Annotated in this window: 86 protein-coding genes and 2 tRNA genes (1 of these 88 cut by a window edge); 34 read left to right on the forward strand and 54 right to left on the reverse strand. The window is 46.4% G+C overall.

The annotated features are described in order from the left end of the window. The 11 genes from RIG68_RS04240 to RIG68_RS04290 form a co-directional block, all read right to left on the reverse strand. Positions 1 to 481, reverse strand: the 5' portion of a protein-coding gene (locus RIG68_RS04240; RefSeq protein WP_350119002.1) for an NADH-quinone oxidoreductase subunit C. The gene continues 20 nt to the left of window position 1, outside the view; the window shows 481 of its 501 coding nt (coding positions 1-481); the start codon lies at positions 479 to 481; its stop codon lies beyond the left edge, outside the window. A 37-nt stretch (positions 482 to 518) separates the two neighbouring features. Further along, entirely contained in the window at positions 519 to 1,055 is a 537-nt protein-coding gene (gene nuoB, locus RIG68_RS04245; RefSeq protein WP_350119005.1) for an NADH-quinone oxidoreductase subunit NuoB, read from the reverse strand. Next, entirely contained in the window at positions 1,055 to 1,567 is a 513-nt protein-coding gene (locus tag RIG68_RS04250; RefSeq protein WP_350119008.1) for an NADH-quinone oxidoreductase subunit A, read from the reverse strand. The genes nuoB and RIG68_RS04250 overlap by 1 nt, the downstream gene beginning before the upstream one ends. A 33-nt stretch (positions 1,568 to 1,600) precedes the next feature. After that, the gene (locus RIG68_RS04255) at positions 1,601 to 2,233 is read right to left on the reverse strand and encodes an LON peptidase substrate-binding domain-containing protein (RefSeq protein ID WP_350119011.1); all 633 of its coding nucleotides are present in this window, start codon (positions 2,231 to 2,233) and stop codon (positions 1,601 to 1,603) included. A gap of 225 nt (positions 2,234 to 2,458) precedes the next feature. After that, positions 2,459 to 4,690, reverse strand: coding sequence for an NADP-dependent isocitrate dehydrogenase (locus RIG68_RS04260; protein WP_350119014.1), 2,232 nt, complete (start codon positions 4,688 to 4,690; stop codon positions 2,459 to 2,461). Between the two features lie 307 nt (positions 4,691 to 4,997). Further along, entirely contained in the window at positions 4,998 to 6,884 is a 1,887-nt protein-coding gene (locus RIG68_RS04265) for a DUF2207 domain-containing protein (RefSeq protein WP_350119017.1), read from the reverse strand. 3 nt (positions 6,885 to 6,887) lie between these two features. Further along, positions 6,888 to 7,436, reverse strand: a complete 549-nt coding sequence (locus RIG68_RS04270; protein ID WP_350119020.1) for a LemA family protein — start codon at positions 7,434 to 7,436, stop codon at positions 6,888 to 6,890. Positions 7,437 to 7,576: 140 nt separating this feature from the next. Then, positions 7,577 to 8,071 (reverse strand): hypothetical protein, encoded by a 495-nt coding sequence (locus tag RIG68_RS04275; RefSeq protein ID WP_350119023.1) that lies wholly within the window; start codon positions 8,069 to 8,071, stop codon positions 7,577 to 7,579. Further along, the gene (locus RIG68_RS04280; protein ID WP_151998134.1) at positions 8,058 to 8,549 is read right to left on the reverse strand and encodes a hypothetical protein; all 492 of its coding nucleotides are present in this window, start codon (positions 8,547 to 8,549) and stop codon (positions 8,058 to 8,060) included. Before RIG68_RS04280 ends, RIG68_RS04275 begins: the two co-directional genes overlap by 14 nt. 19 nt (positions 8,550 to 8,568) lie before the next feature. Next, positions 8,569 to 9,390 carry a 3-methyl-2-oxobutanoate hydroxymethyltransferase gene (gene panB / locus RIG68_RS04285; protein ID WP_317488492.1) on the reverse strand — a complete coding sequence of 274 codons (822 nt, stop codon included), beginning with the start codon at positions 9,388 to 9,390 and terminating at the stop codon, positions 8,569 to 8,571. 162 nt (positions 9,391 to 9,552) lie between these two features. Then, complete coding sequence (locus RIG68_RS04290; RefSeq protein WP_350119026.1) at positions 9,553 to 21,735, reverse strand: IPT/TIG domain-containing protein; 12,183 nt, start codon at positions 21,733 to 21,735, stop codon at positions 9,553 to 9,555. Positions 21,736 to 21,963: 228 nt separating this feature from the next. Between RIG68_RS04290 and RIG68_RS04295 the strand changes: the two genes are divergently transcribed. Further along, positions 21,964 to 23,859, forward strand: a complete 1,896-nt coding sequence (locus RIG68_RS04295) for an ATP-binding protein (protein ID WP_350119029.1) — start codon at positions 21,964 to 21,966, stop codon at positions 23,857 to 23,859. A gap of 67 nt (positions 23,860 to 23,926) precedes the next feature. After that, positions 23,927 to 24,649 carry a response regulator gene (locus RIG68_RS04300; protein ID WP_350119032.1) on the forward strand — a complete coding sequence of 241 codons (723 nt, stop codon included), beginning with the start codon at positions 23,927 to 23,929 and terminating at the stop codon, positions 24,647 to 24,649. Here the strand turns inward: RIG68_RS04300 and RIG68_RS04305 are convergent. Beyond that, the gene (locus RIG68_RS04305; protein ID WP_350119035.1) at positions 24,646 to 25,206 is read right to left on the reverse strand and encodes a thioredoxin family protein; all 561 of its coding nucleotides are present in this window, start codon (positions 25,204 to 25,206) and stop codon (positions 24,646 to 24,648) included. The two genes, RIG68_RS04300 and RIG68_RS04305, sit on opposite strands and share 4 nt — an antisense overlap. Before the next feature lie 155 nt (positions 25,207 to 25,361). On the opposite strand from RIG68_RS04305, the gene RIG68_RS04310 reads away from it, so the two are divergent. Together RIG68_RS04310 and RIG68_RS04315 are read left to right on the forward strand one after the other, a co-directional pair. Continuing rightward, on the forward strand, positions 25,362 to 26,972 hold the full coding sequence (locus tag RIG68_RS04310) for an amidohydrolase family protein (protein ID WP_350119038.1): 1,611 nt from the start codon (positions 25,362 to 25,364) through the stop codon (positions 26,970 to 26,972). A gap of 128 nt (positions 26,973 to 27,100) precedes the next feature. Then, positions 27,101 to 28,147, forward strand: coding sequence for a tetratricopeptide repeat protein (locus RIG68_RS04315; protein ID WP_350119041.1), 1,047 nt, complete (start codon positions 27,101 to 27,103; stop codon positions 28,145 to 28,147). Here RIG68_RS04315 and RIG68_RS04320 read toward each other — a convergent pair. The 3 genes from RIG68_RS04320 to aspS all read right to left on the reverse strand — a co-directional run bounded on the left by RIG68_RS04320 (position 28,139) and on the right by aspS (position 31,917). Then, positions 28,139 to 29,017 carry a glycerophosphodiester phosphodiesterase gene (locus RIG68_RS04320; protein WP_350119044.1) on the reverse strand — a complete coding sequence of 293 codons (879 nt, stop codon included), beginning with the start codon at positions 29,015 to 29,017 and terminating at the stop codon, positions 28,139 to 28,141. The genes RIG68_RS04315 and RIG68_RS04320 overlap by 9 nt on opposite strands. 37 nt (positions 29,018 to 29,054) lie before the next feature. Continuing rightward, the gene (locus tag RIG68_RS04325; RefSeq protein WP_350119047.1) at positions 29,055 to 30,098 is read right to left on the reverse strand and encodes a BamA/TamA family outer membrane protein; all 1,044 of its coding nucleotides are present in this window, start codon (positions 30,096 to 30,098) and stop codon (positions 29,055 to 29,057) included. Positions 30,099 to 30,165: 67 nt separating this feature from the next. Then, positions 30,166 to 31,917, reverse strand: a complete 1,752-nt coding sequence (gene aspS / locus RIG68_RS04330) for an aspartate--tRNA ligase (protein WP_350119050.1) — start codon at positions 31,915 to 31,917, stop codon at positions 30,166 to 30,168. A gap of 151 nt (positions 31,918 to 32,068) precedes the next feature. Between aspS and RIG68_RS04335 the strand changes: the two genes are divergently transcribed. The 4 genes from RIG68_RS04335 to RIG68_RS04350 all read left to right on the forward strand — a co-directional run bounded on the left by RIG68_RS04335 (position 32,069) and on the right by RIG68_RS04350 (position 35,331). Continuing rightward, complete coding sequence (locus RIG68_RS04335; protein ID WP_350119053.1) at positions 32,069 to 32,626, forward strand: hypothetical protein; 558 nt, start codon at positions 32,069 to 32,071, stop codon at positions 32,624 to 32,626. Then, positions 32,623 to 33,081 carry a nucleoside deaminase gene (locus RIG68_RS04340; protein WP_350119056.1) on the forward strand — a complete coding sequence of 153 codons (459 nt, stop codon included), beginning with the start codon at positions 32,623 to 32,625 and terminating at the stop codon, positions 33,079 to 33,081. The genes RIG68_RS04335 and RIG68_RS04340 overlap by 4 nt, the downstream gene beginning before the upstream one ends. 137 nt (positions 33,082 to 33,218) lie before the next feature. After that, positions 33,219 to 33,821 carry a superoxide dismutase gene (locus RIG68_RS04345; RefSeq protein WP_350119059.1) on the forward strand — a complete coding sequence of 201 codons (603 nt, stop codon included), beginning with the start codon at positions 33,219 to 33,221 and terminating at the stop codon, positions 33,819 to 33,821. Positions 33,822 to 33,981: 160 nt separating this feature from the next. Further along, complete coding sequence (locus RIG68_RS04350) at positions 33,982 to 35,331, forward strand: Gfo/Idh/MocA family protein (RefSeq protein ID WP_350119062.1); 1,350 nt, start codon at positions 33,982 to 33,984, stop codon at positions 35,329 to 35,331. A 45-nt stretch (positions 35,332 to 35,376) separates the two neighbouring features. Here the strand turns inward: RIG68_RS04350 and RIG68_RS04355 are convergent, their stop codons facing one another. From RIG68_RS04355 to RIG68_RS04395, 9 genes are all read right to left on the reverse strand, one after another. Beyond that, a complete protein-coding gene (locus tag RIG68_RS04355; protein WP_350119065.1) occupies positions 35,377 to 36,441 on the reverse strand; it encodes a fatty acid desaturase family protein in 1,065 nt (354 codons plus the stop codon). Between the two features lie 216 nt (positions 36,442 to 36,657). Then, positions 36,658 to 38,676: an excinuclease ABC subunit UvrB gene (gene uvrB / locus RIG68_RS04360; protein WP_350119068.1), complete on the reverse strand. Its 2,019-nt coding sequence runs from the start codon at positions 38,674 to 38,676 to the stop codon at positions 36,658 to 36,660. 41 nt (positions 38,677 to 38,717) lie between these two features. Next, positions 38,718 to 39,470 carry a shikimate dehydrogenase family protein gene (locus tag RIG68_RS04365; RefSeq protein WP_350078254.1) on the reverse strand — a complete coding sequence of 251 codons (753 nt, stop codon included), beginning with the start codon at positions 39,468 to 39,470 and terminating at the stop codon, positions 38,718 to 38,720. Further along, positions 39,470 to 40,411 (reverse strand): DUF368 domain-containing protein, encoded by a 942-nt coding sequence (locus RIG68_RS04370; protein WP_350078255.1) that lies wholly within the window; start codon positions 40,409 to 40,411, stop codon positions 39,470 to 39,472. The genes RIG68_RS04365 and RIG68_RS04370 overlap by 1 nt, the downstream gene beginning before the upstream one ends. A 73-nt stretch (positions 40,412 to 40,484) precedes the next feature. Continuing rightward, positions 40,485 to 41,255, reverse strand: coding sequence for a phosphosulfolactate synthase (locus tag RIG68_RS04375; protein ID WP_151998113.1), 771 nt, complete (start codon positions 41,253 to 41,255; stop codon positions 40,485 to 40,487). Positions 41,256 to 41,336: 81 nt separating this feature from the next. Further along, positions 41,337 to 42,746 (reverse strand): tetratricopeptide repeat protein, encoded by a 1,410-nt coding sequence (locus RIG68_RS04380; RefSeq protein ID WP_151998112.1) that lies wholly within the window; start codon positions 42,744 to 42,746, stop codon positions 41,337 to 41,339. A 280-nt stretch (positions 42,747 to 43,026) separates the two neighbouring features. Next, positions 43,027 to 45,402: a polysaccharide biosynthesis tyrosine autokinase gene (locus RIG68_RS04385; protein WP_350119072.1), complete on the reverse strand. Its 2,376-nt coding sequence runs from the start codon at positions 45,400 to 45,402 to the stop codon at positions 43,027 to 43,029. An 8-nt stretch (positions 45,403 to 45,410) separates the two neighbouring features. Next, positions 45,411 to 46,193: a polysaccharide biosynthesis/export family protein gene (locus RIG68_RS04390; RefSeq protein WP_350119075.1), complete on the reverse strand. Its 783-nt coding sequence runs from the start codon at positions 46,191 to 46,193 to the stop codon at positions 45,411 to 45,413. A gap of 65 nt (positions 46,194 to 46,258) precedes the next feature. Continuing rightward, entirely contained in the window at positions 46,259 to 47,407 is a 1,149-nt protein-coding gene (locus RIG68_RS04395) for a glycosyltransferase family 4 protein (protein ID WP_350119078.1), read from the reverse strand. A 318-nt stretch (positions 47,408 to 47,725) separates the two neighbouring features. Between RIG68_RS04395 and hflX the strand changes: the two genes are divergently transcribed. The 4 genes from hflX (at position 47,726) to RIG68_RS04415 (ending at position 51,608) form a co-directional block, all read left to right on the forward strand. Continuing rightward, positions 47,726 to 48,937: a GTPase HflX gene (gene hflX, locus RIG68_RS04400; RefSeq protein WP_350119081.1), complete on the forward strand. Its 1,212-nt coding sequence runs from the start codon at positions 47,726 to 47,728 to the stop codon at positions 48,935 to 48,937. A 37-nt stretch (positions 48,938 to 48,974) separates the two neighbouring features. Continuing rightward, positions 48,975 to 49,046: transfer RNA gene (locus RIG68_RS04405), tRNA-Arg, on the forward strand. 65 nt (positions 49,047 to 49,111) lie between these two features. After that, positions 49,112 to 49,183, forward strand: a tRNA-Arg gene (locus RIG68_RS04410). A gap of 91 nt (positions 49,184 to 49,274) precedes the next feature. After that, positions 49,275 to 51,608, forward strand: a complete 2,334-nt coding sequence (locus RIG68_RS04415; RefSeq protein ID WP_350119084.1) for a hypothetical protein — start codon at positions 49,275 to 49,277, stop codon at positions 51,606 to 51,608. On the opposite strand, the gene RIG68_RS04420 is transcribed toward RIG68_RS04415, so the two are convergent. Genes RIG68_RS04420 through RIG68_RS04445 form a run of 6 tightly spaced genes read right to left on the reverse strand, consistent with a single transcriptional unit; the run spans position 51,605 to position 60,459 of the window. Next, entirely contained in the window at positions 51,605 to 53,977 is a 2,373-nt protein-coding gene (locus RIG68_RS04420; protein ID WP_350119087.1) for a hypothetical protein, read from the reverse strand. The two genes, RIG68_RS04415 and RIG68_RS04420, sit on opposite strands and share 4 nt — an antisense overlap. Before the next feature lie 21 nt (positions 53,978 to 53,998). Further along, a complete protein-coding gene (locus RIG68_RS04425; RefSeq protein WP_350119090.1) occupies positions 53,999 to 55,069 on the reverse strand; it encodes a DUF4249 domain-containing protein in 1,071 nt (356 codons plus the stop codon). Beyond that, positions 55,062 to 56,099: a DUF4249 domain-containing protein gene (locus RIG68_RS04430; protein WP_350119093.1), complete on the reverse strand. Its 1,038-nt coding sequence runs from the start codon at positions 56,097 to 56,099 to the stop codon at positions 55,062 to 55,064. Before RIG68_RS04430 ends, RIG68_RS04425 begins: the two co-directional genes overlap by 8 nt. Next, complete coding sequence (locus RIG68_RS04435; protein ID WP_350119096.1) at positions 56,092 to 57,162, reverse strand: DUF4249 domain-containing protein; 1,071 nt, start codon at positions 57,160 to 57,162, stop codon at positions 56,092 to 56,094. The genes RIG68_RS04430 and RIG68_RS04435 overlap by 8 nt, the downstream gene beginning before the upstream one ends. Before the next feature lie 2 nt (positions 57,163 to 57,164). After that, positions 57,165 to 59,855, reverse strand: coding sequence for a TonB-dependent receptor domain-containing protein (locus RIG68_RS04440; RefSeq protein WP_350119099.1), 2,691 nt, complete (start codon positions 59,853 to 59,855; stop codon positions 57,165 to 57,167). A gap of 58 nt (positions 59,856 to 59,913) precedes the next feature. After that, positions 59,914 to 60,459 (reverse strand): hypothetical protein, encoded by a 546-nt coding sequence (locus RIG68_RS04445; protein WP_350119102.1) that lies wholly within the window; start codon positions 60,457 to 60,459, stop codon positions 59,914 to 59,916. Between the two features lie 554 nt (positions 60,460 to 61,013). On the opposite strand from RIG68_RS04445, the gene RIG68_RS04450 reads away from it, so the two are divergent. The 4 genes from RIG68_RS04450 (at position 61,014) to RIG68_RS04465 (ending at position 65,856) form a co-directional block, all read left to right on the forward strand. Further along, entirely contained in the window at positions 61,014 to 61,418 is a 405-nt protein-coding gene (locus RIG68_RS04450) for a hypothetical protein (RefSeq protein ID WP_350119105.1), read from the forward strand. A 104-nt stretch (positions 61,419 to 61,522) separates the two neighbouring features. Continuing rightward, positions 61,523 to 63,115, forward strand: coding sequence for an amino acid permease (locus RIG68_RS04455; RefSeq protein ID WP_350119108.1), 1,593 nt, complete (start codon positions 61,523 to 61,525; stop codon positions 63,113 to 63,115). Between the two features lie 39 nt (positions 63,116 to 63,154). Beyond that, complete coding sequence (locus RIG68_RS04460; protein WP_350119111.1) at positions 63,155 to 64,459, forward strand: NAD(P)/FAD-dependent oxidoreductase; 1,305 nt, start codon at positions 63,155 to 63,157, stop codon at positions 64,457 to 64,459. Beyond that, positions 64,456 to 65,856 (forward strand): inorganic phosphate transporter, encoded by a 1,401-nt coding sequence (locus tag RIG68_RS04465; protein WP_350119114.1) that lies wholly within the window; start codon positions 64,456 to 64,458, stop codon positions 65,854 to 65,856. Before RIG68_RS04460 ends, RIG68_RS04465 begins: the two co-directional genes overlap by 4 nt. A 130-nt stretch (positions 65,857 to 65,986) precedes the next feature. On the opposite strand, the gene RIG68_RS04470 is transcribed toward RIG68_RS04465, so the two are convergent. The 7 genes from RIG68_RS04470 to RIG68_RS04500 form a co-directional block, all read right to left on the reverse strand. Continuing rightward, entirely contained in the window at positions 65,987 to 67,324 is a 1,338-nt protein-coding gene (locus RIG68_RS04470) for a PhoH family protein (protein ID WP_151998098.1), read from the reverse strand. Positions 67,325 to 67,528: 204 nt separating this feature from the next. Continuing rightward, positions 67,529 to 68,185: an AlbA family DNA-binding domain-containing protein gene (locus RIG68_RS04475; RefSeq protein ID WP_350119117.1), complete on the reverse strand. Its 657-nt coding sequence runs from the start codon at positions 68,183 to 68,185 to the stop codon at positions 67,529 to 67,531. A 30-nt stretch (positions 68,186 to 68,215) separates the two neighbouring features. After that, positions 68,216 to 69,748: a sigma 54-interacting transcriptional regulator gene (locus RIG68_RS04480; protein WP_350091817.1), complete on the reverse strand. Its 1,533-nt coding sequence runs from the start codon at positions 69,746 to 69,748 to the stop codon at positions 68,216 to 68,218. 25 nt (positions 69,749 to 69,773) lie between these two features. Then, complete coding sequence (locus RIG68_RS04485) at positions 69,774 to 70,871, reverse strand: vWA domain-containing protein (protein WP_350119120.1); 1,098 nt, start codon at positions 70,869 to 70,871, stop codon at positions 69,774 to 69,776. 394 nt (positions 70,872 to 71,265) lie between these two features. Continuing rightward, positions 71,266 to 71,892, reverse strand: a complete 627-nt coding sequence (locus tag RIG68_RS04490) for a sterol desaturase family protein (protein ID WP_350119123.1) — start codon at positions 71,890 to 71,892, stop codon at positions 71,266 to 71,268. Positions 71,893 to 71,981: 89 nt separating this feature from the next. After that, positions 71,982 to 73,121: an N-acetyl-alpha-D-glucosaminyl L-malate synthase BshA gene (gene bshA, locus RIG68_RS04495; protein WP_350119126.1), complete on the reverse strand. Its 1,140-nt coding sequence runs from the start codon at positions 73,119 to 73,121 to the stop codon at positions 71,982 to 71,984. Positions 73,122 to 73,133: 12 nt separating this feature from the next. Beyond that, positions 73,134 to 75,890 carry a serine hydrolase gene (locus RIG68_RS04500; protein ID WP_350119129.1) on the reverse strand — a complete coding sequence of 919 codons (2,757 nt, stop codon included), beginning with the start codon at positions 75,888 to 75,890 and terminating at the stop codon, positions 73,134 to 73,136. 131 nt (positions 75,891 to 76,021) lie between these two features. Between RIG68_RS04500 and RIG68_RS04505 the strand changes: the two genes are divergently transcribed. Genes RIG68_RS04505 through RIG68_RS04520 form a run of 4 tightly spaced genes read left to right on the forward strand, consistent with a single transcriptional unit; the run spans position 76,022 to position 79,963 of the window. Then, a complete protein-coding gene (locus RIG68_RS04505) occupies positions 76,022 to 76,381 on the forward strand; it encodes a hypothetical protein (RefSeq protein ID WP_151998092.1) in 360 nt (119 codons plus the stop codon). Positions 76,382 to 76,384: 3 nt separating this feature from the next. After that, positions 76,385 to 78,256, forward strand: a complete 1,872-nt coding sequence (mutL, locus tag RIG68_RS04510; RefSeq protein ID WP_350119132.1) for a DNA mismatch repair endonuclease MutL — start codon at positions 76,385 to 76,387, stop codon at positions 78,254 to 78,256. Between the two features lie 6 nt (positions 78,257 to 78,262). Next, positions 78,263 to 79,051, forward strand: a complete 789-nt coding sequence (locus tag RIG68_RS04515; RefSeq protein WP_350078297.1) for a rhomboid family intramembrane serine protease — start codon at positions 78,263 to 78,265, stop codon at positions 79,049 to 79,051. Between the two features lie 6 nt (positions 79,052 to 79,057). Next, entirely contained in the window at positions 79,058 to 79,963 is a 906-nt protein-coding gene (locus RIG68_RS04520; protein ID WP_350119135.1) for a rhomboid family intramembrane serine protease, read from the forward strand. Between the two features lie 37 nt (positions 79,964 to 80,000). Here the strand turns inward: RIG68_RS04520 and rlmN are convergent, their stop codons facing one another. Next, positions 80,001 to 81,044, reverse strand: coding sequence for a dual-specificity RNA methyltransferase RlmN (gene rlmN / locus RIG68_RS04525; RefSeq protein ID WP_350119788.1), 1,044 nt, complete (start codon positions 81,042 to 81,044; stop codon positions 80,001 to 80,003). 353 nt (positions 81,045 to 81,397) lie between these two features. On the opposite strand from rlmN, the gene RIG68_RS04530 reads away from it, so the two are divergent. From RIG68_RS04530 to RIG68_RS04550, 5 genes are all read left to right on the forward strand, one after another. After that, positions 81,398 to 82,147 carry a LytR/AlgR family response regulator transcription factor gene (locus RIG68_RS04530; RefSeq protein WP_151998087.1) on the forward strand — a complete coding sequence of 250 codons (750 nt, stop codon included), beginning with the start codon at positions 81,398 to 81,400 and terminating at the stop codon, positions 82,145 to 82,147. Positions 82,148 to 82,356: 209 nt separating this feature from the next. Beyond that, a complete protein-coding gene (locus tag RIG68_RS04535) occupies positions 82,357 to 83,094 on the forward strand; it encodes an outer membrane beta-barrel protein (protein WP_339791242.1) in 738 nt (245 codons plus the stop codon). A gap of 30 nt (positions 83,095 to 83,124) precedes the next feature. Beyond that, on the forward strand, positions 83,125 to 85,443 hold the full coding sequence (locus tag RIG68_RS04540; protein ID WP_350119138.1) for a hypothetical protein: 2,319 nt from the start codon (positions 83,125 to 83,127) through the stop codon (positions 85,441 to 85,443). Between the two features lie 257 nt (positions 85,444 to 85,700). Then, a complete protein-coding gene (locus RIG68_RS04545; protein ID WP_350119141.1) occupies positions 85,701 to 86,228 on the forward strand; it encodes a TRAP transporter small permease subunit in 528 nt (175 codons plus the stop codon). Beyond that, positions 86,221 to 87,540, forward strand: coding sequence for a TRAP transporter large permease (locus RIG68_RS04550; RefSeq protein WP_350119144.1), 1,320 nt, complete (start codon positions 86,221 to 86,223; stop codon positions 87,538 to 87,540). The genes RIG68_RS04545 and RIG68_RS04550 overlap by 8 nt, the downstream gene beginning before the upstream one ends. A gap of 13 nt (positions 87,541 to 87,553) precedes the next feature. On the opposite strand, the gene RIG68_RS04555 is transcribed toward RIG68_RS04550, so the two are convergent. Further along, positions 87,554 to 88,675 carry a TRAP transporter substrate-binding protein gene (locus RIG68_RS04555; protein WP_350119147.1) on the reverse strand — a complete coding sequence of 374 codons (1,122 nt, stop codon included), beginning with the start codon at positions 88,673 to 88,675 and terminating at the stop codon, positions 87,554 to 87,556. Next, on the reverse strand, positions 88,662 to 89,435 hold the full coding sequence (locus RIG68_RS04560) for an ion transporter (protein WP_350119150.1): 774 nt from the start codon (positions 89,433 to 89,435) through the stop codon (positions 88,662 to 88,664). The genes RIG68_RS04555 and RIG68_RS04560 overlap by 14 nt, the downstream gene beginning before the upstream one ends. Before the next feature lie 194 nt (positions 89,436 to 89,629). On the opposite strand from RIG68_RS04560, the gene clpB reads away from it, so the two are divergent. Further along, positions 89,630 to 92,242 (forward strand): ATP-dependent chaperone ClpB, encoded by a 2,613-nt coding sequence (clpB, locus tag RIG68_RS04565; protein ID WP_350119153.1) that lies wholly within the window; start codon positions 89,630 to 89,632, stop codon positions 92,240 to 92,242. A gap of 223 nt (positions 92,243 to 92,465) precedes the next feature. Here the strand turns inward: clpB and secDF are convergent, their stop codons facing one another. The 8 genes from secDF to RIG68_RS04605 form a co-directional block, all read right to left on the reverse strand. Next, entirely contained in the window at positions 92,466 to 95,453 is a 2,988-nt protein-coding gene (gene secDF, locus RIG68_RS04570; protein ID WP_350119156.1) for a protein translocase subunit SecDF, read from the reverse strand. 160 nt (positions 95,454 to 95,613) lie between these two features. Then, entirely contained in the window at positions 95,614 to 96,024 is a 411-nt protein-coding gene (locus RIG68_RS04575) for a hypothetical protein (RefSeq protein ID WP_350119159.1), read from the reverse strand. Positions 96,025 to 96,077: 53 nt separating this feature from the next. Further along, positions 96,078 to 96,707, reverse strand: a complete 630-nt coding sequence (gene udk / locus RIG68_RS04580; RefSeq protein WP_350119162.1) for a uridine kinase — start codon at positions 96,705 to 96,707, stop codon at positions 96,078 to 96,080. Next, a complete protein-coding gene (gene rdgB / locus RIG68_RS04585) occupies positions 96,704 to 97,303 on the reverse strand; it encodes an RdgB/HAM1 family non-canonical purine NTP pyrophosphatase (protein ID WP_350119165.1) in 600 nt (199 codons plus the stop codon). Before rdgB ends, udk begins: the two co-directional genes overlap by 4 nt. Positions 97,304 to 97,311: 8 nt before the next feature. Then, a complete protein-coding gene (locus tag RIG68_RS04590; protein WP_350119168.1) occupies positions 97,312 to 97,878 on the reverse strand; it encodes an FKBP-type peptidyl-prolyl cis-trans isomerase in 567 nt (188 codons plus the stop codon). Between the two features lie 13 nt (positions 97,879 to 97,891). Next, positions 97,892 to 98,374 carry an FKBP-type peptidyl-prolyl cis-trans isomerase gene (locus RIG68_RS04595; protein ID WP_350119171.1) on the reverse strand — a complete coding sequence of 161 codons (483 nt, stop codon included), beginning with the start codon at positions 98,372 to 98,374 and terminating at the stop codon, positions 97,892 to 97,894. Between the two features lie 3 nt (positions 98,375 to 98,377). Then, positions 98,378 to 99,295, reverse strand: a complete 918-nt coding sequence (locus RIG68_RS04600; RefSeq protein ID WP_350119174.1) for an FKBP-type peptidyl-prolyl cis-trans isomerase — start codon at positions 99,293 to 99,295, stop codon at positions 98,378 to 98,380. Then, complete coding sequence (locus RIG68_RS04605; protein ID WP_350119177.1) at positions 99,288 to 100,319, reverse strand: DHH family phosphoesterase; 1,032 nt, start codon at positions 100,317 to 100,319, stop codon at positions 99,288 to 99,290. Before RIG68_RS04605 ends, RIG68_RS04600 begins: the two co-directional genes overlap by 8 nt. A 194-nt stretch (positions 100,320 to 100,513) precedes the next feature. Between RIG68_RS04605 and ndk the strand changes: the two genes are divergently transcribed. Then, positions 100,514 to 100,933, forward strand: coding sequence for a nucleoside-diphosphate kinase (gene ndk, locus RIG68_RS04610; RefSeq protein ID WP_151998071.1), 420 nt, complete (start codon positions 100,514 to 100,516; stop codon positions 100,931 to 100,933). A gap of 52 nt (positions 100,934 to 100,985) precedes the next feature. On the opposite strand, the gene RIG68_RS04615 is transcribed toward ndk, so the two are convergent. Beyond that, positions 100,986 to 101,774, reverse strand: coding sequence for a segregation and condensation protein A (locus RIG68_RS04615; RefSeq protein ID WP_350119180.1), 789 nt, complete (start codon positions 101,772 to 101,774; stop codon positions 100,986 to 100,988). Between the two features lie 166 nt (positions 101,775 to 101,940). On the opposite strand from RIG68_RS04615, the gene dxs reads away from it, so the two are divergent. Beyond that, positions 101,941 to 103,860, forward strand: a complete 1,920-nt coding sequence (gene dxs / locus RIG68_RS04620; RefSeq protein ID WP_350119184.1) for a 1-deoxy-D-xylulose-5-phosphate synthase — start codon at positions 101,941 to 101,943, stop codon at positions 103,858 to 103,860. An 18-nt stretch (positions 103,861 to 103,878) separates the two neighbouring features. Then, positions 103,879 to 104,661: an alpha/beta fold hydrolase gene (locus RIG68_RS04625; RefSeq protein ID WP_350119187.1), complete on the forward strand. Its 783-nt coding sequence runs from the start codon at positions 103,879 to 103,881 to the stop codon at positions 104,659 to 104,661. A 59-nt stretch (positions 104,662 to 104,720) separates the two neighbouring features. Here the strand turns inward: RIG68_RS04625 and RIG68_RS04630 are convergent, their stop codons facing one another. Beyond that, positions 104,721 to 105,716 carry a hypothetical protein gene (locus tag RIG68_RS04630; RefSeq protein ID WP_350119190.1) on the reverse strand — a complete coding sequence of 332 codons (996 nt, stop codon included), beginning with the start codon at positions 105,714 to 105,716 and terminating at the stop codon, positions 104,721 to 104,723. Between the two features lie 665 nt (positions 105,717 to 106,381). Here RIG68_RS04630 and RIG68_RS04635 point away from each other — a divergent pair. Then, positions 106,382 to 107,116: a hypothetical protein gene (locus tag RIG68_RS04635; protein WP_151998066.1), complete on the forward strand. Its 735-nt coding sequence runs from the start codon at positions 106,382 to 106,384 to the stop codon at positions 107,114 to 107,116. Positions 107,117 to 107,167: 51 nt separating this feature from the next. Here the strand turns inward: RIG68_RS04635 and RIG68_RS04640 are convergent, their stop codons facing one another. Genes RIG68_RS04640 through RIG68_RS04650 form a run of 3 tightly spaced genes read right to left on the reverse strand, consistent with a single transcriptional unit; the run spans position 107,168 to position 110,386 of the window. Then, positions 107,168 to 108,610 carry an aldehyde dehydrogenase gene (locus RIG68_RS04640; RefSeq protein ID WP_350119193.1) on the reverse strand — a complete coding sequence of 481 codons (1,443 nt, stop codon included), beginning with the start codon at positions 108,608 to 108,610 and terminating at the stop codon, positions 107,168 to 107,170. After that, positions 108,607 to 109,623, reverse strand: a complete 1,017-nt coding sequence (locus RIG68_RS04645) for a dipeptidase (protein WP_350119196.1) — start codon at positions 109,621 to 109,623, stop codon at positions 108,607 to 108,609. The genes RIG68_RS04640 and RIG68_RS04645 overlap by 4 nt, the downstream gene beginning before the upstream one ends. Continuing rightward, the gene (locus RIG68_RS04650; RefSeq protein ID WP_350119199.1) at positions 109,598 to 110,386 is read right to left on the reverse strand and encodes an SDR family oxidoreductase; all 789 of its coding nucleotides are present in this window, start codon (positions 110,384 to 110,386) and stop codon (positions 109,598 to 109,600) included. Before RIG68_RS04650 ends, RIG68_RS04645 begins: the two co-directional genes overlap by 26 nt. 99 nt (positions 110,387 to 110,485) lie before the next feature. Here RIG68_RS04650 and RIG68_RS04655 point away from each other — a divergent pair, with 99 nt between their 5' ends. The 4 genes from RIG68_RS04655 (at position 110,486) to RIG68_RS04670 (ending at position 114,826) form a co-directional block, all read left to right on the forward strand. After that, on the forward strand, positions 110,486 to 111,010 hold the full coding sequence (locus RIG68_RS04655; protein ID WP_350078342.1) for a 3-hydroxyanthranilate 3,4-dioxygenase: 525 nt from the start codon (positions 110,486 to 110,488) through the stop codon (positions 111,008 to 111,010). A 12-nt stretch (positions 111,011 to 111,022) separates the two neighbouring features. Continuing rightward, the gene (locus RIG68_RS04660; protein WP_350119202.1) at positions 111,023 to 112,048 is read left to right on the forward strand and encodes an amidohydrolase family protein; all 1,026 of its coding nucleotides are present in this window, start codon (positions 111,023 to 111,025) and stop codon (positions 112,046 to 112,048) included. Between the two features lie 65 nt (positions 112,049 to 112,113). Then, positions 112,114 to 113,505, forward strand: coding sequence for a kynureninase (gene kynU / locus RIG68_RS04665; RefSeq protein ID WP_350119205.1), 1,392 nt, complete (start codon positions 112,114 to 112,116; stop codon positions 113,503 to 113,505). Then, positions 113,498 to 114,826, forward strand: a complete 1,329-nt coding sequence (locus RIG68_RS04670; protein ID WP_350119208.1) for an FAD-dependent oxidoreductase — start codon at positions 113,498 to 113,500, stop codon at positions 114,824 to 114,826. The genes kynU and RIG68_RS04670 overlap by 8 nt, the downstream gene beginning before the upstream one ends. Here the strand turns inward: RIG68_RS04670 and RIG68_RS04675 are convergent. Further along, a complete protein-coding gene (locus tag RIG68_RS04675) occupies positions 114,823 to 115,284 on the reverse strand; it encodes a tellurite resistance TerB family protein (protein ID WP_151998059.1) in 462 nt (153 codons plus the stop codon). The genes RIG68_RS04670 and RIG68_RS04675 overlap by 4 nt on opposite strands. Positions 115,285 to 115,343 lie beyond the last annotated feature (59 nt).

Consider the following 115,343-nt stretch of genomic DNA (forward strand, 5'->3'; position numbering starts at 1 on the left):
CGTGGTAGTATTCCTGTGTGGAGTAATCCTTGCGCAGCGGATGGCCGTTCCAGTCGGTTGGCAAAAGTATGCGTCGCAAATCGGGATGGCCGTCGAACTTGATTCCCACTAAATCAAAAGCTTCCCGCTCATGCCACTCTGCTGTTTTCCAAACATCGCTAACCGTAGGGATCATTGGCAACTCTGCTCCTTCTTCGTTTCTGTCAACAATTACCCTCAGGAGTAATTGAACATTATAAGGAATGGAATATAAGTTGTAATTCACCTCGATTGTATTGGCCTCCACGCCATTATCGATGGCTGTGAGGCAGGAGAGTGAGTCAAAATAGGTTTGCTCGTTGTCTCGCAGAAAAAGGCATATATCCTGAAGCTTTTCAACGGACACTACAAGGCCCTTTGGCGTGGCGTTTTCGATGGTATCGACGACAGATGAGTCCCCAAATTCAGCTTCGATAAGAGATTTAATGTCGGTGTGGGTCATTGACTTTCTGTTCTTGATATAGAGCTCATTGCCTCGATTAGGCCTGCGCTGCTTTCTCAGCTTTCTTCTTCATCAATCTTTCCAATGCAGCGGGAGCCATCAGGCTTTCTCCTCTTATCTTTTCCTGAAGTTTTAAGATGCCACCGATAAGGGCTTCGGGCCTGGGAGGGCAACCTGGTACGTAAACGTCTACAGGAATGATGCGATCTACGCCTTTCACTACATGGTAGCCATGCTCCCAGTAAGGGCCTCCGCAGTTGGAGCATGAACCCATGGAAATCACATAGCGTGGCTCTGCCATTTGCTCGTAAAGTCTGCGAACCCTATCGGCCATTTTGAAGGTGACGGTGCCAGCTACTATCATCACATCGGATTGCCGGGGGGAAGGTCTTGGAAAAACTCCGAGTCTATCGAGGTCATAGTTGGAGGCCATAGAGCCCATCATTTCGATGGCGCAGCAGGCCAGCCCAAAACCCATGGGCCAAATGGATGAAAGCCTGGCCCAGTTAATCAGGTCATCCACTCTGGTGATTATTACCCCGCCTTGTCCTAGTTGTTGGTCTAGTAGTCCCATTATATAGCCTCCTCCCTGACCACGTTTGTTGCCACTCGGGTCTCCTTCACTTTTTTGCTCACTGCATCATATAGTTCGTTCGGCACTTTTGAATCCATCCGGGTGGCTTCAACCAGTGGCCTCTCCCACTCCAGGTATCCCTTGGCCCATGCAAATACAAGCCCAAGTGCCAGTATCAATACAAAGACCGTCATTTCCCCAAGTGCAAACCAGCCCCAGAGCCCACCGGTAGCTTCGACGAGTTCCTTTTGCCCAAAGACAGTTGCCCATGGGAAAAGAAAGACAAGCTCCACTTCAAACAAAAGAAAAATAAGAGCAACAATATAGAATCGGACATTGAATTTGCCCCAGGCGCTTGTCGATGGATCCTCACCACATTCGTAGGTGGTGAGCTTTTCTACATTGGGTCTGTTGGGCCTGACCAGCATAGCAAAGCCTACGGAAAGCAGCACGAAGACGAAGCCTCCTATGATAAATAATAGTATGGCGCCAAATCCTGAAAGTTCGGGCATAAAACTGATTTTATGCTAAAGTAATCAAAACAACTAGAAATCGAGAGCGTCGAGGTGTTTGAAATGACCGTTCTGGCGAATGCGGTCTTTGGCTTGCTCCATTTGCTTAACGATGGGGATCGTTAGCTTCAGGTAGTTAATGAGGAACTCCTGCCGCTTCTTTTCGGAAGTAGTCTTCAGCAGCTCGTATTCTTGTTCTTTGCTCAGGCCTATCTTGTGAGCGATGGTGTAGGTCAGCATTTTCTGATCAAATTTCACGAGCCCCTCCATGCCCAGCCACTCAAACAGATCGTTGGCCAGCTTAAACAACTCTTCCTGTAAAACTACGTCACCATCGTGGTCTGTGTTTATCATTTCCACTGTGCCGCCGGAATACAGTTTGCCTGGCCATGGACTGACAAAATCGAGTACTTTGAAAATACCCATGCCGACGGTTCGAACGTCCATTCGGCCATCATCGTAGGTTTTTTCAAGCTTCACAATTTTTACTTCGGTGCCATACTCGATCTTGCTGAGAACGTAAGACGGAACACCAAAGGTAGTGTTGGTATTGACACACTCCGTAATAAGCTGCCTGTACCTTGGCTCAAAAATGTGCAGGTTCAGCTCCTCGCCGGGATAGGCTACGAGGTTGAGAGGGAATAACGGAAGTTCCTTTTCAATCATCTCAATCAGTAGTATGCGTCAACATACGAAAGGGTTGACAAAATAAAAAACTCGACAACATAGGACGGTTTTTTATATAACAATTAGGAATGCGTTCTGTTCTCTGAATACAAATCATCCATGGGGCTCAGAAACAAAAAATCAGGATCATCAACCTTAGACAATCCTGACGTCTGCATAAATTTTATTATCGGCTAACTCCTTAACCAATAACCCCACACCTGATCATTTCTTCAAGCTATCCACAATGGCATTCAGCGTAGCACTTGGACGCATGGCTGCGAATGTCAAAGCCTCATCAGGCTTGTAATAACCGCCGATGTCAACAGGTGAACCCTGGGCTGCCAACAGTTCTTTGTTGATCTTGGCTTCGTTTTCGCTGAGGCTCTTATAAACACCCGCAAAAATCGACTTCAACTCTGCGTCCTTATCCTGAGCGGCCACAGCTTCTGCCCAGTACATTGCCAGGTAGAAATGGCTGCCACGGTTGTCAATCTCATTTACGTTACGAGAGGGCGACTTGTCTTCCTGCAAAAACTTGGAAGTGGCGGCATCTAAAGTGTCTGCCAAAACCTGCGCACGAGGGTTACTTGTGGCAATACTCAAATGCTCCAATGAAGCCGCCAACGCAAGGAATTCGCCTAAAGAGTCCCAGCGCAGGTGACCTTCTTCGTTGAACTGCTGCACGTGCTTGGGCGCTGAACCTCCGGCTCCTGTTTCGAACAGTCCACCACCATTCATCAACGGCACGATAGAAAGCATCTTCGCACTGGTGCCAACTTCCAAAATAGGGAACAAGTCGGTGAGGTAATCCCGTAATACATTTCCTGTCACAGAAATAGTATCAAGCCCTTTTCTGATGCGCTCCACAGTGAATTTAGTCGCTTCCACCGGTGACATGATTTGGATTTCAAGACCCTTTGTGTCATGGTCTTTGAGATAAGTATTTACTTTCTTGATAAGTTCGGCATCGTGAGCACGCTTTTTATCCAGCCAAAATACCGCTGGAGTAGCAGACAGCCTTGAACGAGTCACAGCCAGTTTCACCCAGTCCTGAATCGGAGCATCTTTTACCTGACACATTCTCCAGATATCGCCAGCTTCCACTGCATGTTCAATCAAGGTATTACCATCGGCACCAACCACCTTTACTTTTCCAGCCGACGGGATCAGGAAAGTCTTATCGTGAGATCCATATTCTTCAGCCGCCTGAGCCATCAACCCAACGTTTGGCACACTGCCCATCGTAGTCGGATTGTATGCTCCATTCGTTTTACAGTCTTCAATTACAGCGTCATAAACACCTGCATATGATCTATCCGGAATCACAAACTTGGTATCCTTTGCTTTACCGTCTGGCCCCCACATCCGACCGGAAGTGCGAATGGCAGCTGGCATAGAGGCGTCGATAATAACATCACTTGGCACGTGCAGGTTGGTAATTCCTTTATCAGAGTTCACCATTGCCAAAGGGGGCTGCTTATCGTAGCATGCCTTTATATCTGCGTCAATTTCAGCCTTCTTATCGGCAGGAAGGGTTTCCAATTTCGCAAGCAAATCTCCCATTCCGTTATTAGGGTCTACGCCCAGACCTTTAAAAGTAGCTGCATGCTTTTCAAACACAGGCTTGAAGTACGCAAACACTGCATGACCAAAAATGATAGGGTCGGAAACCTTCATCATAGTTGCTTTCAAGTGTACTGAGAACAGCACTCCTTCGCTTTTAGCTTTAGCAACCTCGTCCTCCAGAAAAGCACTGAGCTTTTTCGCACTCAATACAGAAGCATCGATTACTTCGCTTTTTTGCAGGGCCAATTTTTCCTTCAATACAGTTACAGTACCGTTAGGAGCTACATGCTCTATTTTTATGATGTCCGCTTTATCCATGGTCACTGATTTCTCAGTTCCGTAGAAATCGCCTTCTGTCATAGAAGCAACATGCGATTTGGAAGTTGCTTCCCATTTACCCATCGAATGGGGGTTGTTTCTGGCGTACTCTTTCACTGCTCGTGGCGCACGTCTGTCAGAGTTTCCTTCACGAAGCACAGGGTTGACCGCACTTCCCTTGATCTTATTATAACGCACATTGATGCTTTTCTCTTCAGCATTTTTTGGATCTTCAGGATAGTCTGGCAGGTCATAGCCTTTGGCCTGTAGTTCCTTGATGGTGGCTACCAGCTGTGGAATGGAAGCACTTATATTCGGCAATTTGATAATGTTGCATTCCGGTGTTTTGGCAAGTTCACCAAGCTCAGCCAGGTCATCATTGATACGCTGCCCTTCGGTCAGTTTTTCCGGAAAGCTTGCAATAATCCTCCCTGAAAGAGAGATATCTCTCGTCTCCACTGCTACACCAGCTGGCGACGTAAATCCCTCAATGATTGGTAACAATGAATGTGTAGCCAATGCAGGCGCCTCGTCTGTAATGGTGTAAATGATCTTGCCTTGTTTTGCCATTTGTTTCCTGAGTTTCAAAAGACCTGTTAGGTCTGCGATTTATGTAAATGATTGCTAGTTTCCTTCGTTATTGGAAAATCGGCCGAGTGAACGTCCCCGAAACCTTAGGCTTCCGTTTTAGCATATGATTTTCTGCTCACTCATTATTTGAAAATCATACCGTTGACAGCGAGAAAAAATCAACCTCCCTCCTGCGGCGCCAAATTACAGTAATTTTGCTATTTCTCACAGCTAAAGGGCGATAGTGTCCCAAGCTCTATTACGAAAGGTATGTGATTTAACTCGGCTGTGCTGATTGTCGGTGATTTTACCAGCCACCGCCACCACCGGAGGAACCCCCTCCACCGCTTCCCGAACTACTGCCAGGGGCAGTGGATGAGCTACTTATATTGGAGGTCAGACTTGAGCCGATGCTGCTACTAAATGCGCTGCTGCTGAAGTGTCTCATGGAAGCATTGTGATACCATACCGGGTGATAGTCCATGCCATCGTTCGATGTGGCTTTCAGGTAAGACTCAAAATGCTCGCCCCACTCGTTTTCCACGCCAAGAGCAATGGAAAAGGGAAGCAGTTTTTCAAAGAACTCCAACGCTGACCCTTTGCTTTGGAGCCGGTTGAATCTGTCCTCTTCCGCTGTTTTCATAAACAATCGTAACCCTTCCAGCTGATCCATCACCTTTCGCCCTTCCACAGTGGGTGCTTTGATGAGGTAAATAAACATGCCGTTGGCAAGGATAAATCCAAACACAATGGCTACGACGGATAAGTCCATGAGGGAAGCATACACCAGGTACATGTAACCTCCGAGCAGGGGTAACGTGAAAATGACCAGCGCAATAAAGACTCCAAGGCCGTATTTCCTTTCCAAATAAGTCATTAACGAACTGATGGTACCTGCAACGAGGCCAATAATTGGGAGGTTGAGAATCGGCAATATAAAAATGAGAAATCCGGTTTCGTACTTCCCCCATGGAACAAGTGCCAGCATGCCAACAATGGTAATCAGGAATGCCATAAACATGTAGCTTCTGTTCATTTTGAAGTAGATGCCATCGAGCTCTTTACGCAGGGCCTTTTCGTGGGCGCTCACGGCACTTCCTATAGCACTATGATTCGCCTGTTCCAGCACAACTTCAGTCCGATAGCTGGAAAAAAGCTTATCAAAAAGCTTTCTTTGTGCCTCCGAAACCAACTTCAAATCGGGATTCATTGTTTTCTTCAGGGTGAACTTTTTGCCGCTATAGTCGATGGTTAGGAGCCCTTTCACTCCCATGTCGACTATGTCGGCTGCGAGCGCCTTCTGCCCGTACTGCTCATGGTAAACAAAATAGCAGTCGGCTGGAGAGAAGTTCTTTGGTGGGTCGAAGAGTGGAATGATAGCACCTTTTGGTGGATCAATACCTACCTTGCGCCAGGCCCTGAACCAGTAGAGAAGCAGCAAAAGTAGCACACAGCCACTAATAGTAGTTGACCACTCCTCCATCCACAGATAAAATGCTTTGAGCGGGCGGGCGGGCTCCGTCACTATTCCTTTTGGCCAGGCGACGGCTATGGTTAAGTTTTCGTAGGCACCAAAAGGTCTGGTAGTGGCAAAAGTAATCTCCCCGTCACCCTCCACAACTTCAAAGTCCTTGCCGTCGGCTCCCGCCACACCTGTATAGCCACTATATTGAACTATGTCGGCGCCTTCGGGCAAGTGAATGGTAGCACTTACCTTTTCGATTGGGAATACCCAGTTAGTACCGTTGATATTGTAGTAGAGTTCATCATACGCATCAAAAAAGCCCAGCTGTTTTTCAGACCTGTATTTAATGGTGTATGTGTACTCTCCTGGTTCAAGAAATACGTTTTCCTGGCCAATGTATACTACCTCAAATTCTCTTTCACTCTGAATATGATAGGGCTCTATTACTCCATCCTTTAAGACCTCCAGCACGTCAAAATCTACCGAGTAAGAAAACCCGTCTTCGTCTACATAGTCAACCTGGTAGAACCTATATATCCCTCTCCTTATGTCAGTGCCATTCGCATAGACCTTGATCGTTTCCACCACATCGATGGAAGCATCCACATTGATGGTGATGTCACTCTCATAAGAAACAATGTGCTCCTCATGCGGCGAAATGACGCTTTCCTGTGCGGCAAGGCTAAGAGAGAACAGGCCTCCAAGCAATAGTACTAGCAGCTTCTTCATGGTTCAGAATTTTACCTCCGGAGCTTCCCGCTGGGCGTTGTCCATTTCGAAATAGTCTTTTTTGCTAAAAGCAAAAGAGGAAGCCACAAGGTTGCTTGGAAAAGACTCGATGGTGATATTCAAGTCACGCACCACACCGTTGTAATATCGACGAGAAAGCTGAATAGCATTTTCGATCTCGGAAAGCTGCTTTTGCAGGTCTTGGAAGTTAGCATTGGCCTTCAGGTCCGGGTAGTTTTCGGACAATGCAATTAAACGCCCCAGCACGGCACTCAAGCCTATTTCTGCATTTTCCTGATCCTTTACTGTATTAGCCGACACGCCCATGTTGCGCCATTTAATAACGTTTTCGAGCGTCTCCTTTTCATGGCTCGCATAGCCCTTCACGATATTTACGAGTGCGGGAATCAGGTCGTATCGCTTTTTGAGCTGCACATCGATGCCACTCCAGGCCTCCTCAGCCATGTTTTTGTTCTTAACAAGTCGGTTATAGACACTGATGGTGTAGAGAAAGAGGACAACAGCGGCCCCCATGATGATGTAAAAAATCATAGATCAGGATTGGTTTTTGATTCAATATACATCAAAGGGGAAAGAGAAAAAAGGCAGGGGCATCATCTATGATTAATGTCATTGAGGGAGGCTAGAGATTGATTACGTTCAACACCTAAAAACGAGGCTTCATCCCTTCTTTAGACGGGAATCTCTATTCCAGCTTCTAACATTCTCTCTCTGAAAGTTGAATATCTTAGAAGAGATATATCAAAGCCTTCCGCTCTGGTTAACGCCTTTTTGTCATTTGAAAAGAAGACAATATCAGAAAAGGCAAAGCTATCACTCGATTTGGCCTTTTGACATTGGATTATTGCATCAGCCTCGCCAGCATTCTCGTCATTGCTACCCACGAAAATCTCTATTTCCTTCTTACTCACTTTGATCGGACACAGCGTAACTACACTAAATTCCTTCATTATCCATTTTAGAACTCTGTTTCTTTTCTTATCCCTGCGCTTAATGAGAAACTCGTATCTAACTGTCGCTGGAATCCAAATAGCAGTGTAAGTAATTGCGAGAAATGAGATTACTTTCATGAAGCTGTCCTTTCTGCCAGCTTCAATAAGTAAAGAAAGATTTACTAAGACGTCATTATCAATTAACAGTATTGATCGATATCTACTTATTCCCATCGTCTGACGAAAGTCCGATAAAGAGAATAACCATTGCCAACAAGGCCAAAAGAACTGCAAAGTCGTTCCCGCTTTCACTCTTTGCACCGTTTTTTGGCTCCAGTTGCCGAACAGTTTCCTGGACAATATCGGCAAACGCCTTGTTGGTTCCTCCCCCATAGGGCAGAACATTTATTTTCTTTTCAATATCCTTTGGCAGTACAACATTCGAAGGCAAAATGGCATGGATGTTTTTCGAGCGGCCTAGAAGATACCTTATCTCTTCTTCTGTCCCTTTGTCCAATCCAGTCTTGTCATGCATTAACAATAAAGCCGTGCTTGACTTGGACAGTTTCTTATATATTGCCTCCGGGTTTCTCCCCAGGTGTTTAGGGACAACATAAATAGTATTCTTACCCTGGCTTTGCGCCAATGCCTGAAGCCTGATAGCTAAGTCCGAAGACGAGTAGTCTCCTTCAGGGTATATTATTGATATCATACTATAAATCTAATGAAAATTAATAACTCTCCTCTTGCGTTGGGAAGTCGTTCTTTTTCACATCGTCAATATAGTTTTCCACCGCAGAGGTCATCACACTGTCGAGGTCGGCATAACGGCGTAAAAACCTTGGCTGAAATTCTTTGGTGATGCCCAGCATGTCGTGTACCACAAGCACCTGCCCGTCTACATCAGGCCCGGCACCGATACCTATGATAGGTATGCTGACAGCTTCTGCTACTTTTTTGGCAAGCTTGGCTGGAATTTTTTCCAGCACGATGGCAAAGCAGCCTGTTTCTTCCAGCAGCTTGGCATCCTCGATAAGCTTTTGTGCTTCAGCTTCTTCCCTTGCCCGGACGGTGTAGGTACCAAATTTAAAAATCGACTGCGGCGTTAGACCCAGGTGCCCCATCACTGGCACTCCTGCGCTCAGCACCCTCACAATGCTTTCCTTGATCTCGCTACCCCCTTCCATCTTCACACCATGTCCGCCCGACTCTTTCATGATCCTGATGGCCGATCGCAGCGCTTCGGTAGAGTTGCCCTGATAGGAGCCAAACGGAATGTCGACAATGACCAGGGCACGAACCACAGCACGAACCACACTTGTGGCATGATAAATCATCTGATCCAGTGTAATGGGCAAAGTGGTATCGTTGCCCGCCATGACATTGGAAGCGGAATCCCCAACAAGAATGACGTCTATGCCTGAGCCGTCCAATATTTTGGCCATGGAATAGTCATAGGCGGTAAGCATGGCTATTTTCTCCCCCCTGTTCTTCATTTCCTGAAGCTGGTGGGTGGTTATCTTCTTAAGATTCGTGGAACGGGCTGATGGCATTTTGCTGATTTTGGGTGGAAATTAAAGAAAAGCCTTATCGATAAGAAATTTGATTTCCTCTTAACAAAAGATAGGATGCAAATAGTTTAAAAAAACAAAAACCCCAACCAACCTGATAGTGCTCAGGAGGAAGGGGTTGTTGCCGAAAACTGTTGTTGTGGCCTATTTAGCAATCATGACTTTTATCTGATAAGGTAAGATCTCGTTCGTTTCCGCTTTTACGAACTTACCCATATACATGCCGTTTTTCAGATGGGACACATCGAAAATCCATTGGTGGTTCCCTTTGTCAGCTTTCAAAAGTTGAGACTCAAAAACCTGCAACCCAGCCAGGTTAAAGATGACGAATTTCACGTCGCCAGCCTTTTTATTTGAAACTTCAAGGGTCAGCTCATTTTGTACTGGCATTGGGTAGGCTACCAGCTTTTCGACGACCAGCGGATCGTTTATCCCGGCGACTACCTCATCAATCCGCACCAGCACCGTCCCGTCTTCTGTGACAATGGCTGTCAACGCCACCTGGTCAGTTTCATTAACAAGGTCAATGACTGCCGAACCAAAATCCATCGGCACGCCTGCCAATTCCACACTTAGCATATACTGACCAACAACCAACCCTCTCATGGTGAAGAGGCCATTTTCATCAGTTTCTGCGTCTGTCACATAAGCCCCGGTTGCGGCATTCAGCAGGTTGACTGTTACGCCGGCAAGTGGGTCTCCCTCATCCAGAATCCGGCCAATCTCAAGGCCACTCACCCGACTGTTGCCGCTGGTATTGACCAGCTTACCTCTCACGACACCCCGTCCTGTAGGTGCAGGTGCCACCTCGACCACTTCTATGTCAACATCACTCCGGGTAGCTGAAAGCGAAAGGGTAACAGCCTCCCTTACAAGGAGCGTATTTCCGAACCAGGTATTTCTCAGATTAGGGAACCTTGCCCGGTCAGGCTTGGCAAATATCAGGTAATCGGCAGCCTCAAGATTGGCAAAACTGAATGTATTGCGGTTTTCTGCCAGTATCAACTCATCAGTGCTCACAATGTCCCAGCCGCCAGCTGCATTGGCTTTGTAAAGAAGCACTTCAGCCACATTTACGGCAGAGCCGCCCGGTGTAACCAGCAGCCCTGAAATACTCAGGCTCGTCACCTGGGCCTGGATAACAAATGCTTGGTCGTTGGTATCGCTTACTGTACCATCGGCTGTCCTCACCCTTACGAATCCGTTGGCTGTTGCTGCGTTAGGCACACTCCAATCGAACGAGCCATTCAGGGCAGCCACCGTTCCTGAGGTCAGGGATTCATAAGTGGCTCCGCCGTCGGCTGAATATTCCACAACAAGTTCGGCACTTGGATCAACAGAAGTAGTCGTCCACGTAATTTGCTTCGCCACTCCACCTGTAAGGATCTCACCGCTTTCCGGAGAGGTAACGATAATGGATGGAGCTGGTACTACGCTAAATGTCGCCGAGGTTGCTGAAATGTCATTTTCGGCATTCACTAGCTTGAATTGGGCTTCCTGAGTAACAGCATTGTCGGCAGTAATCGTCATCTTACCGGCTAACTGCGAAGCAAGCCCGCTTCCTTTTGAGCTAAATGTTGTGCCACCATCCGCCGAGTAAAGCAGCTCCAGTTCATCCGAACCGAGCAGGTATTGTGCTGTCCAGGTCACGTCATATGATCCACCAATAAACAAGGTCTCACCCTCAGTCGGACTTGTGATAGCCAACACAGGCCTTGGTACACTGGTGAAAACTTCGTCTGACGTATCACTCACAGTCTCTCCAGTTTCTGTACTTATCCTAACAAGCGCCTCATCGCTGTATTCCTCAACCATCACCAAATCGTATACGCCCGCCAGTTCTCCGATAGTGCCGGAGCCCAGCTGCTGGTAGGTTGCTCCATTATCAAAAGAATACTCGAACAGCAGAGACGTGGTTGCCTCGAGCCCTTCCGTTGTAAACTCAATTTTTGCGGGCTTCCCAAAGCGAACTGTTTCTCCTCCATTTGGGTAAACCACAGTAAGCAATGGCTTGATTCTTACCGTGAAGTCATCATCACTTTCATCAGACGCCTTATCGCCATTAACTGTCACCTTAATTTTGGCGGCAGAAGTTGGGTCACCTTCTGGGGTCCAATCGAATGTCCCAGAGAAGTCACCCACAACACCTGCAACAATTTCTGTGTAGCTGACCCCACCGTCAGCCGAGTAACTGATGGTCACAGGTGAGTCAGCATCCAGTCCCTCCTCAGTCCACGTAATAACGTAAGGATCACCCAGGCTGAAGGTTTCTCCTCCATTTGGCGCCGTCACCACCACCGATTTGCGGATAAAAGTTTGCGCACTTGCGGCACTTGCTTCGCCTGATGTAGTTACTGTTAAAGCACCAGTGGTAAAGCCAGCGGGCACTGTCACTCCCAAAGATGTGGTTGTGGCGGAGAAGGGCACCGCAGAAACTCCTCCTCCAAAGTTGACTGTGTTGTTGGCTGCAATTGAGCTAAAGCCCTTGCCGGTGATCGTCAAACTTTCTCCACCATAACCGGACGTAATCGAAAGGCCCGCTGCATCAATTTGAGGTACTATAACAAAGCTCGCCGCTGAAAATGGTCCGGTGGTGGTCCCATTGACTGTTACATTAAGCGCCCCTGTAATGGCGCCTTCAGGCACCTGCACAGTCAGACTGGAGGCTGTGGCAGCACTCACCGTAGCAGTTGCACCTCCATTGAAATTCACTACATTTTGTGAAGCATTTGCGGCTACAAAGCCGGTGCCGGTAATCGTCAGGGTAGAACCTATCGCTCCTTTGGCTGGCGAGAACCCTCCCGAGGAAATGGAAGGGAGCACTACAAAACTATTGGCTGTCGCTGCCGAGGTGCCCGAAGGGGTAGTAACCGTAAGTGAACCAGTAGCCGCACCAGCAGGCACAGTTACCGATAGCGAGCTTGCAGATACTGAGAATGGCACGGCCGTGGCGCCGGCAAATGCTACCTGAGTGGCACCACTGAAATTAGTACCGTTGATCTGGATAGTGGCACCTGCAATAGCTGCAGCTGTGAAAGTGGTAATCTTCGGCACAATGCTGAAGTTCCCCACGGATTGTACGGTAATGCCTCCCAATCCCAGCGATATTTTTCCGGTCGAAGCTCCCGAAGGCACTATGGCACTGAGCTCGTTATCGCTGGAGACTGTGAAGGAGGCATTAGTATTGTTGAATTTTACAAAAGTTACTGTTGACAGATTGGCGCCAGAAATGGTCACAACATCACCAGAACCACCTAACGCAGGACTGAAGCTGGCAATCGACGGCTGGCCCTTTACTTCGATGGTACTGCTGCTTGTTCCTGAACCCGAAGGCGTCGTGACAACTATGTTGCCAATGCCAACATTTCCTGCAACCGTTGTTACCTTGACGAAGTCAGAAGAGACCTGGTCAATCGTAGCAGCGGTGTTGTTGATTGTCACGCTTGTCGCTCCGGTAAATGTCTTGCCATTGATGGTAATCTGGCTGCCTGCCACTGCCAGGGTAGGGAAGCTGATCACTTTTGGCGTCACATTAAATGTGCCTGCCGTAAACGACTGACCAGCCTTTTTGATGACCACGTCTCCGGATGTGGCTGATGAAGGTACCGTTACCACAATGCTTGTGCCGTCAGGATCGACCGTGAAAGAATTGGCAGATACGCCATTTACTTTCACCTCATTTGCGGCATTCATATTGATGCCGCTGATGGTAAACTGGGAGGCGACCGGGCCACTGTTTGGGTTGATACTGAAGCTACCGGGAGAAGGCAACAAGTTGAAGTTAGCACTGCTCACCACCTGTTGAGCAGAGGCTGTGTTGATCACTTTGATTGGGCCAGTGATTGTACCAACAGGCACGGTCACTGTAAGGCTATTGCTGTTGGCAGTCGAAATAGTCGCCTGAACAAAGCCAGACGCCCCTGTCAAGTAAACTTCGTTAGTGCCGATGGTCGAGCCGAAATGGGAGCCATTGATCGTCACGCTGCTTCCTTCAAGTCCTGTGTTCGTAAAGCTGAAGATCTTAGGCACAACGCTAAAGGCAACTGCATTGGAGGTTACGCCGCCCCTTGTCACTGTCACATTTCCGGTCGCCGCAGCATTCGAAGGTACCGTTGCTTTGATGTTGTCATCATTGAGAATGTCAAAAGTAGCAGCAGCTCCGTTGACGGTGACCGTGGTTACGTCTGGCAGGCTAAAACGGTCTCCGCTGATGGTGATCGTGCCACCGGCAATTCTGGCTGCCGGATCGACTTCAGTAATACTCGCTACCGGAGAAACGATCAGCGCCTGAGCACTTTCTGCCAAAATACCCCTGCGGGTAACGGCTACCTTTCCGACGCCCTGCGAACCAGATGGCACGATGATCTGCAGCCTGTTGCCATTCACAAACACCGGCGTAACCGCCACGTCGTTCACCGTCACACTGCTGATACTGGCCAGGCTTTCGAAATGATTGCCCTCTATGTAGATAGTCTGCCCTTCTACCACTCTTTCGGTAGCTGGATTGATATTGCTAAAGTCCGATTTCAGGAATCCGGTAATCTGCTGCTCTACAATAAATTCATCCATGGCGAAAATGGTGAGACCGCCCCTGATAAGTTCGATATTGTTAGCCGTGCCATCAGCGTAAGCTGCCGCTGCCATAGGAACTTTGGCCGTGATGGTATTGTCGTCGTTTACAGTGAAGTTGCCAACGCCTACTAAGGCTCCGTTTATTTTAACAGAAGTAACATCGGGGGCAGTAAATCCAGACCCTGTGATAGTAACAAAAGTGCCAGCCGGGGCACTTGCCTCCGAAATCTCAGTAATGGTCGCCTGGTCATCCAGCGTCAACTGACTGGCGAGTGTCACCTCAATATTGCCTTCGGCACTCGTCACCGTCTTCACCAGCTTTACATCGTAGCTGGTAGCTGTCAGGGCCGGGCCGCTTTGGGCCGTTAACACCAGCTGCAGAGCGTTGTCATTCAGCACTGTGCTTTGGACGGTTGTTTCATTCCCTCCATCGATGAGCACCACCGAGTTGACACCAGGTGTGCTAAAATTGCTACCGCTAAGCGTCAAAGTTTGTCCGATAACGTAGGTGGAAGCAGCAACATCCGTTGTTACCGACGGTTTCATATAAAACTGGGCTGTGCCGGAGAAATCTACATCTGATCCGTCAAACGATGATACGGTCAGCCCTCCTCTCAGAATTTTAAGTGCAACTGTACCCCCGGTGATGTTGGGCGGAACAGTAAGACTAATTTCCGTGGTACTGTTAACCGTTGAGCTTACCAGCATATCGTTGAGATAAACCTGAGGGGTATTATCAAAATTGCTGCCTGTGATGGTCAGGGTCTCGGATTTGCCCTTTCTATCGCTGTCAAATGAGGCGATGGTGTGTGGCGCCAGCACTGTGATATTTCCGGCAGACACCTGTTCGCCCAACCTGGTAAGGACTATTTCATGGCTGCCTGGCGTGGTGTTAGTCGGCACTGTAAAAGTAAGACTATTGGCGCTGATGGACGACACTGACACACTTGTGCCGCCAAGAGTCACGGTGGCGGATGGTGTGGTAAAAAACGTGCCATTAACTGTCACTGAAGCCCCTGCAGTGACCGTTGACGCCGACAAGCTGCCAAAAGTATGCTTCACAGTAAATGTGCCCAGCGACTGAGTGAGGCCTGCTCTGGTAATCTGCACATTACCCTGCGTATTGAAATTGGAAATATTGGGCACTGTAGCCGTTATTTCGGTGGCGCTATTGACTGTAAAAGAACTTACTGAAGTATTGTTGATGATGACAGAAGACACCGCCGGACTGGTGAAGTTCTGGCCGGTCAGTGTCAATGTTCCGCCGATCGCCTGAATTGTTGGGCTGAAGGAACTCAGGACTGCTCTTGGCACTATTGTGATGTCGGTTGTGCTTTCCACCGTGCCTACAGGACTCGGCTTGGTCACTTCTACCTTTCCCGTGCCCACAGCGTTAGGAATGGTCACGCTTAGTGAGCCATCGCCTGCAATGGAGAAGGTCGCATTCACGCCATTCACCTTGACCTGGCTGACAGAAGGATAGTAGAAGTTGTTTCCTGAAACGGTGATCTGCTGATCCACCATGTAATTCTGGGTATTAAAGGTGGTGGAAATACCATGGCGGACGTAGAAATCGGAAGTACTCTGGATTATTAGTCCGGCACGTGTGATGGCCACCTTGCCCTGGCCTGCGAAGTTCATACCGTTGGGCACTTTCACGACAAGCTGCGTAGCCGTGGTCGACTGGATGGCAGCTGACACGCCGTTAAGTGTGACGGACGTAACTGCTGGCGACGTAAAATTAGTCCCAGTGATTGTCACATCCTGCTCCAACCCGGCTACCTGAGTGAAATTGGTGATCGTGTGCGGTGCAACAACTGTCAGCTCTGCATCGCTCTCATCGCTCAGACCATTTTTAGTCACAGTAACTTTATAGTTACCTGGAGTCATGGCAGGCACTGCAATCGACACGCCGTAGTAGTTGTTATTGCTTATGATGGTGGCAACGGTGCCACCGACCTTTACCTGTGAAACAGCATTAAGGAAAGTGCCACCAACGTTGAGTGTGGCTCCCGAAGCAAGGGTTGAAGCAGAAAGGCTCGTAATGTCGGGGACAATTTCAAAATTATTGGCGGACGTAACCGTCTCGCCGGCCCTGGTGATACTGATGGCGCCATTGTTGAAGATGGAAGGTACCGTAGCCTTTATTTCCGTGTCTGAGACCACATTGAAAGTAGCGTTGGTGCCGCTGAATCTGACAGCGGAAACAGCCGGACTACCGAAATGCTCGCCGGTAATGGTTACTTCTGTTTTCGTTACCTGGCCACTTGCCGGCGCAAATGACGAAATGATGGCGTGAGGTACGACAATAAAGTCGCTGGCGCTCTCGCCGCTCTCCAGGATGCTTTGATTGGTCACTCTCAATTTACCAGTGACAGCCCCAACCGGAACTGTTACGTTCAGAGAGGTGCTGCTTCCACTGGAAATAGTTGCCTGCTTGTTGTTGTAGAAAGTAACCAGATTACTGGAAGCAACGGGGTTAAAGCCTGTTCCCGATATCGTTACACTAGCGCCTTCTACAGCGCCAGTAGCCAATGTAAATGAGGTGATCTTTGGCAGCACGGTAAACTGCTGTGGACCTTCTACAGTCACTCCTCCTTTCGTGAGTTCAATCTTTCCAGCACCATAGATCCAGGTGGGTACGGCAAACTGAATGCTGTTATTGTCAACCACACTGAACGAGATGCTGTTTCCATTAACAAGCAAATTACTTGGTGCCGGGCTCTGGAAGTTTTGCCCTGTGATGGTTACTACCTGGCCTGAAGTGGCTTTCAGCGGCGAGAAGCTTGTAAACACAGGTGCTGCCACCACATCGAAGCTGGCGGAAGACACACCTTGCTGAGATACATCGTTATTAACGACAGTCACTGAACCATCAATAGCGCCCTGCGGCACGATGACAGTGACAGAGGAGCTGTTTTGTGAAACAATAGCTGCCGGCTTATTCTGATTGAAATATACCGTGTTATCAACACTACTGAAGTACGAGCCATAGATTGTGACCTGTGCACCCGGCGCCGCCTGAAGTGTGCTCAAAGAGGTAATGGCTGGAATGACTGTCAGGTCTTCAGCACTTTCTACCTCCACACCACCTTTGGTCACGCTCACTTTTCCGGTACCAGCAATGGAAGACGGCGAAATATGCACGGTGATCTGTTGATCAGAGTCTATTGTGAAATACGGTGTTCCGAAGTAGTAATACTGGTAGGTAATGCTCTCTCCGTTGATTTTTACCGAGCTGGCTCCCGTAAAATTGTCTCCGGTGATGACCAGCGATTGTCCTTTAGTGATTTTGGTAGCAGACAAGGACGTGATCTTGTGCTGCTCCACTGTCAGGTCGCCCGCAGCTTCGAAGAACCCGCCGTTGGTGCTCACGGTCACTTTGCCAGTGCTGGCTCCCTGAGGCACAGTTACATTGATTTGAGTGTTTGACACTACGGATGCTGTTGTAGCGAGGCCGTTGATAAACACCTGAGTATTGTTGTTGAGGAATGACGTATTCACACCTGAAATAGTGACCGTTTCAAAAATGCCAGCCGTCTTTGGTGTGAAATCAATCGACTGGATTTTAAATGCCTGTGCGGATGTATAAACGGTCCCGTCAACATCCACCTCCACTGGGCCGGTAGCTTCCACGCCTGTTGGAACCACTACTGAAAGCAAATCGGCACTTTCCACCACCACGGAGGCTGCTTCCACCGAGCCTAAAATACCATTAGTAAATGTTACCGAAACAGATGTGGCCGCATCGAAATCAATACCACTGCCATTAATAAAGATCGTGTTGCCCACCTGCCCCTGGTCGGGAGTAAGGGTAATGCCAGAAAGCACGAGCTGGTTGGGCGAAATGGCCGTTCCTTTGCCGGAAACATTCACTTTGATGAAACCAGAAACCGCTCCTTGTGGCACTTCAACCACCAGCTGGGTAGCCGAGGCCGATGTTGGGTAGGCAGTTATGTCCGGGAAACCAGGGAAGATAATCTGATTGTGATTGGCAATGGATGAAAAGCCGCTTCCGTCAATTTGAAGATCGGCGCCGCTGTTGATCAACGTAAGCGAGCTGATGGAAGGCGCAGGAAGAATGGATACTTCTGCGCTTGCAATGGTCGCCAGACCTGACTGATCCACAAGGCGGATGACGGCATCGGTCTGCGAGGCAACTTCCGGCGCCAGCCAATCAAATTCTGTGAATGAAGTAGACAGATCGTCTTCTATCAAAAACCAGCTAGAACCGGCATCGAGGGAGTACTCAACACTCAACAGATCGACCAGTGTGCTTCCCCACCTGATGGTAGTGACGCTGTTTGAGATCAGCTCTGTAGCATTCGCCGGAGCAAAAAGCACCAGTGAAGGCCCGGAGGTTGCTGCTCTGCCCTGCACATTTACATCGATATCAATATTCGACAGATTGGAATCGACAAATCGGTTTCTTAAGATGCCCTGCGAAAGTGTTCCATTATTGGCAGAGGGTGCAAACTTCACATACACAGGAATGCTCCGGATACCAGCTTGGGGTGCTATCACCAAACTGTTTGTAAAGCCTGAACCTTCGCTCAAAGAAATCTCAAAATCATCAGGATTGGTCGAGGTTACTGTAACCCCAACCTTGGTAACATTCAACAGATAAGACAACACGGTTGTGGTGGTGGCCTGCCTGATGCCAAAGTCCACAAGGCTGACGGGATCGTATCCCTCATCAATCGCCACCACGGGGTACACTACATCAAATGTTTCTGTTTCGATAGTTTGCCCTCCGCCAACGATCCTGAATTTGGCATTTTCACCCACAAAATCGGGTGTGTAGCTATAGGTGACATCAAAGTCAGCAGAAATATCAATAGCGTCCTCGATGAGCACCTGAGTCTGCCCGGGCACCACATAATAGAGGTCAAAAGCGCTGAGTCCGTCATTCGTGAAAGTGATATCAACGGGAAGATCGTACACAAGAACATTTTCACCTTCCTGAGGGTAGCTGACGGCCAGGTTATAAATGGCTGGGCTGGCAATGTAAAATATGTCGGAAGCCCCCAGAACAGTTGTTCCATACTTAGCTCTGATGATACAGGACTCAGAAATAAACGAAGGATTGGTCGGCACAAAATCGAAGAAATATGACCCGGCAATATTGTCCAGGGTATTCAGTGTGGCCGTTTGGATTGTATAAGGGAAACTTACGCCGCCGTTGGTCGACAGCTCAAAAGTAAGCACATCACTTCCCGCTATTTCAGAAGGCAAAAACTCTATGACCACCGACCCACCAAGGTACACCACATCACCTGACGGACTGGAAAATTCAACCGCCCGAACCGGAATGGGTACGATGCTGAAGAAGCTGTCGCTTTCGTCGGCTTCTGATGTAGTAGTGTTGGTAACCTTCACCTTTACTTCTGAGCTCACATCGTCGGGTACCGTCCACACATATGAATCACCGGGAACAGCAGAGTACAATCCTGAAAAAATGGTTTGATCGCCAGCTCCTGCATTGTAGCTCAGCTCAATATTGTCGGAGCTATTCCAGGCGTCAGAAAGCGCCCAGGTAATGCTTACCTCATCGCCGACGAAAAAACTTTCGCCTCCGTTCGGATACGAAAGTGCCACTGGCTCGCAGTTAGTACAAACAACAAACGAGCTGCTGATGTCTTCTTTGTTGCGGGAGTTGTTCCAAACTCTCACTTGAACGTTTGCGTCTACTCCAGTGCCGGGATTTGGAATGGTCCATGCCCGTGTCATGACGTTGCCAACGGGGTTGAATGAAGTCCCTGACCCTTGAGCAACAGATAACCAACTCCCTCCGTTGATTCTGTAGTAGATATAGAAATAGTCAGAAGTTTTGTGATCCCCATTTTCCCAAACAATACTAAAGGGGCTCCCTACAGCTTTGTACTCTCCGCCTAGAGGGGAGGTAATACTTACAGAAGATTCGTAATACAGCCTGAACTGGCTGCTGATATCCTCAACATTGCGGGAGTTGTTCCACACCCTCACCTCTATGTCGCTGTCCAGATTGGTTCCCAAATCCGGCAGTGTCCAGTTGTAGCTCATTTGGTTACCCACAGGGCTGAAGGACGTGCCACTGCCTTGCGTAATGGCATACCAGCTGCCTCCGTTTACCCGGTACTGCAGGTAGAAGTAGTCACTGGTTTTATGGTCGCCGTTCGTCCACTCTACCAGCTGGGTTTGTCCAAATTTCTTTTCCTCAGCGCCGGTTGGTGTATCAATAGCTAAGGAAGATTCGTAGTAAAGCCTGAATGAGCTACTGATATCCTCAACATTGCGGGAGTTGTTCCACACCCTCACCTCTATATCGCTGTCCAGATTGGTTCCCAAATCCGGCAGTGTCCAGTTGTAGCTCATTTGGTTACCCACAGGGCTGAAGGACGTGCCACTGCCTTGCGTAATGGCATACCAGCTGCCTCCGTTTACCCGGTACTGCAGGTAGAAATAGTCACTGGTTTTATGGTCGCCGTTCGTCCACTCTACCAGCTGGGTTTGTCCAAATTTTTTCTCTTCAGCGCCGGTCGGAGTATCGACAACCAGCGAAGATTCAAAATAAAGCCGAAAAGCCGCGCCGTAACCATAGTATCCCTGACTATTGTTCCACACCCTCACTTCTATGTCGCTGTCCAGATTGGTTCCCAAATCGGGCAGCGTCCAATTGTAGCTCATCTGATTACCCGAAGGATTGAATGAGGTTCCACTTCCTTGCGCAATAGCATACCAGCTGCCTCCATCCACACGATAGTGAAGATAGAAGTAGTTGGAATTGAGATAGGCAGCGTTATTCTTCCATGAGACAGTTAGTGTTTCGCCGAACTTCTTTTCTTCAGTGCCAATGGGGCTTAAAATGGTGATATCGCCCTGTGGAGAAATAGTAAATTCATCGGATAGGTCGAACACGCCCGCATCCTGGTCGGCCTCCACTCTAATCTGGGCAGTTGACACAGCCGAACCGTTAACCGTCCACTCATAACTGTTTTCTCCGTCAGGAGAATCCACGTTCTCGGCTATCACCACATCACCCGAACCGGTATTGTAGTAAAGGTTAACCCCGCCCGTGCTACCCGAAGCGGCGTCGACGTTGATACTTTCCCAGGTGATGAATTGGCTGGTGCCTATTTCCCAATTGGAGGCTGATGTTGGTGAGGTGATAACAACCTCCGGATCGGAAGAACCACCACCATCAAAAAACCTGCTTCCATCAGACTGATATTTATAATCAAAAGTGAAAGATGTGCCAAATCCACCGCCCGGAAGACCTGTGATCTCCATCACAGCATAATGACCTTCTCTTGTATATACGCCCCAGAGCTGTCCTACCGAAATTGGGGCTCCCTGTGTTCCGTCAGGCCAATCCCATGACACAGTCACCCAGGGTGAAGCATCGGTTCTTTCAGCCACTTCTGTGACGGATTCGATGTCTCCGGTGCCTATTAGCAAAAACCGTCTGCCAGTGGAGTTAAGCGAAGTGCTTCCCTCGTTACCAAGGTTCACTCCTTCATTGCTCACAAATACAAAGTCGACAAGGTAATCGGCATCGTCCTCTTTGCCTGCAGTTTCTTCTCTTGAAAAATCAAATCCGCTGTTGAAAGAACTTGTAGCTGAGCCTGTAACTATGCCCTCTCCTGTGAACAGGACGACTGTAGAATTGTGAGCTTTTAAGTCAGGCGAGGAAAAGTTCTCGGCACCTAACGCCCCGGCAGTCATTGATGAAAAAAACAGGGCGGCAATAACAAAAATCTTGATAACAGCTTTCATTTCAACAGGTCTTTCGGTCTAATTGGATTTTAACATCCTAAAATTAGACCAGGCCAAGACCGTCCGAAATACCGTCTTCGGGGTATATTACACTAACCTTTTCCCGAAAAAGAAGTCCGTTCAACTGGCAGGCTGTTTTACAAATTATTTGATTAGTACTATTCTAAAAGGAAAAAAACCAATAAAAGCCTATCTTACCGGAGCCAACAACTTATACCGTAAATCTTCATGCGACCGAAATTGTGTCTTGCCGCATTGATGCTTTTTTTCTCCCTAAGCTCAAGCAGCCAACCCGCCAACATTGACAGTCTTGAAAATGTACTGAAAACCGATATTCCGGACACCAGCCGGATCAACATCCTCAACGAGCTGGCCGAAAAATACCGCTACTCCAATCCGGAAAAGATCTACCAGTACAGTCATTCGGCCAGGGCAAAAGCACTGACCATAGCGTTCGCAGCAGGCCTCACCAGATCCATGTATAATCTGGCTATTTATTACGAGACCTACCGAAACGAAGACTCACTTCAATACTATTTCGAAAAATCCCTGCACCTCTCTGATTCGCTCGGCGACAAAAAATACCACACCCTCACCATGAACAGCAGGGGCCTTTATCTGATATCGAAAAGAAGGTTTGAGGAGGCAGTCAACATATTTTATGACGTGCTGAGAAGCCACGAAGAAGCTGGAAACCCTTATGGAGAAATGGCGGCTCTCAATAACATTGGTCTTGTATTTATGGAACTGCATCAGTATGCTAAGGCGATCTCCAACTTCAAAAAGGCTTTACCAAAAATTCCAGAGCCGCATCCTGTGGTGCTCAACAACATCGGCTCTTGTTATGGTAGCCTGTCTCGTTACGACTCAGCCGAATACTTTGTCACGTGGGGTATAGAACGGGCCAGAACAACCAACAACTTACATGCGGAAGCAAACGGTCTGCACATTCTGGGAACGGTTTACGAGTCAGCGGATGACTACGATAGGGCGCTGGAGACGTTCTTGACGGCAGAAAAAATACGTGAGAAAGTGCCTGGCACCGCCATGCAAATAGCCGACCTGACCAATATTTCCAACATTTACGCCAAGCTCAAAAACCCGTCGAAAGGTATTGAGTATGGCAACAGAGCATTAAAACTGGCCGAGGACGATCAGGTAGACTACAAGATTGAAAACATATACGAGGCACTCGCCTTGAACTATGTGGCGGCCGGAAACTTTCAGCAAGCGACAGAATTATACAGGAAGTGGGGTGTTGAAAAAGACTCTTCATATGCGAAAGCACAGTCGGAAGCGCTAGCGGAAATGCAAACAAAATATGAAACCGAAAAGAAGGAGCAGGAAATACAGATCAGAGATTTGCAGCTTGCCGAGCAGGCTTTGCTTATCCAACAAAAGAATCTCCAGCTTTACGCATTCATTGGTGGAGTGGTCGTTTTGCTTATCCTTTTGTACCTGGGCTACAACAGACTAAAACTGCAGCGAAGGGTGCAGCAACTGGAACTGGTTCAAAAAATTCAGTCAGAGCGAGAACGCATTTCAAGCGATCTCCACGACCACGTAGGCGCTCAGCTGACAAGTATTCTCTCTGGTCTGCAGATTACGGATCAAATTGAGGGATTCAGGAAAGATGAAGAAGTGCAAAAAATCGTGAGCAGTTTGAAAGCAGATGCGCAGGATACGCTCACAAGCCTTCGTGATAGTATCTGGAGCCTGCATCAGAGCGAAATAACCCTGGCAGATTTCGTCGACCACATAGAGAGGTATCTTTCCAGCACCCTTAAGTACAGGCCGGATCTTTCGTTTGAAATTATCAACCACATCGCCTATCCCTACAAGCTCGCCCCAAGGGAAGCGCTCAACATTACACGGGTAGTGCAGGAAAGTATTCAAAACATTACCAAACACTCTCAGGCTCGTCGCATCATCTTGGACTTGTCCTTGAAGGATTCCCTGGTGATAAAAATTTCCGACGACGGAGTGGGATTCGATACCGAAGCCATGGCTAAAGGCGAGCACTATGGCATTGAAAATATGAAACGACGTATGGAGGAAATTGGAGGGGGCTTTAGTATCTCATCCGTAAAAGATCAGGGTTCCACAATTAGCCTCACAGTCTGATTTACCCCAAATTGGGTATTGGGCCAATTGGTTCTTTACCCCACCTTTGACACTGAACAAAAAAGCTATGGCTATTCGTATTGCATTGGTTGAGGATAATCCGTCGCTGCGAAAGCGATTCATCGACAACTTTAAATATTTCCAGAGTATTGACCTGGTAATTGTCAGTCCAACCGGGGAGGATTTTCTCGGCAAAATAGAACAGGCCACTGCAAAAGAGCTACCTCAGGTGGTTCTCATGGACATTGAATTGCCCGGCATCGATGGAATAGAAACGACCAGCCGCCTTAAACAGTCGCTGCCAGATATTGAAGTGATGATGCTCACGGTGTTTGAGCAGCCCGACAAAATATTCAGCTCGCTGAAAGCCGGGGCGGTGGGCTACATGCTGAAGGATGAAAGCCCAGCTAATATTGTAAAAGCTATTGAAGAACTGCTGGAGGGCGGTGCTCCGATGTCGAGAACTATCGCCCGCAAAATGATCGGCTTGATTAGTTCAGACCCAAACCTCGGCGAGGATTCGAAACTGAAAGATCAGGCCATTCAGGAATACGGGCTCTCTGAGCAGGAAGTGAAAATAATCCAGCGGCTTGTGGACGGAAACAACTACCTCGGTATAGCTGAAGGGCTCTTTATCAGCCCTCATACCGTAAAAACACACATCAAGAACATCTACAGGAAACTTCATGTGCACAGTCGGGCCTCGGCAGTGAAGCTGGCCATTGACAAGAAAATAGTGGGAATGGTGACGTTGGTTTTGGCTGCCGCTGTAAAACTGCTGTCGGTCTAGCTCTTCCACTTAATATTGCAACCCATCGACGGCAGCTGCTCCTCCTCACCCACTGTCTTGTCGAGCAAAACAGCATCCAGCGCATTTCGTAAGTCTTTTCCAGTCAGCTGCTGTCCATTTCTCGGTGTGCTGGCATCAAGCCGCCCTCTGTAAACACATTTCAAGTCGGCATCAAACACATAAAAATCCGGTGTGCATGCTGCTTGATAAGCTTTGGCAACCTCCTGGGTTTCATCGTACAAATAAGGAAAGGGGAAAGCCTTCTCTCTGGCCATGATCTTCATTTGCTCCGGGCTATCCTCGGGATAGTTCACCACGTCGTTTGAGCTGATGGCCACAAAACTGATGCCCTTCGATTGATATTCGCCAGCAATCGCCAACACCTCGTCCAATACATGAATGACATAGGGGCAATGATTACAAATAAACATCACCACGGTGCCCTTGTCGCCTTTGACGTCATTTAGGGACGCCATCTTGTCAGAAGCGGTATCTAAAAGTTTAAAATCCGGGGCTTTGGTTCCCAGCGGGAGCATCGTAGAATAAGTACTGGCCATTTTTTGACTTTTGTTTACATAAAGGCCTAAACATGCAAAAAGTTCTGAAAATGAAGAAATATGCTAAAATTACCTTCTGTAAAAAGCCCTGTTGGGTGGGTCGCCACTTATCTCTATCTTGATGAACATCTTCGAAAACTTAGTATATCCAAACCATGAGGCGACTTAAGAAACAGACCATATTCATTTCAGCTTTAGCGCTTTTTCAAATATTTTCCATTGGCGTTTCTGCTCAAAGGAGAAGTATTACCCCATCGCCAGCCAGAGCGGAGGGCGACGGCCCCTACACACAACTTATTATCCGTGGTGCCATCATGGTCAACGGCACCGGGGCGCCTCCAATCGGGCCGGTGGATATCGTTATCGAACAAAATAAAATCAAAAGTATCCAGACCGTTGGCTATCCTGGTGTTGAGATCAACGCCGAAAGACGCCCAAAACTCAAAGAGGGCGGGAAGGAAATCGATGCAGCGGGCATGTATGTGCTTCCCGGGTTTATCGATATGCACGGGCATATCGGCGGCGTGACGCAGGGAACTCCAGCTGAGTATGTCTTCAAACTCTGGATGGCGCATGGCATCACAACGATTCGAGAACCTTCGGCCGGCAACGGCCTGGACTGGACACTTGAGCACAAACGAAAAAGCCTGAAAAACGAAATCACTGCTCCCCGTATCCTAGCTTACACGGCGTTTGGGATGGGTAAAGAAGGGGGTATCAATAGCCCGGAAGAAGCCAGACTTTGGGTGCAGGAAAATGCTAAAAAAGGAGCAGACGGCATCAAATTTTTTGGTGCCAGCCCCGACATTATGGAAGCTGCACTGCGAGAGAATAAGCGGCTTGGTCTGAGAGCTGCCTGCCACCATGCCCAAATGGACGTGGCCCGGGCCAATGTGCTCAACACTGCCAGCTGGGGCCTCACCAGCATGGAGCACTGGTATGGCCTTCCCGAGGCTATGTTCGACAACCGCACCATTCAGGATTTCCGACTCGACTACAACTATCAAAACGAACAGCACCGCTTCGGCGAAGCCGGAAAGCTTTGGAAACAGGCAGCGGCACCCCATTCAGAAAAATGGAACGCAGTGATGGACTCACTCATTGAGCTCGACTTCACATTAGATCCCACCTTCAATATTTACGAAGCCAACCGTGATTTGATGAGGGCCCGCACTGCAGAATGGCACCAGGACTACACACTTCCCTCGCTATGGGATTTCTACCAGCCGAGCATGCAATCGCATGGCTCTTACTGGCACTACTGGGGCACCGAAGAAGAAATTCAGTGGAAGGAGAACTATCGGCTTTGGATGACTTTTGTAAATGAATACAAAAACCGGGGTGGCAGGGTAACTACCGGTTCGGACTCTGGTTTCATCTTCCAGCTATATGGCTTTGCCTACATCAGGGAAATGGAACTGCTAAGAGAAGCCGGTTTCCATCCTTTGGAGATTATTCGTTCTGCTACTTTGTATGGAGCGCAGGCACTAGGCATGGAAAAGGAGATTGGTAGCATCGAAGTAGGTAAGCTGGCCGACCTTGTGATAATAGAAGAGAATCCGCTGCAAAACCTTCAGGTACTTTACGGAACAGGTGCCATTAAATTGACGGAAGATAATGAAGTTGTAAGAGTTGGTGGCGTGAAGTATACGATCAAAGACGGAATTATTTACGATGCCAGACAGCTGCTGGAGGACGTGAAAACGATGGTGACGGAATCCAAGGAGGCAACCGGTAAGGCCATCAAGCAACCGGGCGTCAACTAAAATTTTAGCACCAGAGCATTTAATAACTGCTTAGAAACGAAGTAAACCTGTTAAAATTATCTTTTTTCAAGATTTTTTAGTATTATGAAGATTATTTGAAGCATCGCCTATTATTATAGTATTATTAAATGAGTATCCCTGATCAACCCTTTTTTCCAAAACCTATTTTTGAAAAATTTCCTCTTTCAGCGATAGTCGCTTTTGCAGTCCTACAGGTTCTTTTATTCGGTTGTATCCCCACTGAACCGAGCAGTGACGGGAAAAAAGACGGGACAGTAGAGACAGCTCAAGCTTCCGTAGAAACTGATGAGGAACCCTACGAGGCACTTTCTCTTCTGGGTAAGAAACTAAAAAGACCTGAGCTTTCTGACAAACAACGAGCGGCACTCGAAGAAAATCTCGCAAAGGCAAAGACAAATTTCGATGCGTATCCTGACAGCCTGGACTTTATCATTTGGTATGGTAGAAGACTTGCCTACATGTCGATGTACAAAGAGGCCATACAGGTATACACCGACGGACTAAGAGAATTTCCTGATTCGTACAGGATCTACCGCCACAGGGGCCACCGGTATATTTCCATCAGGCAGTTTGACGATGCCATCAGGGATTTGGAGAAGGCTGCTTTTTATATGCGTGGCGAAGAAACGATGATCGAAAAAGATGGGATACCTAATAAGCTTAATATACCGCTGTCAAGTACGCAGTTCAATGTTTGGTATCATCTAGGACTTGCCTACTATTTGAAAGGCAACTACGATAAGGCTATTTCAGCTTACAAAAAATGTATGGAATTCTCTACCAACGATGACCTGCTGGTGGCTACCTCCGATTGGATGTACATCACCTACAGGAAGCTGGGGAATCCACAATCAGCTGACAAAGTGCTTGAGGCGATCAATCCAAAAATGAAAATCATAGAGAATGAGTCTTATCACAAACGGCTTCTTATGTACAAGGGCCTTCTAAAGCCGGAGGATGTCCTTAGCACTGACGAGGAAGATGGGGTTCAGCTCGCCACACAGGGTTATGGGGTGGCCAACTGGTACCTTCTCAACGGCAACATCGAAAAAGGCCGAGACATTCTGGAGAAAGTGGTCGCCGGGGAAAGCTGGTCCGCCTTTGGATACATCGCCTCCGAGGTTGAGCTTACCAACCTGCAAGCCTTACTTTAATTCGTTTCTTAGGGCCAGGGCTACATCCGGGTAATTCGTGATGACGCCATCAACTCCCATGCCCAACACTTTCACCATTTCGTCCGTTGTATTAACTGTATACGGAATGACGGTCAAACCATCATCGTGGTGTCGTTTGACCAGCGAAGCATTGATCATTTTGTGGTAGTAGTTCATAGACTCCACATGCGCAGTGGAAGCTCGTCCAAGTCTGAACTTATTGTCCTTATGAAACGGGATAAAGAAAAGTGAGGTTTGGCTGACAAGCAGCTTTTGCAAGGGTATGTTGTAGCCACTGGCATGTGCCTCCTCCAGGTATTTTGAGTCAAACGACTGAATGATGCACCACTCTTCGGCTCCGTATTTGCGCACCTCCTCAGCCACCTGTTTTCCAAGCCCATCGTAAAGCCCTTCTTTTGGCCATTTGATTTCGATCAAAACCTTCACTTCACCGTTGATGCCTACAATGACTTCCGCCAGTGAGGGTACCAACTCACCCTTGAATGCTTCGCCAAACCAGCTGCCTGCATCCAGCTCCCTAATTTCATCAAAAGTCATGGCTGAAATAGCACCTGAGCCATTGGTGGTCCTGTCCACTGTGGCATCGTGCATGACTATGAGATGCCCATCTTTACTTCTGTGAACGTCCAACTCAATCACATCAGCTCCCAACTCTATTGCCTTACGGAACGATGCCATGGTGTTCTCAGGTGCATGCCCGGCGGCACCACGGTGCCCGACGATTAGAAAGTCTTTCTGTTGGATATAATTCACATTGTTTACCTCCATGTGATTGGCAATTACTGGCCAAAAGAACCAAATTAACCCAGTAACAACCAGAAGAATGCCGCCGAGAATAAATTTCAACATAGGATTGGTTTTGAGGATAATTTAAGCAATTAAGAGGTCAAAATGCCTCGGCAACGTTGAGATAAACAGCATAGAAACCATCAGTTGCCACACCGAAATCGAGTCGGAGGTTGAGCTTTTGGTCCTTTATCGGGCTGAATCGCCCGCCAGCGCCAACCACAGCTTTTACCGGAGTTTGAAAAGCCGAAGCTATGCCGGGGGAAACATTTCCGACACCAGCAAAAAGCACGCCTCCCAGCCTCCAAAAAAGCGTTCTTCTCCCCTCCACCTGAAAATACCAGGAGACTTTGTCACGGTACAGGTTTTCATTCTTAATTCCTCTTAGTCTATCGTTTCCACCTAACTGCGGAAGCCTGTAAAACGGGATATTGTTACCGGCCACTGAGTTAATCACAAGCTGTAGCCCCAAAACATGCTTTGGCGAGATAACTTCCCGAAAGTACCTTGTGTCAATATTCAACTGTGCAAAGGAATAGTTGCTGCCTACTACTTTACTAAAGTAATGGAGGTTGCTGGTCACGTACCATCCTTTTGAAGGGTAAAGGACATTGTCTCTGGTGTCGTAGATAAATATCGGCCCCAGACCATTCGTCCAGCCGCCATCGGTTCCCGATACTGCTCCTGTCTCCAGCACTGCCCCATCTTTGAAGTCGCTTAGCTTATCATACCTGAAGTCGTATGACAGTCCAAAAAAGTATTTTTCGTCCCTGATCTTCATCCAGCGACCATTAAGCTGGCCAAACTGATCCAGAAACATTTCCAGGTCATCCGGGTGTGTGTCATTGCCAATACCGAAAAAAAAGTCAGGGTAGTTCCGTATCCGCAGGGTATTACTCAGGTAGGTAGCGTTTTGGAAATATTGCTCCGACCTGAGGGAACTGATTATCTGTTTGTTGGCAGTGTAAATAAATATAGGAGCCAGCGTGCTGGGCCGCCTGAAGCTGCTTGTGTCCACCTGCTTCTCGGGCAAAATCCACATGCCCATAAAGCCACCGAAGAACCTTGACTCAGGCGAATAACCCAGAATTGGGGCGGCTATAACCCTTCCTCTTTTTTTTGTAACTGAATCCGTTTCTTCCACGGTTTGGCACAGCCCGTCCCATGGCAGCAACAGAACAAGTAAAAAGGGAAAGTGAGAACACTTCATCTTACACTTCGCCAACAGATATACTTAGCTCTTTCAATTGTTCTGCTGAAATAGTCGATGGCGAATCAATCATTACATCTCTGCCCGAGTTGTTCTTAGGGAATGCAATAAAGTCCCTGATGGAATCAACTCCACCAAACAAAGAGCAAAGCCTATCGAAGCCAAAAGCAATACCACCGTGCGGAGGTGCGCCATATTCGAAAGCTTCCATCAGAAAGCCAAACTGCTTCTTGGCCTCTTCATCTGTAAAGCCAAGCGTTTTGAACATCAACTGCTGCGTTGGTCTGTCGTGGATACGGATAGAGCCGCCGCCTACCTCTACGCCATTAATCACCATGTCGTAGGCGTTGGCCCTGATGGCACCTGGATCAGTTTCGAGCAGCTTCATATCTTCTTTCTTAGGCGCAGTGAATGGATGGTGCATGGCGTGGTAGCGCTTGCTATCTTCATCCCACTCCAGCAAAGGAAAATCTAGTACCCAAAGAGGTTTGAAATCGTCCCTTTTTCTCAGGCCGAGTTTGTTGCCCATCTCCAGCCTCAGCTCGTTCATGGCTTTACGGGTCTGGTTTTTGTCCCCAGCTAACACTAATATCAGGTCGCCAGCCCCGGCACCGCAGGCTGCGGCCCATTCCTTCAGCTGACCCTCAGAGTAAAACTTGTCCACTGAAGATTTGAAAGTACCATCGGTATTGCATTTGAGGTAAACCATGCCTTTAGCCCCAACTTGTGGTCGTCTGACAAAATCGGTCAATGCATCCAGCTCCTTGCGAGTGTATTCTGCACAACCTTTGGCACAAATGCCCACCACCAATTCGGCGGCATCAAAAACCTGGAAGCCTTTGCCCTGGGTAAGGGCATTCAGCTCAACGAACTCCATGCCGAATCGGATATCCGGCTTGTCGCTACCGTATTTTAACATTGCCTCATCGTAGGTCATGCGAGGGAAAGCACCAAATTCCAGTCCTTTTTCTTCTTTGAAAAGCGACTTCACCAGCCCTTCGAATATGTTGAGAATATCTTCCTGCCCCACAAATGACATCTCGCAGTCAATTTGGGTGAACTCAGGCTGGCGGTCGGCTCTTAAGTCTTCATCACGGAAACATTTTACGATCTGGAAGTAGCGGTCGAAGCCCGAAACCATCAGCAACTGCTTGAAAGTCTGGGGGCTCTGTGGCAAGGCGTAAAACTCACCAGGGTTCATACGAGAGGGCACCACAAAGTCACGGGCACCTTCCGGGGTGGACTTGATGAGTACCGGTGTTTCCACTTCGATAAACTTGTTGCCATCGAGGTACCTGCGGGTATACTGCATCATGCGGTGACGCAGCTCCAGGTTGCTTCGTACGGAGTTTCTGCGCAAGTCCAGGTAGCGGTATTTCATGCGCAGCTCGTCGCCACCATCAGTTTCGTCTTCGATGATAAACGGCGGCACTTTGGCTGGGTTTAGCACTTCCATGGCCGTCACCCTTATTTCTATATCACCAGTCGGCATCTTCGGGTTTTTCGACACTCTTTCTATCACCTCACCGGTAGCTTTCAGCACAAACTCACGACCCACACCCTGGGCCATTTTCTGAATGTCGGCAGCAGTTGATCCTTCGTCAAACATGAGCTGTGTCAGGCCATAACGATCCCTCAGGTCAATCCAGGCCATACCACCTTTGTCCCGGAGGCGTTGCACCCACCCGCAAAGCGTTACGGTAGTTCCTACGTGCTCAAGTCTTAATTCGCCACAAGTGTGAGTTCGAAGCATTGCTAGTCGTTTTGAATTTTGGGAGGCAAAGTTAGCAATACTTTGGTCAAAAGCTTTTACACGGAAAGTTTTACTGACATAGTTTTTGGCCCTTTCCGAGCTATATTTTTCATACTTTTGATTCTTTAAAGCAAAGAGATTAGAATATCCTATGAAATCAGCTTTCCTTATTGTCTGTTTAGTGGCACCCCTTTCCTTAATAGCCCAGCTAAGCCCTACCAAAGTCACCGACTATATTACGGTGAGCCTTCCTTCTGATTTTCGACCGATGAACGAGCAGGAGATCAACAGTAAGTATGTCTACACCAGAAGGCCCATGGCGCTTTACACTGACTACGGTGTTACTGTCGATTTTGGGATCAACAGAGGAAACAACCAATGGGCGCAGGGAGACTTAAATATTCTGAAGGATTTTTATAAAGCCAACATTTCTTCTCTCTACGATGAAGTGAGTTTCACCAAAGACGCTATCGAAACTATCAATGGAAGGGAGTTTGCTGTATTTGAGTTTGTTGCAATAGTTAAACCTGAGGAAGACGCCATTACTAACGAATCAGCCCTCCGTACTTACAGCTATATACAGTACACCATTGTCAACAACCAAACGCTCGTGTTCACGCTTTCATCGCCTTACCAGCACATAAGGAAGTGGAAGGATTTGGCGCCACAGATCATGCAAAGCGTATCCATCAAAAAGAACTTTAAGTGAGCGGACTAACAGTTTTCAGCGACGATCATTTCATGAAAGTCGCTTTGCGTGAGGCGGAGAGGGCGCTGGAAGAAGATGAAATTCCTGTGGGAGCTGTCATCGTTTGCCAGAATAAGGTCATTGCCAAAGGCTACAACCACACAGAAAAGCTTACTGACGTCACCGCCCATGCTGAAATGCTGGCGATTACTTCAGCAGAAAACTACCTGAGCTCCAAATACCTGACCGATTGCACACTGTACGTAACCCTTGAGCCTTGTGTGATGTGCGCCGGAGCGCTCCACTGGACGCAAATAAGCCGCATTGTTTACGGCGCCTCTGATTTACAGCGGGGCTACTCGCTGCTGACTGAAAATGTGCTGCACCCAAAGACAAAGGTGTCATCGGGGATTATGGAACAGGAATGCCGACAACTGATCAACACCTTTTTCAAAAAGCTTAGGGGGAAGGGGTGATTTCATCTATAACCTCATCAACAATATCTATCCCATCAATGAACTATACCCACTCGTTGGGGTTATTTAATTGGGCAGTTCTTATTAGATTTACTGTTCAGAATATAAATGTTCAACCATAAAACAAATCAATAGTTATGGCATTCGAATTACCAGCATTACCATATGCAACCAATGCGCTGGAGCCGCATATCGACGCCCGCACCATGGAAATACACCACGGCAAGCACCACAATGCTTACGTGACGAACCTGAATAAAGCCATCGAAGGCACTGACATGGCCGGCAAGTCGCTCGAAGAGTTAATGAAAAATCATTCCAATGTTCCTGCTGTTCGCAACAACGGCGGTGGTCACTGGAACCACTCACTTTTCTGGACAGTAATGGGCCCTGGCAAAGGCGGTCAGCCTTCAGGTGCTTTGGCTGATGCTATCAACGCTGCCTTCGGTTCGTTCGACGGGTTCAAAGAAAAATTTTCTGCAGCAGCAGCTACCAGGTTCGGCTCAGGCTGGGCGTGGCTTTGCGTGAAAGGTGGCAAGCTTGAAATATGCTCTACTGCCAACCAGGACAATCCATTGATGCCTGACGCAGGTTGCAGTGGCACACCCATTCTTGGTCTTGACGTGTGGGAGCACGCTTATTACCTCAACTATCAAAACAGAAGACCTGACTATGTTGCGGCCTTCTACAATGTGGTGGATTGGGATGCAGTAGCCAAGCGTTTTGCAGCGGCAAAATAATTAGCCAGTTGCTATTAAATATCAGAGCCCTTCCAGCAATGGAGGGGCTTTTTTATTGCCCATCGATCAACCCATATCCCTGACCACGCAATTAGCCCTTCCTTTTTAGGTATCGAATTAGGATATTGAGAAATAAACGATTCAAAACATACCTACGATTATGAGTTCAACATCCAGAAGAACATTTATACAAAAGACCGGCATGGCCGCTGCGGGCGGACTTGCTCTCAGCCAAATACCTTTTTCTTCATTCGCCGGAGTACGGAAGCCAGTCGCAGCAGCAGACAAGCTACGCTATGGTGTGATCGGCTGCAACGGCATGGGCTGGAGCGACATGCGCTCCCACCTCAACATGGACGAAGTGGACTGCATCGCCCTTTGCGATGTTGACCAAAGCGTGCTTGACAGGCGCTCCGCCGATGTGGAAAAAATGCGAGGCAAAAAACCTACCCAGTATGGCGACTACCGCAAAATGCTGGAAAACAAAGACATTGACGTAGTGATCATTGGCACACCGGACCACTGGCACTGCAAAACCATGGTTGATGCTGTGCAGGCTGGCAAGCATGTGTATGTGGAGAAGCCCATCGCCAATACCATGGAGGAGTGTAACCTGATGGTAGCTGCTGCGAAAAAATATGGGAAAATTGTGCAGGTTGGACAATGGCAGCGAAGCGGTCCGCATTACGAGCAGGCGCTCGATGTGGTTCGCTCAGGGAAGCTGGGGCAGATCAGGCTGGTAAAAGTATGGGCCTATCAGGGCTGGATGAAGCCCGTACCAGTGTTGCCCGACACGGCAGTGCCTGCGGGTGTCAACTACGACATGTGGCTCGGTCCGGCGCCGAAACGACCTTTCAATGAAAACCGTTTTCACTTCAACTTTCGCTGGTTTTGGGACTACGCAGGAGGCTTGATGACCGACTGGGGCGTACACGAAATTGACATAGCGCTTTATGCCATGGGCGTAAAAGCACCTAAATCAGTCATGGCATCCGGTGGCAAGTTTGCCTACCCTGATGATGCTTCGGAAACACCCGACACATTACAGACGGTGTTCGAATACGACGGTTTCAATATGCTGTGGGAGCACGCCACAGGTATCAATGGAGGGAATTATGGAAAAACTGAGGGAATTGCTTTCATTGGTAACAACGGAACTTTGGTTGTCCACCGAGGAGGCTGGGAAATTATTCCGGAAACAGAGCAAAAAGATGGCATTACTATGTATAAAATGGATGACGTGCCTGACCAGCGGCCACAGGGAGTTGCGCTTGATCTTCACACGAGAAATTTTGTTGACGCCATCAAGGCAAACGACTCATCGAAACTCAAGTGCGGCATTGAAACAGGAAGCATTGCAGCCATTAATGCGCAAATGGGCAATATTGCTTACAAAACAGGGAGGAAAGTTTTCTGGGATGCGGCAAACGGACAGTTCAAGAACGATGCCGAAGCCAACACCCTGATGAAGGCCAACTATAATAATGGGTGGACTTTGCCCAAGGTCTAAATAAAGAAAGCCCTTCTCAATGATTCACAGAGAAGGGCTTTCTTTTTATGCCTGACCCATTGCTTTTAAATAAGCTGCGTGGGATCCCAGCGCAATCCGCATGCGTGGATATTCGATGTATACGATGCCATTTTCTTCACACACCTTTTTGATGATTTTGCTGATCTCAGGATAGTGTATATGTGAGATCTTGGGGAAAAGGTGGTGCTCAATCTGGTAGTTCAAGCCACCCACCCACCAGGTAATCAGCTTATTTTTAGTGGCAAAGTTTGCCGTTGTCTTTATCTGATGAATCGCCCACTCGTCCTCAAGCTTATTCAATTCGTTAGGAACGGGGAAATGAGTGTGTTCCACTGTGTGTGCCAATTGAAATACAAGCGTAAGTACTAATCCGGCAAACAGCCCCATTACCAGGAAGCCCGTTAGCCATGGCAAGAAACCCACCATATAAATTGGCAGCGCCATGTAAACGACCGCATGAATGGCTTTGAAACCCCAAAAGCTGATGTGATCCTTAGGCTTCATCTTCATTAGCGGCATTGAGCCTACCTTTTGAGTAAAGTACTTCTTGTAATCTGTAAAGAATACCCAATACAGATAAAGCAGAGAATAAGCGAACCAACCATAAATATGCTGATAACGATGAATCTTTCGGTGACGCTGCGTCGAGCAAAGTCTCAGGAAGGGCCTGGCGTCAATATCATCATCAATTTCGTCAATATTGGTGTAGGTGTGATGAATAACGTTATGCTTGGTGTTCCACATAAACACATTGGCTCCAAGAAAATTGAGCGATAAACCAGCAAGCTTATTCACCCACTCTTTGCGGCTAAAACTTCCATGGGAACCATCATGCATCACATTGAATCCGATGGCGGCCGTTAAACCTCCCATTATTACAGATTCCGTGAGAGCCAACCACGTGCCTGGAGTAAAAAAAACCAAATGGATATAGAAACCCACCCAGCTCAATACCAGAACAACTGCCTTTACGTACAGCTTATAGTTACCTGTCGACGGCTTTCCTGCCTCTTGAAAGTATTCGTTTATTCTTGACCTCAGTTCGCCATAGAAGGAATTTCCCTGAGATGAAAATTTCGGTGCACTCATTAGGGTTCTTATTATTTTACAGTACAAAAGAAACCTTTTGCACATTGATAAATTGAGTTGACAAAGGTACGATTAAAACCGGAAATATTTTTCGCAATTTTATCGGCGGCGAGCTTCATGAAACGACTCACGCTTGGGGATGCATTTAGTAAACGGTATTTCAAGAAAGTTAGTTCTTGTCAACTAGTGTGCAAGCCTCTGCGCCGCCCCTGTCCACTATTTTTCGTAAAGTTTTTTCAAGTCGCTCAATTCATCTCTCAATCTGGCTGCGTCAATAAAATCCAGCTCCTTGGCAGCTTTTTCCATGGCTTTTTGTGTTTGCTTGATCAGCTTTTCGAGCTCAGGCTTTGGCATGTATTGAACAATCGGGTCGGCTGCAATACTTGGCTCCTCATTTTCGACGTAGTACTTCCTTCCGTCCTTTTTGGAGTCAGCCACTTTAGTTTGACCCATAATTGAGCCGATATTCTTTTTAACAGATCGGGGGGTAATACCGTGTTCTTTGTTGTAAGCAATTTGGATGTCCCTCCTCCGATAAGTTTCATCAATAGCCTCCCGCATGGAGTCCGTGATTTTATCGGCGTACATAATCACCTTTCCGCTTTCATTTCTGGCCGCCCGGCCAATTGTCTGAACCAGTGATCGCTGGTTTCTAAGAAAACCCTCTTTGTCGGCATCTAAAATAGCTACCAACGAAACCTCCGGTAAGTCGAGGCCCTCACGCAAAAGGTTGACGCCTACGAGGACATCGAAAACGCCTAGTCTCAGCTCTCTAAGAATTTCTACCCTGTCAAGTGCATTCACCTCTGAGTGGATATAGCGTGACTTCACGCCAGCCCTCTCCAGGTACTTCTGTAGCTCCTCCGCCATTCTTTTAGTAAGCGTTGTTACCAGTACCCGTTCTTCTTTTTTCACCCGCTCATCAATCTCTTCCAGCAGATCATCAATCTGATTGATACTTGGCCTGACATCAATCTCCGGGTCAAGAAGGCCGGTTGGCCTGATGATCTGCTCAACAACTACACCCTCTGACTTTCGGAGTTCGTACTCAGCCGGAGTGGCACTAACAAAAATCACCTGACTCAACATCCCTTCAAACTCGTTAAACGTCAGCGGCCTGTTGTCCAGCGCCGATGGAAGCCTGAAACCGTAGTCGACCAGATTCACTTTCCTTGATCTGTCACCTCCCCACATGGCCCTGATCTGAGGCACAGTTACATGGCTTTCGTCAATCACCATCACAAAATCCTCAGGGAAATAGTCAAGCAAACAGAACGGTCTTTGGCCTGATTGCCGCCTGTCGAAATAGCGGCTATAGTTCTCCACTCCTGAGCAATAGCCGAGCTCCCTGATCATTTCAAGGTCAAACTCTGTTCGCTCTTTCAACCGTTTTGCTTCGAGAAACCTACGCTCGCTTTCAAAATAGTTGACCTGGGCCATCATGTCGTCCTGTATTTCAATAATGGCCTGCTGGATCACGTCTTTCCCTGTTACAAACAGGTTGGCAGGAAATATTGTGATGATTTTCTCGTCGCTGAGCTTTTTGCCCGACTGAGGATCAATTCGCTGAATAGACTCAATTTCGTCTCCCCAGAAAATAATGCGGTAGGCAAAGTCGGCATAAGCAACGAAAATATCGACCGTATCACCCTTCACCCGAAAGTTACCTCGCTTGAACTCCACCTCTGTTCGGCTGTACAAAATATCTACAAAATTGAAAAGGAGCTGATTTCGTGTCAGCCGCTGCCCCTCTTCCAGCCGGATAACATTTTTGCCAAACTCATCCGGATTTCCTATACCGTATATGCAGGAGACGGAAGCAACCACTATAACGTCCCGCCTTCCGCTTAGCAGCGCCGAAGTAGCACTTAGCCGTAGCTTCTCAATTTCTTCGTTGATGGAAAGATCCTTCTCTATGTAAAGTCCTGTGGTTGGAATGAACGCTTCCGGCTGGTAGTAGTCATAGTAGGAAATGAAGTACTCAACAGCATTGTTAGGGAAGAACTGCTTCAGTTCGCCGAATAGCTGAGCAGCCAATGTTTTGTTGTGGCTGAGGACAAGGGCTGGTCTGTTCACTTCCTTGATCACGTTGGCCACTGTGAAGGTTTTTCCGGAGCCCGTCACTCCCAGCAGCGTCTGGGCGGGTTCGTTAGCATTTAAACCTTTTACAAGCTCAGCAATTGCCTTGGGCTGGTCGCCGGTGGGTTGGTATTCAGAAGTTAGTTCGAAGTCCAAAGAGTAGAAATTTGTTGGTCAACGAATAAACGAAATAATCATCACTTTTGATTCCATATTTCCCAGGCTCGCTCGGCTTGCAAAACCAGCATGTCGTATCCGTTTTTTACTTTGGCTCCGTTCTGCAGGCCTTTTTTCATAAAAAGTGTCTCGGCTGGATTGTAGACCAGGTCATACAATAAATGGCCGGCACCAATCTGATCAAACCCAATGTCTGGGCATTTTCCAATATCCGGGTATGTGCCTAATGGTGTCGTATTAATAATAAGCCTCCGCTGCTCAATAATCCCGGGCTCTTTTTTCAAACCTTCATAGGTTATAACACCATTCCCGGCAGACCTTGACACCTGAAGGAATTCAATCTTCAGGTCCTCCAGCGCCACTTTTACGGCAGAAGCCGCTCCACCTGTGCCCAGCACCAGGGCTTTTGCTCCAACTATTTCATCGCCAGCCCAATTTTGCAACGAGCGCAAAAAACCTATGTAGTCCGAGTTAAATCCTGTCAGGCTTCCATCCGGCTCTTTTCTGATCACATTGACTGCCCCGACTCTTGACGCACTCTGGTCAAGCTTGGTCAGCAGAGGAATGACTGCCTTTTTATGCGGGATGGTGACGTTTATGCCTACCAGGTCGGCGTTCTCTTTAAACAACGATGCAAAGCCAGCGGCGGCCTCCATCTCGAACAGCTCGTAAGACGTGTCGTTGATTCCTTCTTCGAGAAACTTTTGTGTAAAATATTTCTTCGAGAATGAATGTGTAAGAGGAAAACCAATCAGACCAAACAGCCTAGACATTACTTTTTCTTGATACTTGTGTGTGCAATCTTTTCAATTACCACAACAACACCAAAGCCAAGAGCAATGAAAAGCAGTGCGAACAGAATTTGAGGATCCTGCCCTGTCAGCTTATGATAGTAATGCGGCCATACATTGCTTTCAATAAAGGGCACCTGTTCGCCTGCACTATTCAACCGAAACTGCACCACCCGTTTCCAGGGCCATATCTTGTACAGAGACCCCACCATAAAGCCGGAAAGCAGTCCGATGGCCATATTGTGGTACTTTTTTAAAAACCAGGAAATCGCCCGTGAAAATGACAAAAGCCCTATAATACACCCGGCAGCGAAGAGAGCAATAACAAGATAGTTTAGCTCCTTAAGCGCCCTCAACACATACTCGTATTTGCCCATGATCAGCAAAATAAAGCTGCCCGAAATACCAGGAAGTATCATGGCGGTAATGGCTACCATTCCACTCAGGACGATAAACCACCAGGCCGTTGGTGTGGTGGCTGGGGTAGATGAAACAATGATGTAAGCGGAAGCCAGTCCTACTACGAATGCCACCACTACGCCGGGAGACCAGCTCTTGATCTGCCTGGCAATGGTAATGGAGGAAATGATAATGAGGCCGAAGAAAAAAGACCACACATAGATCGGATACAGTTCAAGCAAATGTGTGATCACCTGCGCAAAGATGATGATGCTCAACCCGATACCGGAAAGCAGGGTCACAAGAAAGCTACCATTGATGTGGCGCCAAAGCTCCTTGATTTTGAAGCCTGTAAGCAACCTCAGCGCCGTTAGGTCAAATGCTTTGATAGTGTCCAATAGCTCTTCATAAATACCTGTGATGAAGGCAATTGTTCCGCCGGAGACTCCAGGTATCACATCCGCACTTCCCATTGCCAGGCCCTTCAAAAAGAGCAAAAAATAGTCAGTTAACTTTCTAGGCATTTAAATGACGTCCAGGTGTTGACAAAAGAGGTCATTTCTATTTAAGAAATGACCTCCCAATAAAATCATATAGTTAAAACTGGCCCAGGAAATGATCAAACGTATCTCCTCTCAAGCCCAGTCTTATCGTTTCTAACGGAATTACCTCTTGGGGGGCAATATTTCCCAGGTTCACATTGGCCCCCAGCAACTTAATAAACCAAACTTGCTGCGCCTTTTGAGGTGCCTCCCAGATAATCCGCTCAAACGGAATTTTCGTTAAAATTTCCTCCACCAGACCCTGGCGTACTTCTCCAGAATCTCTGAACAAACCAACGTTTCCTCCTTCTCTGGCCTCTCCAATCACTTTCCAGGCACCGGCGTCCAACTCCGTCTGCATCTGCTCAATCCATTTATAAGGTGGGATGATCTTGGCAGCATCCTTTGATCCGACTTCTGACAATACAGTTACCTGGCTAGACAACTGCTGAATGTATTCGCATTTTCTGTCATGATCGAGGGTAATAGAGCCGTCCGACACCTCTGCATACTTCAATCCGTATTTGTCCAAAACCTTTCTATAGTCATCAAATTGATCCCTGATTACAAAGGCTTCAAACAAAGTGCCTCCAAGATATACAGGTATACCCGCCGACTGATAGAGGTCAATTTTCTCTTTTAGTTTTGGGAACACGTATGAAGTCGCCCAGCCTAACTTAATAATATCGACATACTCACCACATGTTTCAAGCAAATCCGCTGCTTCTCTAAGACTGCTCCCTTTGTCCATCACCATGGTAAAACCCGTCTGCCGTGGCTTCTTAGTTCTCTCCGGAACCTTACTTAATGCATAGTTTTCTAACATCTCAATTTCCTAAAATTCCAAACAAAAAAAGCCAATACACACAAGGCATGGCTTTCAAACAACCTTAAAAAAAGGCAATTCTTATTTATCTTTATTATTAGACTTATAGCGTTCAATGATTTTGTATAATGCCTTCTGTGTCTCAAGTTTTGGAAAAAACTCAAAGAGGACGACGTGATTTTCAAAATCCAAAGTTAAGGCATTTTCCAAAATTGCAAAGGCCTCTTTGAATCGGCCTGCAGTTATTAGATACACGGTAGCTCTGTAGTATAAATCGGACTCCTCGGGGCATTCATCCATGCCAGAAGAAACAGTGTCGATAGCCTTCTCATACTGGCCCTGCTCAAAATAAATGTGCGACCAGCCAAGCCAGGCCATCGGGTTTTTGGGATCAAGAATGGTTGCCTCCTCAAAAGCATCCATACTGGAAACTATGTTGCCAACTTTGTACTCAGCTTCAGCCACGGCCAACCAGTAATCGGGGTTTTCAGCGTTGAGTTTCAGTGCTTTATTGTAGAAATGAATGGATTCAAACCACCTTTCCTGGGCCTTCAAACATGATGCAATACCAAAATAGGCTTCGTCATACATGTCATCAAGCTTGGCAGCTCGTCTGTAGAAAGACAACGCCTCATCCAATTCGCCCAATTTTTCATAGGCAGCTCCAATATAGCAATAGGTTTCGGAGCTTGGCCCCTCTAATTCCTCGGTTGTTTGAAACGCCTTTAATGCTTTATCGTACTCCTCTATATTAAGGTAAGCATTGCCCATATTGAAGTAGGCTGAGCTAAAACTATCGTCGATGGCAGCGGCGTACTCATACGCATCGATGGCCTCTACGTGCCTTCCAAGCTTGTTGTAAACTATGCCGAGATTATACCAGGCATACTCCGAAAAAGGATCTCTATCGATGAACTGTTTATAATAATCAAGGCTGCTCTCGAGCTCTCCGGCTACATCCAGGCAATAAGCCAGTTCGTACAGCGCATTCTCATGATTGATATTGAACTCTATGGCTAGCTTATAATTATCAGCCGCCTGCTTGTAGTCTCCTTTTCCCTGAAATGCCAACCCGATATTGTAAAACACCTCATCTTTGTCTTCTATCCATTCAAGGGCGTTATTCAAGGCCTCAATTGCTTCATCATAGTTTCCATTGAGCGACAGGATATTTCCTTTAAGAAGAATGATCTCTGAATCTCCAGGCTGTAGATTTTCAGCGGTTTCCAGCAATTTGAGTGCCTCGTCATACTCTTCAAGCGAGGTGAGTATAGTTGCCTTTCGCAACATTAATTCCACTGAAAATGGAAATTGATCGAATGCTACATTGACTGCTTTTAACGCCTTACTGAACTTCAGTTTATCAAGGTAATAATCGATAATATTCTCGAAGTCATCTTCCTCAAAATAATGGCTGGCTCTCCCCTTCACAAAGTCCTCAAATTTCTCTACCAGCTCTTTAAGCTCTTTCTTACGAAAATCTTCCGCCATTAAATGTGATGATTAATAGTGTGACAAAGGTAGGAACAAAAAAACTAGGGTATTGAATCCCCGAAAACAATCTTTCTAAGTGAAAAACTTCTTTGCTCATTATGTCGCAGAGGGTTTATGTAAGATAGGCAATTATTTAAATTTCTGTCAAAGAAAAATCAAAATAATTGGATGTGTTCCAATAAAAAGATCGGTTTTCAAAAAAAATAGCAATGATTCCTATTGAATGGCAAATTGAAGTGTTGACCTATTATTTATTGACAGTCAGTCAATTGACAAATCATTTAGCTTTTCCCTTATGATCCTCATCGTAATAGCCGTAACCATAGCCATAGCCATAGCCATAGCCATATCCTTTCTTATTTAAAATTTTCACTGAGTTCAGAATGACAGAAATGTTGTTGAACTTGTTCATTTTGATCAACTTCTGTAGCGTTTTTAAGAATATCTTCCTGGAATAGTCGGCCCTTACGACGTACAGGGTTAAATCCGCTTTTTTCATCACGATCACACCGTCTGTCACCAAGCCAACAGGAGGCGTATCAAGTATTACTACGTCATACTTTTTGGATGCTTGTTTGATAAAATTGTCAAACCTTTCCCCAAGCATCAGCTCAGAGGGGTTTGGAGGAATAGGGCCAGCACCTAAGTATTGAAGCCCCTCAATCTCTGTCGTCTGCACACAATCCTCAAATTTGTCCCGCCCGATAAGGACAGTAGACATTCCCTTGTCATCTTTCTCTCTACCAAACGCCAAATGTATCTTGGGTTTTCGCATATCAAGATCCACCACAAGCACCTTCTGCCCTGTTTTAGCCAAAATACCTCCCAGGTTCACCGCAACAAACGTCTTGCCTTCCCCGCTAATGGTTGACGTCACAGCAATTACCCGCTGGTCTCCCCCGTTGAGTAAAAAGTCCATGTTTGTCCTGATACTGCGTAGCGATTCGCTTATTACTGACTGAGGAATCTTATGCACCAACAGCTTTGTGGTCAACAACTTTTCTCTCTTGTACACTGGAATGGAACCAAGAATTGGCACGCTAACCAAACGCTCAAGCTCTCTTTGGTGAGAGATCTTATTGTCTAACAGGTATCTTAAGCCGACAAAGAGAAGGCTCAACAAAAGGCCGCTAACAGCACCTACACCGTAAATGAGTAGTTGCTTGGGATGCACCGGATCCGTTGGTAAAGATGCTGGCGACAGAATGTCGAAGTCCTGAACTGTTCCCGCCTTGGCTATTTCCAGTTCGGCTTTGCTCTTTATCAAAGAAAAGTAGAACTCTTCCTGAAGATTGTAAAACCTTCTGGTTTTGTTAAACTCGGTACCCATGGAAGGTAATTCGACGAAGTTTCGCTCGAGGTTGGCCCTTCTAACATCCAACTCTCTGAGCGCCTTCACAAGATTTTCTTTGTACTCCTCTGTGATGCCTCTAACATTTTTCTTCAAAGTCTCCAGCCGCTGAGTCATGCGAGACACCGCATGGGTATTCTCATTGTAAGACCCCAGCAACACTTCCCGCTCTCCGAACAACTTGTTATATTCTGTCAAAGAACCGGATATGAACTCTGGTAAAGACCTGGAGTTGTAGTTGGCTAGCAGCAACGGCTCGCCCTTGTCCATTTGCTCCTGTGCCATCTGAATATTGGTCAGCTTGTTTTGCAGATCGTATCGCTGCGAGTCGAGCGACTGTAACAGCACGATTGTTCGGCCTAAGTCTGTCTGAATATTCGTCGTTCGGTTCTCTATCGTAAAGTTTTCAAAATAGTCCTCGTACTCCTCTATTTTCCTTTCTGTAATTTCCAGTTGCTCATTCAAGAATGAAAGCTTTTGCTCAATAGCCTGGTTTTTTTCCTCGGTTGTATATTTGAGATAGAGGGTATCAATAGCTGTCACAAAATCTCTCGCTTTATACTTATTGAAGTCTCTCAAAGAGATCTTTATCGTTTTTGCACTAAAGTTGAGTGGCTGAACAGTGACGTTTGATTGGAAAAAGCTAATTAACGCTGACTCACTATTGATAGTGAAATAGTATTTGCCGATGCCATTATCCTCTGCGAAATTCTCAGTCTTCTCAATCAGAAGATTGTAGTCAGGGGTACTGATCGTTTCGCCAAATTTATGCCGGGAGGCACCTGACTGCTCAGCAGGTTCAAATGACAATTCAAATTCGCTTTCCGAAATAATTTCGATATCGATAGGCCTATCGAAAAAGCCGGTATTATGCAACTTATAACTGACCACAAATGGGCTGTTCCGGTATCGCTCCTCGGTAAGGATATTTCCATAGTAGTGGTAGGAAACATTATAATTAATCGCCTCAACCACCCGACTGAAAAACAGATTTGATTTAAGAAGTTCGATCTCGCCGGATAGAGAGTTGACACCTGAGTTCTCCAGGGGGTTTTGCACCCCCAAAATCACTGCTTCATTCTGAATATTGAGTTTTAGTTGCGATTCGGATTCATATACGGGCTTGGTGTACCTGAGAAAAGCGTATGAAGCAGTGCCAGCGACAGCAAAAATAGCTGCCACATACAAAATACTACTCCTTACTACCTGAAGTAGTTTTTCGACATCAAGATCGTTGAACGCATCTGACTCATTCACGTCCGGGCCTAAACCTGATCCACTTGTGTTGCTGTTCTCTGTCAATTGCTACCTTACTTACTATTGATACTGTTTATTACCAAAACCAAAGTTACCACGCTGCTGACTAAACTTAAAACTGGGGATACGTCTCTGAGAGACTCTATCCACACCCGCCGCCATGGGTCAATATAGACGATATCACCTGGTTCCAGCCTCACAATCGATGATCGCATTCCACTAACGGTTGACAAATCAATCACGTATACCTCTGGGTTGTTCAAGTTTCCCCTAATTAGTCGTACAGTCTGACTTTTGGCCCCTTGATTAATTCCTCCGGACAAAGCAATAACCTCAATAAGTGAAGTATTTTCATTGACCAGCGGAATCACTTGTCCGCCGTTGGCGCCAAGCACAATCACCCTTCTGTTTTCGTAACGCAATACAACATACGGATCTTTATAGTGCTCACTGTAAAGTGCCTGAAGTTTTTGCTCTGCTTCGTATATAGTCATGCCGAGGATATCGACGTCTCCAACCATGGGTAGTTTCACCCGGCCATCCTGCCTGACCAAATAAACGAACTGACGGGTATTTTGCATGTTCTGATTTGTCATGCCCTGGCGAAGCTCAAAATTTGGATCGACAATTCTTTCACCTCCATTGGTGAACACATCTAACCTAAGATAGTCGTCTTTCTTAACATGGTAGTTCTTCTCTGCTAAAGAAACTGCCTGAGCGAGGTCTGATTCCGTGAACTTGTCGTCCACCTTGAACATGATATCCTGCTTGTAGAGCTTGCAGGAACTCAAAATAAGTAACGCTAAAAAAACAACTGTTCTTCCACAGTTCTTCATACCATGCTTCTATAAAGTAGAAAAGTTAACCCTGGAGGTCAATTAATGCGGAAAAGTAAAGATTCTCAACCAAATACTTCTTTTAATTGATGAGTTTTTGGTGTCTCAGAAGAAGTATAGTGGTCAATTTTTTCTAAGTACTCGTCAACAACGAAGGTGTCGTCAAAGTGTGTGATAACGTGCTGTCGAGCGTTTTCACCCATAATGTTTCGCTCCTCGTCGGTAAAGAACATCATTCGCTGCATAGCATCAGCAAGGCTATCAACATCCCTTTCTTTGCAAAGCAGTCCGGTAACTCCATCATGTACCACTGCGTTACACCCGGGGACATCTGAGGCTATCAGGGGCCTGCTCATAGCAGCGCCTTCGAGGAGGGTTTTGGGCAGCCCTTCTCTGTAAGACGGAAGAACGACGACGTGGGCCCTGGCAATCCAGTCCTCAACCTTATCGGTAACTCCTACATATTCAATGACCTTTTCATCATGCCACTGCTGAACCGTAGCCGCAGATATCGCTCTCAAATGCTTTTTCTCAATTTGCCCAAGCAGCAGGAACTTAACATTAAGGCCCTTTCGCTTCAAAATTCTAGCTGCTTCGACATATTCTTTCACGCCTTTCTCCACCAGAATTCTCGCTACCATTAGAAAAGTGAAATGCCCATTCGTATTGAATTTTGGAAAAAACCTGTGATAGTCGATACCTGAACCAGGAATAACGCTAGTAGAAGGCCCTTCAGGATTCACAAGGGATATGAATAACTTCTTATCGTCAGGGTTTTGGAAAAAAATGTGATCGGCAAACTTGAACGAGTGCTTGTAAAGCTGCACCGCTACAGACAGCACCCAATTATCTTGAATAAAGACAGTTCCTAACCCGCTCACGTTGTTGATAATAGCGGAGCTACCAACAAATTTGGCGGCGAGAGTACCGTAAATACCTGGCTTAATGGTATAGTGAAGGAAAGCATCTGCCTTCACCTTTTTGTATATTCTGATAAGTCGAAAGAGTAGTAGTAAGTCACGTAAGGGGTTCACTCCTGTGGTGTTCATGGGAACGGGATAAAACTCACAGCCCATTGCCACCAACTTTTTAGAATACTCATCCTTAGGAGCAATGGCTATCACTTCATCTCCCCTCTCCAAAAGAGCTTTGATGAGGTTCTTTCGAAAGTTGTATACGTTCCAGGACGAATTGATTACGATAGCAATTCTCATAGTAAGGCGAGGTGGTTTATAAACAGTCGATGCAAATAATTGTTTCTAGCTAGTCAAAACATATCCGAAAGAACCCCGAGAAACAAAAACCAAATGCTACAGACTGACTATACTTCCAATGGTCGTGCAAATTATTATTATTCCTCTAATAAGTTAAACTTTATTTATGAAGTTTAAAATTAGAAGGCAGTCTAACTCCTTCTTGTCTGATCGAAACTATTAATTATTCAACAACGAAAGTTAATATTCGGATGAACAGGGTGAACTTTTCGATGAACGATTGCTATTTATTGGTTTACTTGCAAGTTACTTCAACAAATGGATAAACTTATCTCTACGGCCCCCGTTCCACTCAAAGCTGTGTTAGTGGCTTTGATTAATAAAGATCAGCCGCCATCCAAGGCGGAGGAATTCCTTGATGAGCTGGAGTTCCTGGCGCAAACGCTTGGTCTGGAAATCAAGGGAAAATTTTCTCAAAGGCTCCCCAAGCCCGACACCCGCTCGTTCGTGGGCAAGGGAAAATTAGAAGAAATAAACACCTTCGTGAAGGCAGAAGAAATTGATGTGGTCATTTTTGACGATGACCTTACGCCGTCTCAGCTTAGGAATCTGGAAAACGAGCTAAAAGTAAAAATATATGACCGAAGCCTCCTCATCCTCGACATCTTTCTGGAGAGAGCCCAAACCTCCCAGGCGAGAACTCAGGTAGAGCTGGCACGATATGAATATTTGCTGCCAAGGCTTACCAGAATGTGGACTCACCTTGAAAGACAAAGGGGTGGAACCGGCACAAGGGGTGGTGCCGGTGAAAAAGAAATAGAAACAGACCGCAGAGCGATTCGGGATCAGATTACTGTGCTCAAAAAGCGGTTGGAAAAGATAGAAAAACAAGGTATTACACAGCGTAAAGCCAGAGGACAACTGGTGAGAGTGTCGTTGGTGGGGTATACTAACGTGGGCAAGTCCACTATTATGAACCGACTCAGCAAATCCGACGTGCTGGCCGAAAATAAGTTGTTTGCCACCGTGGACTCCACTGTCAGGAAGGTAGTTATAAACGACATACCGTTCTTGCTCTCGGATACCGTTGGGTTTATCAGAAAGCTGCCCCATGCCCTCATCGAGTCGTTTAAGTCTACACTCGATGAAGTTCGTGAGGCCGATATTCTCCTTCATGTGGTGGACATATCGCACCCATCGTTTGAGGAGCACGCAAAGGTGGTGGAAGCAACACTGAAAGAAATCGGCGCCGATGCTAAGCCTGTCATCACGATTTTCAATAAAATTGATCTTATCCCTGAGGAGCCACAGGAAGAAGCAGCGGATGAATTTGAGATCCAGGAGCCGGTAAAGCCTACGCCGAGAGAACGAGCTCTGGCTCTTTACACTGAGAAACCCGACACAAAACTGATCTTCATTTCAGCGACGAGCAAGGAGGATATCAGCAAGTTGCGGGAAACGCTCTACAAAGAAGTATTGGAGCATCACATTAGCATTTACCCCAATTACTTGAAAAACGTCAATTATTAATTTAATTTTGCACTCCTTTTTGTTGAAAAGACATCAAGGTCTCGTAGTTCAATGGATAGAATAGAAGTTTCCTAAACTTTAGATACAGGTTCGATTCCTGTCGAGACCACTTCTGACGAAAGGTCAATCTAATAGGTTAATTGATTGCCCTTCCTTCCTCAGCCTTGTAAAACAGGTCCCGTAGTAAAATGGATATTATGCAAGCCTCCGGAGCTTGAGGTGCAGGTTCGATTCCTGCCGGGACCACTTTTCACACTTCAGGCTGAATTCTGTGCCTATTCATCGTTTAAGTATTCTTTTCTTTTTTTAACCGTAGTAATTCTGGAAATTACTACGAATGAGAATCCAAACCGCCTGGCTGTGTCTTCTATTCCTTGCACTTTGCATCCCTTCAAAAGGACAAATCAGCGACTACTCGCATATCACCAGGGTCGAGCTCTTAGCCAAAAAACAGGGCAAGTGGGAGAAACGGCTTCTCCGGCACCGCCTTCAGTTAACCACAACGCCCGATGGAAAAACCGACCTGAAGGCACATCCCGTGTCAAACATCAAAAACCTGCGCTTTTCACTTATTCTTGAGGAAAATGGCGTCAAACAAAAAGTCAAGCCAAAGCAGGTCATACAAACCATCTTAAGTCGGCAGGCCGCACTCCCCGTGGCAACAACGTTGTCAATGGATGAACAGTCGTATGAGAAAAATCAACAAAAATACAACGACGACCTGCTGGGCTTCACCACCGGTAAAAGACCGAGCAGATGGGTTTACAGCCAGTGGATTACTCTGGCACAGTGGGAGGCCGCTGCCACGCCTTCGGAAATCTCGGTGCTGGTAAAAAGGCCTTTTAGAAAGGTGGCAAGACTAACACTGGAGGAGTTGCGCACAATTAGTCTCCCTTACTTGCCAACCCTGTCAAATATAGAATGTGTGCCTATCGACCGGTTCTTCGAACTACGAAAGCTCAAGGGCTACGGCATCGACAAAATAACCTACCAACCCTACACTGGCCACGACCAGGACATTCTCAAAAGACGGCAGAGAATCTACTTTCCAAAAAACAAATACGAACCTGAGTCGGTCTCGATTGACTCACTTAGAAAATACCTGAACGATAACGACCTAAGCATTTTGAAGGCTGATTTTTATGGATATTCTTCGCTGGAAGGCGACAGCCTCCTGAACCGGAACCTACAGGAAAAGCGGGCTTCATTTCTTTACAAAATGCTTAATGAAATGAGCAGCGACCCAGTAGAAGCAGATTCGATTGGTTTTGATGATGGCTATGAGGCGCTCGTGGCGCTCGCAAAAAAGAATTCTATCAAGTGGCTTCAAGCCATGCCAAAGGCCCAACTGAAGGACACCCTGCAAAAAGACTCCCTTTTACTCGCCAGGCTGGAGCCTTTACTGCAGCAATCCAGAAAAGCCGAACTCCAATTGGTATTGGCCAAAAGGCTCAATCAAGAGGAGCGGATTGCCAAAGCCTTCAGGGTGTTGAATCAAACTGCCCACAGAGTGGTAGCCACCAGGTCGGGGCATATAAGCACAGTCGACCAGCAACGGGTCAGCGGCATTCTTCATTACCTTTTCAGAATTTATGTGGGCGACGAAATCACAAGCGAAGAGTTGGTGTATGCCGTTAAAGCAGCTCCTAATGCCCCATTCGTTCGGGTGCTTTTCATGTATATGCTCATTGAGCAGTTTGAGAGGAAACGGCCGATTCAGGTAGACTCGCTGGTATGGCACAACAAGCTGGCTGAATTTGACCTGGATCGACTGTTCGAAGCAGCCAACGAGGACATTATTTCTTTTCTTTATTCAAAAACCATGGCTGCCAATACGAAAGCTATGCTGAACGGGATGGCCGTAGATCTGCAATATTATACGTTCAAATACATTATGAATGGCTCGCTCAGCCCATCCGTGTTATGTCGGTTTTCTTACCCAAATACGCCTGGATTTTATGCCCTCAAGCTCAATCATTACGCATTCCTCCAACAGCTGCCGCCGAATCTGGCCGCTGGCGTAAACTGCTACTCTGGCAGGTCTTACGAGTACTCTTACAAGGGCGCCAATCACCGCTTCAGGTCAACAGAGGTGGAAGGTCTCGCTGAAAGGCTTGAGCAAAGCGCCCGCACTTATCAATCAGCTTTTGAGAATGGGAACCTGGAGCCACCGTCGTTTTACAAAGGGTCTTATTCCGACTACTACTTCTTTCTTAAAGTTCTCTTTATCAACGAAGACGAAACCATGCTGCGTCTGGTTAACCAGTCTGATCAGCTTCTGGAATTTGACCTCTATCACTTTATTGACTATCAGGTTGAAAGCTTTGAGCCGTTACACAATTTTTGGCTGGACGAAGACATCCCCATTCAAAAGATACAGGAGCTTGTGAGGAGGCTGGCCAGGGATCCTGGCAGGCTGTGCCCCGTGCTGATTGAAAACATTTCCTTAAGCTTTTATTTGAAATCGCTCTACTATCTCAACAACTACTACGACCCAACCAATCCCTATCACATGGCGCTTGCGAGAGACGCTCTTTCGTACATCAGTAGCTACTACAGAAATAAGAAGGCTTTTATGACTTCAGAATTGCACGACCTTATCCAGCACCAAATCAACTTCTTCCATTTGATGCCCGGCACAAAGGACATCTCAGAATATGCCATCGATTAGTTGCCTGCCATTTCCACAGGAAGGGTACTAAACTCCGCAGTGCCTGTTTTTAAACTCCCCTCCGGGGTGATTGCAACAATGTTCACCTCGTAGTTCGACAACACATCCGACGAAGTACATTCTATATAGGTGGGTAGACTAGTTCCGGTGCGCCAGTAAAGCAGGTGACGCAGGTCTGGCAGGTACGCTTTTTGCTGGGCCAGGCTGGCATTGGTGAATTCTTCTTCGGGCTGAAATCCCTCAAAACTGAAGCTGATATTCTCCTGGTTGGGAATTTCAAGGGCTTTGTCCTTGGTCGAAATGGACAGAATACCGTTCCGGGCCATAGCGCCAAACCGCTCCTGAGCAGTGGCAGACCTATATAGCTGGATAGTTTCAATCACATCGGGATCCAGCGTGAGTACCAGGTCATAGTCAATCGTAGGAATGCCATTGATGAAGATCAGCGCCGGATCATTAAATAAAGTAGCGTTAACCGGGTCGTACATCATGATTACTCGTTTTCCGCCTCTTTCCCTCACCACTATACCACGGCCTATTTCAATGAATACCTCTCTTAGGCTACTAAAACTCAAGTATTGGCGTAAATCAAGCTGATAGTCTTCAGTGTTCCTTGTCAGAGGCGAAAACTCTCTGCTCACTTCTGTTTCTTTCCTCTCAGGATAGAGCCCAGGCACCTGCTTTCTGTAAGAGCCTTTGAATACTAGCTTGTCTCTCTTCTGATCTGCGAAGACGGTTCCGTTTTGAGATAACTTTTTCATCATGTCTACTTCCAGAGCAGTGGATGGAAGGCCACTTTCAATGTCTATTTTCATCTCTGAAAATGAAACACTAGTATTATCGGACAAGCAAACAATTTTAGTAGGCCCCGAAAAGTCGAAAACAGGAAGCAAAAACCATCCATACTCGTCGGTTCGGGCAGGAATGATTTCCTCGTGGGCAAAGCTATAAAACGTAAAAAGCTCCTGGCCCAACAGTAAGCTATCGGATGTCCGCACTTGCCCATAGGCGCTGATATACTTTTCGTAAGGCCATTTCGGGTAGGTCGCCTTATACGACATTATTTCCTGCCATGGATAGGTCGGGAGCTTTTTAGTGAGCAAAAACAAATCCCAGTTTTCAGGAGATTTAAAGCTGCTGTCAAAGAACTTGATCATTTCAGCGCCGTCGGGCGTAAGCACATCGGCCATATAAAAAACCTGGTTAATGGCAGGGGCGACATAGTCACCTTCGAGCAGTTTGTCGGACACGCTAACTGAGTAGGCAGCCACATTGCTGGCAGAGAAAGACGTCCTCACCTTTTCTCCTCTTTTGAAACTTCTTTGATCGAGCGTCAGCGCTAATTCACCAGAAGCTGGATAAATCTGAAAAACACGCTGGCCTATTTCGACGCCTGCTTCGTCAAGCAACGACAATTGATAGATACCGGTCTTAAGGCCGGCCGTCGGTATGCTGAGGGCCTGAGCAGGCTGGGTGGCAAAATCGATCCCCCGGTCCAGATAAATGGTGCCTTTCGACTGGAGGATGAGCCTGAGTTTCTGTCTTTCAACAGCCTCGAGTTTACTCTGCAGCGATACCCTGACGACAGTGGGCTGCGTTGTGACAAGCATCGAGATGCCTTCCGCCTTCACTTCGGGTAAAAAATGAGTGATAGCTTCACCATGCTGATCTTTTAAAATCACTTCATATTTTTCCCCAGCCTCAGGACGCAAGATGAAAGCACCATATCCGTGCTTGTTGGTGGAGAAAGTAGCCAGGGACTCATGCGCCTTGTTCACTACTTCGCCGTCAAGTACCGCCCCTCGTCCAAGAACGTCGAAAACCCTTACGGTAAACCTTGATGTGAGATCTGAAACGGGTTGCAAATTGCCCTCTGTGGTTATGGCAACTTCCATGTCGTCAACATGCGGTGGCTCGCCCACAGCAAGGGACAGTTCACCTGGCTGCTGATTTACCCAAAGCCAATCTCTGAAAAAATGTTCCGGCCCAAAATTCCTCATCCACCCCGTATAGGCCCTAACGACATACAAGCCTTTAGCAAAGTCCACTGGTACATCAATATACCCCTCACCAACGCCTGCTTCAAGCGACACCTTTTCATCTACAACCACGTCCCCAGCTTTGTTTACCACATTCAGGTAAAGCACTTTGCTTCCATCCGACAACCTCTGATTGGCGTCGTCAAATACGTAAGCGCTGAACCATATTCTATCACCCGGCTGGGCATAGTGTTGGGTCATGTGCAAATACACTCTTTCCTGCGTTTTGTTGGCCGCAAAAAGCTTGAACTGGTCAATTACTTTGTCCTGTGCAGCACCAACTGAGCAGGCAAGAATAAGAAGTGAAATGAGTGTATATAGCTTTTTCATGTTTCGTTGATTCAGTTTCTTTTACCGCCAAAAAACTGGCTCTGTAGTAGTACTGTTCGGCAGGGTTCTACAGTCATCTGTGTATCGGTAAGTATAGACTACATTTCTCGGAATAAAATCTTTAGTCATAAACTCCCCCCTTGTTGTCACATCTGACACGGTAAAATATCCTACTACCTGCTCGCTCCTATCATCGACGTTGAAAATATTGCCCGGCAAACCTGAAGGGGCTGGATCAAACAGTGTTCCTTGTCGAAATTTCAGGTCGTACAATCCTTTCCAAAAAACATAAGCCTCAGCAGAGAGAGAATATTGAGTTACTTCAAAATATACCTTATCATAAAAGTATTTTTGGTCAATCGGATAAAAAATAAGGGGTATCTCTGCTTCCTCTATTCCATTCACCAGTTGGTCACTAAAGACAACAAATTCATCCAGGGTTTTAGTGACCCAACAAATATTACAGCAGGATTTGGGCTGAATAATGTAATTGCCAAGCTCCCGGTCGAACACCTGATAGGCAGATGGCTCGGTCAGCACTTTGAATATAGTAGTCATCCTGAGCAGATAGTAGTTCTTTTGGTCGGGTAAATCATTGACGATGGCCTTCACGCTGAATCCGTCAATATCTACAAAATTTCCAAGTTCATTCTTTTCCGACTTGACGGTATACGCTATTTCTACTTTATCCATCTCAGAAGTGGGCAAAGCTGTTTCTTCATTCGATTCATAAACCTTCCCGTCCTTCGTGACAATCCTGAGCCTGTACGCCTTTCCGCCCATAGCACTAAAAGATGAATCGGAATAGTATTGCCCCGCCGCCCGCTCCTTGAAAGCAAAGGACTGACCATCGCCGTCCAGGACAGACACTTCCGCACCGCTCACATATAGAATGTACTGATTCTCCTTATTGTAAATATTTCTGGTGGTAGTCAGCCTGACTGTCTGCGGCCCGGGATTACTTGAAACAAGTGCTTCCACGACCAGGTTGTTGCTCTTTTCGTCAGCGGGATAGTCGTAGGGTTCAACGCAGCTATTCAAGACAAACGCAGATATAAATAGAATAGCGATATGAAACGCAGCCTTAGTCATTCCAGTCGTGGGGCTCAACGTCAGTGATAGTCGAATGATCTTCCCTGGGATACTTAAAACAAGGTTCGGTATAATTAATTTCAGTATCCACTCTTTCCGGGAAATCCCGAGCATAAATATTTTTTGTAACATTCTTCACATCAGAGGCTGAGAACTGCCCCAGCACAATTTCGCCAGGTTCATTTACACTATGAACGTTTGATGGAATAAATGCAGGTGTCGGGTCAAAAACTCCTCCCTGCCGATAGGTGGTATTGTATACACTATTCCAAAACTGATAAGAAGCGAAATTCTCCGAAGAGATGGTTACGTCTACCTTTATCTTTTCGGCAAACATCACACCCCTAACTGGCAAGAAAAAGAGAGGGTACTGTGTGATATTGTTGCTCACCACCTGTTCACTAGAAAAAACCCCATATTCCAAAGGAGAAACATTTATCCAACAAGTCCTGGGTGTCTGTCCCACAGTATTAATGAGGTAGGTATACCGCCACCGGGCTCTGTAATAGCTGGTTTGCTTTGCTGGCTCTCTTACAAAGGCGTCAACAAAAAAGCCAGTGCTTTCCAACGCAGAATTCAGCTCCGACACATAGCTTTCCGAGCCGTATTTTATTCCAATGCTATCTATGTCGGCCATTGCCTGTAGCTGAACCGAATCCGACAGGTATTCCCGGCTATCCTCCAAGACTACTTTCAATTGATATTTTTCTCCTACTTCGCCCCGAAAATCTGCCGAAGTAAAGTAAACGCCAGATGTATCTTGCTCAACCAGTCGTTCTACCCACCCCGAAGAAGTCGCAATCGTTACTCTTGCGTTCTGCATGCGTAGTTTGAAGGCGTTTTTTTCGTTCCTGATGTTTCTGGTGGTGGTGAGGGTTACTTTGTGTGGGCCCGGCTCAGTTGTAATCGAGCCCTCTACGACCAAATAGTTGGTTTTTTCCTCGAAAGGATAGTCATATGGGTCAATGCACCCCTGGAGAGCAAGCAACGCCAGTGTCAGAACAGAATATATATATGTGCTATTACTCATTCCAGTATTCGGGTTCCTCGGCTGTCGTATTTGGATAAAAAAGGCATGTGTCGGGATAATTGGTGTCCGAATCAATCCGCTCAGGGAAATCGGTTGGGTGTATAAATCTCGAAATTGTTTTTACCTCCGATGCATAGAAATAGCCCAATACCAGCTCGTCTTTGTCTTCCACGTTGTAAACATTGGCTTCTACTGTATTCGGTGTCGAGTCGAATATCCCTCCCTGCCCATAACGAGAATCATACACCGATTTCCAAAATAAGTAGGCATCCTTGCTCAGCGAATTAATTGTGACCTCCAGATAAATTTTTTCATATAGCATTATGCCGACAACGGGCAGAAAGAAGAGGTCGTACTGCGTGACCGAGCTCCCGTTATTGAGCTGGTCGTTAGCAATGGTGAAGTCCGGGACTTTTTCCTCTACCCAGCAAACGGAGCAGCAGGCCTTGGGCGTAGCTACCCAACACTCACATCCTTCTGCGTCATAAGCTGTGGCCAATTCAGGGTGCGTAAAAATCTTATATGTGTAATCCCAATTTACTAAATAAGCATTCTCGGTTTCCGGGGGATCGTTGATGAAAGCCTTTGTGTAAAACCCCGTTCTTTCAATTACAGTATTCGCTTGCGAAATATATTTCTGTGAGGCATACTCAATACCAATACTGTCGATATCCGGCATGGGCAAAAGTTCTACCTGCTCCGACTCGTAGCTCTCACCATTTTCGAGCACTATCGTTAGCTGGTATTTTTCCCCAACTTGCCCTCTAAAGTTCCCTGACGTGTAATAAACCCCCGTGGTATCCTGGTCTATCAGCCTCACCACGCTACCGGTCGAAGTAGTGATAGAGACCTTGGCATTTTGCACCCGCAGCTTAAAAGCGTTTTCCTCATTGCCTATGTTTCGGGTGGTTGTCAAAGTGACCGAATACGGACCCGGCTCGGTCGTAATAGCCCCTTCCACCACGAGATAATTGGTTTGTTCCTTAAAAGGATAGTCGTACGGATCAATGCAGCCAGCCAGCAACATCCACATTATCCACGATAGTCTTTTGACAACCAGCATGACTAAAACTTAAAGTTGTAGGTGATGGAAGGAAAGGCGGCACCCAAAATGGCCAGCTTGTAGGCCGTTGGTCTGGCATCGGCTGTGTCTTTAAAGAAAACGCTGTACGCATTTTTTCTCCCGTACACATTGTAGACAGCGAACGTCCAGCTACTCTCCCAAAGCTTCTCTATCTTCAGGCTGGTGTCGAGCGTGAAGGCGAGATCGAGCCTGTGGTAGTCGGGAATTCGCCCGTTATTTCTCTCCGTGTAGTTGCCCACAAGCACTCCGTCGAAAAGAAAGCCATTTTCAGGAACGGAAAAGGGTCGCCCGGTAGAGTAGGTAAAATTAGAACTGATCGTCCATCTTCTGGTCGCTTTGTAGCTGCCAGAGAGCGTCAAATCATGGGGCTTGTCATAGTACGAAGGAAACCAGCTGCCCTTGTTGATGGTGGATTCACTGTCGACGCCATCCATCTTCCTGAGCGTTCTCGAATAGGTGTAGCTAGCCCACCCGTTGAGCTTGCCTTTGCTCCTCTTCACCAGCAGCTCAAGGCCATACGCCATGCCTTTGCCCTGAATGAGCTCCGTTTCTAAGGTAGGATTGAGCACCAGATCAGCCCCATCCTTGTAGTCCACCAGATTATCTATGTTCTTAAAGTATACTTCAGCAGAGGTCTCCCATGTGTTGTCTTCATAGTTTTTGAAGTAGCCGATGCTATATTGGTCAGCTATCAACGGCTTTAAATAATAGTTGCTTCCCATCCAGATGTCATACGGCGTAATGGCTGTCGTATTCGACACCAGGTGGATATACTGATAAATCCGGTTGTAGCTGGCCTTCAAAGAAGTCTCCTCATCGAGGCTATATCTGAGAGACAGCCGGGGCTCCAGACCTGAATAGGTTTTGATGGTTTCATTGCCCGAAAACTGAAGAGTATCCGTCAGCGTCGATGTCCTTCCTGGCCTTTCTCCAGCATACACAAATACGTCGGCTGGGCCATAGCTGCGATACATGGAATAACGCAGCCCCACCATCACTGACCAGGTCTCGTTCAGGTTAATTTCGTCGTTTGCATACAAAAAACTTTCCTGGCTTTGCTGCTCCGGCAAAGCAACAGGAGTAATCTGCGTGTCAGCATTTATGCCACTTCGATGGCCTGGCTTGAAATCATAAAAAGTGGTGCCGCCTCCAAATTGAAGCGTCTGCCTTTCGGTGTACTTGGTTACATCAGCCTTTACATCAAGCTGCCCCACGCCACTCGAAACCTTGTAGGGGTCAGTCAGCTGAAGATCTCCCAATTGGTATTGATAGTCGCTGTAAGCCACCGATAAGCCGCCAAGCAAATTTTCCGAAAACACATATCCCAACTCCGCTGAACCGAGTCCGTTCTGATAGTCGAACGACGACTCGTTAGCAATGGTAAAATTGTCTTTGCTTACATAGCCTGAGGCCTTTAACGACAGGCGATCAGTCAGCGAAAAGTCCAGCTTGCCCGACAAGTCCCAGAAGCCAGCTTTGTTCCCAACAAGCTCCTCCACTTTTATGAAAGTATCGAAAAGATAGTTGACATAAGACTTACGGGCCGCCACAATAAAGCTACTCTTGCCTTCTTTGATTGGCCCTTCAACCATTAGTCGGCTTGCCACCAAACCGATCCCCCCTTGCGAGCCAAATTTCTCCTTGCTGCCCGACTTTTGCTTTACCTCCACCACCGACGAAGCCCTGCTGCCAAGGTTGGCAGGAATACCCGCCTTGTAAATAGTCACATCATCAGTCGCATCAGGGCTGAAAATGGAAAAGAAGCCAAAAAGATGAGAAGTGTTGTACACAGGGGCTTTGTCAAGCAAAATGAGATTTTGATCGGCCGTACCGCCCCGCACATTGAGCCCGGTGGTGCCTTCACCAACGGTACTCACACCTGGCAGTAGCGTGAGAGATTTAATAATATCGACCTCTCCCAAAAATGCTGGTAGTTTTTTCACATCTTCCACCTGTAGCTGCACAGTGCCCATCTGAATACCCTTCACGTTGATATCAGGAGCTTGGCCTGCAATGGTAACGCCTTCCAGCTGTATCGTCTTTTCATAAAGATCCAACTGAAACTCCCCAGGGCCAAAAACAAACATCCGCTTGGCCTCCTGCTGGAGGGTTACGTGACTCACTCTCACATGATAGTCACCAGGCAAAAGCTGGAGGCTAAACCTTCCCGCAGCATTCGTCACTGTTCCACTGGCCAGCTCATCCACATAAACACTGGCTCCAAGAAGCGGCTCGTTGGTTTGACCATTTCGAATGGTGCCTCTCACAGAAACGGCGGTACCCGAAACAGCATTTGTAGAGTCGCCAACGACGATAAAGTCGGTGTCCTTGAGCCCTGCCAGATTCAGCGTAGAAAGCAGGTCGCTCCTGAGATAGAGGACTACATTGTAGGCGTCATAAAAATGATAGTTGAGTCTTGTGTTCGCTGTCCAGTCTTCCAAAGCCGACCGTAGCGAGGCACCGGAGTACTCGCCAGAAACACGCACATTTCCAAGCCACGCAGGGTCGTAGAAAAACTTAACAGATGAATTTTCTTCAATTTGACTGAGCACGTCCGTCAGTAATTCGTTGTCAAATTTTTCATCAATCCTTACGTCGGAAATCTGCTGCCCAAACGAATAAAAAGATGAAAAAATGAATACGGTTAGCGTTAGTAGTAGAAATCGTAGCATCCAATTATAATTACCCTTTCTGAACAAACCTGCACACCTAGTCCCTTACTAGGCATAATCAATTGCCGCTTCGCATCATCCTCGGGTCTCTTACCCTTTGCGCTTTAAGGAATAACACCAACGTCCCAACAAGTTCTTCAAAATCATCAAATTCCCGGTTATCTCCAAGATCGATATTCCAGTCGTCGGCAAGAAAATCGAAAAGCCTGGAAGGCAATCCGTCCAAATACTCACCAACGGTGCTATTGAAATAAAGCTCGCCAACCGGTACTTTGTAAATACCTGAAATGGCGTTAGCTAAGCTGATAAGAATGTCGTTCGGAGTAAACTTATTTCTGTAGAAATCAATACGGCGTTCAAATTCAATGGTGCCTCTTTCGAAAATAGTGAACTGAGTAGCCATGCCAAGCTCATCAAAAGTATAGCGGCAATGGTGCCGCAGGGCACCAAGTTTGAATCCGTAGGATTTAGCAAACAATGATCTGCTGGAGTAGACTTTAATTATCCTAAGCTGCTGATAATCGACTTCTCCCAGGCCTTTATCAAAAAAGCCTCGGTGAAAAGAGCTGTTAAGTACTCGATCCGGAAGATCCGGTAGTGCCATGGCATAAAATTATGTTCCATTTTAAAAAAAGGTACACTTATCCTTTGATAGTCCCTAATAGTTTTCTCCTCTTTCCTTACAAACGAAAAATATTTTATCGCCATCCTCAATTCCCCCTTCCTTTTTATTCTAGATTTACAACAGATTCAGAACTGTATGAGGTCTGTTTGCGCAACAACAGCTTTAGTTTTAGGTTTTCTGTGCCTGACTTTTGTGGCCAACAAACCCACTTTAGGTGGCAAAACAGAGTTTTCATCTGTTTCGAAGTTTGTTCAATCAACAATGCTTATTCAAAGCAAGGACGGTTCATTTTTTGTTGCTCCCCATCTCAATCTCCAAAATTCTGTAACTGGTTTCTACAGTAGATCGTCCGGGCATTTCCAATTGACATCTTTTAAGAGCTTTTTGATTTTACCTGCCGAATATGCCAGCAGCAAAGGGATATTGAATCACCTGCTGAACGACTCCCTTACTAAAGCCCCCTAACGGCTCAGGACGCCCTCAACTCAATAGTTCCCATTTTTCTTTCGAATGAGATTCAAATAGGTGTTCTGATGAAAAGCCTAAAAAAAGAGTCCTTAATTACCTCACAAAGTGGGCAGCTTGAAAACAATCCAGGTGCCCTGGCCGCAATGTTGCTGCTCGTTTTTACAATTGTTTGGTTTTCGGGCATTGTGCGGCAAAACTTTTCCGATCAAATGCACTTTGTGGATTCACAATTTGAGCCTATCTGCAAAAAAGGAAATAACAACTCTCTCAGCGGGCTACACATTGCCACAATTGCTGGTAGCCAGTCATCTTTAATTACTGCAAGTGTTGTCATCAGCAAATTGCCTCCGAGGGCTAAGACAACTCATTGCAGTGAGCTGTTTTATTACAAGCGACTGCTAGCCCAAAGCCGTTCCGGCATGTCTTTGGCGTCCAGCTTCGGACGCCCCTCACACCTCCTTCGAATTTGAAAAAGAAGAAGTCCTTAAACACACCCCTCAAAAAATCGATTTCTCTTCACACGCAGAGTGGAAAAAAACCTTTGTGTGCGGTCAAAAAAACTTGAATTAAACCAATGATCAATCAACTATTTGCTCGAAAACCCGCTGAATGGGTAGCAAGTGATATTAAAACAAATCAGCTAAAGAGAGTGCTTAGCCGCTGGAACCTGACAACCATGGGCGTTGGTGCCATCATCGGTGCAGGCATATTTGTCATGACCGGGTTGGCGGCCAGAGAATATGCCGGCCCTGCACTCGCTATATCGTTTATTATCGCCGGACTTGGTTGCTCCTTTGCAGCCTTGTGCTATGCAGAGTTTGCTTCCATTTATCCGGTGGAAGGTTCGGCCTATTCCTACAGCTATGCCACCATTGGCGAGCTATTTGCCTGGATTATAGGCTGGGATTTGATACTAGAATATGCCATGGCCGCTTCAACTGTAGCTGTGGGCTGGTCAGGATACTTCGGGAAACTACTAGGCCTTCTGCATATTCACTTACCACTATGGATAAGCAACGATCTGCATACAGCAAGGGCTCTGGTAGCTGAGGCTTCCAATAACGGCACACTGGCGGCGCTGGAGCAGCACTATACCTCGCTAGCTCTCCCCGAAGTGTTCGGTATTTCTTTAGCAATTAACCTTCCTGCTATTATTATTGTGCTCATCGTTACAGCTATCATCACCATTGGGGTGAGAGAAGCAGCTGGTACTAACCTGTGGTTGGTTGCAATCAAGGTCAGTGTGGTGCTTTTCGTTATTGTGGCGGGTGTATTCTTCATAGATACCGCTAACTGGAGCCCTTTTATTCCTGCCAGAGGCCTCAACGGAGAGGGTGTAATGGCCTTTGGGCTTGCAGGCATCACAGCTGGTGCAGCCTATATCTTCTTCGCCTATATTGGCTTCGATGCCGTAGCTACTCAGGCAGCTGAGTCGAAAAACCCGACCAAAGACTTGCCATTTGCAATCATTGCTTCCCTGGTCATTTGCACCATCCTCTATATTTCCGTTTCTCTTGTTGTCACAGGGATGGTCAACTACACCTTGCTAGATAAAGCTGCACCAGTCGCTGCAGCATTCATGGGTAGAGGAATGAACTTTGCGGTGTGGATCATCTCAATTGCCGCAGTTGCTGGTCTCACGTCTGTACTGCTGGTAATGACCATGGGCCAAACCCGAATACTGATGGCCATGTCAAAGGACGGTCTCCTTCCTGCCAAAATATTCGCATATGTTCATCCCAGACTGAAAACTCCAAGCCGCAGCTCAATACTAGTAGGCATACTCATTGCCCTGGTGGCAGGCTTTACGCCCATCGACACTATTGCCAAACTGGTCAACATCGGTACTCTATTGGCATTTGTGCTGGTTTGTATTTCAGTATGGCGATTGCGGTACACCCAGCCTGATCTGCCGAGGCCGTTTCGGGTAAAAGCACTACCCTTAGTAGCGATTTTGGGAATCGTATTCAACTTTGGAATGATGCTGAGCCTTGAATGGGAGAACTGGTTGAGGTTGCTTATATGGTTGCTTCTTGGCCTGGCAATCTACTTCTTCTATTCACGCAAGCGCAGCCTCCTGGGAAAACACTTGAAAGAGGGAAACGAGACCTTTCACCGGATCGGCGAAAAACACGATCATGACAAACCTACCATTGACAACGAATAGCAGACAGCTCAACCTTTATCAACTTCTAAAGTAAACCTTATGAAAATCAATATTCCTGACTCATCTCTTCCCAGAATCGTGATTATCGGAGGAGGGTTTGGCGGTCTCACACTGGCCATAAAGCTCAAAGGGCAACCTTATCAGGTAGTCCTGCTGGATAAAAATAACTATCATGTGTTTCAGCCACTGCTTTATCAGGTAGCTACTGCTCAGCTTGAGCCTTCAAATATTGCTTCGCCCTTCAGGGAGCTTTTTGAGAGTAGCCCGAACCTCTTCTTCCGGATGGCCGAAGTCTCCTGGGTTTCGGCTGAAACCAAGGTTGTAGAAACCAATATCGGAAACTTATCTTACGACCATCTGGTCATTGCCACCGGCGCCGTCACCAATTTTTTTGGGAATTCCGAAGTTGAAAAGTATTCACTTGCGATGAAAAACCTCCCAGAGGCTCTCGATCTGCGTAGCGTGTTTCTTCAGAACCTTGAAGAAGCAGTGAATATGGAAACGGGGGACGACCAGGAAAGTCTATTGGATCTGATCGTGGTTGGCGGCGGCCCCACGGGCGTAGAAACTGCCGGAGCCCTGGCAGAACTCAAGCATCACGTGTACCCAAGCGACTACACGGAGCTTGACTTCCGCCGAATGGACATTTACCTGATAGAGGCTGGTGCAAGGCTACTTCCATCGATGTCCGAGAAATCGTCCGAACGAACCAAATTGTATTTGGAAAAATTAGGGGTGCAGGTACTTCTGAATACCACCGTAACCAACTACGACGGTCGTTACGCCACTTTGCAAGGCGGCAGAAAAATTTTGTCTAGCTCCATGATCTGGACCGCCGGTGTAAAGGGTAACCCAGTGGCAGGACTGTTGAAAAGCTCCGTTACCAAAGGCAACCGGCTGACTGTAGGTCAGTATCTTCAGGTGGTTGGCTACAAAGGCATATTTGCCATTGGGGATGTGGCTGGCGTTTCCACTTTCAAACAGCCAACCCCCCACCCAATGGTTGCGCCCGTGGCCATGCAGCAAGCAAAGTCGCTGGCAAACAATTTCCGCCGAAGAAGCATCGGGAAAAATCCTATTCCATTTAAGTATGTCGACAAGGGTTCAATGGCCACTATTGGGAAAAACAAGGCTGTTGTAGACTTCGGCAAAGTCCACTTCAAAGGGATTTTTGCCTGGTTCATTTGGGGCGTGGTGCATATTATGTCACTCGTCGAATTCAGGAGTCGTTTTGTGGTGTTTTTTAGTTGGGCCTGGTCGTACCTCAGCTCCTCCAAAAGCATCCGGCTGATCATAAGGCCCTATCAAAAAAGAACGTTACAACAAATCCCAAAAGCAGTATGATCTTTGGACTGGAAAGTTGGCTGGCTGGCACGCTTTTTCTTTGCCTGCTGGCGGCTATTGTTTTCGAGTTTATCAACGGCTTTCACGATACCGCCAATGCCGTTGCGACCGTGATCTACACCAATACACTCAAACCCTGGACGGCAGTCGTATGGTCTGGCTTGTGGAATATTGCCGGCGTGCTCGCAGGAGGTATAGGCGTGGCAATGGGAATTGTGTACCTGCTACCAGTCGAGCTGCTGGTTGATCAGCAGGTCAACCACGCCGTTGCCATGATCATCGCCTTGCTTGGTTCTTCTATTGTTTGGAACTTCTCCACCTGGTACCTGGGCATTCCCTGCTCCAGTTCGCACACGCTGGTAGCTGCCATTCTTGGAGTTGGCGTTGCCCATTCTATTCTACCTGGTGCCAGCGGCACAGCCGTTAACTGGGACAAAGCCATTGAAGTCGGCAGCTCTTTGCTCATCTCTCCCTTTTTTGGGTTTGCCTTTACAATCCTGCTGATGTTCATTCTTCGTTGGTTTACAAAAGGCAAAAAATTGTTTGAGGAGCCAAAAAAGAAAGAAGTGCCTCCGCTGTGGATCAGGGCTATTCTTGTTTTTACCTGCACATCGGTTAGTTTCTTTCACGGATCCAACGATGGACAGAAGGGAGTTGGCGTAATAATGCTAATATTAATCGGTCTGGTGCCACTACAGTTTGCACTCAACCCCCAAATGAAACTTCCTGATGTTAAAAGTGCCTCAACGCACCTGGCAACAGAATTGAGCGAAATCGCTGCACAATCATCAGCATCTTCGCCGAGAGCGGCAGAAGCGGCATTGCTCAGCAGTCGGTTTACATTGCTTGCCAGGCAATTGGACGACATCCCAAATAATGTTGCAAACTCCAAATTTGAGGTTCGAAAAGTGATAATCACTGAGCGAAGAAATCTGGATAGGTTTGAAAAAAACCACAAATTCGACCTGACAACGGCACAAAAGAAAAACCTGAGCTTTCACAAAAAAACCATTGTTAGCGCCACCGACTACGTTCCTTTTTGGGTTTTGATTATGGTATCTCTTTCTTTGGGCACAGGCACCATGATCGGCTGGAAGCGCATCGTAGTTACTATTGGAGAAAAAATCGGGAAGCAGCACCTTACTTATGCACAGGGAGCTTCAGCCGAAATAGTTGCCGCCAGCACTATAGGTATGTCTACTTTCCTTGGGCTTCCCGTTAGTACTACTCAAGTGCTCAGCTCGGGCATCGCTGGCAGTATGGTGGCAAGTAAAGGTTTGAAAAATCTGCAAATGGGCACAATTAAGAGCATGGCTATTGCCTGGCTGCTAACGTTTCCGGTTGTATTCATGCTGGCGGGCACATTGTTCTATCTTTTCCGATCAATTTGGAGCTAAAATGAGCCTGCTATTCTACCGAAGCCTACTAAAACTTGCCGAAATCACTTTGTGTGGACTTTATTAGGCCAGAATGCCAATTGCCGACTATTGTATTGGGTAGTCGGCATGCCCAAATCCATCTGGCATGCTACAATAGCTGATTCGCAATATTCGCCAGTTCTGATCTTTCCCCCTTCTCAAGGGTAACGTGCGCATAAAGAGGATGGTCTTTGATTCTATCGATGAGGTATGACAATCCGTTGCTTTGCGAATCGAGATACGGTGTATCAATCTGATAGATATCGCCGGTGAAAATAATTTTCGTGTTTTCTCCTGCCCGGGTAATGATAGTTTTCACTTCATGGGGCGTCAGGTTTTGTGCTTCGTCCACAATGAAGAAAATATTGGACAAGCTTCTACCTCTGATATATGCCAACGGCGTAATTACCAGTTTCTCCTGATTCACCATATCCGTTATCCGGGAGTATTCCTTATCTGACTCGCTAAACTGGTTCTGAATAAATTTGAGGTTGTCCCACAGTGGCTCCATGTAAGGGTTGAGCTTTGATTTGATGTCGCCCGGCAGGTAGCCGATGTCCTTGTTGCTCAGCGGAACGATTGGGCGGGCCAGATAAATCTGCTTGTAGTTTCGTTTCTGCTCCAAAGCGCCAGCCAACGCAAGCAAGGTTTTGCCTGTGCCAGCCACCCCCGTGATGGACACAAGCCTTACCTCTGGGTTCATAATAGCGTGGATGGCAAAGGTCTGCTCCGCATTACGGGGCTTAATGCCATACACGGGCACTTTATCCACCTTCTCCACATTCTTTGAGTTGGGGTTATAAGTGGAAAGAATCGAGTTCTTATCGCTTTTCAGAATGAAGTAGTTATTGGCAGTGGGCTTAACCCCCTTCAGAATCTCCTTTCTGTCAATCACATTTTCTTCATACAACTTACTGATGTGGTCGGGGTCTATGTTTTCGATGATCGACTTGCCTGTATATAGATCGCTTACATTCTTAATTTTGCCGGTTTCATAGTCTTCTGCCAGCAATCCCAGCGACTTGGCCTTCAGCCTCAGGTTGATATCCTTGCTGACAAGTATCACCTTCTTCGTTTTTTCCTCCCTTTTCAATGTCAGAGCGGCGTTCAGAATCTTATGGTCAGCTTTTGGTTCGTCAAACACCTTTTCCGCATCTACTTCCGGGTTGCTCTGCATCACCACTTTAAACTTGCCCTTTGTCTTGCCGTTCAGTGGAATCCAATCCTGTAGCATGTAATTCTCCGACAACGTATCTATCAGCCTGATGAACTCCCGGGCCTCAAAATTCTTGGTGTCGTTCCCCTTTTTGAAATTATCAAGCTCTTCCAGCACGGTGATGGGGATGGCCACATCGTGCTCTGCAAAGTTCATGATTGAGTCGTGAGAATAAAGAATAACTGATGTGTCGAGTACAAAAACTTTCCCTTCCTTCGATGCTTTAGCCATGTGTACTTTATCAAAAAAACCAACAATACAAGTTGCTTTAAGGTTAATGATAAATGCCTAAATCTCTAAGTTAACTTTATAAAAAATTTGTCATTTTTTTTGACTTCACTCAACGTTCCATACCACCTGGATTGACCACAGAAACTCTTATCTGTCAGTGGCATAGACATGTACATTCCTTTTCTTTAGGTATTAAGTGAAGGCTCAAAAGCTCTCCTTCAGCGTGAACAAATCTCCTTTTTCGAGGGGTTGAATTGTTAGCACATTGGCAAGACACAACCGCACCAATGTTCTGGAGGCAATGATGACAGGGATTTTTGCTACTGATGCAAACTCAGAAAGGGTAATCGTCTTGTTGAATTTGAAATGCTCCATCAGCTTTTTTTCATTCTCACCATAGGTAAACTTGATGTTTTTTGTTCGCCGACTCCGCTTCAAAATTTGGCGCATCTCATCACTGGCCTGAATACTTTTGTCACCCACTCTGATATAGGCCTTGCCAAAAGCTTGTGTCGTGTCGGCAAGCGCATAATGCGGGCGCCTTCTGCTTGGCTTGATGAAATAATAGAGCACCCCCAAATTGTCGTCAATGGGCACTATCTCCGACTTATAGTCAAGAGTTGGTCTGCACAACTCATCAATCGCCTTTTTCAGCAGGTAATCATGCTCTTCAGCATATTTTAACCCGGGAATGCCCCCCTCATCGCTAATGCCAACAAGTAAATAACCTCCGTCGGCATTGGCAAAGGCCACAATCTCCCGTACAATCTTTTCCGGATGGGCCACCTTCCGCTTGAACTCTATCTGCTGACCCTCTCCCCTCCTAACAAGTCTTTTAATTTCCTGAAGTGACACCGGCATGATACAACTGAATCAATATCAGCCTTAATATTATGTATTAAAATCGTCATCCTCATCATCTTCCTCGCCAGGGCCAGGCATGCTGAACATGCTGCTCAGCAAATCTTTGAACGACGTGCCTGTGGCCAGATGGTGCTTGGAAAGCTGGCTGAATTCGGCCAGGCCATGGAGGGCAAACTCCATCAAAAAGTATTTCAGCTTGTCGTCTGCTTGCTTATGGTATTCCTTCACCAGCTCCTTTAGTCCGGGCACTCCCTCAAGCAACTTGCGATGCTCCTTCTCAGTAGACTCATTTAGCAAGTCGACCATATTACCCTCACCAAACCAATCAGTGATCGCTTTGTACGGGTTGGGGGCGTTTCTTTTCTTTCTAATTTCTTCCGGATTTGGGAAGTAAAGCAAAAACTGGCTCCTGATCGCCTTACCCACCAGGTTCTGTGCCACTATACCAGGGCCCTCCTGCTCGCCTTCATATACGAGCTCCACTTTTCCGGTAATAGAAGGAAGCACGCCAACAAAATCGCCCACTCTCACATTGGTGGACTTCTCACCGTTAATCAGTGCCCTTCTTTCTGCCGAACTGTACATGTTTTCCATGGCAGAAATAGTCAACCTGGCCGACACGCCACTCTTCGCATCCACATACTCGCTGGAGCGTGCTTCAAACGCTATCTGCTCAATCAGATTTTTAGCCAACTCTCCGGCACTCACAACATCCAGCTGCTCTTTTAAGACCCTTGCTTCCTGATCGGTTATCTTCCGTCCTATCTCAATAGATTTAGGATAGTGAGTAATAATCTGGCTGTCAATCCTGTCCTTCAGCGGTGTCACTATACTTCCTCTGTTGGTATAGTCTTCAGGATTGGCCGTGAATACAAACTGAATATCCAAAGGCAGCCTTAGTTTAAAACCACGAATCTGGATATCGCCCTCCTGAAGGATATTGAAAAGCGCTACTTGTATCCTGGCTTGTAAGTCAGGAAGCTCATTGATCACAAAAATTCCCCTGTGCGACCTTGGCACAAGTCCATGATGAATCACTCTCTCGTCCGAATAAGGAAGCTTCAGCGAAGCAGCTTTTATCGGATCCACGTCTCCAATCAAGTCGGCAATGGTCACGTCGGGTGTTGCCAGCTTCTCTGTATATCTTTCATCCCGGTGCAGCCAGCTAACGGGTGTCTTGTCTCCGTGCTCAGCCACCAGGTCTTTGGCAAACCTCGAAATCGGGTTCAGGGGATCGTCATTCAAATCTGCTCCCTCAATCACCGGAATGTATTCGTCCAGCAGCTCGATCATTTGGCGGGCCATTCTTGTCTTGGCCTGCCCCCTTAGCCCGAGGAAGTTAATATTGTGCCTCGATAAAATGGCTCTTTCCACATCGGGAATCACCGTTTCTTCATAACCCCATATCCCTTCAAAAACGCTCTTTTTGGCTTTGAGCCTGGCGATCAAATTGCGCCTGAGCTCGTCTTTGATGGATTCGGGTTGGTAGCCACATGCCTTGAGCTCGCCGAGTGTATGTATTTTGCGTAGTTGTGCGAAGGAGAGATCCCTATATTTCATTTGTGCTTACTAATTTTCTGGTTGGTTAAAATCTTTTCTTTTTGTTCCGGCGGTAGTCTTCAAATATGAGCTCCCCAAGTCCTTTAAGGCTGCTATAGTAAGCATTGCCATTGTTGACCATAGTAAACTCCTTGACAAATTGCTTTAAATATGGGTCGGAAGCGATCATGAAGGTGGTGATAGGGATATTGAGTTTGCGGCAGGCAGCCGCCAAATCTAATGTTCTGTTCAAAATCTTTGGGTCAAGGCCAAAGCTATTCTTGTAGTACTTAATGCCTTGCTTGATACAGGTGGGTTTCCCATCTGTGATCATGAATATCTGCTTGTTCTTATTTTTTCTTCTCCGTAGCAAGTCCATTGCCAACTCAAGCCCAGCCACAGTGTTGGTGTGGTAAGGCCCTACGCTAAGGTACGGCAAGTCCTTAATGTCAATCTGCCAGGCATCGTTGCCAAACACGAGTATGTCCAGTGTGTCTTTTTTGTATTTGTGCATGATCAGCTCAGAGAGCGCCATTGCCACTTTTTTTGCCGGCGTAATCCTGTCCTCGCCGTATAAGATCATCGAATGGCTGATATCTATCATCAGCACGGTGCTGGTCTGCGTCTTGTATTCTGTTTCAACAATCTCCAGGTCGTCTTCAGTCAGCCTGAAATCAGAAAACCCGTGGTTGATTTGTGCATTCTTAATAGAATCGGTAAGTGAAATCTGCTCGAGGGTGTCCCCAAATTGAAATTCTCTCCTATCGGTACCTGGCTCATCTCCATGACCCGGCATAGGCGTTGCATGGTTTCCCTTGCCCGATTTTTTTAGCTTTCCGAAAATTTCCTCCAGAGAATTTTTTCGAATGGCTCTTTCCGATTTCGCCGTTATCTTAAACTCGCCGTCTGGTGTCTTATCGGTAATAAACCCTTTGTTCTTAAGGTCATCTATAAAATCTCCTATGCCGTAGTCAGGATTTGTGATGGAATATTGTTTGTCGAGGTTGGTCAACCAACTCAAAGCCTCCGAAACATCCCCCGATGTAATCACCAGGAGCTGATGGAAAATGTTGAGCAAGTTCTCAAATTCGGTCTTCTCTTCGTCCTTGGAGGGTATATAGTCAGTAAAGCGGTAGCCTATCATGTGTTCCTTTTCGTTATAACCATTAACCAACAATTAAAGTTATTGATTCAGTCCTTAACACAAAATAACTTGTGCTGCTCGAATCGATGGTCATTATAATTTGTATTAATTAAATATTAAATTGAACTTTAAATATTGAATTAATATTTTTCTCCTTTAATAATTTTGAATACTTAAAGTAATGCTTTAACTTATTTATCCCATTTGAGCATTATAACTATGAAAGGCAGAAGAAGATTCTTTTTTACACTCGTTAAAGACCTGTTCTACAAGTTTTTAGCGCATTCAGATCAAAAAGGTACTGAGACTAACAAACACCACCACTATAGTACACATTGACTATTGGTGAATGTTTAACTTCAAAATGAAGGTCGCTTAGTGCGGCCTTCATTGACTACTTTTTTGGCAAGGTTCCAAACACAAAATCCCAAAATGGGGATGAAACGCCGAACCCACGGTCGTCGTCCTTATAATGGTGTATGCCGTGGTTGACCCACAATACCTTCAGAAAGTTTTTCGGAGGCTGATAGGCATGTATGGCATAGTGCATAAAGGCATAGGTCACATACCCAAGTAAAAAGCCCGGAACAAACGCAAATGCGTATTGTTGCATCGGAATCCAGAAGATCACAAAAAGTACACCTCCTATCATTAATGCGCCGGCCGGCGGCATTACAACCCTTGATTTATCCTTAGGATATTCGTGATGAACACCGTGTAAAGTGTATTGAATGGCATTCTTGATCTTGTTAGTCGGTGCCATATGAAACACAAAGCGGTGCAACAGGTACTCAGCCAGTGTCCAGCTGAAGTAGCCAGCAGCAAACAAGCTGGCAATCTGGGTGATAGAAAACCCTATTTCCATGGCCGACCAGTACAACAAAAAAGCAGCTATTGAGCAGAGTATCCCAAGTGTTACTGAATAGTGGGCCCTTGTCAGTCTTTCAAGAACAGGGTTTTTAAAAAGCTGCGTGGTGCCACTGTTGTTCGGTTTTACCTTCGATCTAACGCTTGCAGGCATTTTTCCTTACTTCTTATCCCAACAATAATTTATTTTTCGCTCGAAAATTGGCTCGATTTACAACAAAATTCCTACCCCCTTAAATTCCACTATACCGCACTTATTTTGAAAGATTCCACGATTTTGTTATAAAATGATTCATACATGGGAAGAATATTGGTTATGTCAAACTCCTTAGCACGCTTAAGTGCACCTTCCTTGAAGCTGGGTAAGTTTTCGTCCTTCAAAATGTGAAGCGATTTTTTAGTCATGCTTTCGATATCACCTATATCACAGGTAAACCCGGAAACACCATCAATATTGAGCTCTGTGAGGCCGCCTGTATTTGATGACACCACAGGGACTTCGCATGCCATTGCCTCCAACGCTGCCAGGCCGAAGCTCTCCTTTTCAGAAGGCATCAGAAACAGATCCGCCACTGACAGTACTTCCTCCACATGATCAAGCTTGCCGAGAAACCTGGTGTCCTCAAATGAACAGGTTTCACGGCAAAGTGCTTCTGCCTTGCTTCTTTCAGGGCCATCACCCACCATCAGGAGCTTTGCCGGCATCTCCTTTCTAATACCAATGAAGATTTTTATCACATCCTCCACCCGTTTTACTTTTCTGAAATTGGAAGTGTGCACCACCAGTTTCTCTCCGTTAGGACATATTGCTTGCTTAAAATGATCCTTTTTTTGCTTCTTGAATCGCTCGAGGTCGATAAAATTGGGGATTACCTCGATCTCCTTGGTGATAGCAAAATGCTCATATGTTTCATCCCGCAGCGAGCTTGAAACAGCTGTTACCCCATCGGACTGATTAATCGAAAACGTGACCACGGGCTCATAGGAGGGATCTTTGCCAACCAGCGTAATATCAGTACCATGCAGCGTCGTAATCACTGGTATTTCTATCCCCTTAACTCGCAGTATCTGCTTAGCCATGTAAGCGGCCGACGCATGAGGAATAGCGTAGTGCACATGCAACAAATCCAACTTCTCGAACTGCACAACCTCTACCATCTTACTGGCCAACGCCAACTCATAGGGCGGATACTGGAACAGGGGATATGACTGCACGTCTACCTCGTGGTAGAAAAGATTCTCGTTAAAGAAATCAAGTCGTGTGGGTTGTGAATAAGTAATGAAGTGAATCCTGTGCCCTTCTTTGGCCAGGGCCTTTCCAAGCTCGGTGGCCACCACTCCGCTACCACCAAAGGTGGGATAACATACTATTCCGATGTTCATATCTCTTGCTAACTATTCACCGGAAGTAAGCTGCCAACCTAGCGACTGATAGATTACGTCCTGGATTCTTGTACGTATATTCGATTCTACGAGTTTGTTATTGTGAGCGTCCGGGTGAACCCTGTTGGAAAGGAAGATATAAATCAGTTCCATTTCCGGATCTACCCACACCGCCGTACCAGTAAACCCGGTATGGCCATAAGTAGTTTCAGAACTCCAAAAAGAAGTATTATTTCTCGTAAAAGAGAGGTCTTTCATGTCCCAGCCCAATGCCCGTGGAGCATTGTTAGAGAGGCGTCTGGTAAACATGTCAACTGTCTTATTGTCAACATATTGCTTACCCCCATAGTACCCTTTTTGAAGGTGCATTTGAAGCAAAATCGCCAGCGAATTGGCATTGCCAAACAGGCCGGCATGCCCGGCTACTCCACCCATTATTGCTGCGTTTTCATCGTGCACTGTTCCCCACACCATGTTTTTTCTGAAATAGAAGTCGAGCTCAGTGGGTGCGATCGACTGGTAAGGATAACTGCACAAAGGCTGGAAACAAAGCCGATCCATACCAAGAGGCTTGTACACCTCTCTGCTCACAAACTCGTCGAGTGGCATTCCTGTCACTTCCTCTACGAGCTTTTGGATGATCATGAACCCAAGGTCACTGTATTTATAGGTATAAACGGAATCTTTCGGCCCTAAGGTCATCAAATCCGTCTGTAAAGTCCATCGCCAAACAGAGTCCTTCATGGCCGGAGTTGAGTACATGCCAGGCAGAATCTCCATGGAAAATTCCTCGCCGGCGGAGGCGTTGAAGAACATGGGATCAAGTATCTTCTTTCTTTTACTTTCGTAGGATCGCTGCCAAAAAGGAATGTAGGGCTTTAGCCCCGCCTGATGAAGCAGCACATCCTCCACAATCAGCCTCTCTTTGTTTGTGCCTAGCGTACTTTTGATGTAGGCTCCAAGGTTGGATTTAATATCGATCTTTCCCTGATCCACCAAAATCATCAACGCCTGTAAAGTAGCACTCACCTTGGTTAACGAAGCAAGGTCATAAAGTGTCTCGTTGGTAACAGGCATCAGGCTGTCGTAGCTCAGGTAGCCAAAGGCCTTTTCGTAAAGCACCACGCCACCTTTGGCTACTAAAATCTGACAGCCGGGAGTGGCTTTATCGGCTATGGCTTTTATCGCAATGCTGTCCACCACATCGAGGCCCTTGATGGTTCTCATCCATGGTTCTCCATACTTTAGTCTGGCCAGCGGTTCCGTAGACGATGCGGCAGCAAAAAGCTCTTTCGCTCCATTCCATTTACCGGAATAACCATAGGCTCCGAAAAGAAGCTGCGGTGCCAGTCGCTCTGCCTGTTCACCGCCCACAGGGTGGTAGCTTATGTGCTCAATGCCCACAAACAACTCAAGGTTTTCGCTCAACCCCAAAAGCACCAGCGTAACCTTCGTCCGCTCTTTTTGCAGCTTGACCAAAAAACCCAGCAGCCTGGCTTGCTCCTGGTGGCTCAGAGCATCGAACCACGCCAGGTCGATAGCGGCGATGTAATTGTCGAAATGAGCGATTTGCCAGGCTGGCATTTCTGCGCTCATCAGCCCCATGGGAAAGGCAAATTCTGTTACGGACGCATACTTGTGCATATGCTCAAGAAAATCCTTGCTCACGTCGCCAAAAGAAGATGTTGCAAAAGATTGATTTTCCAGTTTTTTGAACGGAATCAAGGCCTCAGCATTGGCAAGAAGCGTGGCAGACTTCAAATTCAGTTGAAAAGCAAATGACCTTTCAGCTGCGTTGCCTGCGGCTGCCATAACCTCCTCAGGCTGGCTTCGGAGCAGGAGCCGCTGCAACTTCCATTGCGAGATTTTCCCGGCTACTGCTTTTTGTTTTTTGTATTTAATCTTGGCATCAGCAAGCCTTGCTGACTCGTGAAATGCCTGCCCTGGCGACACGAAAAGAAAATCAGCAACAGGGTTCTTCAAGTCTTGACTCCAGGCCTTTTCTGAAGGGTAATAGGCGAATGTGATTGGATGGTAGCTAAACTCCTTAGCCAGGAATTTAGTCGCTTCGTAGCCGTTTTCGAAAGCCACTGGCTGATTTTGGAGAGAACTAATATTGACCCCCCTAATTTCGGCCTCCTTGTACAGGCTGAGTTCTTCGGTTAAAGGAAGTCTTAATTCACCAAACGCACTGGATGAGAAATTACCGACAACATCAATTCCCCCTTCAGCGAGAGCTTTCAGATAAGCAACTGCAGACTGTTTTACAGCTTCGGGCTCCTCGCCATAGCCTTGCCAAAAAGAAAGCCGAAAGAGGTCTACCATCACAAAGTCAATGCCTGCAGCACGTAACAGAACTGCGTCACGTGAGGCTGCCGTACGTATCAAGTCGTCGCCCGCCACTGCTGCCAGCACCGATGGCGGCGTGAGCCCAAGGTTGCGATAGGTTTTTTGATCAGCGGCACTGAGATTGAGCCCTATCAGCAGCTGCTGCGGTGTCCCTCCTTCAACCAAGGCGATATGGGCTGCAATTTCGGAAAGGGAGTGGTGCGACTGATATAAAATACCCCCCAGTTGATTTTGATTCAAAAACTTTACAACAGAGTCGTTTTGTGATCTTCTATCAACCTCCTCCAGCGTTAACATCCACCTCTGTGTTACTATTTCACCGAAAACTTCCTGCTCACCCCATGCATACGCCCCGCCACCGAGGTGCATCAGCACCAGGCAAAGTAGCGTTATTGAGGCCGGGTAAAGTTTTTGGAACATTGATCTTTTGATCTGTGTTAATCCTAAAATATAACCTAACTTTGTTTTAAAACGTAAAGAATTTATTCACCCTTCTGCACACAGTAGCAAAAGCGGTACCAAATTTTGAAGAACGGAAGACCTGCTTTATTATGAGAATTCCTTCAATTATTCGCCTGCCAAGGTATAAGAACTTTGATTATACACCAAGACACTATGACCCTGTCAAGGAAGATATCGAAGAGCGTACCAGAAAAATAAAGAATGAGATGAATGAGGATGCCGAAAGTGGCACTACCTCCAGCATTGCCGGAGCATTCAGAAGAAAAACTGGCTCATCGTTTACGGGCACCAATTATTCCACGTCGCTCCTTCAGCTTGTCATTGCTGTGATCCTCCTCGGCGGGTTTGTTGGCTATCTTTTTTACGGCAATCAAGTATTTTACTTCTTAATGCTAGGTGTTCCTGTTTACCTTTACTTTCGCTTCAGAGGTATCTTTTTCAAAAAATAGCAAATGAGTGATATCATACGTCTCCTTCCTGAGTCGCTAGCCAACCAAATAGCGGCAGGAGAAGTCGTACAACGCCCCGCATCGGCTGTCAAAGAATTGCTGGAAAACAGCGTAGATGCTGGAGCCACTTCTATTCAATTGATCGTGAAGGAGGCTGGCAAACAGCTGATCCGGGTGATCGACAATGGAGCTGGTATGTCAGAAACCGATGCCCGTATGAGTTTTGAGAGACATGCAACCTCCAAGCTAAGAACGCCCGAAGATCTCTTCCGGATTCAAACAAAAGGATTTAGGGGTGAGGCCCTCGCTTCCATTGCCGCCGTGGCTCAGGTCGAGCTCAAAACAAAAAGAAAAGAGTCGGAGTTGGGCTCATTTATATGCATTGAAGGGTCGGAAATCAAGAAACAGGAGCCTTGTGTGACGCCTCATGGCAGCACGGTGTCAGTAAAAAACCTTTTTTTCAACGTGCCAGCCAGGCGTAATTTCCTCAAGAGCAACCCGGTGGAAATGCGCCATATTATTGATGAATTCCAGCGGGTGGCACTGGCTCATCCGGGCATCGCATTTTCCCTTCATCAAAATGACCTCCCGGTATATCAGCTGGAGGAAGGAAAGCTATCGGGCCGGATCATTGGGCTCTTCAACAAGAATTACAGGGAACAATTAGTGCCGGTGGATGAAAGCACCGACCAGATCAAAATCCATGGTTACATTGGTAAGCCTGAGTTCAGCAAGAAAACCCGTGGTGAGCAGTTCTTCTTTATCAACAATCGCTACATCAAGAATAACTATTTGAATCATGCGCTCACGAATGCCTTCGAAGGGCTTTTGTCGGCAGACACCCACCCGTTTTACGTGCTTTTCATTGACATGGATCCTTCAAAAATCGATATCAATGTGCACCCAACAAAAACTGAAGTGAAGTTTGAAGATGAGCGGCTGATATATGGTGTGGTAAAATCTGCCATCAGGCAGGCACTGGGTGCACACAACATTGCCCCTTCGCTGGACTTCAACTACGACGTGAACTTTGAGGCTATCACCCGCTCCAAGCTGAATTTTGATGAGATAAGCCAGGCAAAACGACCTATGCCAGCCGGTTCGTCATCTTTCAGTTCTCCGTTGAGTAAAAACAATGCAAAGAACTGGGAAAGACTCTACGAAGACGCCAACCTGGAAGCCCAATATTCTTTTGAAGAGGTGAAGAAAGAGGGACCTGCCGGTGCGGAACCTATTGTTAAAACTTTTGCCAGCGACGCAACGCCAGAGGAGCCTACTCAGGAAATTCAGGCCTCAGTGCTTGAAGTGGAAATCAACCCACCGTTTCAGCTTCATAAAAAATACATTTGTAAGCAGGTGAAATCAGGCTTGCTGATCATCAATCAGGAGCACGCCCACGAAAGGATACTTTTCGAAAGGTTCACCCACCACCTCGAAAAAGGCCAGGCAGCTTCGCAGCAATTTCTTTTTCCGCAGCAGCTCAACCTCAATCCATCCGATTATCAATTAGTGATGGAAATGGAAGAAGAAATGAAAGCACTGGGATTTGTTTTCAGTATATTCGGCCAAAATACCCTCGTGATCAACGGCATGCCTGCCGAACTTTCGGGCTCCAACGAGAAGGAAGTGCTGGAGGGGTTGATAGAACAATTTAAAGTTTATAAATCTGAATTGAGTATAAATCGTAAAGAGAATCTGGCGAGGTCAATGGCCAAACGCACCGGGCTCAAAAATGGGAAGATGCTTAGCAACGAAGAAATGGTTTCATTGATCGATCAGCTTTTTGCTTGCTCCCAACCAAACTATACTCCCGGAGGCCAGGCAACCATGTACATATTGGGCCTTGATCGACTTGCCAGTTTCTTTAATGAATAGACGCCTATGTTCAACCTGACACCCATGGTGAAAAACCTCCTGATAGTAAATCTGGTGGTGTTTTTTTTGGAAAGTATTTTAAAAATGGACTTCGCAGCTACATTTGGGCTACGGTATATTCTGGCCGACTCGTTTGCGCCATACCAGTTCATTACCTACATGTTTGTGCATGGTGGCTTTATGCACCTGTTCGGGAACATGTTTGCCCTGATCATATTTGGCAACATGCTGGAGCGCTTTTGGGGGCCGAAAAAATTTCTCTTCTTTTATATGGTCACTGGCATCGGTGCCGGTGTTTTGTATGCTGCGATCGACTATATTGAAACTTCGGCTGTGTCAAATGATGCGATGGCCTACCTGGCCGATCCTGACCCGGAAGCATTCAACCTCTTTGTGGTGCAGCATGCCAGCCAGTACTACGAAAGCCTGATTAGCTTTATCGATGCTTATGTAGAAAACCCGAACAACCCGGAGTATATCAGCCAAAGCAGGGTATTTGTGCAGGACCTTATGGGGAGGATTGAAAACGTGCCCATGGTGGGAGCTTCTGGAGCTGTGTTTGGGATTTTGATGGCCTTTGGGATGCTCTTTCCCAATACGCAACTATTTTTGTTATTCCCTCCCATACCCATCAAAGCAAAATATTTGGTATTTTTCTACGGGGCTTATGAATTGTATTCAGAGCTAAACCGTTCTCAGGGGGACAATGTCGCTCACCTGGCCCACCTGGGTGGTATGCTCATCGCATTTATAGTGATTAAATACTGGCAAAAAAACTCCAGCAAATTCTATTAGAAGACTATGTACGGAAACGGCGGACTTTTCGACGACTTTAAAAATGCCTGGAGCAGGCCTAACAATGGGCTGATCCAGCTCATCATGATCAACGTGATTATTTTTGTAGCGCTGATCATTTTCAAAGTGATATTGGTATTGTCGGGCAACACTGATGTTTATCAGGTGATTCTTCGCCAGTTCATGTTGCCAGCATCTATCGACAGCTTCATAGTCAAACCATGGACGTTGCTCACGTATTTCTTCACCCATGAAGGTTTCTTTCACATCATCTTCAATATGCTCTTTCTTTTCTGGTTTGGAAAGATCATTGTGGAGTATCTCGGCGACCAGCGGGCCATTTCCATGTACGTGATTGGTGGTATAGTTGGAGGACTTTTCTACATACTCATTTATAATCTTATACCCTATTTTCATGAAAGAGTCGCTGGATCGGTGATGCTGGGAGCTTCTGCTGGTGTTTATGCCATTGTGGTAGGAGCCGCCACGTTCATGCCCAACTACACGTTTTTCCTGCTCTTTCTCGGCCCTGTCAAAATCAAATACATCGCCATCTTCTATATTCTTCTTTCCTTTTCACAAACGATTGGTGCCAATGCGGGCGGTGAACTTGCTCACCTTGGAGGTGCACTAATGGGCTTTATCTTCATTCGTCAGCTCCAACGAGGCAACGATATAGGTACGCCAGTGGTCAGTGTGATGGAATGGTTCAAAGGTTTGTTCAAGCCCTCCCCAAAAATCAGGGTAACTCATAAGAGCACAAAATTTACCGGAGCGAAGAAAGCTTCATCATCCAATACTAAATCCGATCAGGATGAAATTGACGCCATCCTCGACAAGATTTCGCACTCCGGCTACGAGAGCCTCAGCAAAGAAGAAAAGCAAAAGCTTTTTAATGCAAGCAAGAAATAGAAAGGTCAGTTGATGTCAATTGCCTCGATCAACCAGATCAGGCAGTAGGTTTGTCCTTGATGGCCAGCTGCCCGCAGGCAGCGTCGATGTCTTTCCCTCTGCTTCGCCTCACGTTCACCACAACACCCCGATCTTCGAGATAGGCCGAGAACTTATCAAGTGCCTCCGGGTCGGCATTCTTATAAGTAGCTTCAGCAATAGGATTGTATTCTATAATGTTCACCTTGCTGGGCACAGCTTTGGTAAACTGGAAAAGCTCTTCAGCATCTTTCAAAGTATCATTGAAGCTATAGAACATGATGTACTCGAAAGTGATCTTATTCTTCGTTTTCTGATAGAAGTACTGCAACGCCTCTTTCAATGCTTCCAATGTATTCGACTCATTGATGGGCATGATTTGGTTGCGCTTCTCGTCGTTGGCGGCGTGGAGTGACAAAGCCAGGTTAAACTTCACCTCGTCATCGCCCAGCTTTCTGATCATTTTGGCAATGCCTGCTGTAGAAACAGTAATCCTCTTGGGTGACATGCCCAGCCCATCCGGAGACGTTATATACTCTACCGACTTGAGCACGTTGGCATAATTCAGGAGAGGCTCACCCATACCCATGTAAACAATATTAGTAAGGGGTACATTATTGGCCTCTCTTGCCTGCTTGTCAATCATCACCACCTGGTCATAAATTTCTGCGGGATCCAGATTCCTTTTGCGCTCCATGTAGCCAGTGGCGCAAAACTTACAGGTAAGCGAGCAACCGACCTGAGAAGACACACAGGCGGTCATCCGATCATCGGCTGGTATCAGCACGCCCTCAATCATGTGGCCGTCGTGCAGCCGGAAGCCGGACTTAATAGTGCCGTCTGAAGACATTTGCTTAGTGGCCGTGCTTACGGCCAAAATACTGAAATGCTCCTTCAGCATATCCCTTGTCTTCAACGACAGGTTGGTCATTTCATCAAAAGAAGTGGCAGACTTTTTCCACAGCCATTCACTCACCTGCTTGGCTCTGAAAGCAGGTTCTCCCCATGTTTTAAAAACATCGACGAGCTCTGATGATGAAATTTTCCTGATATCTTGCACTATACGTGGGTATTAAAGCTGTAAAGTTAGCGACTATTAGTTGTTAAGTGGTGCCAGAGGCAAAGGAATTTGGGTTTTAACAAGCCAATGAGGTCGGAATTGATTTGACGACAAACAACAAATCACACAGCTAACCTTCCCGGGTCTTACGAAGTTCCTTCGGCCTGTTTACTTGCTGCCAATAAGCACCATCGGACTTGGTAGTCATCCGAACGGCTGTGACCATTAAAATTCTTAAATGGAAGACGAAAATTAACCAGGAGACCTTTCAGACTCAAACGAGTTGGCCCGGGCACAAAAGATTCACTATTATTACTTTTCAATAAGCTTATCACATACTAACTGTTAAAGACTAGTTGGAAGCAATCATTGTTGATGACGAAGCCCCACTGCGAGAGGCGCTAAGAGCTCTCTTGAAGGTTTCACACCCTGATATCCAGGTAGTAGGTGAGGCAGCCTCGGTTAGTACTGGGTTTGAGGTGATCAGCGCTAAAAAACCCGATCTCGTTTTTTTGGATGTCGAAATCAATGAAGGCACGGGATTTGACTTACTCTCAAAGTTTGAGACGATAGACTTCAAAATCATTTTTGTCACTGCGCACAACGAATACGCCATCCGGGCTTTTAAGTTCAGTGCGGTAGACTACCTGCTGAAACCAGTTGATCCAGGCGAACTCAATTATGCAGTATCCAAGGCCAGAGAATCCGTAAAAGCCCATTCCGACAAACTTTCTCTCAAATTATTGCTTGAAAACTCAAGAGATGAGCGTCTGCCCAAAAGGGTGCTGCTGAAGGATCATGATAGCATTCACTTAATTGAAACGGATGAAATTGTGAGGTGTGAGGCTGAGGGAAACTACACTAAGTTCTATTTAGCCAATGGCAAGTTCTTGCTGATCTCAAAGACGCTGAAAGATTTTGACAGCCTCTTCTCTTCAAATCAGTTTTTTCGTGCACACCAGTCTCACCTTGTCAATCTTAAGTTTTTTCTTCGTCTCGACAAGGCCGATGGTGGTTCGATTGTGCTGAAAGACGGAACGACCCTTCCTGTGGCTACAAGAAAAAAGGAGCATTTGATGGGAAAATTAGCTGCATACACAAAATAGCGAATACTAATTGACAAAGTACTTTTGCTAAAACTTGACTAACAAATAAAAATTTCCCTATTTCATGTCCCGTGTTTTTTGAACTTTTGGATTAGATAATGATAAAATACCTAGAAATGGGTATTTCGAGCGAAATCTGTTGTGGTTACTTTTAGACTTTAGTCACTTATACGAACTGCGTAATTAAACCATTCTTAACTATATAATATATGAGAAGTTTTGTTTCACGCTTAAGGCGTTTGCGAAGCACCCACTTAATATTCCTATTATGTGGGTTGTGGGTCCATGATGCGTCCGCACAGGATGATGGACTTAGTGCCTTTAGCCCTTTCCGTATTGGGGCAAAGGTTGGTGCGAACCTAAACCAGTTCAGTCAGACAGGCATGACACTTGATGTAAATGTTGGCGCAGTTGGCAACTATCAGGTGACAGAAATGATTGCGGTCCGGGGTGAGTTGCTGTACATGGGTATCGGTGGTGGCTTGGAGAACAGAACCGTTGATTATTCTGAAATCGAGGGAAATGTGTCTTCAATCACTTTTATGAACAGATCAGTGTCGATAAAAAATGCAGAGCTGCCTGTGATGGCAGTAATCAGCATTCCAACATCGGGAAGCTCTGTTTCTCCAAAAATCCTGATTGGAGCCAGCTATGGTTATTCAGTGGCCTCATTTGAGACACGGGATAACTATTACAATTTTGCTAATGGCACCACAGGTATTCATTCCAACTCTCGTGAAAACATTACCAGCAGTATGCAAAGCCACCAGTTCGCTGGCCATGCTGGTTTCGCACTGGAGTATGACCTGGGCAACGGTAAATCCTTTTATCAGGAAATACGCTATCGCCACGGACTAGACAACATTAACATCTATTCAGGTTATCCTGGTACCGGAGGAAGACTTATTCCATCCACTCTCAGTATCAACTTTGGGTATTTCTTTTAAAGATTTAAAAAAACAAACCTTCATAAAATCATGAAAACAATTAAACTCAATTTTTTACTCGTAATAATGGCGCTGGGTGTATTCACCTTTACGTCGTGCGAAGATGAATTTACAGAGGAGGACTTCCTCGACAAGCAAGCTGAATTGGCTGCTGCGCAGCAAAGCTTTGATCTGGAGAAACTGATTCTTCAGTATGAGCTTATGCGTGAGAATGACTCTTTGATGGCGGTATTCTCAAATCAGCTTGCTGGTATGCTGAAAGATGAAAATACTGAAGCTTTGCGTCAGGCAGGTCTTTTGGCGTCCTACACACTAACAATTGAAAATCAGGGTGGTGCGCCACTGGAAGGCGTTACCGTTTCAGTTGGAGGCAGTAACCCTGCAGCCCGTGTGGATGCAGTCACTGATGCCACCGGCCAGGTTATTATCAATGATATTGTCATAGGAGCAAGCCCTGTTCAGGTAACTTTGGCAGGCTTCGTTGGCGTTTCTTACATACTGGATTTAGGAACTATTTCCAGCGGTGAAGAATACTTCCAAATTGGAAGCTACATTTATCCATTAGGAAGACATGAGACTACCCGCATCGTTCTGCTTTCAGCAGATGGCGCAAGCGGAACATTTGCCACTGTGAATGGCACAGCAACTATCGAAACTGATCTTACCAACTCGGCATCTGAAGTTCCACAGGATGTGACTATAGTTGCCTATCTCGATGGTACAGATTTCGACTACGAAAGTGCCCAAAATTTTTTCCACTCATCTGTTGATATTTACGACGTAAGGTTTAGCGGTGAGGGAATTGGCTCAGCTATTGTGGACAATACAACAGGTAGGTTCAGCATGTTATTGCCAGCAAATGAAAACGGAATATCATACACACTAATGGTACCTGACGTAACAGCTGACCAAACTATCGTTATTGATACGAGAGACGATTTACCTGTTACTCCAGAACTTGCTACCGTGCCTGCGAGATACGGGCCCGTAAACGGCGGCACGTTCTCCCCATCAATTTCTATTGCTGGTGCCAAAGCTGTATTCCCTGCACCTACGGGCGCTGGAAATGGCGCAAATTTGACGTTTACGGTGGTTCCTAGGGATTTAAATATCGGATTTACTATTGATGGCAATGCAGGTGCTACTCCTAACTCTGGAAACGTTGAATTCGACATTATCAGTGACGGTGGTACTGTTCAGATTTCTCCCACAGCTGCTGTAGCAACTGCTACTACCCCTACCACGCCAATTGCGCTTCAGACGTCTATTATTGGCGACCTTGATCTAACGGTTGCTGGTGGTGTTGGCTATACAATTGGTGAAGACTATGACATTACTATTGATGTACTTTCCGGCGCTACAGTCCTTCAGACTGTTACAGTAACTGAAACCGCCGTGGATGATGGTACTGGAAACGGCGTTCTGCCAACCATAGACGAAACCGGTGGAAATATCCTTACCAATGGCAGTGATAACCTTAACGCTTTCGGTGTAACTGGCTATCAAGTTACTGTAGTAGAGGTAGCTCCTGCCGTTGCTCCGACCACAGCTGCAACAATTACAGTTACTTGCGACTGTAGAGTAGATGCTATTCAAACTACTACTACAGGAGTTGGGTATTCTGCCCCCATCACAGGGATAACTTTTGCTGGAGGCGGCACGGGAGCTGCCTTGCCAGTTGTGGACGTGGTAGCAACCGGGTTTGAATATACTATAGCGATTGACAACACCGGTATTACCGTACCTTACACTATTTTGCCAGCGGTAAACTGGTATAACACAACCGTTGCAAGCTTCCCAGACGCTAGCGCAACTGACACAGACGTAATCTCTTATACAGAGGCCGGAACAGGCTTGACAGGCAACCTTGACGATCTTCTTGGAATCGACGGCACAGGGAACCTGATCTTGACAAGAACAGTAACCAACTTGAGAACTGGAATCTCTTACGCCGCTCCCGTCCTAGAAATTGTTGAGCCAATGGCTATGATGGCTTCGGCTGATGTTGATATCAATTCAGATGGAACCATTGGCGGCCTATTCAACGAAGATGGTGGTATGGGTTACACTGGAGTATTCGGCGTAACAATCATGCCTACTCTGGCAACCTCTCCTGGAACAGGCGCCGCCGTGCAATTGTTTGATTTCACAACTCAGGGAACCAGAGAGGTTCAGTGGAGCACTAACTGGACAGTAACTGACAAAGGCTCCGGCTATTTGGAAGAGTTGAACAACAGCGCTTTTGGAGCCTACTCCGGACCTACCAGCGTTTACGCCGTTTCTGGAGAAGTATTTGAGTTGACAGTTAAATATGGTTCAGGTGTGCGCTTGCAAAACGTGAATCAGTGACTTGACGATGATCTTTAGACACTTAAACCCCGGCAATTGCCGGGGTTTTCTTTTTGTCTTTTCTGGGATGAGTAGATTAAAGGATAGCAGGATTCTTCATCTGACTTGCCCTTCTTCCGACTACTAACGGTTGAACTGGCCTCGCTCAAGTCGCAAACCACTCACTAAACACCTTGCAAATCATTTACCGGGCTCTCTTGCAAATGTAGCCTTGCCCTTCAAAAGGAAAACCATATCTTCATTCCACAAAAGTTGATATGCACCTACTTACCCTTATTTCAGAAAGGATTGATGCACTGAATGAGTACACTGGACGCCTTATCTCCTGGCTGGCCGGCATCATGGTCTTGGTCTTTTGCTTCGATGTAGCAATGAGGTATATTTTTAATGTCAGCTTTGCTTCCGTATTTGAGCTGGAATGGCATTTTTTCGCAGCCATCTTCTTAATTGGTGCCGGCTACACACTCAAACATGACAAGCATGTAAGGGTCGATGTGTTTTATGGGGAAATGTCGCCCAGGAAGCAGGCATATGTCAACTTCCTTGGAGTGCTGCTATTTCTTCTGCCAATATGTGTAGTGATCATCAAGACCTCCCTGCTTTTTGTCTATAATTCGTGGATCATCAGAGAAAATTCTCCTGACCCGGGTGGTCTTCCTGCCCGCTATATCATTAAAGCTTTTATCCCAATCGGCTTCTCTCTTTTGTTTTTACAAGGCATTTCGGTAGCTCTTAAATCGTTGGCCACCATTGTGAACCCATCAAAAAACCAAGACCATGAATGAAGTTTGGGCGCTGGTACTGTTTGGTCTGATATTCATTTTTATTCTTTGGGGATTTCCAGTGGCATTTACATTAGGCGGCCTTTCAGTAATTTTTGGCCTTATTTTTTTCGATGCCGACTTCTTTTATCTGGTGGCGCTGAGAATTTATGGCACCATGAACAACTTTGTTCTCATAGCTGTACCCTTGTTCGTTTTTATGGGAATTATGCTGGAGAAATCCGGCCTGGCAGAAAGCCTCCTCGAGACCATGGCGCTCATTTTTGGCAAGTTCAAGGGCGGATTGGCCGTGGCGGTTGTGCTGGTTGGTGCCATGCTGGCAGCTTCCACAGGGATTGTTGGGGCTACTGTCATTACCATGGGGCTTATTAGCTTACCAACCATGCTCAAGCGGGGTTTTAGTCCTGAGTTGGCAACAGGCACCATCGCTTCAGCCGGCACTTTAGGTCAAATTATCCCGCCATCTGTGGTTCTGGTATTACTGGGCAGCGTGCTCAACGTCTCCGTTGGGGATCTCTTCACCGCTGCCGTTGTGCCCGGCGTGGCACTGGTTTTTTGCTACCTGGCTTTCATAATGGGGTATGCCATAGTTAAACCAAACAAGGCTCCCGGCATGCCAGAAGAGGAAATCAGGGCTTTCAGAGAAAAAGGAATCACAGGGCAGGTGATCAAAGCCTTCGTACTTCCTCTCCTACTGATTGTAGCTGTGCTGGGATCCATTTTTGCGGGCATAGCCTCGCCAACTGAGGCGGCAGGGGTTGGTGCCCTTGGAGCAACCTTGCTCACAATCATGTCGGGCAAGTTCAACCTCGACGTGTTAAAAGGGGTGATGAGAGAAACGACGCACCTCACCACAATGGTCTTTACAATTCTCATTGGCGCAACCGCATTTTCGTTGGTTTTCAGGGCATTAGGGGGCGACCGATTCCTTATTCAACTCATCGAGAATTCCGACTTGTCTGTTAATGCGTTCTTGTTTGTGGTGATGCTCGCCGTGTTTGTCGCTGGGTTCTTTATCGACTTTATCGAGATCATATTCATCATCGTGCCAGTGGTGGCACCAATATTTGCCAAGCTTGGCGTTGATCTGGTGTGGGTTGGAATATTGCTGGCCCTCAACCTCCAAACTTCTTTCCTCACGCCACCTTTTGGTTTCTCACTTTTCTACCTGAAAGGAGTAGCACCAAAACATATCACCACCGGGCAACTATATAGAGGCATTGTTCCTTTTGTCCTGATACAGCTTGTATTTCTTCTGCTTGTAGTTCTCTTTCCAGAGATTGTTTCCTTTTTACCGAACCTGCTCAAAAAGTAGATGAAAAAAAGTCCTACTGGCCTAGCACATCATTATAAAAAGCTCGTTCGCTAATATCTGACCAGGGTTTCACCTGATCTCGAAACATTGTAAAGCTGTCATACACTTTTTTGACAACGGGATCGCTTTGCGCCATATCACCAAGCATCACATCACTTATTTTCTTTAGCTCCCTCAAAATCACATCGGGAAGTTTTCTGATATCCGTTCCCTCTTCCTCCCGGAGCTTTTTAAGGTACAAACTGTTCTTTGCGTCAAACTCAGCAAGCATCCATTCATTGAGCTTAGACGCCCCTGCCCGCACTATTTCTTTCAGATCTGTTGGAAGTGCCTCAAATTTGTCTTTGTTCACCATCTGCTCCAGCACCGAGCCTGGCTCATGCCAACCTGGATAATAGTAGTGCTTAGCCACTCTCTGAAATCCCATCAGGTAGTCATGATAGGGGCCAATCCATTCGGCAGCATCGATCACACCTCTTTCAAGGTTGGTGTAAATTTCGCCACCAGCCTGCAGCACCGACGTGCCGCCAGCCTCCGACAACACCTTTCCACCCAGCCCGGGAATCCTCATTTTCAGGCCTTTCAGGTCGTCCATTGTGTTCAGCTCCCGGTTGAACCAGCCCGCCATTTGTACGCCGGTATTCCCGGCGATCATGGGCACCAGCCTGAAGGGCTCATACAGTTCCTCCCACAACGCTATGGCCCCGCTGCTTATGATCCAGGAGTTCATCTGCTGAGCGTTCATGCCAAAAGGAACAGCGGCGAAAAACTGGGCAGCCGGTACCTTGCCGGCCCAGTAATAGGAGGCACCATGGCCTATCTCAACGGCGCCGCTGCTTACGGCGTCAAACACCTCCAACGCCGGAACCAGCTCTCCTCCGCCATAAACTTTTATTTTTAGGCGCCCACCACTCATGGTTTCCACCCATTTCGACATCATCACGCAGCCCTCACCCACTACAGGAAAATTTGGAGGCCAGGTGGTGACCATTTTCCACTCAAACGACTTGTTAAAATTGATGTATGGAGTTTCAATCTGCTTCTTTTCCTCAGTGCAGGCAGTAAGCATTCCGGCTGTGCCACCAGCCAGCCCCAATCCGCCTTTCACTAAAAACTTCCGTCTATTGATTTCCATTCTTTTGGGATTTGGACAACTCTTCCAGCTTCTCAGTAAGCGTATCTAGTTTCTTCTCAACCTCCATCAACTTATCATGCACCCGATTAACGTTCACCTGAATATCTTCATCCTCAATAAAATAGTCAGTAATCGTTGCAATCATGGTAGCACCAATAATCATCCCGGCAAAAATAAGAACGACAGAAAGCACCTTTCCTTCAGGCGTCACGGGTGGTATATCCTGCAGAAAGCCAACTGTCATAGTGGTAATTGTTGTCCACCACAGGGAATCAGTGAACGTGGAGATATGAGGGTTAGAATCTCGCTCGGCATGATAGAAACTGATCGTGAAAAGCAACACAACAACTATATTAAGAATGACCACGTTCCGAAAGGTGCTAAAGGAAGTCTTTCTATTAAAAAACTGGAAAACGTACTTTGCTGATCGGAGAACCCGTAAGAGCTTGAAAATCTTAAAGATCCTAGCCGCCCGGAGAAATCCAACTGTCGGTATAGAAGCAACAAAGTCTACCCAGTTATTGGCAACAAACTTCCACTTATTCTCTGCCTTCCAAAGCCCGTTGAAAAAGTCATACAGAAAAATCATACATATGGCGAAATCGACATAATATGTTATATCGTCTACCAGCGGAGTATACTCTGTGACTGAACTCACGTATAACTCCACCACCACATACAGTGACAGCCAAAGCAAAAGTTTTTCAAATTTCGTCGCCTTGGGTGGCTGCTCTAAATTATCCTCTGCTACCGATTCCATTCAAGATTTCTATTTCGGCCTGAAAATAAGAAATAAAGAATGGAATTGGTATTACATTTTTATGAAGCTTGAATACGCCAAATTGTCTGAAAAGTCGACGGATGATCTAGTTTTTCTGTCATTTTGACCTAAAAATAATCCTATTGCGGCCTGGTTCGGTATTTGACCTATGGATAAGCACAAAAGAAAAAGAGATGAACTTCAATAACTACACTATAAAATCACAGGAGGCTGTTCAAAAGGCGGCCGAGGTCGCTCAAAGTTATGAGCAGCAGGCTATAGAGCCAGCGCATCTACTCAAAGCAATCATGTCGACAGATGAGAATGTTATGCCTTTTCTTTTGAAGAAATTAGGCATCAACAGGCTAAATCTGGACGAAAAAATTGAGGAAATAATAAATTCCTATCCTAAGATCTCAGGATCACAGCCCTATCTCTCTAATGAATCAGCGGCGGCCCTACAGAAGGCTGTCGGCTATCTCAAAGAGTTCGGTGACGAATTTGTGGCCGTTGAGCATATCATTCTTGGGTTACTTAGTAGCAAGGATAAAATTGCAACTGCGATGAAGTCGGCTGGGTTTGCAGAGAAGGAAATGAAGTTGGCCATCAAGGAACTCAGAGGTGGCAACACTGTAACAGATCAAAACGCCGAAGCAAAGTATAAATCGCTGGAGAGGTATTCGAAAAACCTCAACGAAATGGCCCGCCAGGGCAAGATAGATCCGGTTATCGGACGGGACGAAGAGATCAGAAGGGTGCTGCAAATCCTTTCCAGAAGGACTAAGAATAATCCAATACTATTGGGTGAGCCGGGGGTGGGTAAAACCGCCATTGTTGAAGGGATGGCTCAAAGAATTGTGGACGGTGACGTGCCGGAAAACCTGAAGGAGAAAGTCCTTATCTCTCTGGATATGGGACTACTTGTGGCTGGCGCCAAATACAAGGGTGAGTTTGAAGAGCGGCTAAAAGCAGTGATCAAAGAAGTGATCGACAGCGACGGGCAAATTATCCTCTTCATAGACGAAATACATACCCTTGTTGGCGCCGGTGGCGGAGGCGAAGGAGCAATGGACGCAGCCAACCTGCTGAAGCCTGCGTTGGCAAGAGGAGAGCTTCATGCGATCGGGGCCACCACGCTCAAGGAGTATCAAAAATATATTGAGAAAGACAAAGCCCTTGAAAGACGGTTCCAGGCGGTTGTCGTAGACGAGCCGTCTGTAGTGGACGCCATATCGATCCTCCGGGGCATTAAGGACAAATACGAACTGCACCACGGAGTTCGGATAAAGGATGACGCTGTGATAGCCGCAGTTGAGCTTTCAAGCAGATATATATCTGACAGGTTTTTGCCCGACAAAGCCATCGACTTAATGGATGAAGCAGCATCGAAACTTCGGATTGAAATCGATTCACTTCCCGAGGAACTGGACGAGCTGAACAGGCGTATTATGCAACTGGAGATTGAACGAGAAGCTATTCGGCGGGAAAAAGACAAGGAGAAGGAAAAAGAGCTTTCAAGAACCATTGCCGACCTGAGCGAACAACGGGATGCACTCAAGGCCAAATGGCAGCATGAAAAGTCTGTGATTCAAGGCATTCAGCACGAAAAGGAAGCCATCGAAAAATACAAACTGGAGGCAGAGCAAGCCGAAAGAAGTGGCGACTATGGGCGGGTAGCCGAGATTCGCTATGGGAAAATTGTAGAGAGCGAAGAAAAGCTCAAAAAATTCCAGGAGCAGCTAAAGGAACTTCAGGGAGGAAATTCGCTTTTGAAAGAAGAAGTTGAGGCCGAGGACATAGCCGAAATAGTAGGTAAGTGGACAGGTATACCCGTAAGCAAGATGCTTCAGAGCGACCGGGACAAACTTTTGAAGCTGGAAGAAGAACTTGGAAAAAGAGTGGCCGGACAAAGTGAAGCCATTGAGGCGGTGGCTGATGCTGTCAGGCGAAGTCGTGCCGGTCTTCAGGATCCTAAGCGGCCTATAGGTTCGTTTATCTTCATGGGTACGACTGGTGTTGGTAAGACCGAGCTGGCAAAGGCGCTGGCCGAGTACCTGTTCAACGACGACAACGCCATGGTAAGAATAGACATGAGTGAGTACCAGGAACGCCATGCTGTGAGCAGGCTTATTGGAGCTCCTCCAGGATATGTGGGTTACGATGAGGGAGGTCAACTGACAGAGGCGGTGAGGAGAAAACCTTACTCAGTCATCCTTCTGGACGAAATTGAGAAGGCGCACCCCGATGTGTTCAACATCCTGTTGCAAGTGCTTGACGATGGAAGGCTCACCGACAACAAGGGAAGAGTCGCTAATTTTAAGAACACCATCATCATCATGACCACCAATATTGGTTCTGGCATTATTCAGGATGCCTTCGACACCATGAACGACTCGAACAGAGAAGCCACTTTGGCGGAAGTGAAAAAGAATGTGTTTGACCTTTTGAAAAAATCTGTGAGACCAGAGTTCCTCAACAGGATCGACGAGACCATTCTTTTCGAGCCGTTGAATAAGAAGGACATTAGAAAAATTGTCGAAATACAGTTTAAGCTGATTCAGAGGAGACTGGAAGAAAACGGTATAAAACTGGAGGCTTCGGCAGACGTACTGGACTACCTTGGTGAAATGGGCTTTGATCCTCAGTTTGGTGCCAGGCCTTTAAAGAGAGTGATGCAAAGAATAATTCTCAACGAGCTGTCGAAGCAGATTCTTGCAGGCAAGGTACAAAAGGACTCAGTCATTGGGGTGTCGCTCAACGACAACCGGGAGATTGAGTTTATTAACCTGGATGAAGTCAAGATTTAGCCGTGGTTGATCTGAAATAAAAAAAGTAAAGGGAAGTCAGTTAACAACTGCTTCCCTTTTTTTATATTCTTATAGCTGGATCAAAAGACCTTGAAGATCTATACAAAGGTATCCAGCTCACTTTGACCTAAACGATCAACATCAGCATACATCTTTCTCATGTAAGAAAAATAAAAAAAGGAGCACATTCCTGTACTCCTTCTCTTAGCGACGGTTTACACTTTTACTTCTTTTTCTTCTCAAAGTCTAAAACAACCGGAGTTGCAATAAACAACGAAGAGTACGTTCCTATCAAAATACCAATCAATAGGGTAAAAGAGAACCCTTTGAGGACTGCTCCGCCGAACAAGAAAAGAATCAATACCACAAACAGGGTGGTAGCAGAAGTGATGGTGGTTCTGCTTATTGTTTCGTTTAGTGCCAGGTTAAACACTGTCTTGTTATCGCTTGACGGTCTCAATTGCATATTCTCCCTCACCCGGTCAAACACCACCACGGTATCGTTGATTGAATAACCGATCAGCGTCAACATGGCTGCTATAAATACCTGATCAACCTCGAAAGAAAGGCCGAACAAGTTCGCAATCGCCAAAGCCGCCAGCACGAAAAGCACGTCGTGGAACAGAGCCACCAGGGCGCCCAGGCCAAATTGCCATTTCCTGAATCGTATCAGTATGTAAAGGAAGATGGTAATCAGAGCGAAAATCACTGACTCCGTAGACGAAGCCTTTATGTCATCTGCAATTGTTGCACCTACTTTCGAGGAGCTCGAAATAGCAAAATGTGTATCGTCCACTTTACTATCGTCCTCGGTATATTGGAACCCGGTGATGCTACTCACACCGCTGATCAAAGCTTCCCTCACTTGCAAGTCGGCTTCGTCCGATTCATTATTGATCAAAAAGCTAGTTGTAATTTTCAGCACATTGTCACCGCCGTACCACTTCACTTCTGTGCTCTGCCCATCAAAGGAGTCTGACAGCTTCACTTTCATCTCTGATGGCGTCTGGGGAGAAGCGAACGACACAATGTAAGAGCGCCCGCCAGTGAAGTCAACACCCATGCTTAGGCCTCCTTTGATAATAAAAGCTACTATACCCAGCGCAATGAACGTGCCTGAGAAAATGTAAGCCAATTTTCTCTTTCCTATGAAATCCACTTTTGTGTCCTGTAGGAAGTTCTTCGAAAGAGGTGAGTCAAAGCTAATCTTACTCTCATCACCTTTCTTAGACCACCACTCCACAATTACTCTTGTGATGAATACAGCTGAGAAGAATGAACAAACAATACCAATCATCAGTGTAATGGCAAAGCCTTTCACAGGTCCCTGGCCCAGCGTATAAAGGATAAGACCAGTAAGGAAGGTGGTAGCGTTGGAGTCAATGATAGAGCTGTAAGCCTTTTCATAACCCCCAGAGATTGCCTGCTTAATAGAGGCACCGCCTCTTAGCTCCTCACGAATCCTTTCAAAGATCAACACGTTGGCGTCAATCGCCATACCAATGGTAAGCACTATACCCGCAATACCCGGAAGGGTGAGTGAGGCACTTAGCTGGGCCAAAATCCCAAGTATGAAGAACACGTTGAAGGCAAGTGCCAGGTTGGCGATGAAACCACCCTTGGCATAATAAGCCACCATGAAAATGATCACAATGGCCAAACCAGCCACAATTGATATGATTCCCTGCTGCTGAGCCTCTTTACCAAGCGTCGGCCCAATTACTACGTCTTCCACGATAGTCGTCGGTGCCGGAAGTGTACCGGCCTTTAGCACATTGGCCAAATCCTTGGCTTCCTCCAGTGTAAATGTGCCGGTAATAGAAGAGCTACCGTTAGGTATTTCACCCTGCACCATTGGCGCTGAATAAACGTAATTGTCAAGTACAATGGCAATCCGCCGATTGATGTTCTCGCTGGTAAGCTTTCTCCAGGCTTTTGCCCCTGTAGCATTCATTTGCATGCTCACAGCCGGCCTGGCGCTTTGATCCAGGTCCTGACGGGCATCCGTGATTACTTCGCCGGTAAGAGGGGCTCTGCCACCTCTGCTCGTTTTTACTGCGTATAGCTCCAGAAGTTCCTCGGTTGAAAATTCGTCGATTTGCGTCGGTTTTACTGCCCAAAGAAATTTCATCGTTGAAGGAATCATGCCCTGCACGTCTTTGCGCTCAAAAATGCGGTTGATTTTGGCAGTGTCCTTCACATCATACATCAGCCCATAACCACCTTTCATCAAGCTGAAAAGTGGTGACTGTCCGCTCGACAGCGCTGATATGTCAGAGGTATCTGACTCCAACTGAGCAGCCAAATCTGTAGAATCGTCAGCCGTTGAGTCAGAAAGTAAGTCAGCCAGGTCATTTGATGCAGTGGTTGACTCTGCGGCGCTCGAGTCTGGATAAACAGTTACTTCAGCATTCTTTGCTTTCTCATCGTCAACAACCAGCTGATTGATAGCCGAAAGTGTGCTGAAAATGTCATTGACTTCATTTACTTCCCAAAACTCAAGCTGCGCAACACCCTGTAAAAGCTTGCGAACCCTTTCAGGGTTATCAACTCCGGGTAATTCTATCTGAATGCGGCCTGTGCCCGGCAGTCTCTGAATATTTGGCTGCGATGTTCCAAACCTGTCGATACGAGTACGCAGAATCTGAAAAGAACGATCAATTGCATTTTCAACTTCGAAATTGATGATTTCCAGCACCTCTTCGTCAGTAGACTGAAGGCTGATGCGCCCCCTATTTGCTGCATTGGCAAAAATATAGCTTAGCTTTTGACCGGGAGCATTCCGCTGATAGGCAGCATAGAACTCGGGAACAAAGCTGGCCTGAGACGTCAGGGTTACTTGCCTCGCCTCATTCAGCGATGCGATGAAAGCCGGATCCTTGCTATCACCGCTCAGCCCCTTTACAATCTCAATCGGCGACACCTCAAGGGTTACGTGCATACCTCCCTGAAGGTCAAGGCCGAGGTTTAATTCAGTCTCCTTTATTTCTTTGTATGTGAATTCAATACCCAAAAAATTGTAGACTGGCTCATTCCAAACCGAATCCAGGTACTGTTGTTTTTTGGTAAAATTAATTGTCCCAGAGGCGTCGGTCGCATACTGCTCGGCCTTGCGCTGTACTCCCTTCGACACGAATGTGAAGGAGAGGTAATAGATACATAGTAAGGAAACAACTACGGTAAGTAGTATTATTCCACCTTTATTTTTCATGAGTGTTATGTTTATTTTTCAGTAGTTTATTTAATAGCTCATCACCATGCCGCACAAAATTCCTCTACTTTTTACGTGATTAGCCCTAAAGGCTATTTCGTGGGCAGTATGTATGAGATTATCAGCAGGCCAGACTCGGCCTTACAGGGAAAGGGGTTCCCTAAGGGGCGTTTGCAGCTATAATGTCTGTGAAGAGTACCCTAAAATACTCCCAACCCGCTTTATATAGCTGCTGCGGAATCTCCGCCTTAAATTCAGGTAAATCAACGTCGAACGACTCCCAAACGATGGGCGTATAAGTCACATGCAGTTGGATTCCCTGCGAAACAGCCTGGATCTTATATACTGTTTTTTGCGAATCAGTATTATCGTCGGCCGGCCGGTGGGCTTCAAACTGCAAATTGTCTGTGTCACCCTGGGTCTGAGCGACTTCACTTTTATTAACATCAGCATCAATAGAGGTTAAGCTGAACTGAAAAACAGACGTGCATGCCACTACCACGGCAGCCAGTAGACCCACTGCCAATGTGATGCTTTTCTTCTTGCTTAATATTTTCAACTGAGTTTTCATGAAGAACCGCAAAAGTAAGGCTTTCCGCCAAACTTCCCAGTAAAGTTGTCGATTTATGCCTTTCTGTCGGCCAGTTCCATTTTCAGATAAGCAACCACCACCTGTAGTGCCTTCTTAAAATGATGGTTGTTGGGAATTATGATATCAGCCTCATGTTTAAGGGGCTCAATGTACTTTTCGAACGTCGGAGCCACATGTTTTTCATAGCGGTAGAGTACATCATCCAAATCATATCCCCTTTCCAGGGCATCTCTGGTTATCCGACGCTTGAGCATGAGGTAGTTCTTGGCCTCAATAAAAAGCTTGAGGTCGAAAAGGCTGGAGAGCTCTTTGTCATAAAATACAAAAATGCCTTCGGCAATAATTATAGGCGACGGATTAAAGACAAGTTCCTTTGGTGTGACGTTGGGGTTGTTGAAGGTATACTCTTGCCTGTGCACGGTCTTGCCTCTTTTGAGCTCCTCCAGGTCATGCCGAAATTCGTCGAAATCTATAGAAAGAGGGGTGTCGAAATTTTTGACACCGTTTTCATCAACTGGCTGCGTGTCTCTTGATTTATAGTAATTGTCCTGAGAGACAAGACAGATTTCGCCTTCCTGAAAAACCTCCATCAGGCTGCTGAGAAACAACGTCTTTCCAGAGGCACTGCCTCCAGTCATTCCTACAACAAGCGGTTCTTTCATTTTAGGCTAGCGGACATTTGCTGAAACTTCAAAAAGGCAGCAAACTTTGCGAGGGCTCTGCCCCGGTGACTTATTGCATTTTTTTCCTTGCTCCCCATTTCAGCAAAAGTAAGTGTTTTACCCTCAGGTAAAAAAACCGGATCATAGCCAAAGCCTCCGGCACCTGTTACCTGTGCAGTTATTTCTCCAAATACCTTTCCTTCGAACTGATAAATGCTACCCGCATCAATAAAGGTCATTACTGTTTTGAAGTGCGCCTTTCTTTGCCGGCTTCCGTCGAGTTTTTTCAGCAGCAGCGCAATATTGTCTTCTCCACTTCGGTGGTCACCGGCATACCTTGCAGAAATAACGCCCGGCTCGCCGTTGAGAGAATCAACCAGCAGGCCCGTATCATCTGCCAGGCAATTGATTTGGTAATGATCCCAAATGTATTGGGCCTTCTGCAGAGAATTCCCTTCAATAGTTGGCTGAGTTTCAGGGATATCGTCGGTGCAGCCAATATCAGAAAGGGAGAGCAATTGATAGCTCTCCCCCAGTATCTCTTTTATCTCCTTTAGCTTGTGTGCATTATTAGATGCAATACAAATCTCGATCATTTCTGACGCTAACGAATTTGAACCATTTTCAACTCCCACACGGATGGTGAGTTGGCCGGTATTTGTCCGTAGGCAACCGTCCCAAAGGCCAGCTTTGAAGGCAGGTAAAATACGTATCTATCGTTCAATTTCATTAGCTGACTGCCTTCTTTAAGCCCTGCTACCTGAAAACCTGAGAAAACAAATCCTGCACCAAAATTGAATTTGTAGGGTACGTAGGCAATGGCTGAGTCATAGATATTGTACTTCAAAGCCACGTCAGTGAACGTAGTCTCTATTACGGCGCTATCCATTCTGCTGATGGTAAAGTGCACCGAAACGATGTCATTCTTATTGGGTGCAGGCCCGCTGCCCTCTTCAAGAATCTTGTACCTAAGTCCGCTCTCCGTAGTCTGCACGCCCTCAATGCCGTACTTAGCCAAATATTCATCAATGGCTATGCTGTCCTTTTTGTATTGCGCCTCCACATCAAATACAGGGTCAGGCTCGTCCACGCTAAGATCGCAGCTTGCAAGTGACGCTGCCAGCGTTCCAACAAACAAAATAACCGCAGCTGTTCTAACTCTAAATACCATCACTAGACTTTATTTATCTTTTGCTGTCTAAAACCTCAATCTTAAAAATCAAAACCTGATTGGCCCCTATATCGTCCCCAAAGCCTCTCGTGCCATAGCCAAGATTTGAAGGTATGAGCAATATGGCTTCGCTGCCTACAGGCAACAGCGCCACTCCCTCATCCCATCCTTTAATTACTTTACCAACACCAAGCGTAAACTTATATGCCTCGCCGGTATCATAAGAAGAATCAAATTTTTTGCCACTTAGCAGTTTACCTTCGTAGTTTACAGTGACTACTTCGTTCACTCTGGGGAAGGCACCGGTGCCTTCCCTGGTGATTGTGTACCTGAGCCCACTTGTTGTCGTTTGAACATTTTTCAGGTCGTTCTTCTTAATGTACTTATCGATAGCATCGTACTGCTCCTGTAGCGTAAGCGGATCATCATCTTTATTACATCCCAACGTCACCAATCCAATCACCACAAGTAAAAGAAGAGAAATTCGCTTTATCATAGTCTACATTTGTTCGATCCCAACCAACACTACTTCAAATTTTAAAATCTCGTTTGGCTTAATTGCTCCGCCCGCACCTCTTGCGCCGTATGCCAGAGAAGATGGCACGTACAATGTGGCTTCTGCACCTGTGTTAAGCAGGGCAATGCCTTCGTCCCAGCCCGGAATTACTTGGCCCCGGCCTATCACAAACTGTAGTGGCTCACCCCCGTCATGGTCATAAGATGCATCAAATTTCTCTCCGCCAAGGGTGGTGCCAATATAGTGTACGTTAACCATGCTTCCGGGAGTCGGAGTTTCGCCGGTGCCCTGCTTTGTGATAACGTAGCGAAGGCCGGACTCAGTGGTTTGAGCGGCAATATTATTGTCAGCCAAATATTTGTCGATGATTTCACCGTCAACTATAATTTGACCTTCGGCCTCCATCTGCATTTTTTCCATTTCAGCTTGCTGTAACGCCATCTGCTCCTCCTGATATTGTTCTTCGCTCATCATATCCACCAGGCTGCAATTGAAGGTGATCTGGCTGCCTCTCTTGATAGAGTCCGGCAACTGAGTTCCGAATGTATCCTCAAATAGTGCTTCAGCGGTCATTTTAAATTGCACACTGTCTCCCTTTTTTAGTTCACGGAACACTTCGTAAAGTACTCCCTGAGTTTGCCAGGCAGAATCATTGTAAAGCATAGGCAATGGTCTTCCTCCTCCGGCTTCTACGCTATTGAATAGTGCATTGCCATTCTCGTTGAGGTAAGAAATATGCATAGTAAGAATCTGGCCATCCTTAGGCTTCTCCCCTTCGCCACTGCGGATGTAAGACACCTCTGCCCCGGATTTCGTTGTAAATTTGTCAGAACCACCACAGGCAATTACCAGTGCAGCCAGTCCCAGCAACCCTGATAGATTTTTAATTTTATTAAACATGTAAGAATGAAATGTTTTTGTTTAGATCTTCTTTATATAAAGGCAATAAATTCTTGAATTTTTCAACCGTTGCTTCCAGGCTTTCATTTGACGCCCCTCCTGCAGCATTTTTGTGGCCTCCCCCACTAAAGTTGTCTCTCGCAAACTGGTTGACGGAAAAATCTCCTACCGACCGGAACGACATTTTTACTTTCCCGTCCCTTTCTATGATTGTGGCGGCCATCACCACACCCTTTATTGACAAGGCATAGTTCACAAGCCCCTCAGTATCACCATTCTTTGAGTTGAACTTCTTCAGGTCTTCCTTGCTGATCACAAAATAGGCAACACCAAACTCGGGCAGCACCTGCAACCTTTGACTGAAAGCGAACCCTAAAAACTTCAGTCTATCAATGGAGTTATTATCGTAGATCAGTTTGCTCACTTTGGTGACATCCGCACCGCTATCTATCAGGTCCGCCACTATTCGGTGAACTCTGGATGAAGTTGAAGGATGCCGAAATGAGCCTGTGTCGGTCATAATGCCGGCGTACAGGCATTCTGCAATATCTTTGTCAATAAGGGATTTGTCTCCAAGTTGCTCGATAAGCTGAAAAACGAGCTCAGCGGTTGCCGCAGCTTCTATCGTCCAAAGGCTATAATCGGCGAAGTCACCTGGGTTGAGGTGATGATCGATGAGTACCTTCACTGCCTTAGAAGCAGCCACCAGCTCTCCTACTTTTTCAATCCGGGACAGCGTGGAAAAATCGAGGCAGAAAATAATGTCAGCCGCATCGATTAACTTCGCCGAGAGCGTCTCATTTCCATCTTCGAAGTTGATTACAGCGTCATTTCCCTTCATCCAGGCCAAAAACTCCGGGTAATCGGTGGGGGTAATCACATCCACATGATGCCCTTTTGCCAAAAGATAATTCGCCAAACCCAACGAAGAGCCCAATGCATCGGCATCTGGCTTTATATGGGTAGTGATGATTATTCGCTTGGGTTGAAGGAGTAAATCCCTAAACTGGTCAATTTGCTGCATGTAAAATAATACCTTCCGAGGAGAACAGGTAAAATGTGAAGTGCAAAAGTGAGAAGAATATTTTAATTAGAAAAACGCATTCCCGAACGTAAATGATTAAAGGAGTGCCTATTTAGCGCCAGTGTTCGTTCAAAACAAATTAATCTGCTAACTTTGCGGGCGTTTTGAAAACCCTTTCTAATATATAATCAAAAATGGCAGGATCAATTACCTTTTCAATGATTAAGCCTGACGCTTACGGCGCAGGAAACTCCGGCGCAATCCTAAAAATGATTGAGGAAGCTGGGTTTACTATTAAAGCAATGAAGCTAACTAAGCTGACTCCCGAGGTGGCTGGTAAGTTCTACGAAGTGCATAAGGAACGTCCTTTTTATGGTGAACTTTGTGCCTACATGTCTTCAGCACCAATAATTGCCCTAGTGCTTCAAAAAGCCAATGCAGTAGAAGAGTTTCGCAAACTTATTGGTGCCACCGACCCTACCAAGGCTGCCGATGGAACCATCCGCAAGATTTTTGCTAAGTCAATTGAGGCAAATGCTGTGCATGGGTCTGACTCAGACGAGAATGCTGCCATTGAAGCTGGCTTCTTTTTCTCTCAGTTCGAGAGGGTTTAAGAAAGATTAGCCAAAGCGAGCCACGGAGCCATGAAGCATTTCATGGCTTTTTTTATTCTTCAGGCAGCACCACCACTTCTTCGCCTTCAAGTTTTTCAATCCAAAAGTTGTTAAACCCCTCTCCTATGAAAATGGTGATCATTCTCATTTGCAGCAGCTCCAGAATGGCAAGAAAGTTAAATATCACTGCAATTTTCGTTGGCATATCTTCCATTACATTAGCAAACGACACCCGGCCAACATCACCCAGTTTATTCATGATGAAGTCCCTTTGACTGGAAATGGTGAATGGGTATTGCACCACATTGTGTATCGGTTTTTTCTGCTCGTACTCAAACCTCTCCAACACCCGCATGTACACTTTCAGCAGCTTATAAAGGTCAATATCCTGCAACTCAGTTTCCACGTTGTTTATTTCTGACAGCGACCTGAGCTCTTTTTCAAGATTCCCCCTCATTTCTCTGTCCAATCTGTATGCCTCCATTTTCGAGAGCTCCTCCACCACCGACTTGTACTTCTTGTACTCCAGCAGGTGTTTAACAAGCTCCTCTCTTGGGTCAATTTCATTGCCTAGCTCGTCCAGCACTGGCCTGGGTAGCAGCATCTTTGCCTTTATGCGCATCAACGTAGCTGCTACTAATATAAATTCGCTGGCCACCTCAATATTCATTGACTCGAGGTGCTGTAGGTAGTCAAGAAAGTCGGCCGTAATTTTAGAGATCGGAATATCATGAATATCCAGCTCGTCTCTTTCAATGAAGAACAAGAGCAGGTCAAACGGCCCTTCGAACAATGCCAATTTGATTTCAAACTTTGAAGAATCGGTTTGTGAGATATCCATTTTCTGTAAGGTAGCATCAAATTTACCAACTCAGTAAATAATAGTAAGCCTTTAGCCAAAAAAATGTACCTTTGCCACCTTGATTGACTCATAAAGAGAAAAAAGTTACAATAAACATTTAAGGAACTGGTTAGTTGATTACCTTATATCACAACCTGCGAATAGTATGCTGATACAGCCCGGCGAGCTTCTTTCCACTATCAATTACCCTTCTGACGTCAGAAAACTTGATCCATCACAGCTAGTGCAGCTGGCGGATGAATTACGTCAATTCATTGTCGACAATGTGTCAGTATATGGTGGGCATTTTGGAGCCAGCCTTGGCGTTGTGGAGCTTACCGTCGCCCTTCACTACGCATTTAATACGCCAAATGATCAGCTGGTTTGGGACGTGGGGCATCAGGCATACGGGCATAAAATCCTCACAGGAAGAAAGGAGGTATTCCACACCAACCGTTTTTATGGTGGGATATCCGGCTTCCCCAAAAGAAAGGAAAGTGAATATGACGCCTTTGGGGTAGGTCACTCTTCAACATCTATTTCTGCGGCGCTTGGGATGGCAGTGGCTTCCCACTACAAAAAAGAAAAGCAGAAGCAACATGTAGCTGTAATAGGCGACGGTGCCCTTACGGGTGGAATGGCCTTCGAAGCCATGAACCACGCCGGCGTAGCGAACAGCAACCTGCTGATAGTGTTGAACGACAATTGCATGTCGATAGACCCCAATGTGGGCGCACTAAAGGATTACCTTACTGACATCACCACCTCCCACACCTACAACAAGGTGAAGGATGAAGTGTGGAACATCCTTGGGAAAATCAGCAAGTTTGGGCCAAATGCCCAGGAAATAGCTTCCAAGGTTGAAAACAGTGTAAAGGGCTTTTTGATAAAGAGCAGCAACCTCTTTGAATCCCTCAACTTAAGATATTTTGGGCCGGTAGACGGCCACGACGTCACCCATCTAGCTCAGATTTTCAATGACCTGAAAGACATTCCCGGCCCTAAAATTCTACATTGTGTAACAGTGAAAGGCAAGGGCTTCGCTTTAGCGGAAAAAGACCAAACAAAATGGCATGCGCCGGGTAAGTTCGACAAGCTAACAGGAGAGATTCACAAGAAAGTTTATGATGCGCCACAACCGCCCAAGTATCAGGATGTGTTTGGACACACTCTTGTTGAGCTGGCCGAAAAGAACGAAAAGATAATGGGGATCACCCCAGCGATGCCCTCTGGCTCCTCCATGAACATCATGATGAAAGCCATGCCGGACAGGGCTTTTGATGTAGGCATTGCCGAGCAGCATGCGGTAACTTTCTCCGCCGGCCTGGCTACGCAGGGATTAACTCCCTTTTGCAATATTTACAGCACATTTATGCAACGTGCATACGATCAGGTGATCCACGATGTATGCCTTCAAAATCTGCCGGTGGTGTTTTGCCTCGACAGGGCCGGCTTTTCAGGAGCTGACGGGCCCACCCACCATGGGGCTTACGATATTGCGTTCATGCGCTGCATCCCTAATATGGTCGTTTCCTCACCAATGAATGAGGAGGAGCTTCGAAACCTGATGTATACCGCCCAGCTGCAGCAAGAAGGTGCATTCACTATCAGGTATCCAAGAGGCAACGGGGTAATGCCCAATTGGAAGACCCCTTTCAAAGAAATACCAATTGGCCAAGGCAGAAAGCTTAGAGAAGGCGATGACCTGGCTATCCTAACCCTAGGGCACATTGGGAACTATGCCACCGAAGCATGCCATATGTTAGAAGAGGATCATGTGGATGCAGCCCATTACGATATGCGGTTCGTGAAGCCATTGGATGAGGCGATGCTGCACGAGGTCTTCAAAACTCACAAATATGTAATCACAGTCGAAGATGGCTGCCTGCAGGGCGGTTTCGGCAGTGCCATCATTGAGTTTATGGCCGACAACGGCTATACCGCCAAAATTGTGCGGCTGGGAATCCCTGACGACGTGATTGAGCACGGAGAACAGCATGAACTGCACCACGAGTGTGGCTTCGATGCGCAAGGGATTTACGACGCAGCTGTCAAACTACTTGAGCCGTCCGGCGTACTAAAATAATCTTACTATATTGGCTCTATGGGCCTATTTGTAAAGAAACTGTCACCAGAAGAGGAACTACCGTCTTCTATCCACCCTCCTGTACTTTTGCTTCACGGTTTTTGTGAGGATCACACCATTTGGGAAAATATGCTGTCGGCTTTTCCTGGCAGAACAATCTATCTTGTCGACCTTCCCGGCTTTGGGAAGAGCAATGTAGAGCTACCCAACCCACTTTCCATCGATTGGGTGGCTGAGGTTATTTACGATCAGGTGATTGACCCTGAAAAGATTGAACCGATTGTTGTCGGGCATTCACTGGGAGGCTATGTGGCGCTGGCCATGGCAGAAAAATATGGGAATAGCCTGAAAGGCCTGTGTCTGTTTCACTCCACTGTCTTTGCTGATTCAGGGGAAAAGAAAGCAACAAGAAACAAAGTGATTGATTACGTCACCAAAAGCGGAGTAGAAAGCTTTACCACTGAGTTTGTTCCCGGTCTTTTCCACAGCCTCTTTAGAAGGAAGAATCCGGACATTTTGCAGCAAGTGGTTGACCTGGCGGGAAGAACCAGGCTTGATACCCTGACCGCCTACACTGCTGCCATGCGGGACAGGCCTGAAAGAAGCACCGTGCTGAAAGTATTCAATAAGCCAAAGCTGATCATAGCCGGTGAAAAAGATGGTGCTGTACCATTAGAACAAAGCCTGCTAATGAAAGAAATGGTTGGGTCTGATCAATTTGTCCTTTTGGAGGAGACAGCCCACATGGGCATGTATGAGAAACCTGAAGCCTGTAAAAAGGCGCTTAGCTCGTTGGTGTAAAAAAAGAAAGGCCACCCCGATGGAGTGGCCTTCACTAAAGTATTTTCAAATTGAGTGAATTACTCAGCGTCTTCCTGAACGAGGATTTCCAGTTCGATTTTACCATCTGATCCAGCAGCGCCTGTAATCGACTTCACCAAAATCAAACCTTTTTTGCTACCACCAGTTTTAGTTGAAGCGGTGACAAAGGCAAGAACTTCACCTTCTTCTAGACCACTTTCAATACCTGGATCTGCATCAGCAGCAGTAGCTGCTTCAACCGCAGCGTCAATATCCGCCCAAGTTTTTACACTTCCCTCTGCTCCAAAAGCTGTGTCATCAAGAGTAGTTCTTCTGAAAGTAGTAGCATTCTTTGTTCCCCAAGCAGCCTGACCATAAGCAAAAGGATATGCCGCTGGAGACGCAAGAGTAGCGAAAGTACTAGCTCCATAGAAATAACCAAAGTCGATGTTAGCCGAAATTGGATCAGAAGACTCCAATACAGCTTTCATAGAGTAGGTCAAGCCAGTGCTTGTGCTGAAGAAAGTTTCAGAACTTTTTTCGGCAGTAGTCGCTCCAATTGGAGCAGACAAAAGAACAGTTGAGTATGCTCTTGCTTCAGGAGACGGAGGAGCAGAAGCTGTTACAGTGATAGTTTTTGTTGCTTTTTGATCGCTGTCATCAACAGCTTCAAAAGTCCAACTGATCTCTTTGCCTTCATCTTCTTCATCAAATTCGTATGACAAATTAATTGACGCCGTGGTATTGTCGGCATTAGTAGTCACTTCAGTGTCATCTCTGGTATAGGGTACTAATGTTCCAGCAACACCATCAATTGAAGGAGTGATGTTGAGTGTGTTAAATACTCCAGGAGCTGTGATGGAAACAGCAAAAGTTACCTCATCGCCTGTAATTGCAGTAAACTCTTCTCCAGAGCCTTCTACATCACCCGAAACAGCAACTGTGATCGAAGGTCCGTCCGGTAGCGGCTCTTCTTCGTCACCACCGCAACTTGCCAAAATGGCTACAGATCCGATTGCACTAAAGAACAATAAATTTCTAAATAGTTTTTTCATGGTTAAATAATTTGAATTGGTTTGCAAGATTATGAATTATATCGTAAAAATTAAAGTTTATACCCAGTTAATGCTATTTTTAAATTTTACCAACGTTTTTGTCAGGTCAAATGAGATTTTACAAAAAAATTACACTTTGATAACAAACAGAGGCCTAATTGCCCTTAGGGTTAAAAATTTGGGTTGCTAACAACATCTATGCTCCCAATTTATATTGAGGCATTCTAAACAATTATGGTTGGCTTTGGGGTAATGAAATTGAAGAGTCAATAAACTACCCAAAGGTACCAATAACCACGTGCAAATTCCATACCTAATAATAGGTATTTCTACTATTGAACCAGATTTTCATCAAAAAGTTGCGAAAGAGAGTGCCATTTCCGCTTTCCGGAAGAAAACTAAACAGCTATGCCTGCCTTTTTGTTTAGCATATTACATTGAGTAGCAGCACAAAACGGCCCGGCCCTGCATTCTGATACTTTTGGTTGCCGCCATTTTTTTTTTAATTTTAGCTGTTTATAAGATTGAATAAATGCTGAATTAAATATATTTGTACATTGCAATACTGTAAATGTGCAATTCTCACAACGAAAGAGCTATTTAATTGCCACATAAACCTTACATCGAACAAAACTTACTTTTGAACCTATTAACGTCGAATCGCTATGCAAGAAATTTCACCTAGTCTGCTTGAAGCTTGGAACACCTATGGGAAATATGGGGCTTATGCTTTAGTTGCTATCGGTTTAGTTGTCCTTATTTATCATTTCCTCAGATTAGCTTCTATCGGTGATAAGAAAACTAAATATGACTATATCAACAAAAACGAGATCAACTTTTTGTGGTATGCCTTTCTTCTTATAATCATTGGTGCTGCTTTATATTCAAATACGCTTGTAGAACAAACAGGTGTTCTTTGGTTCTTCGTAAGGATATTCGTTAGTTCCATGCTTGGTATCATTGCAGGTGTGGTTGTTCAAAATGTACTCAAGTTTTACTACCCCTTCTATATTGAGAAGCGTTTGAAGAAATTGAGATACTCTCCAAGGCTCTCTCCCGATGGCCGTAAGATGAAGCTTCTGAGTGAAGAAGAGGAAGATGAATACCTTGACGAAGGTATGCAGGCTGAAGAACTTGCCTTCTCCGTAGACTATGACGTTTGGATTGATGAAGTGTCAGGTTACGTGAAGATTGAAAAATACAATGGTCGACTTCATGCACTACAGTGCAGCGAGTGTAACTATCAAACCCTCAGAGTGATGAAAGAGGAAGTTACCAGAACAGCCACTAATGATGAAGACGGCGAAATGATGAAATACTACGAGTGCTCTTACTGCGGCCATAAGGAGCGTAAGCCATTCAAAATCAACAGACTTAAGCCAGAAGGCGAAGCTGTTTAATGGATGACACCCATCATAAAAAAAGAAAGGCCTCACTTGAGGCCTTTCTTTTTATAGTTTGATGCAAATGTTTTGGGCTTCGGTGAAAAACCGCAACGACTCGAAGCCACCCTCTCTACCCAAACCAGAATTTTTCATTCCGCCAAAAGGAGTGCGAAGGTCTCGCAAAAGCCAGGTATTGACCCATACAATACCAAAATTCAGCTTGTGAGAAACATTGTGCGCTTTCTTCAGGTCAGACGTCCAAATATTTGCCGCCAGACCATATGATGACTCGTTGCCCAGGCTAATGGCCTGATCGGCCCCTTTAAAAGGTTGAACGGTTACTATTGGCCCAAATATCTCCTCCTGATTTGTCCGGCATGAGTTTGGCAACCCAACAATCACAGTCGGCTGCACAAAATAGCCCCCTTCACATCTGCCAGCAACCATTGCCCTGCCGCCGCCACACAAAACATGCCCACCTTCCTGTTTCGCTACCTCCAGATACTGTAGCACCTTCTGTTGATGTTGTTGAGAAATAAGTGCCCCTATCTTTACGTTGACGTCCAATGGATCGCCCACCTTCAAACCGCCAACCTGTTTTACAAATTCACTCAAAAACTTCTCATAAATACCCTCCTCAACATAAATTCTCGAACCACAGAGGCATATTTCACCCTGATTGGTGAAGGAAGATCGAACAGCACTTTCAACAGCCAAATCAAATTCACAATCTTCAAAAATGATGGTTGGGTTCTTACCACCAAGCTCAAGGGATGTCCTTTTAAATGTGTCGGCAGCTGTAAGAGCAACCTTTCTTCCTGTGGCAGTCCCTCCGGTAAACGACACGGCTTTGACCTCGCCGTGTTGGACGATGGACTGACCAACCTTGCCGCCGGTTCCGTGTACTATATTTAGGACGCCAGGAGGCAGCCCGGCCTTTATACAAATTTCTGACAACAGGAAGGCCGTGTGGGGAGTGAGCTCTGACGGTTTGGCAACTACGGTGTTCCCGGCGGCTAATGCCGGTGCTACCTTCCAGGTGAAGAGGTACAAGGGCAGATTCCAGGGAGAAATGCACCCAATCACGCCAAGAGGGCCACGTCGGGTATAATTCAGTGCAACACCGTCCTCCAAATGCGATTCGGAGGCAAATTGGGTTATAGCGTGCCCAAAGAAACGGAAATTAGCCGCTGCCCTGGGAATATCCATGGCATTTGAAAGCCACAGGGGCTTTCCTGTATCGGTTGTTTCAGCAAGAGCAAGCTCTGCCTGGCACAGTTCCACAGCGTCTGCAATTTTAATAAGGTACTGTGACCGCTCCCCGGGAGTGAGGGCAGACCACCCCGGAAATGCTCTTTTTGCTGCGGCTACTGCCTCCTCAACGTCTTCATGGCTACTATCAGGCAACAAACTGTAGACTTCGCCCGTCGCCGGATTATAGTTATCCAGATAGTCTTTTGACTTTGGGGTCACCAGCTTTCCGTCGATATAGTTGGCAAACTTCTTCACTTCAATGACGAGTAATAACCAATAGCATTCTTATAGGCAATTCCATCTTCAAAATGCTCCCCACCCCTCTCCCTCATTTCGGCGAGAATTTTCTGATACCAGGAGGCGTTGTCCTGTCCTTGAAAATAGATTGGGTAGCGAGACGGGTCAGGGTGATTCAATGCATAAAAGAAGTCGGCACCAAATGCCAGAAGGTGATGCGCCCCAAGCTTTGTGCCATGGTCAATGTGATCATACAACACTCCAGGATCGGTGTCGTTGATATAGTTACGCAGAAAATTAATGCCGATCAGTCCATTTCGTCTTATCAGCTCCATCGCCAGCTCATCCGGAAGGTTTCTGACATGGTTGTGAATCTTTCGAAAGTTGGAGTGGCTAGCCAACACCGGGACATTAAGGCTCCTTTTGTCTATATAATTTAGAATGCCGTAAGCCAGCTTGTCACTCGTATGTGCCAAATCAATTGGAATCCTTTTTCCGTCCAGAAAGTCAAGCAGCACTTCACCATCGGCCTTCAGCCCCACATCCGAATAGTTTCCGCCGCCAAAACGATTTTCATAGTGATGCGTCATGATAATGTAGGCCAGCGGGCCGGATGATGCGACCATTTGCTCCAGCCGGATTAAGCCTGCGCTGAGGCTCTCGTCCTCTTCACAAAAGGCTGATCCATTTTCTATTGCCAACCAGGCGTAGCAGCCTGAGTGGTTCTCCAGTGTCTCCGGAGAAAGTGCACTGCTTGTAAAACGGCTAAAAAAACCGTTGGAGAGAATAGGGAGCTCGTCAAAAAGCTTTCGCTGTTTCTCACCAGCCGCACTACTTCCTGCTTTGGTATCGGTGTAGATGGCCATTACCTGAAGTTTAACATTGCCAGCCTTTAAATGCGGTACAGCGGCGCCAAATTCCATAGCCTTATCTACCCGGGCACCTGGTACTGACGACAGATAGGATAGCAAATCGCAATGAAGGTCAACAATAGGCTGCTTCATGTTAAATAGAGCCAGTTCTTCCGCCATCCACCGGGATGCTTGTACCGTTAATATAAGCCGCTGCAGGCGTCGCCAAAAAAGCGACAAGTGATGCAATTTCCTCTGAGGTACCAAAACGCCCCGCAGGCGCTTCCATCTTCATCGACCTGCCCACTTCCTCTTCCGATTTGCCTTCTTTTTCAGCCTTCGATCTGATGAGGGAAAAGAGTCTCTCAGTTTCAGTGAAGCCGGGCAACACATTGTTTACCGTTATTCCAAAAGGTGCCAACTCAAGTGAGAGCGTTTTTGCCCAGCTTGCTACTGCCCCTCTCACGGTATTGGAAACGCCCAAACCGTTGATAGGTATTTTGACTGAGGTGCTTATTACGTTAACGATTCTTCCAAACTTCTTTTCCTTCATCCCCGGTGACAGCTTCTGCACAAGTATATGGTTACAATGTAGGTGCGCCTCCATGGCATCAAACACCTGCGAATAATTTGCATCGAGCAATGGCCCGCCCGGAGGCCCTCCGGTGTTATTGATCAGTATGTCATAGCGAGCTCCCCGGTTGATAGCAGCTGTGACGGCCACCTCAACACTAGAGGGGCTACTGAAATCTGCCGAGAGGTAATTGTGCGACTGCCCGTTTTCAGCAGCCAGACCAGCGACAATTTTTTTCATAGCTGCCTCATTTCGGGCCAGGAGCGTAACTTCAGCGCCGAGCCTGGCCAGCTCAATGGCGCTGGCGAGGCCAATTCCCTGGGTGCTGCCACAAACCAACGCTTTCCTTCCCTTTAAATCTAAATCCATAGTTTAGTAACCGTTACCGTTTTCTCGTAATACTACCTTTTCCTAAATGGGTATTATTCGTTATTTTTAGAAAAATACGAAAACATTATTCGTTTAGCTATGACTATTAAAAGACCCTTCAATTTTAAAGGTTGGATAGATGAAAATCGACATTTGTTAAAGCCTCCGGTAGGAAACCAGCAAGTTTATAAAGGAAACGATGATTTTATTGTGATGGTAGTTGGGGGGCCTAACTCCCGAAAGGATTATCACTATAATGAAACCGAAGAATTCTTCTATCAGGTGGAAGGAGATATAAAACTGAAAATAATAGAAGATGGGAGGCCGCTTGACCTGATCATTAAGGAGGGAGATATTTTCTTGCTGCCTGCCAGGGTGCCTCACTCACCGCAAAGGCCAGCTAATACTGTGGGGCTGGTAATGGAAGTGTACCGGGGAGAAAAACACAAGGATGGCTTCATGTGGTTTTGTGAAGAGTGTGGTCACAAACTCCATGAGAAGTTTGAGGTGATTACTGACATTGTTTCGCAACTGCCTCCAATCATGGAGGAGTTTTACGAGAGCGAAGAAAAAAGAACCTGTGGCAACTGCGGCACCGTGATGGAGCCGCCGACAAGGAACTAACTTTGTGTTTACATGGATCCTGATTTCAAAATAGACATACACACGCATATTCTCCCGGAGAAATGGCCGGATTTGAAGGAAAAGTATGGCTATGGCGGATGGATCAGGCTTGATCACCACAAGCCTTGCTGCGCCCGTATGATGATCGACAATAAGTTTTTTAGGGAGGTAGAAGGCAATACATGGGATCCGGCGAGGAGAATTCATGAATGTGACCAGCATGGAGTGGGTGTGCAGGTGCTGTCGACTGTGCCAGTTATGTTTAACTACTGGGCCAAGGCAGAAGATGCTCACGATCTTTCGATGCTGCTAAACGATCACATCGCTTCCATTGTGCAGGAATATCCCGACAGATATATCGGTCTCGGCACGCTGCCTTTGCAGGACACCAGGCTCGCAGTGAAGGAGCTGGAAAGGTGCGTGAAGCAACTAGGCTTGCATGGGATTGAGATAGGCACACACGTAAATAAGCTCAATCTGGATGCAGAGGAGCTCTTCCCCGTTTTTCAGGCAGCGGAAGAGCTGGGCGCTTCGGTGTTTGTTCATCCATGGGACATGATGGGCAAAGAGGACATGCCAAAGTATTGGCTGCCCTGGCTTGTGGGCATGCCCGCAGAAACCTCCAGGGCTATTTGCTCACTTATTTTCGGAGGAGTTTTCGAAAGGCTTCCAAACCTTAGAATAGCCTTTGCTCACGGAGGGGGTTCATTTCCCTCAACCATCGGCCGAATTGAGCATGGCTTCAACGTTCGCCCCGACCTTTGTGCTGTTGACAACCCGGTTAACCCGAGAAATTATATAGGTAAATTTTACCTCGACTCGCTGGTTTATGATCAAATGGCTTTGGACATGCTGGTGAAGCTAGTCGGCGAGGATCACATTGTTTTGGGGTCGGACTACCCTTTTCCCCTGGGTGAGCATGAACCGGGAAAACTTATACAGTCAATGCCGTATTCGAAGAGCACCCGGCAGAAGCTACTTCACAAAAACGCCCTCAACTGGCTGGGAATCCATCAGAACAAAATGGCCAAGGCGTGAAAATTAGCCACTCTCATCACTCCAACCTTTCTAATTTACCTATTTTTGCCGTTGGCAGGGACTAAATGGAAGCTAACTTCAAACCTTCAGGCGTTACTGCTCATTGCGAGGACGGCGCATTGACCATATATTTTATAGACAACTTTAGCCAAACATACATGAGTATCCCTTATAACCACTCTCTTAGCTTCGCCAGGGAGCTTGATGAACATGACCCCCTCCATTCATTCAGATCTCTATTTAAAATTCCTCAAAGAAATGGTAAGGATTGTATCTACTTCTGCGGGAATTCACTTGGACTTCAGCCAAAAGCTGCGGCGAATAGCATCGTAGAGCAAATGGACAATTGGGCACATTTTGCAGTAGAAGGTCACTTTGAAGGAGCCACACCCTGGATGACCTATCACAAACAAGCCGGGAAAACGCTCAGCCGTCTGGTAGGGGCGAAAGAGCACGAAGTTGTGGCGATGAACAGTCTAACGGTGAACCTGCACCTGTTGCTCGTCACCTTTTATCAACCTAAAGGGCAGCGAAGAAAAATTCTGATGGAGAAGGGTGCCTTCCCATCCGACCAATATGCCCTGGAAAGCCATTTGAAATGGTATGGCTACGATCCGGAAGAGTGCATCATAGAAGTGGAACCAGATATCGACGCCAACCTTTACTCTACAAATCATATAACAAATGAAATATCGAAGGCCGGAGACGAACTTGCTTTGGTGCTGTTCAGTGGGATACAGTACTACACCGGCCAGCTTTTCGACATGGCTGCCCTTACCAAAGCAGCCCATGGGGTCGGAGCGCTGGCGGGCTTCGATTTGGCCCACGCCATGGGAAATGTGCCGATGTTTTTGCATGATGCTGAGGTTGACTTTGCGACCTGGTGTTCTTACAAGTACCTCAACTCAAGCCCGGGAGGCATTTCGGGAATTTACGTCCATGAAAAACATGCCGCCAATAAGGGTTTGAATCGCTTTGGCGGATGGTGGGGACATAATGAACAGGAGCGATTTAAGATGAAAAAAGGGTTCGACCCAACACCCAATGCCGACGGTTGGCAGCTAAGTAATGCCCCTGTATTACTGTTGGCGGCGCACATGGCTTCTCTGGATATTTTTGAAAAAGCAGGCATTGATAAGCTGAGAAAGAAGAGTGTGGCCCTCACCGGTTTTTTGGAGTTTCTGCTCAGGGAACTTAATGAGGATGACGAAACTGTCCAAATTATTACACCTTCCAATCCTGAAGAAAGAGGTAGTCAGTTGAGTTTATTCATTACGAACGGGAACAAAGAGGTTTTCAACGCTATCCAAAGAAGGGGAGTTATTGCAGACTGGCGTGAGCCGAATGTCATAAGAATTGCTCCCGCCCCATTATACAATTCCTTTGAGGAGGTTTTTCAGTTTGTTGAAATTCTTAAAGAAGAACTTTTAAAGCTATCATCAATAAAACATGGCTAAAGAAAAAATACTAATCCTGGGTGCGGGGCTGGTTGGTTCGCTGCTGTCCATTTTTTTAGCTAAGAAGGGTTTCAAAGTTGAAGTTTTTGAAAAACGCCCTGATCCAAGAAAAAATGATGTACTGGGAGGACGATCTATCAATCTGGCATTAAGTGACAGGGGCTTGCTGGCTTTGGAAAAGGCAGGGGTCACCAAAAACCTCGATAAGGTGATGCTGCCTATGCATGGTCGTATGATTCACCAGTTGGATTCCCAGGTTCATTTTCAGCCTTATGGAAAGGCTAACCAGGCTATCAACTCGGTATCGAGGGGTTTGCTGAATGAGTACCTTATTGGCGAAGCAGAAAGTGCTGGTGCTGCCTTCAGGTTCGGGCACAAATGTGAGCAGGCCGACATCGATGACTCTGTACTTTCCTTCTCAACGGGTGGGAAAACAAAGGAGTATCGTGGTGACGTTATTATTGGAGCTGACGGTGCCTACTCCGTTCTTCGGGCCTCTTTTTTACATTCAGATAGGTTCAACTTTTCGCAAGACTACCTGCCACATGGGTACAAAGAGTTAAACATTCCTGCAGGGAAAAATGGGGAGTTCCAGATTGACCCCAACGCCCTCCACATTTGGCCAAGGGGCAAATTCATGCTCATAGCCCTGCCCAACATCGACAAGAGCTTTACTTGTACGCTCTTTCTTCCATTTGAAGGGGACTCCTCTTTTGACGCATTAAATACACCAGAAAAAGTGGGTGCTTTCTTTTCCGAAGTTTTCCCTGATACACTACCGGTTATTCCCAATCTCACCGATCAGTTTTTCACCAATCCCACCTCCTCGCTGGTCACCATTCAGTGCTTCCCGTGGAGTAAAAAAAGAAGCCTGCTGCTTGGCGATGCCTCCCATGCCATTGTTCCTTTCTTTGGGCAGGGAATGAATGCAGGTTTCGAAGACTGTCGACTTCTGGATGAGATCATAGATGCTGAATACCCAAGCTGGGAAACAGTATTTCAAACATTCGAAAAGTCACGCAAGCCAAATACTGACGCCATTGCCAGGCTTGCTAATGATAACTTTATCGAAATGCGTGATAAGGTAGCAGATGCCGGTTTTATCTGGCAGAAAAAACTGGAAGCGAGGATCCACGAAAAATATCCTGACAAATGGACACCACTTTACACCATGGTGACATTTTCGAACATGCCTTACAGCAAGGCACTTGAGCGTGGCAACAGGCAGGAGTCGATTATGCGTAAAATAAGGGAGGTGTACCCAATGAGCACACCTCCGGAAGCTATCGACCTGGAAAAAATCGTTGGTTGGCTGGACTAGTTATTTAAATCCAGCCTGCTTGACAATTCGTCAATCAATTTTTGCTCAGCACTTGAAATCCCGTCCGTAGCATTGGCAAACAGGTACATTGATTCCAGTACCAAATCCTTTGCTGTTGGGTCTTCCTTAAGGAAGTCATTCAGTGCATTAATAAATTTCTTTCTCCAGCGTTCGCTATTGTCAATCAGGTAGCGAAACTCTGTTTTGTACACATCGGAAAGGGACTCGACTTCGTCGGGGCTAGCTGCCAGGTTCTTGCCTAGGTTTTCGGCAGCTCTTAGCACAGCATCCCATTCCTCTTTGTCCAACACTCCATCACTCATTGAAACAAGCAGCGAAGGAAACATTTGAACCAAATAAGTAAATTGCTCAAGAGTAAGCTTGGCAGGGCGGTACCTCTGGTATTCCTGCTGTAATCGGTCGATGGCGTAAGACATGGTGTCGTTAATTGCGTTCATTTTAAGTAGAAATCTAACTGCTGGTTGTCTTTACATCATCGATTAATACGCCTTACAAA

The sequence above is a fragment of the Imperialibacter sp. genome, from assembly GCF_040222385.1.
Lineage (GTDB): Bacteria > Bacteroidota > Bacteroidia > Cytophagales > Cyclobacteriaceae > Imperialibacter.

Excerpts from the sequence above, each read along its gene's own strand:
- RIG68_RS04420 (WP_350119087.1), bottom strand. The coding sequence starts at position 53,977 with ATGAAAAAGCTATATACACTCATTTCACTTCTTATTCTTGCCTGCTCA.
- RIG68_RS04370 (WP_350078255.1), bottom strand. The coding sequence starts at position 40,411 with ATGCCTAGAAAGTTAACTGACTATTTTTTGCTCTTTTTGAAGGGCCTG.
- RIG68_RS04415 (WP_350119084.1), top strand. The coding sequence starts at position 49,275 with ATGAGAATCCAAACCGCCTGGCTGTGTCTTCTATTCCTTGCACTTTGC.
- RIG68_RS04455 (WP_350119108.1), top strand. The coding sequence starts at position 61,523 with ATGATCAATCAACTATTTGCTCGAAAACCCGCTGAATGGGTAGCAAGT.
- RIG68_RS04470 (WP_151998098.1), bottom strand. The coding sequence starts at position 67,324 with ATGGCTAAAGCATCGAAGGAAGGGAAAGTTTTTGTACTCGACACATCA.
- RIG68_RS04600 (WP_350119174.1), bottom strand. The coding sequence starts at position 99,295 with ATGTTTAATAAAATTAAAAATCTATCAGGGTTGCTGGGACTGGCTGCA.
- RIG68_RS04555 (WP_350119147.1), bottom strand. The coding sequence starts at position 88,675 with ATGGAAATCAATAGACGGAAGTTTTTAGTGAAAGGCGGATTGGGGCTG.
- RIG68_RS04300 (WP_350119032.1), top strand. The coding sequence starts at position 23,927 with ATGGCTATTCGTATTGCATTGGTTGAGGATAATCCGTCGCTGCGAAAG.
- RIG68_RS04615 (WP_350119180.1), bottom strand. The coding sequence starts at position 101,774 with ATGGATATCTCACAAACCGATTCTTCAAAGTTTGAAATCAAATTGGCA.
- RIG68_RS04660 (WP_350119202.1), top strand. The coding sequence starts at position 111,023 with ATGGATCCTGATTTCAAAATAGACATACACACGCATATTCTCCCGGAG.
- RIG68_RS04475 (WP_350119117.1), bottom strand. The coding sequence starts at position 68,185 with ATGCCGGTGTCACTTCAGGAAATTAAAAGACTTGTTAGGAGGGGAGAG.
- RIG68_RS04560 (WP_350119150.1), bottom strand. The coding sequence starts at position 89,435 with ATGGAATCGGTAGCAGAGGATAATTTAGAGCAGCCACCCAAGGCGACG.
- RIG68_RS04505 (WP_151998092.1), top strand. The coding sequence starts at position 76,022 with ATGAGAATTCCTTCAATTATTCGCCTGCCAAGGTATAAGAACTTTGAT.
- udk (WP_350119162.1), bottom strand. The coding sequence starts at position 96,707 with ATGAAAGAACCGCTTGTTGTAGGAATGACTGGAGGCAGTGCCTCTGGA.
- aspS (WP_350119050.1), bottom strand. The coding sequence starts at position 31,917 with ATGCTTCGAACTCACACTTGTGGCGAATTAAGACTTGAGCACGTAGGA.
- RIG68_RS04320 (WP_350119044.1), bottom strand. The coding sequence starts at position 29,017 with ATGTTGAAATTTATTCTCGGCGGCATTCTTCTGGTTGTTACTGGGTTA.
- ndk (WP_151998071.1), top strand. The coding sequence starts at position 100,514 with ATGGCAGGATCAATTACCTTTTCAATGATTAAGCCTGACGCTTACGGC.
- RIG68_RS04500 (WP_350119129.1), bottom strand. The coding sequence starts at position 75,890 with ATGTTCCAAAAACTTTACCCGGCCTCAATAACGCTACTTTGCCTGGTG.
- RIG68_RS04670 (WP_350119208.1), top strand. The coding sequence starts at position 113,498 with ATGGCTAAAGAAAAAATACTAATCCTGGGTGCGGGGCTGGTTGGTTCG.
- kynU (WP_350119205.1), top strand. The coding sequence starts at position 112,114 with ATGGAAGCTAACTTCAAACCTTCAGGCGTTACTGCTCATTGCGAGGAC.
- panB (WP_317488492.1), bottom strand. The coding sequence starts at position 9,390 with ATGCCATCAGCCCGTTCCACGAATCTTAAGAAGATAACCACCCACCAG.
- RIG68_RS04265 (WP_350119017.1), bottom strand. The coding sequence starts at position 6,884 with ATGAAGAAGCTGCTAGTACTATTGCTTGGAGGCCTGTTCTCTCTTAGC.
- RIG68_RS04590 (WP_350119168.1), bottom strand. The coding sequence starts at position 97,878 with ATGGTATTTAGAGTTAGAACAGCTGCGGTTATTTTGTTTGTTGGAACG.
- RIG68_RS04515 (WP_350078297.1), top strand. The coding sequence starts at position 78,263 with ATGTTCAACCTGACACCCATGGTGAAAAACCTCCTGATAGTAAATCTG.
- RIG68_RS04355 (WP_350119065.1), bottom strand. The coding sequence starts at position 36,441 with ATGAGTGCACCGAAATTTTCATCTCAGGGAAATTCCTTCTATGGCGAA.
- nuoB (WP_350119005.1), bottom strand. The coding sequence starts at position 1,055 with ATGGGACTACTAGACCAACAACTAGGACAAGGCGGGGTAATAATCACC.
- RIG68_RS04345 (WP_350119059.1), top strand. The coding sequence starts at position 33,219 with ATGGCATTCGAATTACCAGCATTACCATATGCAACCAATGCGCTGGAG.
- bshA (WP_350119126.1), bottom strand. The coding sequence starts at position 73,121 with ATGAACATCGGAATAGTATGTTATCCCACCTTTGGTGGTAGCGGAGTG.
- RIG68_RS04550 (WP_350119144.1), top strand. The coding sequence starts at position 86,221 with ATGAATGAAGTTTGGGCGCTGGTACTGTTTGGTCTGATATTCATTTTT.
- dxs (WP_350119184.1), top strand. The coding sequence starts at position 101,941 with ATGCTGATACAGCCCGGCGAGCTTCTTTCCACTATCAATTACCCTTCT.
- RIG68_RS04430 (WP_350119093.1), bottom strand. The coding sequence starts at position 56,099 with ATGAGTAATAGCACATATATATATTCTGTTCTGACACTGGCGTTGCTT.
- RIG68_RS04450 (WP_350119105.1), top strand. The coding sequence starts at position 61,014 with ATGAAAAGCCTAAAAAAAGAGTCCTTAATTACCTCACAAAGTGGGCAG.
- RIG68_RS04305 (WP_350119035.1), bottom strand. The coding sequence starts at position 25,206 with ATGGCCAGTACTTATTCTACGATGCTCCCGCTGGGAACCAAAGCCCCG.
- RIG68_RS04250 (WP_350119008.1), bottom strand. The coding sequence starts at position 1,567 with ATGCCCGAACTTTCAGGATTTGGCGCCATACTATTATTTATCATAGGA.
- RIG68_RS04425 (WP_350119090.1), bottom strand. The coding sequence starts at position 55,069 with ATGACTAAGGCTGCGTTTCATATCGCTATTCTATTTATATCTGCGTTT.
- RIG68_RS04295 (WP_350119029.1), top strand. The coding sequence starts at position 21,964 with ATGCGACCGAAATTGTGTCTTGCCGCATTGATGCTTTTTTTCTCCCTA.
- RIG68_RS04395 (WP_350119078.1), bottom strand. The coding sequence starts at position 47,407 with ATGAGAATTGCTATCGTAATCAATTCGTCCTGGAACGTATACAACTTT.
- RIG68_RS04655 (WP_350078342.1), top strand. The coding sequence starts at position 110,486 with ATGACTATTAAAAGACCCTTCAATTTTAAAGGTTGGATAGATGAAAAT.
- RIG68_RS04605 (WP_350119177.1), bottom strand. The coding sequence starts at position 100,319 with ATGCAGCAAATTGACCAGTTTAGGGATTTACTCCTTCAACCCAAGCGA.
- RIG68_RS04465 (WP_350119114.1), top strand. The coding sequence starts at position 64,456 with ATGATCTTTGGACTGGAAAGTTGGCTGGCTGGCACGCTTTTTCTTTGC.
- RIG68_RS04545 (WP_350119141.1), top strand. The coding sequence starts at position 85,701 with ATGCACCTACTTACCCTTATTTCAGAAAGGATTGATGCACTGAATGAG.
- RIG68_RS04310 (WP_350119038.1), top strand. The coding sequence starts at position 25,362 with ATGAGGCGACTTAAGAAACAGACCATATTCATTTCAGCTTTAGCGCTT.
- RIG68_RS04675 (WP_151998059.1), bottom strand. The coding sequence starts at position 115,284 with ATGAACGCAATTAACGACACCATGTCTTACGCCATCGACCGATTACAG.
- RIG68_RS04485 (WP_350119120.1), bottom strand. The coding sequence starts at position 70,871 with ATGATAGGCTACCGCTTTACTGACTATATACCCTCCAAGGACGAAGAG.
- RIG68_RS04380 (WP_151998112.1), bottom strand. The coding sequence starts at position 42,746 with ATGGCGGAAGATTTTCGTAAGAAAGAGCTTAAAGAGCTGGTAGAGAAA.
- RIG68_RS04650 (WP_350119199.1), bottom strand. The coding sequence starts at position 110,386 with ATGGATTTAGATTTAAAGGGAAGGAAAGCGTTGGTTTGTGGCAGCACC.
- RIG68_RS04625 (WP_350119187.1), top strand. The coding sequence starts at position 103,879 with ATGGGCCTATTTGTAAAGAAACTGTCACCAGAAGAGGAACTACCGTCT.
- hflX (WP_350119081.1), top strand. The coding sequence starts at position 47,726 with ATGGATAAACTTATCTCTACGGCCCCCGTTCCACTCAAAGCTGTGTTA.
- RIG68_RS04315 (WP_350119041.1), top strand. The coding sequence starts at position 27,101 with ATGAGTATCCCTGATCAACCCTTTTTTCCAAAACCTATTTTTGAAAAA.
- RIG68_RS04535 (WP_339791242.1), top strand. The coding sequence starts at position 82,357 with ATGAGAAGTTTTGTTTCACGCTTAAGGCGTTTGCGAAGCACCCACTTA.
- RIG68_RS04390 (WP_350119075.1), bottom strand. The coding sequence starts at position 46,193 with ATGAAGAACTGTGGAAGAACAGTTGTTTTTTTAGCGTTACTTATTTTG.
- RIG68_RS04280 (WP_151998134.1), bottom strand. The coding sequence starts at position 8,549 with ATGATATCAATAATATACCCTGAAGGAGACTACTCGTCTTCGGACTTA.
- RIG68_RS04540 (WP_350119138.1), top strand. The coding sequence starts at position 83,125 with ATGAAAACAATTAAACTCAATTTTTTACTCGTAATAATGGCGCTGGGT.
- RIG68_RS04365 (WP_350078254.1), bottom strand. The coding sequence starts at position 39,470 with ATGTCTAGGCTGTTTGGTCTGATTGGTTTTCCTCTTACACATTCATTC.
- RIG68_RS04435 (WP_350119096.1), bottom strand. The coding sequence starts at position 57,162 with ATGCTGGTTGTCAAAAGACTATCGTGGATAATGTGGATGTTGCTGGCT.
- RIG68_RS04490 (WP_350119123.1), bottom strand. The coding sequence starts at position 71,892 with ATGCCTGCAAGCGTTAGATCGAAGGTAAAACCGAACAACAGTGGCACC.
- RIG68_RS04630 (WP_350119190.1), bottom strand. The coding sequence starts at position 105,716 with ATGAAAAAACTATTTAGAAATTTATTGTTCTTTAGTGCAATCGGATCT.
- clpB (WP_350119153.1), top strand. The coding sequence starts at position 89,630 with ATGAACTTCAATAACTACACTATAAAATCACAGGAGGCTGTTCAAAAG.
- RIG68_RS04290 (WP_350119026.1), bottom strand. The coding sequence starts at position 21,735 with ATGAAAGCTGTTATCAAGATTTTTGTTATTGCCGCCCTGTTTTTTTCA.
- RIG68_RS04260 (WP_350119014.1), bottom strand. The coding sequence starts at position 4,690 with ATGGCAAAACAAGGCAAGATCATTTACACCATTACAGACGAGGCGCCT.
- mutL (WP_350119132.1), top strand. The coding sequence starts at position 76,385 with ATGAGTGATATCATACGTCTCCTTCCTGAGTCGCTAGCCAACCAAATA.
- RIG68_RS04255 (WP_350119011.1), bottom strand. The coding sequence starts at position 2,233 with ATGATTGAAAAGGAACTTCCGTTATTCCCTCTCAACCTCGTAGCCTAT.
- RIG68_RS04480 (WP_350091817.1), bottom strand. The coding sequence starts at position 69,748 with ATGAAATATAGGGATCTCTCCTTCGCACAACTACGCAAAATACATACA.
- RIG68_RS04335 (WP_350119053.1), top strand. The coding sequence starts at position 32,069 with ATGAAATCAGCTTTCCTTATTGTCTGTTTAGTGGCACCCCTTTCCTTA.
- secDF (WP_350119156.1), bottom strand. The coding sequence starts at position 95,453 with ATGAAAAATAAAGGTGGAATAATACTACTTACCGTAGTTGTTTCCTTA.
- RIG68_RS04575 (WP_350119159.1), bottom strand. The coding sequence starts at position 96,024 with ATGAAAACTCAGTTGAAAATATTAAGCAAGAAGAAAAGCATCACATTG.
- RIG68_RS04635 (WP_151998066.1), top strand. The coding sequence starts at position 106,382 with ATGCAAGAAATTTCACCTAGTCTGCTTGAAGCTTGGAACACCTATGGG.
- RIG68_RS04520 (WP_350119135.1), top strand. The coding sequence starts at position 79,058 with ATGTACGGAAACGGCGGACTTTTCGACGACTTTAAAAATGCCTGGAGC.
- RIG68_RS04350 (WP_350119062.1), top strand. The coding sequence starts at position 33,982 with ATGAGTTCAACATCCAGAAGAACATTTATACAAAAGACCGGCATGGCC.
- rdgB (WP_350119165.1), bottom strand. The coding sequence starts at position 97,303 with ATGATCGAGATTTGTATTGCATCTAATAATGCACACAAGCTAAAGGAG.
- RIG68_RS04270 (WP_350119020.1), bottom strand. The coding sequence starts at position 7,436 with ATGATTTTTTACATCATCATGGGGGCCGCTGTTGTCCTCTTTCTCTAC.
- RIG68_RS04595 (WP_350119171.1), bottom strand. The coding sequence starts at position 98,374 with ATGATAAAGCGAATTTCTCTTCTTTTACTTGTGGTGATTGGATTGGTG.
- RIG68_RS04445 (WP_350119102.1), bottom strand. The coding sequence starts at position 60,459 with ATGGCACTACCGGATCTTCCGGATCGAGTACTTAACAGCTCTTTTCAC.
- RIG68_RS04645 (WP_350119196.1), bottom strand. The coding sequence starts at position 109,623 with ATGGCGGAAGAACTGGCTCTATTTAACATGAAGCAGCCTATTGTTGAC.
- RIG68_RS04275 (WP_350119023.1), bottom strand. The coding sequence starts at position 8,071 with ATGGGAATAAGTAGATATCGATCAATACTGTTAATTGATAATGACGTC.
- RIG68_RS04375 (WP_151998113.1), bottom strand. The coding sequence starts at position 41,255 with ATGTTAGAAAACTATGCATTAAGTAAGGTTCCGGAGAGAACTAAGAAG.
- RIG68_RS04440 (WP_350119099.1), bottom strand. The coding sequence starts at position 59,855 with ATGCTACGATTTCTACTACTAACGCTAACCGTATTCATTTTTTCATCT.
- RIG68_RS04460 (WP_350119111.1), top strand. The coding sequence starts at position 63,155 with ATGAAAATCAATATTCCTGACTCATCTCTTCCCAGAATCGTGATTATC.